This window comes from Chelatococcus sp. KU-N122 (assembly GCF_055391085.1).
The window spans coordinates 8420300-8535642 of record NZ_AP043981.1 but is presented as its reverse complement, the minus strand read 5'-3'; the positions used below and the strand labels follow the sequence as shown (position 1 = coordinate 8535642).

The window sequence follows — 115343 nt, the reverse complement described above, 5'->3', positions numbered from 1 at the left end:
CGTGACGGCGATCGCCACCGGCTTCGCCGACGTCGGCGGTCTGACCGGCGCGCTCGCGGCCAAGGCGCGCCACGTGGGCAATCCGGTGCGGCCGCCGGTGATCACCGCGGCCGCCCAGCCGTTCCCGCCGCTCGGCAACGGCGCGCCCCTGCGGCTCGTCGTCTTCGGCGGCAGCCAGGGCGCCCGCATCATGAGCGAGATCGTGCCGCCGGCCGTAGCGCTGCTGTCGGCCGAGCAGCGCGGCCGCCTGGCGGTGACGCAGCAGGCCCGTCCGGAGGATCTGGAGCAGGTGCGCGCCACCTACCATGATCTCGGGGTTGCGGCCGAGGTGGAGGCCTTCTTCACCGACCTGCCGGCCCGCATCGCCGCCGGCCATCTGGTGGTGGCGCGCTCCGGCGCCTCGACCGTGGCGGAGCTCGGCGTCATCGGCCGGCCGTCGATCCTCGTGCCGCTTCCCGGCTCGCTCGATCAGGATCAGGCCGCCAACGCCGCGACGCTCGCCGCCATCGGCGCGGCGACCGTCATCCGGCAGTCCGAGTTCACGCCTGAGCGCCTGGCCGCCGATCTCGCCGCACGGCTGGCCGACCCCTCAGGCTTGACCCGCGCAGCCGAAGCAGCCAAGAGCGCGGGGATCCCAGATGCCGCCGAACGTCTCGCCGCCCTTGTCGTCGATATCGCCCGGTAGAGCATGACCCCCGAGACGTGGGCGTCCGCGATCGACCATCGACCGATGGCGGCGCGCCTGAGCCGGAGAGCCACTTCATGAAATTGCCGCGCGAGCTCGGTCCCATCCATTTCATCGGCATCGGCGGTATCGGCATGTCCGGCATCGCCGAGGTGCTGCACAATCAGGGCTACAAGGTCCAGGGGTCCGACGCGACCGACAACGCCAACGTCAGGCGGCTGGCGGAGAAGGGCATGCGCACCTTCGTCGGCCATCGGGTGGAGAACCTGGGCGAGGCCGAGGTGATCGTCGTCTCCACTGCGATCCGGAAGGACAATCCCGAGCTCATCGCCGCACGCGAGAAGCGCATCCCGGTCGTCCGGCGCGCCGAGATGCTGGCCGAGCTCATGCGGCTCAAGACGTGCGTGGCGATCGCCGGCACGCACGGCAAGACCACGACCACGTCGCTGGTGGCCACGCTGCTCGACGCCGGCGGCTTCGATCCCACCGTCATCAACGGCGGCATCATCAACGCGTACGGCACCAACGCCCGCCTTGGCGCCGGCGACTGGATGGTGGTCGAGGCCGACGAATCCGACGGCACCTTCCTCAAGCTGCCGGCCGATGTCGCCATCATCACCAACATCGATCCCGAGCACCTCGATCATTTCAAGACCTATGACGCGGTCAAGGACGCGTTCCGCTCGTTCGTCGAGAACCTGCCGTTCTACGGCTTCGCCGTGATGTGCATCGATCATCCGGCGGTGCAGGATCTGGTCGGTCATACGCTCGACCGGCGCGTCATCACCTATGGCGAGAACCCGCAAGCGGACGTGCGGCTGACCGATGTCGATCTCGTCGGCGGCCGCAGCCGCTTCACCCTGCTGCTGCGCGACCGCAAGCACGGCACCGAGACGGCGATCGAGGACGTCGTCATGCCGATGCCCGGCCTGCACAACGCCCTCAACGCCACGGCGGCGACCGCCGTGGCCCATCAGCTCGGCGTCACGCCCGACGCAATTCGCCGGGCGCTCGCCGGCTTCAGCGGCGTGAAGCGCCGGTTCACCCGCACCGGCGAATGGAACGGCGTCGCCGTGTTCGACGATTACGGGCACCACCCGGTGGAGATCGCGGCCGTGCTCAAGGCCGCCCGCGCCTCGACCGACGGGCAGGTGATCGCCGTGGTGCAGCCACACCGCTACACGCGGCTATCGGCGCTGTTCAACGATTTCTGCACCTGCTTCAACGATGCCGACGTGGTCATCGTCGCGCCGGTCTACGCGGCCGGCGAACAGCCGATCGAGGGCGCCGATCGCGATTCCCTCGTCGCCGGCCTCAAGGCCCGCGGCCACCGGCACGTGATCCCGCTCGATGGGCCCGAGCAACTGGCCACCATCGTCGGCGGCCTCGCCGGGCCCGGCGACTACGTCGTCTGCCTGGGGGCCGGGACCATCACGCAATGGGCTCAGGCGTTGCCAGAGGAACTGGCGGCGCTGCCGGGCCGGCGCGCGGCGGCCGAGAGGTAGACCGGATGCGGTCGGGCAGGAGCGAACCATGACGCCGGCGGCCATCGCGGCCGAGGCCTCGGCCGTTGCCGGCCTGCGCGGCACCCTGGAGCCGTCGGCGCCGTTGGCGCCGTTGTCCTGGTTCCGCACCGGCGGTCCGGCCGACCTCCTGTTCGCGCCGGCCGATGCCGACGACCTGGCGTTGTTCCTGGCCCACCTGCCGGCCTCCGTGCCGGTGCTGGTGATCGGGCTCGGCTCCAATCTCCTGGTGCGCGACGGCGGCGTCGAGGGGGTGGTGATCAGGCTCGGACGCGCGTTCGCCGAGGTGGAGGTGCTGGCCGACAGCCGCATCCGCGCCGGTGCGGCCGCGCCCGATGTCAAGGTGGCGTCCGCCGCCGCCAAGGCCGGCATCGCCGGCCTCGCCTTCATGCGGGGCATTCCCGGCGCCATCGGCGGTGCGCTGCGCATGAACGGCGGGGCTTACGGCGGCGAGACCAAGGACGTGCTGGTGCGGGCCGAGGGTGTCACCCGGGCCGGCGCCAAGGTCAGCTTCGGCAACGCCGAGATGGGCTTCACCTACCGCCATAGCGCCGTCGATCCCGGCACGATCTTTACGTCCGCCTTGTTCGAGGGCCGGCCCGGCGATTCGGCCGAGATCGCCGCCGAGATGGGGCGAATCACCGAGGCACGCGCCACGACGCAGCCGGTCAACACCCGCACCGGCGGCTCGACCTTCAAGAACCCGCCCGGCGCCAAAGCCTGGGAGCTGATCGACCGCGCCGGCTGCCGCGGCCTCAGCCGCGGCGCCGCCCAGGTCTCGGAACTGCACTGCAATTTCCTGATCAACCACGGCGGCGCCACCGCCGCCGACATCGAGGGCCTGGGCGAGGAGGTGCGCCGACGCGTCCGCGACACCAGCGGCATCGAGCTCGAATGGGAGATCAAGCGGGTGGGCCGCGCGGGCTGACGGTCGCCGCGGTCGCGTGCTTGAGCGCTTCGCGATTGGGCGGACTCACCCAATCGCAGAGAAGCGCTCCAGATTCAAAAAGTTAGGAGCATTTCACCATTGGATGATCTGATCCAATGGTGAAATGCTCTGGCCTTGCCGGCGCTGCGTGGCCTGCGGCGAATCAGCGGGCGTAGCGCGAATCAGATGTCCGGCGGCGGCAGCTCAGGCGCGAGCGCCGGCGGCGGGGCATGCGGAAGGGCAAGGACATGACGAAGCACGTGGCGGTCTTGATGGGCGGGTGGTCGGCCGAGCGGGAGGTGTCGCTGCGGACCGGCGCCGCCTGCGGCCGGGCGCTGGAGGGGGAGGGCTACCGCGTCACCCTGATCGACGTCGACCGCGATATCGGCGCGACGCTGGCCGCACTTCGGCCCGACGTCGCCTTCAACGCCCTGCACGGCCGGGTCGGTGAGGACGGCACCGTGCAGGGGATCCTGGAGATTCTGCGGATTCCGTACACCCATTCGGGCGTGCTGGCCTCGGCGCTGGCCATGCAAAAGGACAGGGCCAAGATCGTCATGGAGGCGGCCGGCGTGCCGGTGGCGCGGGGGCTCACCACCACCCGCCAGCAGGCGGCGGCAGCCCATGTGATGGCGCCGCCCTACGTTGTGAAGCCCGTCAACGAAGGCTCGTCGGTCGGGGTCATCATCGTCAAGGAAGGGCGCTCGCACCCGCCCCAGGAGCTGTCGCGTCCGGACTGGCCGCACGGCGACACGGTGATGGTGGAGGCCTACATCCCCGGCCGCGAGCTCACCTGCGCTGTCATGGGCGACCGCGCCCTCGACATCATCGACATCCAGCCCGCCACCGGCGCCTTCTACGACTACGACGCGAAGTATGCCAAAGGCGGCTCGATCCACGTCCTCCCGGCAGAAATTAAACCAAATATTTACCGTCGCGTTCAACAGTTGGCGCTCACGGCGCACCAAGCTCTCGGCTGCCGTGGCGTAAGTCGCGCCGACTTCCGATGGGACGACCGCCCGGATGGCACCGGCGCGCTCGTCTGCCTGGAAGTCAACACGCAGCCCGGCATGACCGAGACCTCCTTGGTGCCCGAGATAGCGGCTTACGCTGGGTTCTCGTTCGGTGAGTTGGTGCGATGGATGGTGGAGGACGCCTCCTGCGATCGGTAAGCGTTGCGTTGGCCGGCCCCCAGCTGGCGGACGCCGTGCAGGGGCATGGCCGCGCCAACGTCACCGTGTCGCTGGCGGCCCGTCACCGCGCGCGCCGGGGCGTCCTCGGCTGGCGCAGCTCGGTCAGCACGCCCATCGAGCAGCGGGTTCCCCGTGGCCTGGGGCACGGGCTGGCGCTGGGCTTCTTCATCGCCGTGGCGGCAACAGGGTTCGCCATGGGCGGCCATGCCGACGCCTTCCGGGCTGAGTACGGCGAGCCGCAGCACGCCTTCGCCCGCCTCATCGGGCTCGGCATCTCGCGCGTCGACATCAAGGGGATCGCCGAGCTCAACCAGGCGGAGATCCTCGAGGGCGCCGGCATCACCTACAAGACCTCGCTCGCCTTCCTCGACGCCGCCGACGTGCGCCAGAAGCTCGAGGCCATGCCGCTGGTCAAAGAGGCCTCGGTGCGCAAGCTCTATCCCAGCGAGCTGGCGATCACCGTGAAGGAGCGCCAGCCGGCGGCGCTGTGGCAGAAGAACGGCGAGCTGTTCGTCGTCGCCGCGGACGGCACCGTCATCGACCACGTCGTCGACATGCGCTTTGCCCGGCTGCCGTTCGTGGTGGGCGACGGCGCCAATGCGCGCTCCGCCGAATACATCGCCCTGCTCGAGCGGGCGGGCGCCCTGCGCGGCCGCATCCGGGCCGGCACCCTCGAGGCCGGCCGGCGCTGGACGCTGAAGCTCGACAACGGCCTCGACGTCAAGCTGCCCGAGCGCGGCGCCGGCGAGGCGCTGGCCCGCTTCGCCGCCCTGGAGCGCGACAGCCGGCTGTCCGACCGGGACATCCTGTCGGTCGACATGCGCCAGCCCGACCGAATCGTCGTGCGCCAGACGGTCGAGGCGGCGGCGGCCCGCGCCGAGGCATTGAAGAAGAAGGCCAAGCCGGCGAAAGGGGCGGACGTCATATGAGCCTTCTCCACCACAGTCTCACGCCGCGCCTGAAGCCGCTGTCGGCCCGGCGCAGCGCGACGCTCTCCGTGCTCGATGTCGGCACCTCGAAGGTCGTCTGCATCATCGCCCAGCTGAAGCCCGCGGCGGAGACCGAAACGCTGCCGGGCCGCACCCATCTCGCCCGCGTGATCGGCATCGGCCACACGCGCTCGACCGGCTTGAAGGGTGGCGCGATCGTCGATCTCGAGGCGGCCGAGCAGGCCATCCGGCAAGCGGTCGATGCTGCCGAACGCATGGCCAAGGTCGAGGTGCAGTCGGTCATCGTCAACCTCACCGGCGGCCGGCTCGGCTCGCAGAGCTACGCGGCGAGCGTCGCCGTCCGCAGCGGCTCCGTGGGCAACGGCGACGTCGAGCGCGTGCTGGCGGTGGCGAGCGAGCACAGCCTGCGCCCCGGCCGAGCCGTGCTGCATGCGTTGCCCACGGGCTTCTCCCTCGACGGTCAGAAGGGCGTGGTCGATCCGGAAGGCCTCATGGGCGACACGCTCGGCGTCGACATGCACGTGGTGACGGCGGAAGCGGCAGCGGCCAAGAACCTGATGCTCGCCGTCGAGCGCTGCCACCTGGACGTCGAGGCGATCGTCGCCACGCCTTATGCGGCGGGCCTGTCCGCCCTGGTGGATGACGAGGCCGACATGGGCGTCGTCCTCATCGACCTCGGCGGCTCGACCACGTCCGTCGGGGTCTTCCTCGGCGGCCACATCGTGCACGTGGACGCGCTGGCGGTGGGCGGCCACCACGTGACCATGGACATCGCCCGCGGGCTGTCGACGCGCATCGCCGCGGCGGAGCGGCTGAAGACCCTCTATGGCTCGACGATCATGACGGCTTCCGACGAGCGCGAGCTGATCTCGGTGCCGCTCGTCGACGAAGAGGAGCGCGACATCCCCAATCACGTGCCCAAGTCGCACCTGGTCCGAATCATCCAGCCGCGCGTCGAGGAAATTCTCGAGCTCGTGCGCGACCGGCTGCGCAACGCCGGCTTCGGCGCCGAGGCCGGCCGGCGCGTGGTGCTCACCGGCGGCGCCAGCCAGCTCACCGGCCTGCCCGAGGTGGCCCGGCGCATCCTCTCGGACCACAAGGGCGGCGCGCTGGTCCGCAGCGGCCGGCCGCTGGGCATCAAGGGCTTGCCGGAAGCCGCCAAGGGGCCGGCCTTCTCGGCTGCCGTGGGCATGCTGGTCTACCCGCAGGTGGCGCACATCGAGCATTTCGAGCCGCGCGCCGGCGGCAGCTATCTCGGCACCGGCACCGACGGCTACCTCGCCCGCGTCGGGCGCTGGATCAAAGAGAGTTTCTAGCGGGGCAGGTGTCGCCGGCGCCCGCCGGCGACACGCTCCGCGAGAAAGATACGCGCCCGTAACGGCTTGTGAACCGCAACAGTGGTTATCATGCTGCGTCGGACGCTGATTCGGATCGGATTCTTCGGTGCGGCGGCCGAAGGACCTCAACGACTCAAGGGGGCGCGCAGCCGGCGCCGTTCTGGAGAGAGGCACAGACAATGGCGATCAAGCTGCAAGCACCGGACATTCGGGAACTCAGGCCGCACATCACCGTCTTCGGTGTGGGCGGCGCCGGCGGCAACGCCGTCAACAACATGATTGAAGCGGGCCTGCAGGGGGTTGAGTTCGTCTGCGCCAACACCGACGCACAGGCGTTGGCGTCGGCCAAGTCCCAGCGCATCATCCAGATGGGGATCGCGGTCACCGAGGGCCTGGGTGCCGGCTCCCAGCCCGACGTGGGCCGGGCGGCGGCAGAGGAGGTCATCGACGAGATCCGCGATCAGCTCTCGGGCGCCCACATGGTGTTCATCACCGCCGGCATGGGCGGCGGCACCGGCACCGGCGCCGCTCCCGTCATCGCACGGGCGGCGCGCGATCTCGGCATCTTGACCGTCGGCGTGGTGACCAAGCCGTTCCAGTTCGAAGGCGCCCGTCGCACCCGCGTGGCGGAGGCCGGCATCATCGAGCTGCAGCAGGCCGTCGATACGCTGATCGTCATCCCCAACCAGAACCTGTTCCGCGTCGCCAACGAGAAGACCACCTTCGCCGACGCCTTCGCCATGGCCGACCAGGTGCTGTATTCGGGCGTCGCCTGCATCACCGACCTGATGGTGAAGGAAGGCCTCATCAACCTCGACTTCGCCGACGTGCGCTCGATCATGCGCGGCATGGGCAAGGCGATGATGGGCACGGGCGAGGCCTCCGGCGACAAGCGCGCCAGCAACGCGGCCGAAGCCGCCATCGCCAATCCGCTGCTCGACGACGTGTCGATGAAGGGCGCCCGCGGCCTGCTGATCTCGATCACCGGCGGCAACGACCTCACCCTCTACGAGGTCGACGAGGCGGCCACCCGCATTCGCGAGGAGGTCGATCCGGACGCCAACATCATCCTGGGCGCCACGTTCGACCAGGCGCTCGACGGCATCATCCGCGTCTCGGTGGTGGCAACCGGCATCGAGCCGGCCGCGATCATGCCCGATTCGGAGATCGCGGCGACCGAGAAGCGCATCGCGGAAGTGGCCGAGCGCCTGCGCAACGAGGCGCGCATGCGGGCGACGCAGACGGTGCCGACCTTCCGCCCGGCGAGCGATACCATGAGCGCGCAGCCGCATCCGGCGCCGGCCTACACCCCGGCCCCGGTCGTCCCCCAGCCGGCCCCGCGGGCCGAGCCGGTGGCTGCGGTGGTGCACCACGACGTGACCATCGAGCCGGTTGCGCCGAAGCTGCCGCTGACCGTCGAGCACGCGCCGGAGCCGCCGACCGCGCCCGAGGTGCCGGCGCACTTCATCCCGCCGCAGCCGGAGCGCGTCGTGCGCCCGGCGCGCATGCCGCGTGTGGAAGATCTGCCGATGCCGGCCCAGAATCAGATCCGGGCCAGCCGTGTCGAGCCCGAGGCCGATACGGACGGGCGGCGCATGTCGCTGCTCCAGCGCATCGCCTCGGTCGGCCTCGGCCGGCGCGAGGACGGCCCGGCGCCGGCGCCGACGCCGGCCGCCGCGGCCCCCAGCCGGCAGGCACAGCGGGCGGGGACGCCGTCCCCCGTGCATGCGGAATACGGCAAGCGCACGGTGCAGCCGCCCCATCGCGCACCGTCCGGCGACGGTCAGCTGCGTGCCCCGGCACAGGCCCGCAACCTCGAGGACGACCAGCTGGAGATCCCCGCTTTCCTGCGCCGCCAGGCGAACTGATTCGGGCCGAATCCGGCCTTTTTTAGTGGGCGTTCCGGGGCTTGACTCCGGGACGCCCTCTCTCGTGAAAAGTGTCGCGAATCAAGCACTTCCCGCGCTGCGGCAGACGGAGACTCTTCGTTACAGAACGTAAGAAACCGTGATTTGGCCGCTGATGGGGCAAAGACTATGGTCCGACCCACAAGCCGAGACGGAGCGCCGGTCAACGGAGCCCGATCTCAAAGGGACAGTCAGCAAACGGACAGGCCTCGACTTCGGCGGCGACACAAGTCGTTCGCGGTCATTCCTGCCGGGACAGCGACATGAAAGCCAATCGGCAAACAACCTTACGTTCTTCCGTCGTTCTGTCCGGCAACGGAGTTCACTCCGGCAAGCCGGTCAAGATGACCCTTCATCCGGCGGATGCGTCGACTGGCATCAGTTTTCTCCGCACCAATCTCAGCAACGGCCATGATCGCCTGATCGAGGCACGGCATCTGTCCGTATCGGCGACGGCACTATGCACCGTCATCGGCGAGGCCGATTCGGGCTGTGTCGCCACCATCGAGCACCTGATGTCCGCTCTGGCAGGGCTCGGTATCGACAACGTCTGTGTCGAGATCGATGGGCCGGAAGTGCCGATCCTGGACGGCAGCGCGGCCGAGTTCGTCGACGCCGTGGAGCAGGCCGGCATCGTGCAGCTGGCGGCTCCCCGCAAGCTCATCAAGATCCTTCGGAATGTCCGCGTCGACATGGGTAAGTCCTTCGCGGAATTGAAGCCTTTCGACCGCGGCTTCCGGCTGGACGTGGAGATCGACTTCGACACCCCCCTCATCGGCCGCCAGCGCAAGGTGTTCGATCTGAGCCCTGCCGCCTACAAGCGCGAGATCGCCCGGGCGCGCACCTTCGGCTTCATGCGCGACGTCGAGGCGCTGTGGAAGGCGGGCTTCGCCCTGGGCTCCTCGCTGGAGAACACGGTGGCGATCGCCGAGGATCGCATCATCAATCCAGAGGGCACGCGCTGGCCGGACGAGTTCGTTCGCCACAAGGTTCTGGACGCGGTGGGCGATCTTGCGCTCGCCGGTGCACCACTGCTGGGCGAGTACCGCTCCTATTGCGGCGGCCACCGCCTCAACTTCATGATGCTCGAAGCCCTTTTTGCCGATCGGGCGAACTACGCCATCGTGGAAACGGTGCCGCGGCGCGAAGCGGGTCATGCAGAGCTCGGCGCCGGCATCGCCGTGCCGGCCTTCTCGCCGACGGTGCGCTGAGCCAGCGCTCACGGCGCGGCCAGCAGCAGCTCCCCTGCTTTTCGACCGGCTGATGTGTTGCCGAATGGCAACGGGCGCCGAAGAAATTCATGCTGCGTTGCGGCGGGCGTGATCTCAGCCGGCTCTAAGCTGAAGCGCTGCCATCTAAACGTCCATTTGTGCCGTGATGGGTTTGGACGACGTTCGGCGGCGGGCCGCCGACCGGGTGCCGATGCCTGTTGGACATGGTCGCCGGCATGGACAGCGGCCCTGGCGGCCGGCGCGGGGCTGCGTTAAAGAACGCCTCACTTTCGTGAGGCATCATCTGCCGGTCCGTTCCGGAGCGGGACGGCGGCGTCGAGATACGTGTGCGGATCACCATCCGCACCGACAAGCCTGTGTCTGCATCCGCAGCGCCGGCCGTCTGAAGGGAACGTCGCGGCATGCGTTTTGTGTTTTCTTCCGGGACCATTTCGAACGCGACCGTCCGCGCCGCGCTGGTCGCCGCGTCGGCCCTGTCCCTCGGCGCCTGCAGCGAGACCCTGGAGAAGCTCAACCCGTTCGCGGATGAGAAGTACAAGCCCGAGGTCGTGCAGGAGGTTCCGGCGGAGAACCTCTACAACGACGGCCTGGCCCGCATGTCGGACAGCAATTTCGGCGGCGCTTCCAAGAAGTTCGCGGACCTGGAGAAGCAGCATCCCTATTCGCCCTATGCGAAGAAGGCGCTGCTGATGACCGCGTACACCAATTACGAGTCCGGCTCGTACGATGATGCGATCCAGGCGTCCAAGCGCTACCTGACGCTGCATCCTGGCGACAAGGATGCCGCCTACGCCCAGTACCTGATGGCCATGTCGTACTACAGCATGGCTCCCGACGTCTCGCGCGACCAGGAGCAGGCCGAGAAGGCCGGCTCGGCGTTGCAGGAGCTGGTGCAGCGCTATCCCAACTCGGAGTATGTCAAGGACGCCAAGTGGAAGCTGCAGGTCATCCAGGACCAGCTGGCCGGCAAGGAGATGGAGGTCGGCCGCTACTACCTCAATCGCCGCAACTACGCGGCTGCCATCAACCGCTTCCGCGTCGTGGTCAGCCGCTACCAGACCACCCGCCACGTCGAGGAGGCGCTGGAGCGTCTGACGGAAGCCTACATGGCGCTCGGCATCGTCAACGAGGCGCAGACGGCGGCCGCGGTGCTCGGCCATAACTTCCCCGACAGCCCCTGGTACAAGGACGCGCACGCGCTGCTCGCCAAGGGCGGCGCCAGCCCGCGCGAGGACCGGGGCTCGTGGATCAGCCGCTCCTTCAGAAGCGTCGTCGGCCTCGTCTCGGCGTCCGAATGAGCGACCGCGGCCTGGAGCGGTTCCAGCGCTGACAGCATCGCGGGCGGGCTCTATAATCAATGCATGCGCGTGCGGCGAAAGCAGCCTCCATTCCATCCCGACAGGCTCTCGAGCATGGTTCGCCAAGATGGCCAGCGGCGGTGCGGCGAGACCCCGAGCCGCGGGTTGGGGCCGGAGCGCGGTTGCGCCGTTGAGCCCGGCCTAGAGCGCTTCGCGACTGGGAGGACTCACCCGATCGCAAGAGAAGCGCTCCAGATTCTAAAGGTTATGAGCATTTCTCGGCCACCGGATGGCCCCATCCAACGGCCGAGACATGCTCTAGCCGGCGGGGCTGCGCCGTAAATGCTGGCGCAGCTGTCGATCCGCGACATTGTCCTGATCGATCGGCTCGACCTCGTCTTCGACCGAGGCCTGAGCGTGCTGACGGGCGAGACCGGAGCCGGCAAATCGATCCTGCTCGATGCCTTCTCGCTCGCCTTGGGTGGGCGCGGCGACGGCTCCCTGGTCCGCCATGGCGAGACCCAGGGCCAGGTCACCGCGGTCTTCGATCTGGCTGCCGATCACCCTGCATTCGCCGTTGCGGCGGCCAACGACCTTGCCGGCGACGGCGAGCTGATTCTGCGCCGCGTGCAGTTCGCCGACGGCCGCACCCGTGCCTTCGTCAACGATCAGCCGGTGAGCGTGCAGGTGCTGCGCGCGGTGGGGGCCGCGCTGGTCGAGATCCACGGCCAGCACGACGACCGGGCCCTCGTCGACCCGGCGTCGCATCGCGCCATACTCGACGCCTACGGCGGCCTCGGCGCCGCCGCCCAGACCGTGGCCGCGGCGGCGCGCCGGCTCAAGCAGGCGGAGGCGGCGCAGGCCGCTCATCTGGCGCGAATCGAAGCGGCGCGGCAGGAGGCCGACTATCTGCGCCATGCCGAGCACGAGATCGCCACGCTGGCGCCGGCGGTGGGCGAGGAGGCCGAACTCGCGCTCTCCCGACAGATGATGATCCAGGCCGAAAAGGTCGTGGCCGAGCTCAACGAGGCCCATGAGGTGATCGCAGGCTCGGCGGCGCCGACACCGGCGGTCTCCTCGGCGCTGCGCCGGCTGGAGCGGCGCAGCGAGCAGGCGCCCGCGCTCGTCGCCCCGAGCATCAGGGCGCTCGATGCGGTGCTCGTCGCCCTCGACGAGGCGCGCTCGACGCTCGATCAGGCGCTGGCCGCGGCGGAGTTCGATCCCAAGGAGCTCGAGCACACGGAAGAGCGGCTGTTTGCGCTGCGCGCCGCGGCGCGCAAGTACAACGTATCGGCCGACGACCTCGAGGCGTTGCGCGCGCGCTTTGCCGGCGAGCTGGCGAGCCTCGACGCAGGCGAAAAGCACCTCGGCGCGCTCGCCGCGGAGGTCACGGCGGCCGAGGCCGCCTACCTTGCCGCGGCGCGAAAGCTGACGAGCGGGCGCCGCAAGGCGGCGGCCGCGCTCGATGCGGCGGTGGCGGCCGAGCTGCCGCCCCTGAAGCTCGAGCGGGCGCGCTTCATCACCCAGGTCGACAGCGACGAGGCGGTCCGCGGCGCCGACGGCTTCGACCGTGTGTCGTTCGTCGTGCAGACCAATCCCGGCACCAAGCCCGGCCCGCTGATGAAGGTCGCCTCGGGCGGCGAGCTGTCGCGCTTCATGCTGGCGCTCAAGGTGGTGCTGGCCGACCGCGGCTCGGCGCCGACCCTGGTGTTCGACGAGATCGATACGGGCGTCGGCGGTGCCGTCGCCGACGCCATCGGCCAGCGGCTGGCGCGGCTCGCCGGACGGGTGCAGGTGGTGTCCGTCACCCACGCCCCGCAGGTCGCGGCGCGGGCCGCGAGCCACTTCCTCATCGCCAAGGAGCCGGTGGCCGCGTCCGATCGCATCGCCACCCGCGTCGTCGCATTGGCCAGCGACACCCGGCGGGAGGAGATCGCGCGCATGCTTGCCGGCGCCACCATCACCGAGGAGGCCCGCGCCGCCGCCGCGCGGCTGCTGGAAGCGGGCGCGTGATGCGCCGAGCAGCGTACGCCTAACCGTTTTGCCGATCCGCGCGCTATAGAGTGCGGGCTGAACCCTTCACGACACGCTGCGATGCCCAAAGCCGCCCAGACCAGCACCGGCCCCGTCGACGATCTCACCTTGGTCGAAGCCGAGGAGGAGCATCATGCGTTGGGCGCCCAGATCGCCCACCACGACGCGCTCTATTACCAGAACGACGCGCCCGAGATCTCCGACGCCGCGTACGATGCCCTGCGGCGGCGCTACGAAGCGATCGAGGCCCGCTTTCCCGAGCTGCGCACGGCCGACAGCCTGTCGGAGAAGGTGGGCGCCACGCCGTCGGAGAAATTCGCCAAGGTACGGCACCGTGTGCCGATGCTGTCGCTCGGCAACGCCTTCTCCGACGCGGAGGTCGAGGAGTTCGTCGCCCGCATCCGCCGCTTCCTGGGGCTTGCCGCCGATGCGCCCGTCGCCATGACGGCCGAGCCGAAGATCGACGGGCTGTCGGTCAGCCTGCGCTACGAGAAGGGCGCGCTGGTCACCGCCGCCACCCGCGGCGACGGCGAGGAGGGGGAGGACGTCACCGCCAACGCCCGCACCGTCGCCGACATCCCCAAGCGCCTCGCCGGCGACGATGTGCCCGAGGTCATCGAAGTGCGCGGCGAGGTCTACATGCGCCACGCCGACTTCGCCGCCATGAACGCGCGCCAGGCCGAGGCGGGCAAGCCGGTGTTCGCCAATCCGCGCAACGCGGCCGCCGGGTCCCTGCGCCAGCTCGACCCGTCGATCACGGCGAGCCGGCCGCTGGCGTTCTTCGCCTATACCTGGGGCGAGCGCTCGGCCCTGCCTGCCAATACGCAATCCGGCGTCATCGCCGCCTTCGGCCGCTGGGGCCTGCCGACCAACCCGCTGACGGTGCGCTGCGAGAGCGCTGCCGAGCTGATCGCCCACTATCATGCCATCGAGGCCGAGCGGGCGACGCTCGGCTACGATATCGACGGCGTCGTCTACAAGGTCGACGACCTCGATTTGCAGCAGCGCCTGGGCTTCGTGGCGCGCTCGCCGCGCTGGGCGCTGGCTCACAAGTTCCCGGCCGAGCGCGCCACCACCATCGTGCGCGACATCGAGATCCAGGTCGGCCGCACCGGGGCGCTGACGCCGGTGGCCAAGCTGGAGCCGGTGACCGTGGGCGGTGTCGTCGTCTCCAACGCTACCCTGCACAACGAGGACGAGATCGTCCGCAAGGACGTGCGCGTCGGCGATACGGTGGAAGTCCAGCGCGCCGGCGACGTCATCCCGCAGGTGGTCAGGGTGCTCACCGACAAGCGCCCGGCCGATGCGGCGCCGTTCGTGTTCCCGACCGTCTGCCCCGCGTGCGGCAGCCATGCGGTGCGCGAGCTCAACCCGCGCAGCGGCCGCGAGGACGCGGTGCGGCGCTGTACCGGCGGCCTGATCTGTCCCGCCCAGGCCAAGGAGCGGCTGAAGCATTTCGTCTCCCGCAACGCGCTCGACATCGACGGCCTCGGCGACAAGCAGATCGAGGCGTTCTACACGGACGGGCTGGTGGTCCGGCCGCAGGATATCTTCACGCTCCAGGAGCGTGACCGGCGCTCGCTGAAGAAGCTCAAGGACCGCGAGGGCTACGGCGACACGAGCGCCGGCAATCTCTTCGCGGCGATCGAGGCGCGGCGGAGCGTGCCGCTCAACCGCTTCATCTTCGCCCTCGGCATCCGCCACGTGGGCGAGGGGAACGCCAAGCTCCTGGCCCGCCATTTCGGCAGCTTCGACGCCCTGCGCGCCGCGGCCGAAGCGGCCGTCGCCGATGCCGACGCCCGTGCCGAGATCGATGCCATCGACGGCATCGGACCGGCGGTGGCGGACGCGGTGGTGCAATTTTTCGCCGAGCCGCACAACCGCGAGCTGCTCGATGCGCTCGCCGCCCAGGTGACGCCGCAGCCGATGGAGGCAACGGCGTCGGAGAGCCCCGTCGCCGGCAAGACGGTGGTGTTTACCGGCACGCTGGAGCGCATGAGCCGGGACGAGGCCAAGGCCATGGCCGAGCGCCTGGGCGCCAAGGTCGCCGGCTCGGTTTCCAAGAAGACCGACCTTGTCGTCGCCGGCCCCGGCGCGGGATCGAAGCTCGCCAAGGCCCGCGAGGCCGGCGTCGAGGTGATCGACGAGGATGCCTGGCTGGCGCTGGTCGCGCAGGGGTAGCTGGCGCCGTCGGAGGGCCGCCCCCGGCGCTCCGACACGTCCGTCAATCGTCGGCGTGGGTGGCGATCACCGCAGCGGCTGCATCCAGCGCTCCGCGCCCGTGCGGGATCGCCAGGGCCTGCAGGCCGGCTTCCATCGCCGCCAGCACGCCGAGCGTCATGTGCGGATTGACGTGCCCCATATGGGCGATGCGCAGGAAATCATCGTAGGTGGGCTCGGACGGGTCGGCCATGCCGAGCCCGATTCCCAGCGTCACGCCAGCGTTGTGCTCCAGCCAGGAGCGCAGGCGCGTCGCTCCGCCGCCGCCGATCCGCGCCGCCGTCACGGCATGGGAGCGGCTCTCCGTCTCCGCGATGTTCAGGGCAATGTCGCCATCCCGGCTCCAGGCGTCGAACGCCGCCCAGACCGACCGAGCCAACGTGCGATGGCGCGCCCACACATGGCTCAGGCCTTCGTCCAGGAGCATGGTCAAGGCCTCGCGCAGGCCATACAAGTGATGGGTGGGGGCGGTCCCCGCGAACTTTCGGTAGAACTCGGGGCTGGAGCAGCGCAGGTTCCAATCCCAATAGGGCGTGACGAGATCGGAGCGCTGCGACGCAAGCCTTGCCTTGTCGCTGAACCAGACGATGCTCAGGCCCGGCGGCGTCATCAGGCCCTTCTGGCTCGCGGACACCAGGACGTCGATGCCCCAGTCGTCGAACAGAAGCGGGTCGCAGCCGAGGGAGGCGATCGCGTCGACCGCCAGAAGCGCCGGATGCCCGACGGAATCGATCGCCGCGCGCACGGCCGCAATGTCGCTGCGGGCCGACGAGGCGGTGTCCACGTGCGTCATCAGGACGGCGCGGATGTGGTGCGAGCGGTCCGCGCCGAGCGCTGCCGCGATCCGCGCAGGGTCGAGGCCGCCTCGCTTGCCGAAGTCGAGCAGATCGACCTCGACGCTCATCTGACCGGCGGCCTCGGCCCAAGCCGACCCGAACCGGCCGGTCGAGGCGACCAGCGCCTTGTCGCCGCGTGCGAACAGGTTGGCGATCACGGCCTCCCAGCCGCCGTGACCATTGGCAATGTAGATCGCCACGTTGGCCGTGCTGTGCGCAACCCGGCGCAGGTCGTCGTACAGCGCCGGCATCATCTCGACCAGCTCGCCATGATAGATGTTCGGCGACGCGCGGTGCATGGCGGACAAGACACGGTCGGGGACGACCGAGGGCCCCGGGATGGCAAGGTAGCGACGTCCGTTCGCGAGACTCACGCGGCATCTCCTTCGGCGGAGGGATGAGGTAAGACGACGATCATGCTGTCGCCGGGCAGACGGCCCGCCGCATCGATCGCGTCGAAGGCGAAGATCATGGCGCGATGCGCCGGCCGTCCTGTCGTGCGCACCGCCGCCGCCGCTCCCGTCTAGAGCGGGATGATTTTTCTTTGAATCATCGTCCCGCTCTAAGTCTTTGTCTTGAGCATGATCTTGTCCAAAAACCAGTGTCCACTTTTTGGGATCATGCTCTAATCGCCCGCTAGGTGCAGCACGACCTCGCGCGTGTGCGGCGCGGTGCGGTGCTCGACGACGTAGATGCCCTGCCAGGTGCCGAGCAGCGGCCGGCCGGCCTCGACGGGGACCGACAGGCTGGTCTGCGTCAACGCCGTGCGGATATGGGCGGGCATGTCGTCCGGCCCTTCGGCATCGTGCACGTAGAGGCCGCGGCCCTCCGGCGCGACGTGCCGGAAGAACGTCATGAGGTCCGTCCGCACGTCGGGATCCGCATTCTCCTGGATCAGCAGGGAGGCGGACGTGTGCCGGCAAAATACCGTGAGCAGGCCCGCTTCCACCGGCCGCCCGGCCACCCAGTGCGTCACCTCCCGGGTGATGTCGTAGAAGCCCTGGCCGCGGGTCGTGACCTGGAGCCTATGCAGATGATGCGGCACGGCCGCCGCTCACGCCACGGCCCTGATCGTCTTCCCCAGCCGCTCGGCGAGCTCGCCGACCTGGCTCTCGGAGGCGATCAGGGGCGGCGACAGCGCCAGCGTGTCGCCGGCGATGCGCAGCATCAGGTCGTGATCGTGGAAGGCCGCGACCATCGCGTCGTAGCCCCGGCGGCCGGGGCCTTCGGCCTTGGGCGCCAGGTCGACGCCGGCGGCGAGGCCGACGGTGCGGATGTCGAGCACGTTGGGCAGCCCCTTGAGCCCGTGCACCGCGTCGGCGAAGGCGCTCTCCAGCGCGGCGGCCCGCTCGAACAGGCCTTCGTCCCGATAGACGTCGAGGGTGGCGAGGCCGGCGGCGCAGGCGAGCGGATGCGCCGAATAGGTGTAGCCGTGGAACAGCTCGATCATGTGCTCCGGCCCCTGCATGAAGGCGTCGTGGATCGGGGCCCGGGCGATGACGCCGCCCATGGGGGCGGTGCCCGAGGTGACGCCCTTGGCGAAGGTCATGAGGTCCGGCACGACCCCGTAGCGCTCGGCGGCGAACGCCGTGCCGAGGCGGCCGAAGCCGGTGATGACCTCGTCGAAGATGAGCAGGATGTCGTGCTTGTCGCAGAGCGCGCGCAGGCGTTGCAGGTAGCCCTTGGGCGGCGGTAGCACGCCGGTCGAGCCGGCGACCGGCTCGACGATGACGGCGGCGATGGTCGAGGCGTCGTGCAGGGCGACGAGCCGCTCCAGTTCGTCGGCCAGATGCGCGCCCCAGTCAGGCTCGCCGCGGCTGAAGGCCTGCTTGTCGCGGTCGTAGGTGTGCGGCAGGTGGTCGACGCCGGTCAGCAGCGTGCCGAAGCTCCGGCGATTGGTGACGATGCCGCCCACCGAGATGCCGCCGAAGCCGACGCCGTGGTAGCCGCGCTCGCGACCGATGAGGCGGGTCTTGCTGCCCCGGCCCTTGGTCTGCCAATAGGCCAGCGCGATCTTCAGCGCGGTGTCGACGGCCTCCGAGCCGGAGTTGGCGAAGAAGACGTGATCGAGATCGCTCGGCGCCAGGGCCGCCAGCCGTCCGGCCAAGGTGAAGGCTTCCGGATGGGAGAACTGGAACGAGGGCGCGTAATCGAGCCGCGCCGCCTGGGCCTGGATCGCCTTGACGATCGGCTCGCGGCAATGGCCGGCGTTGCAGCACCACAGACCCGCCGCGCCGTCGATGACGCGTCGGCCGTCGCTGGTGAGGTAGTGCATGCCTTCCGCTCCCACCACCAGCCGCGGCCGCTGCTTGAAGGAGCGGTTGGCCGAGAACGGCATCCAGAACGCAGCGAGGTCGTTTGGCGCGAGGCTTGCGTCGATGGGATGGGTCGTCGGCTGGAAGGTCATGGCGGCTCCGCGCGGATGAGGACGAACGACGCGAGATCGAGGAACGAGGACGGCCGAATCATAGCCGATCCCCACCGGTATCGCCCGGGATAAAGGCGGCGGAGCGTGTGGCCGAGCGCCGGTGCGCTGGCCGGACCGTCCGCACGACTTGCATGCTGGACGCGAAATGAGCACTGGTCGTTGTCGAATCTGAGGCCGGTTACACGACGGATCGGCTGCCGCAGAGGTTGGAGAAGGGGCTTGCCCATATGAGCGCTGATTCTGCTGCACCGGGGCACGCCGACGACGGCGCCCCGCCCTCCGGCCGGCCGGTGGCGCTGGTGCACGGCCTGTCGCAGCTGGCGGCCGACCGGGATCTGCTGATCTGCGACATCTGGGGCGTCATCCACAACGGCATCGAATCGTTCGCCGATTCGTGCGCGGCGCTCGCCCGCTTCCGGGCCGGCGGCGGCACCGTCGTGCTCGTTTCCAACGCGCCGCGCCCGTTCACCGAGGTGCTGCTGATGCTGGAGCGCCTCCAGGTGCGCCGCGACAGCTTCGATGCCATCGTCACCTCGGGCGACATCACCCGCGGCGCCATCGCGGCCCGGGCTGGCGAGCCCGTGTTCATGATCGGGCCGCCGCGCGACCGGCCGATCTTCGACGGGCTGGCGGTGCGCTTCGTGCCGGTGGAGGAGGCCTCCTACGTCGTCTGCACCGGCCTCTTCGACGACGAGACCGAGACGGAGGAGACGTACCGGCCGATGCTCACCGCGCTCGCGGCGCGGCAGGTGCTGTTCATCTGCGCCAATCCCGACCTGGTCGTCGAGCGGGGCGACCGGCTCATCCCCTGCGCCGGCGCGCTGGCGGCGCTCTACGAGAAGCTGGGCGGCGCGACGCTCTATGCCGGCAAGCCGCGTGCGCCGATCTACGAGACGGCCGTTGCCATGGCCGCCGAGCTGCGCGGCAAGCCCGCGCCGGCGGAGCGCATTCTCGCCATCGGTGATTCCATCCACACCGACGTGGCCGGCGCGGTCGCCATGGGGTTCGACTGCCTGTTCGTCGCGCGCGGCATCCACGCCCATGAGGTGGGGGTGCCGGGCCGCCTCACGACCGCGGCCGTCACGGCCTGGGCCGCGCGACAGCCGGTGGCGCCGATGGCGGTGATCCCGCACTTGCGCTGGTAGCGGGGCGCCCCGCATTGGTTGCAACTGGAACCAAAGTTCAATAGCCGCACCTCCGCGGAGCCGCTAAATGCTGCGACGCAGCGACAGCTGCTGCGCCGCGCCAACCCGCGTTGGCCTGCATTCCGGCGGTCGGAGGATCCATGAAGCCCGTGCTGAGAACCTACACCTTCGAGGACCTGCGCCTCGGCATGCGCGAAATCCTGATGCGCACTGTCATGGAGACCGACATCACCGATTTCGCTGCGGTTACCGGCGATCACAATCCGATCCATCTCGACGAGATCTATGCGGCGCAGACGCGGTTCGGCCAGCGCATCGCCCACGGCATGTTCACGGCCGGCCTCATCTCGGCGCTGATCGGCACACGCCTGCCCGGGCCGGGTGCCATCTATCTGTCGCAGACGCTGCAGTTCCTGGCGCCGGTGCGGATCGGCGACGTGGTCACGGCCTCCGCCGAGGTGGTCGAGCTGGTCGAGAGCCGCCGGCGGGCGCGGCTGTTCTGCGAATGTGTCGCGGACGGGCGGGCGGTGCTGGAAGGCGAGGCCTGGGTGGCGCTGCCGTCACGCGGCTGAGGCGAGCCGCTTCGCTGGACCGGAGGTCCACTGGCTTGACCGGATGTCCCTTGGCTTGACCGAAGGCGCCTGTTGTTGTCAGGGTCCGCGCGCCGCGCCTGCGGCGGCGGCTTGCGACCGAGTGATGCCCGAGACCGAATTTCCAGACATCCAGCGGACGCGGCCGAGGCGCCCGTTCTTCATCGTGCGTGGCCGGGAGCCTGCGGGCGATGACCTGAAGCACCCGGTCGTGGCCATCGGCAATTTCGATGGGCTGCACGCCGGCCATCGCGCCGTCATCGCCGGGGCCCGCAAGCTTGCGGACGAGCTGGGCCGCCCGGCCGCCGTGCTGACCTTCGATCCGCATCCGCGCACGTTCTTCCGGCCCGAGGAGCCCGTGTTCCGCCTGACGCCGGAATCGGTGGAGGCGACGCTGCTGGCGCGCCTGGGGCTCGACGGCATGATCGTGCTGCCCTTCGACGCGCAACTGGCCGCCATGAGCGCCGACGCCTTCTTCGACGACGTGCTGGTGGCCAGCTTCGGCGTGTCGGGCCTGATCATCGGCCATGATTTCCATTTTGGCCGCGGGCGAGAGGGATCGCCGTCCTTCCTGCTGCGCCGGGGGGCCGGCAGCGGCATGCCGGTCGTCGTCGTCGAACCGGTGAACGACGGCGGCGAGCCGGTGTCGTCGAGCATGGTCCGCCAGGCGCTCGGCGCCGGCGACGTGCACCGGGCCAACACGCTGCTGGGCTATCGCTGGTTCGTGCGCGGCGACGTGAGCCATGGCCAGAAGCTCGGGCGCACCCTGAACTACCCGACGGCCAACCTGCGGCTCGACGACGGCTGCCGGCTCCGGCACGGCATCTACGCCGTGCGCGCCGCGGTGGACAGCCGCGTGGTCGACGGTGTCGCCAGTTTCGGCCGGCGTCCGACCTTCGACAACGGCGCGCCGCTACTGGAGGTGCACCTGTTCGATTTCGCCGGCGATATCTACGGCCAGCAACTCGACGTGGAGTTCGTGGCCTATCTGCGTGCCGAGGAGCGCTTCGACAACGTCGAGGCGCTGGTGGCGCAGATGGACCGCGACAGCGCCGAGGCGCGTCGCATCCTCGCCGAGAACCCGTCGCCGCGCTCGCTGTTGGGCTGACGGCGCACCACCTTTGCCGCGTCATGGCCGGGCTTGACCCGGCCATCCATCAATGCATCGACGTCAGCCCGGCAGGGCTGGCCGAACCTCCGCGTTCTTCAGTGGATGGATGGCCGGGTCAAGCCCGGCCATGACGCGGTGGGGCAGCCACTCGCCTGATCAGGAGGCTGACATGCACTCCATCGATGTTGCCGTCGCCAAGGCGCATCTGAGCGAGCTCGTCCACTGCGTTGAAGCAGGCGCCACAATCGAGATCACGCGCCACGGAAAGCCTGTGGCGCTACTCACGGGGTTCATCAGAGCGCGCAAGCCGATCGACATCTCTGCCCTTAAGGCGCTGACGGCGAGCATGGCTCCACATGGCCAGGACGCCGGCGCATTTGTGCGATCGATGCGGGACGGTGACCGTAGTTAATGCCTCAAGCGAAGCGCCGGTTGACTTGATTGCGCCGCCGTCCCGTGCGACGGCAGGCCTTTCCGGCCGGTGTCCGCCCCAGTGATGCCGCGCCGCCCGCTCTTTCGGGCCTTCATGAGCCGCAGCGATGACCGATACGACCGTGGCGCCCAAGGCGCACGACTATTCCAAGACCCTGTTCCTGCCGCAGACCGCGTTTCCCATGCGCGCCGGCCTGCCCGAGCGCGAGCCCGAGATCCTCGCCCGCTGGTACGAGATCGGCCTCTACGAGCGCCTGCGCCAGACCGCCCGGCACGACCCGCGCTTCATCCTGCATGACGGGCCGCCCTACGCCAACGGCCACATCCACATCGGCCATGCGCTCAACAAGATCCTCAAGGATCTCGTCACCCGCTCGCAGCAGATGCTCGGCTACGACAGCAACTACGTGCCGGGATGGGACTGCCACGGCCTGCCGATCGAGTGGAAGATCGAGGAGGAGTACCGCACCAGGGGGCTCGACAAGGACCAGGTGCCGATCCTCGAGTTCCGTCAGGAGTGCCGCGCTTTTGCCGAGCGCTGGGTCGATATCCAGCGCGAGGAGTTCAAGCGGCTCGGCGTCGTCGGCGATTGGGCGCACCCCTACCTCACCATGTCGTTCGCCGCGGAGGCGCAGATCGCCCGCGAGCTGATGAAGTTCGCCGCCAGCGGCCAGCTCTACCGTGGCTCCAAGCCGGTGATGTGGTCGATCGTCGAGCGCACCGCGCTCGCCGAGGCGGAGGTGGAGTACCAGGAGCACGTCTCGACCACCATTTTCGTCAAGTTCCCGCTCGTGGGGGCCGAAGCGCTCGACGAGCGGCTGGCTCACGCGAGCGTCGTGATCTGGACCACGACGCCCTGGACCATCCCGGCCAACCGCGCCATCGCCTATTCCAACGAGATCCCCTACGGCCTTTACGAGGTGACCGCCGCGCCCGACGGCAACTGGGCCAAGGTGGGCGAGCGCTACGTGCTGGCCGATGCGCTGGCCGAGGGCGTCCTCCGTGCGGCCAAGGTCGAGAGCTTCACGCGCGTCACCGATGTGAGCCCCGCCATGCTGGCCGGGCTCACGGCTCGCCATCCGCTGCACGGCCAGGGCTACGATTTCGGCGTGCCGCTGCTGGCCGCCGACTATGTCACCGCCGATACCGGCACGGGTTTCGTCCACACTGCTCCCGGCCACGGCGCCGACGACTACGTGACGTTCGTCAAGAACAAGGCGGCCTTCGCCACTGCTGGCACGCCGGACGTGCCGCACACCGTGCGGCCGGACGGGTTCTACTTCGACCACGTGCCGCTGTTCGCCGGCGCCCGCGTCTTCGACGACAAGGGCAAGGAGGGCGATGCCAATGCTCGCGTCGTCGCGGCGCTGGCCGAGGCCGGCATGCTGGTGGCCCGCGGCAAGCTCCGGCACAGCTATCCGCACTCCTGGCGCTCCAAGGCGCCGCTCATCTTCCGCAACACGCCGCAGTGGTTCATCCCCATGGACAAGGACCTGGCGGCGCCGGGCGACACGCTGCGCGCGCGGGCGATGCGAGCGATCCACGAGACGCGCTGGGTGCCGGCCGCGGCCGAGCACCGCATCGGCGGCATGGTCGAGAACCGGCCCGACTGGGTGATCTCGCGCCAGCGGGCCTGGGGCGTGCCGATCACCGTGTTCGTGGACAAGGAGACCGGTGAGACCCTGGTCGACGAACGGGTCAACGCGCGCATCGCCGAGGCCTTCGAGGCCGAGGGCGCCGACGCCTGGTTCGCCGACGCCAGCGGCGAGCGCTTCCTCGCGCCGGACCATGATCCGGCGCGCTTTGAAAAGGTCGACGACGTGCTCGACGTGTGGTTCGATTCCGGCTCGTCCCACGCCTTCACACTGGAGAAGCGCGACGACCTCAAGGTCAAGCGGCGCGGGCCGGGAAGCCCCATCGCCCCGCTCGTCGCCGGCAAGCAGCACGATCAGGTCATCTATCTGGAAGGCACCGACCAGCACCGCGGCTTCTTCCACTCGTCGCTGCTGGAAAGCTGCGGCACCCGCGGCCGCGCGCCCTACGACATCGTCGTCACCCACGGCTTCACGCTCGACGAGCAGGGCCGCAAGATGTCGAAGTCGCTCGGCAACACGGTGGCGCCGCAGGACGTGATCCGGCAGTCGGGCGCCGACATCCTGCGGCTGTGGACCGCCTCGGTCGACTATTGGGACGACCAGCGCATCGGCCCCGAGGTGCTGAAGAGCACCACCGACCAGTACCGCAAGATCCGCAACAGCCTGCGCTGGATGCTGGGCTCGCTGCACCACTTCTCCGGCCACGACATCGTGCCGGTGGAGCACATGGCGGAGCTCGAGCAGCTGATGCTGCATCGGCTGGCCGAGCTCGACCAGGTGGTGCGCGAGGCCTACGCCGGCTTCGACTACAAGAAAGTGGTGACGACGCTGGTGCCGTTCCTGACCGGCGACCTCTCGGCCTTCTACTTCGATATCCGCAAGGACACGCTCTACTGCGACCCGATCTCTAGCACGGCCCGGCGCGGCGCGCTGACGGTGATCGATCAGCTCTTCCGCTGCGTCACCACCTGGCTGGCGCCGATCCTGTCGTTCACGGCGGAGGAGGCGTGGCTGTCGCGCTTCCCGGCGGCGGAGTCGGTGCATCTGGAGCGCTTCCCGATCGTGCCGGCCACGTGGCGCGACGAGGCGCTGGCCGAGAAATGGGCCTTGGTCCGCCGCGTCCGCCGCGTCGTCACCGGCGCCCTGGAGATCGAGCGGGCCAACAAGACCGTCGGCTCGAGCCTGGAGGCGGCCCCCATCGTGCACGTCAGCGATCCGGCCTTGCAGCAGGCGCTCGCCGGCCTCGACTTCGCCGAGATCTGCATCACCTCGGCGATCACGCTGGTGCCGGGGGAGGGGCCGGCCGACGCCTTCCGCCTCGACGACGTCGCCGGTGTCGCCGTGGTGTTTGCCAAGGCCGAAGGGCGCAAATGCGCGCGCTCCTGGAAGATCTCGCCCGAGGTCGGCAGTGATGCCGAATATCCCGATCTCACGCCGCGCGATGCCAGGGCGATGCGCGAGTGGCAGAAGGCGCGCGCATGACGCCGGCCAGGGTCGGCGCGCTCTGCGCGCTCCTGACGCTCGTGCTCGATCAGGCGAGCAAGCTCTGGCTGCTGTTCGTGGCCGATTTGCCGAACCGGGGGCCGCTGGTGCTGGCGCCGTTCGTCGAGCTGGTCGCCGTGTGGAACCGCGGCATCTCGTACGGGCTGTTCCAGATCGCGGGCGACACGTGGCGGATGGTGTTGATCGCCGGTTCGCTCGCCGCGGCGGCCCTGCTCGGCGTGTGGATCTGGCGGGCGCATTCGCGCTTCCTGGCCGCCGCGCTGGGGCTGATCGCCGGCGGCGCCGTGGGCAACGCCGTCGATCGCGCCGCCTACGGCGCGGTTTTCGACTTTGTTCATATCCATGTGGGATCGTTCAGCTGGTACGTGTTCAACATCGCCGACGCCGCCATCGTTGCCGGAGTGGCGACACTTCTGTATGACTCGCTCCTTGGGGAAAGGGGCTCCGAGGCGCGCCGGCGGAAGAGAAGCTGAAGCCGCCTCATGAATGTCGTCGCGTCGGCCCCTCTGCGACCGGGCGTTAGCCTGGGTCGTGTGAGGGTCGGTCTTGCCCATCGGCGTTGCGGGACGGTTGCCCGGCAACGCAGGCCAGCCGAGGCCGGCGCCCAGAGACAGGAGACGGAATGGCACGCGCATTGACCATGTGGGCTCCGCTCACGGCCATAGCCCTGGCTTGCGGCATGACGAGCCCGGTGCGGGCCGAGGAGGGCATGTTCATGAAGAATATGCTCAGCAACCTCGGCATCATCGACGACGACAAGGGTGCTGCCTCGATCAACTATCGGGAGCGGGCGCCGCTGGCGGTGCCGCCCAAGCTCGACCTGCCGCAGCCGTCCGCCGGCCCCGGCTCTCGCGAGGCGGCGTGGCCCAACGACACCGACGTCGTCAAGCGCAAGCGCGCCATCGCCGAGCGGCAGCAGCCGGTGCCGTTCCCCAACGACAACCGGCCGTCTCAGGGCGCCCGCCTGACGCGCGAAGAGCTGGACCGGCCGGTGAAGCGTACCTCCAAGCAGGACGCGCCGGGGCCGCGCGAGGTCTATGGCGACGGCCGCCTGTCCACCTGGCTCAATCCCGACGAGCTGAAAAAGGGCACCGACAAGACCGACCCGAGCAAGCTCGACTACGACCACGAGCCGCAACGGGACACCCTGCTGCAGCCACCGACCGGGTATCGCCTGCCGGCGGGCAATGCGCCGCTCAAGTCGACCAAGAGCGAGCCGGTCGGCGTCGTCAATCGGGACGCCCGGCCCGAACGGGACTGGAACGCCAGCAACAGCGACGACTGACGCCGGCTTCCCCCCTCGGCGGCTTGGTGCGGCCTGACACCAGAGCATTCCGCCCTTGGATGGGATCATCCAAGGGCGGAGAAATGCTTATAATCTTTTGAATCTGGAGCGCTTCTCCTGCGATTGGGTGAGCCCACCCCATCGCGAAGCGCTCCAGGCCGCGACTCGCTCGGACGCACGCGGCGTGCGCGCTCTTCATTCCAACGCGGCTACGGAGCGGCCGCGCGCCATCGCGAAAGGTGATGCCCGATGATCCAAGCCCCGACCAGCGGCCTGCGCACGGACGATCGCGCGGCGCCGTCGCGTGACGCCGGGGGGCCGGAGGTCTATGCGTCCACCCTCGACAACGGGCTCGACGTGGTGGTCATTCCGGACCGCCGTGCGCCCGTGGCGACCCACATGGTGTGGTACCGCAACGGCTCCGCCGACGACCCGCTGGGCAAGTCCGGCATCGCCCATTTCCTCGAGCACCTGATGTTCAAGGGCACCGAGGCCCACCCGGAGGGGCAGTTCTCCGACGTGGTGGCGTCGGTCGGCGGCCAGGAGAACGCCTTCACCTCCTTCGACTACACCGCCTATTTCCAGCGGGTGGCGAAGGAGCATCTGGCCACCATGATGAGCTTCGAGGCCGACCGCATGAACGGCCTCGCCTTTGACGAGGCGGTCGTCGCGCCCGAGCGCGACGTGGTGATCGAGGAGCGGCGCATGCGCACCGATTCCGATCCCGACGAGCTGCTCGGCGAGGCCATGGCCTCGGCTCTGTTCACCCACCATCCGTACGGCAATCCGATCATCGGCTGGATGCACGAGATCGAGGGCCTGACCCGCGCCGACGCGCTCGCCTATTACCGGCGCTTCTACGCGCCCGAGAACGCCATCCTGGTGGTGGCGGGCGACGTCACCGAGGCCGAGGTGCTGGAGAAGGCGGCCGAGACCTACGGGCGCATTCCGGCGCGCGGCGAACGGCCGCTGCGCTTCCGCCCCACCGAGCCGCCACCGCACGCCTCCCGCCGCGTGACGGTGCGCGACGGCAAGGTCGAGCAGCCGTTGCTGCGCCGGCTCTATCTCGCTCCGTCGGTGATCACGGCGCGCTCGGGCGAGGCCTTCGCCCTCGACGTGCTGGCCGAGATCCTCGGCGGCGGCCCGACCTCCGTGCTCTATCGCGACCTCGTCATGGACAAGAAGGCGGCGGTCTCCGCCGGCGCCTGGTACATGGGCAATGCGGTCGATGCGACGCGCTTCGGCGTCACCGCGGCGCCGCGGCCCGGGGTGACGCTCGGCGACCTCGAGACCATGATCGACGATGCCGTGGCCGATTTCGTCGCCAAGGGCGTCGGCGAGGCCGATTTCCAGCGCGCCAAGACCCGGCTCGTCGCCGAGATGGTCTACGCCCAGGACAGCCAGGCGATGCTGGCCCGGGTCTATGGCTCGGCGCTGGCCATCGGCGAGACCCTCGAGGACGTGAGCGGCTGGCCAAGCCGCATCGAGGCCGTGACCCCGGAAGCGGTCGTCGCCGCAGCCGGCTCGGTGCTCGACGCCCGTCGAGCGGTGACCGGCTATCTCGAGCCGGAGCGTACCTGAGCGCCGGCCCCAGGGGCCGTTTCTCGCCTGCCGAAGCCCTTCCGACAGCCCGATCACCGAGTACGCCATGGCCCCCGCCAGCACGACCGAGACCGCGACCCGCGCCGCATCGCCGACAGTCACACGTGTGACCTCGGCCGGCGGCCTCGAAGCCTGGCTGGTGGAGGAGCATGCCGTCCCGCTGGTGGCGATCGAGTTCGCCTTCCTGGGCGGCGCGTCGCAGGACCCGACGGGTAAGCCGGGGGTCGCCAACCTGCTCTCCGGCCTGCTCGACGAGGGCGCCGGGCCCCATGATTCGGACGCCTTCCAGAACCTGCTGGCCGACCGGGCCGTCGAGCTGCGCTTCCATGCCGACCGGGACACGCTGCGCGGCTCCCTGAAGACCCTTACCGCGCATCTGCCCGCCGCCATCGATCTGCTGCGCCTGGCGGTCAACGAGGCGCGGCTCGATGCGGACGCGGTGGCGCGGGTGCAGGGGCAGGTCGAGGCCGGGCTGCGCCACGAGCTCAACAACCCGGACAGCCTCGTTGGCCGGGCGTTCTTCGCCGGCGCCTTCCCCGACCACCCTTACGGCCGTCCGACGCGCGGCACCATCGAGAGCGTCGGGGCGATCGGCCGGGACGATCTCGTCGCCTACGGCGCCGCCACGCTGGCGCGCGACAATCTGCGCGTCGCCGCCGTCGGCGCGATCTCTGCCGACACCCTGGCGCAGGTGCTCGACGACGTGTTCGGGGCGCTGCCGGCCGCGGCGCGGCTGGCGCCGGTCGCCGACGTGGTGCCGGTCGGCCTGGGCGGGCGCCAGGTGATCGACGTCGACGTGCCCCAGTCGGTGGTGCGCTTCGGCGGCCGCGGCCTCAAGCGGCTCGACCCGGACTATCTGCCCGGCTACGTCATGAACCATATCCTCGGCGGCGGCGTGTTCTCGGCGCGGCTGTTCCGCGAGGTGCGCGAGAAGCGCGGCCTCGCCTACGGCGTGTCGAGCTCGCTGGTGCCGATGCGCCACGCGGCGCTGTTCGTGGGCGGCACCGCCACCAAGAACGAGCGCGTGGCCGAATCGCTCGAGGTCATCGCCGCCGAGATCGGCAAGCTCGCCAGCGACGGGCCGGATGCCGACGAGTTGCGCCTCGCCAAGCAGTACCTCGTCGGCTCCTATGCGCTGCACTTCGACACCTCGACCAAGATCGCCGGCCAGCTGCTGCAAATCGCCGTCGAAGGGCTCGGCATCGACTACATCGACCGCCGCAACGCGCTCGTCGATGCGGTCACCGCCGAGGACGTGCGTCGGGCCGGCGCCCGCTTCCTGGCGCCGGACGAGCTGATCGTCGTCATCGCCGGCCGCCCCGTGGGGGTGTGAGCGGCCGGCCCGGCCATCCATCGTCACTGGAGAATCGATGCGCAGCTCGATGAGCGCGCGCGAACACTGCTAATATGGCCGGACGACTCGGCGGGCCGCGCCGAAGCCGTGATCTTCGGAGCAGCCATTCTTGAAGCAGGTATTGGCCGTCCGTCGCCTCGATCCCGTGCTGGTCGACCGCATCGCCGCCGGCGAGGTGGTCGAGCGGCCGGCTGCGGCGGTCAAGGAGCTGGTCGAGAACGCGCTCGACGCCGGTGCCGGCGCCATCGAGGTGGTGATTGACGCGGGCGGCCGCCGGCTGATCCGCGTCAGCGACGACGGCGTCGGCATGGACGCCGACGATCTGGCGCTGGCGGTGGAGCGGCACGCCACCTCCAAGCTGCCCGACGGCGACCTGTCCGCCATCGCCACGCTCGGCTTCCGCGGTGAGGCGCTGCCGTCGATCGCGGCCGTCGCCCGGCTGACGCTGACGAGCCGCACGGCGGAGGCGCCGAACGGCTGGCAGATCGTCGTCGACGCCGGCAGCAGGGGGCCGGTCAAGCCGGCCGCCGCCGTGCGCGGCACGCAGGTCGAGGTGGCCGGCCTGTTCCAGGCCACGCCGGCGCGGCTCAAGTTCCTCAAGACCGACCGGGCCGAGGCGCAGGCGGTGGCCGACGTGGTGAAGCGCCTCGCCATGGCCCATCCGGCCGTCGGCTTCACCTTGGCCGGCGATCATCTGACGCCCCTGGCGCTGCCGCCCGAGCGGGGCGACGACGCGCTGCTGGCGCGCCTGGCGCGCCTGCTCGGTCCGGATTTCGCGCCCAACGCGATCGCCATCGACGCGGTGCGCGAGGGCATCGGGCTCGTCGGCCATGCCGGCCTGCCCACCTACCACCGCGGCAGCGCCGCGCACGTGCACCTGATCGTCAACGGCCGGCCGGTGCGCGACAAGCTGCTGCTCGGCGCCGTCAGGGCGGCCTATGCCGACGTGCTGCCGGCGGCCCGCCATCCGGCGCTGGTCCTCGCCATCGCCTGCGATCCCCGGGTCGTCGACGTCAACGTGCATCCGGCCAAGACCGAGGTGCGCTTCCGCGATCCCGGCCTGGTGCGCGGCCTCGTCGTCGGCGCGCTCAAGGAGGCCATCACGCGCGCCGGCCACCGGGCCTCGACGGTCGGCGGGCTGCGCACGCTCGACGCCATCCGCAGCCTCGGCGGCCGGGTGAGCCCGAGCGTGGCGCGGCCGGCCAATTTTTCCTACCGTCCCACCTCCGCCGCAGCTCCGCCGGCGGACTGGCAGGCGCCGAGCGGCTTCGGCGAGCCGGCGCCGACGGCCTACCAGGCACAGAACGGGCTCCCGGGCCTGGCCGAGCCGTCGGCCGACGCCCGCGCCGCCTGGTCCGAGCCGGCCGGCGGCGATGGGCCCATGGAGCAGCAACCCCTCGGCGCCGCCCGCGCCCAGGTGCACGAGACCTACATCCTGGCGCAGACCGCTGATGGTATCGTCATCGTCGACCAGCACGCGGCGCACGAGCGGCTGGTCTACGAGCGGCTGAAGGCGGAGCGGGCCGGGCGCGGCATTGCCCGCCAGCTCCTGCTGGTGCCGGAGGTGATCGACCTCGACCCGGTCGAGGCCGACCGCGTGGTGGCCGCGGCCGCCGACCTGGAGCCGCTCGGCCTCGTCGTCGAGAGCTTCGGCCCGGGCGCCGTGTGCGTGCGCGAGGTGCCGGCGCTCATCGCCCGCGGGGATGTGCGCCGCCTGGTGCGCGACGTGGCCGACACACTGGCCGAATGGGGCCATTCCAGCGCGCTCGAAGAACGCCTCGACCATGTGCTGGCCACCATGGCCTGCCACGGCTCGGTGCGCGCCGGCCGCCGGCTGAAGCCGGAGGAGATGAACGCGCTGCTGCGCGAGATGGAGGCAACGCCGCTCTCCGGCCAGTGCAACCACGGCCGCCCCACCTACGTGGAGCTCAAGCTCACCGACATCGAGAGACTGTTCGGCCGGCGGTAGAGGACGTCAGCCCGTCCTGCTCGACAATGCGGATGATGCACGCTGGAGGCCGCGATGGTTTGGCGGCAGCAAGGCCGTCCAGGTGCCGTGGGACGACGTCGAGATCGATTCGACCGACGAAGAGCTCTTGGTTCGGTCGAAGAGAGATAAAAAAGCCCACGTGGCGCTGTCGTACGAGAGGCACGACAACGTCACCATCCTGGAGAACATGATCCGGAAGTTCTTCGACAGCGGCAAGTCGAAGCCGAGCGAACTGCTCGATTGACACGCCTATAGTGGTGGACGGGCGCGCTATGACGTGTCGCAGAGCCGCCCGACCGAAGAAAGCGGATGCAAACGACTTGGACTTTTCAGCCCTCGTCGGTCGTCATGCGCCCGAACGCCACTGTCGTCTCACCGTAGTCGCGACGCTCCAGCTCGGCAAAGCCGTCGGGCCAGGTGAAGCCTGAGCCCTCGGCCTCCTCAACGACGATGATGGCATCGGGGCGGAGCCAGCCGCCGGCGAGCGCGCTGGCGAGCGCCTGCTCGGCCAGCCCCTTGCCGTAGGGCGGGTCGCAGAACACCAGCGAGAAGGGTGGCACCGGGGCGGCGGGGCCGAGGCGGGTCGCATCACGCCGGAACAGCCGCGTGACGCCGCCGAGCCCGAGCGCGTCCACATTGGCGCGAATCAGGCTGCGGGCCTCGGCCGCCTGGTCGACGAAGAGCGCGAAGGCGGCCCCCCGCGAGAGCGCCTCGATGCCCATGGCGCCGGTGCCGGCGAACAGGTCGAGCACGCGCACGCCGACGGCCGCATCGTCATAGGCATGGGCCAGCACGTTGAAGATGGTCTCGCGCAGCCGGTCGGAGGTCGGCCGGATGGCGAGCGACTTCGGCGCCGCGAGCGAGCGGCCCTTGAAGGCGCCGGCAACGATTCTCACGGGCGGCGCGGGCCCGAGCGCGGTCCGGGCTTGGGCCCGCGGCCAGGGGCGCTGCGGGGGCCGCGCGGGCCATCGCCGTGCCGCCCTGGCGGGCCGTCGCGGCGGGGCCCCGAGCCTCGCCCGCCGGCACCGCGCGGCGGTCCGGACCGCGACGCGCCCGGCCGGGCCCCGCCCTCTCGGGGCGGTCCGGCGGGCCGAGATCCCGGCCGCGTCGGACCGTGGCCCGGCGGGCCCGAGCGCTGCGGCCGCTCGGCGTCCGACCAGCGCCTCGGCCGATCACCACGCTCGTCGAGGCCGGCCGCGGGGCGCTTGTCCCGCCCGGCCTGCTCGTCCCGGCGCTCATGCCGCTTGCCGCCCGCCTGCCGATCGTCGGCGCCCGACGCGCCGTTACGGTAACGGCCGCGCGGTGCATCGAATCGCTTGCCGCCGTCACGTCCACCGGGGCGCCCGCTTGAGCCACCTCTTGGCGCATCGCCGCCCCGCTCCGGTGCGGGGCGCCGCATCGGATGCTCTGGCTGCGGGCTGAACTTGCGGGGGCGGCGTTGCGGCTTCTCCTGCGTCTGCGCCGGAGGGGCGGCGACGACCCGCTCGACCAGCACGCTGCGGCCGTCCGGCCGTGCCACGCGGCCGGCGCGCACATGCCCGCGCGCTGCACTCTCCGTGCGCGCCGCCTTCGGGTCCTCGCCGCGCCGCGGCTTTCGCGTGCCGCTGCCGCGGGCGAGCTCGGCCTCGTCGTCGCGCCAGATGCTGCGCTTGGGCTCGAGCGGATGGCGTCGCGACGGGGCGGCCGGTGCGTGCTGCGGCGGCGCTCCGCGCCCGGGGGCGGCCTCGTCGGCACGGCGGGGCCGGCTCGACGCGAAGCCGCCGCGCTCGCGTTGCGCCTCGCGCTCGCCGCGCGGACGGCCGCGATCATCACGGCTGCGATCATCTCCACGGCGATCATCTCCACGGCGATCATCTTGGCGACGATCATCTTGGCGGCGGCCGTCGGTCTGGGCGACGGGGCGCGGGACCGCGCGTTGAGCCGTGCGGTGCGGTGCGGCCGCAGCCGGCTCGCGCTCCTGCAGGGGCGAGACGAAGTCGACGCCGGCGCGCTTCGCCAACTCGTCGCCGAGCTGCTCGCGCAGCACGCGGGTGCTCACCTCCTCGACCGTGCCCTCCGCCATATCGCCCAGCTGGAAGGGGCCGAAGGAGAGGCGAATCAGCCGGTTCACCTGGAGCCCCAGATGCTCCAGCACCCGCTTCACTTCACGGTTCTTGCCCTCGCGCAGGCCGATCATCAGCCAGACGTTGTCGCCCTGCTGGCGCTGGATGCTGGCCTGGATCGGTCCATAGTGCATATCGTCGACGGTGACGCCGCCGGCGAGCCGCTCCAGCGCATCCGGGCTCACCGCACCGAAGGCGCGCACCCGGTAGCGCCGGAGCCAGCCGGTGTCCGGGTGGGCGAGGACCCGGGCCAGGCCGCCATCGTTGGTCAGCAGCAGCAGGCCCTCGGTATTGATGTCGAGCCGGCCGATGGAGATGACGCGCGGCATATCCGGCGGCAGCCGGCTGAAGACCGTCGGCCTGCCCTCCGGGTCATGCTTGGTCGTCACCAGGCCCGCCGGCTTGTGGTAGAGCCAAAGGCGCGTGCGCTCACGCGCCGGCAGCGGCTGCCCGTCGACCGTGATGTGGTCGCCGGGCCCGACGTTGACCGCCGGGGATTGCACCGTGCCGCCGTTGAGCGTCACGCGGGCGGCGGCGATCATGTCCTCCGCGTCGCGGCGCGAGGCGACGCCGGCGCGGGCGATGACCTTGGCGATGCGCTCGCGGCCGTCGTCCCGCTGGGGCGGATCGGCCGCCGGCCGCCGGGCCGGCCGCGGTGGCTTCTTGCCCGCCGATGGCCGCCCGCCGCCGTCGGCGGCGCCTTGCGGCCGCCGTGGCGGACCGCGGCGGTCGTCGCGGTTTTTCGGGGGAGGGCCCTTGCGAGCCGGACGATCTTTGTCCGTTCTGTCGCTCATGCCCGCCTGATAGCAGAGGTCGGAGAGCTAAGCGAGGAATGCATCCGATGCGGACCATGGACGATGCGTGACGACGGCCAGCCGACCGAGGAGCGGCCGATGCAGGCGGCGCTCGCCGAAGCACAGGCGGCGGCGGCGCGCGGCGAGGTGCCGGTGGGCGCCGTCGTGGTCAGGGATGGCGAGATCATCGCCCGCGCCGGCAATCGTCCGCGCGAGCTCATGGATCCGACCGCCCATGCGGAGGTTCTGGCCATCCGCGCGGCGGCGCAGCGGCTCGGCAGCGAGCGTCTGATCGGCTGCGACCTCTACGTGACGCTGGAGCCCTGCACCATGTGCGCGGCGGCGATCTCCTTCGCCCGTATCCGCCGCCTCTACTTCGGGGCCGAGGATCCCAAGGGCGGGGCCGTGGCGCATGGCGTGCGCTTCTTCTCCTCGCCCAACTGCCACCACGCGCCCGAAGTCTATGGCGGCTTTGCCGAGCGGGATGCGGCGGAGCTGCTGCAGCAGTTTTTTCGCGAGCGGCGGTAGATGGGGTGACTGCGGCGGCCGGCGGCGCACGTCAGCGGAGGCGCTATCCATAGCTCCGAACGAAGGCCGCAGCGATCATCTCCACCTCTGCCCAGGACCGAGCCAGGTGGACCGCGCCGGCTTCATGCAGTTTCAAGTCGTGGCCGTCGCGAATGTGAGAGGCAGCACAAAGGCCTATCGCCGTCATGCCGGCTGCTACGGCCGCCCTGATCCCGCTCGCGCTGTCCTCGATGACGAGACATGCGCTTGGATCGACGCCGAGCCGGCTCGCCGCCAGCAGGAAAATGTCCGGATGCGGCTTGCCGCGCGCGACCATGTCGGCGCTGAAGACGTTGCCGGCGAATTCGTCCTCCAGGCCGAGGATCGACAGACAAAGTTCTAGCCGGTCAGCCGAGCTCGACGAGGCGATGCAATGAGGGACACCGCTGAATTTGCGGATGAAAGCGCCAGCGCCTCCGACCTCCTGCAAGTCGGAGCGAAATCGATCCAGGGTCGCCTGCTGGAGGCGTTCGGCGAAGCCTGCCGGGAGCGGCGCTCCCGTGTCCACTTCGATGGCCGCCATGGCCTCGGCCCAGCGACGGCCGCTGTAGCGGGCGAGCGCGTCGTCCAAGGTCGTCGGGGCGCCGAGCGCGCTGACGAACTCGGCGAGCACGGTATTGGCCAGGGCCTCGCTATCGGCCACGACGCCGTCGAAATCGAAGATCAGCGCAGTCGATACCTGTCCCTGAAACGCCCGTGCTCGCATCACGTCGTCAGGAACGGCAGCACCGCGTCGAGCGTGCCTTGCGGGTTCTCTTCGGCCAGGAAGTGACCGGCCTTGACCGGGGCGCCGGAGGCGTTGGGCGCGAAGGTCGCGCGCCAGGCGTCGAGCGGGCCGGTGCCGGCGGCGGCGATGCCGGCCTCGCCCCAGACCACGTGCGTTGGGCAGCCGATGGTCTTGCCGGCGTCGCGGTCGGCCCGGTCGCAGGCGAGGTCGGTGGTGGCCCCCGCGCGGTAGTCCTCGCAGCAGGCGTGGATGCGGGCCGGATCGTCGAAGAACGCGGCGTAGTGAGCCAGCGCCGGCGCTCCGAAGGCGTCGAGCGTGCCGCCGGCGGTCCAGCTGGCGAGGGTGTGGTCGAGGTAGAAGCTGGCGTTGGGGCCGATCAGGCGCTCGGGCAGCGGCTCCGGCTGGGCCAGGAACATCCAGTGATAGGTGCGCATGGCCCGCTTGGCATCCATGCTGTCCCACATCACCTGGGTCGGCACGATGTCGAGCAGGACGAGCTTGGCCAGCCGGCCGGGATGGTCGAGCGCCAGCCGGTAGCCGACACGCGCCCCGCGGTCGTGCCCCATGTAGGCGAACTGCGCATGGCCGAGCGCGCTCATCACGGCGATCACGTCCTTGGCCATCTCACGCTTGCTGTAGACGGTGTGATCCTTGTCGCTGCGCGGCACGTCGGACCAGCCGTAGCCGCGCAGGTCGAGGGCGACCACGTGGAAGCGCTCGGCGAGCTTCGGCGCGATGCGGTGCCACATGACATGTGACTGCGGATAGCCGTGCACGAGGACCAGCGGCGGTCCATTGCCGCCGGAGCGGGCGAAGATGCGGCCGGCGGCCGCGTCGATCCAGTGGGATTGGAAGCCCGGAAACAGATCCGCGAGATCAGCCATGGTCGATCCTCCCTCCCAGGAGCCGCTCTGGCTCCTTGTCTTAGCACCGGACCCAAAACCGGCGTCCACTTTTGGGGATCATGCTCTAGAGGCGGGTTGCCAGCACCTTGTCGACCCGCCGGCCGTCCATGTCGACCACCTCGAAGCGCCAACCGAGCGCATCGATGCATTCGCCTGTCGCCGGCAGACGCTGCATGGCGGCGATGACCAGGCCGGCGACAGTGTCGTAGTCCCGCTCCTCGGGCAAGCCGACGCCGACGATGTCGGCCATTTCGTCGGCGGGCAGGGAGCCGGCGAGCAGCCACGAGCCGTCCTCGCGCTGGACCGCGCTGTCGTCCTCGGGCTCGTCCGAGCGGAAGGCGCCGACGATCGCCTCCAGCGCATCGGCCGGCGTCACGATGCCCTCGAAGTGGCCGTACTCGTCGTGGACCAACGCCATGGGCACCTCGGCATGTTGCAGCGCTTCCAGCACGCTCAGTGCATCCAGCGTGTCCGGCACCACGGGGGCGGCCCGCAGATGGCCGCGGACATCGAGGGGATGGCCGGCGAGCACCCCCGCCAGGAGGTCACGCACGGTGACGACCCCGACGACGTCGTCCGGATCCTTGTCGATCACCGGCAGGCGCGAATGCGGGCTCGCCTCCACGCTCGCGCGCATCGTCGCCTCGTCGTCGCTGAGATCGAGCCAGTCCACATCGGTGCGTGGCGTCATCAGACCGCGGACGGAGCGGTCGCCCAGCCGCAGGACGCCGCCGATCATGCGGTGCTCCGCAGGCTCGATGACGCCGGCCGTCCGCGCCTCCGCCACGATGGTGCGGATCTCCTCTTCGGTGACCGCCGCGGCAGAGGTGGCCTTGGAGCCGAGGACGCGCATGATGGCCTGCGTGGCGGAATCCAGGACCCAGACGAGGGGGCCGGCGGCCACGGCGAGCGCGCGCATGGCCGGCGCCATGGTGCAGGCGATGCCTTCGGGATTGCGCAGCGCCAAGTGCTTGGGCACGAGCTCGCCGATGATCACCGACAGCAGGGTGATGGCGCCGATCACCACGCCGTAGCCGACGGGTTCGGCGAGGTGCTGGGATATCCCTTGCGCGGCAACGGACTGACCGAGCCGCTGGCCGAGCGCCGCGCCCGAAAACGTGCCCGCGAGGATGCCGACCAGCGTGATGCCGATCTGCACCGTCGAGAGGAAGCGTCCAGGCTCCTCGGCCAACGCCAGGGCTGCCGCAGCGCCCGGCCTGCCCCGCTGGACCAGGGCCTTGAGCCGCCCCTTGCGGGCCGAGACGACGGCCAGTTCGGAGACAGCGAAGAGCCCGTTCAGGACGATCAGGAGCGCCGCAATGACGAATTCGAGCACGGATCATGTCAGGCCGGCCCATCGACTGGGCGGCCGCTCCCTTCGCAGGCGCGAACCATGGGCGCTCGGCGGCCTCAAATCAACCGTGGGCTTCAATTGGGCGAGGCCACCCGACGGCGAAGTGCCTCCCAGACTTGACAGTCCGCTGTCGTGGATGTTCATCTTTCGTTCATGCGGGCCGCCGCAGTTTGTCGTCAGATGGTGGGCCGCGGCGTTGGCCGTTGCCGCCTTCTGTGGGCGATGTAAGTTTCGCCAGCCGGCGCCATCGAGCGGCCTTGTTTCCGGGGCGTGCCGGCCGCTCCAGAGCGTGGGGATGTGAGATGAAGATGCGTATTGCCGGAGTTGGCTCGACCATGCTGGCGGGCGCCATGCTGGCCGGGGCCATGTTTGCCGCGGCGTCGCCCGCGAGCGCGCTCACCATGCAGGAATGCAGCGCCAAGTATAACGCCGCCAAGACCGCCGGGACCCTCGGCAGCCAGAAGTGGAACGACTTCCGCAAGGCCCAGTGCGGCGAAGGTGCGGCGGCTGCGCCTGCGGCAGCTCCTGCCGCGGCCCCCGCGGCGGCCGCGCCTGCGACGACGGCTCCCGCAGCGGCTCCGGCTGCCGCAGCCGCACCAGCGGCCGCGCCGGCCGCGGCCGGCAGCGCCGTCTTCCCGTCGGCGATCTCGACCAAGTATTCGAGCGAGACGCCGGCCAAGCAGCGCATGCACACTTGTCTCGACCAGTACAACACCAACAAGGCCAGCAACGGCAATGGCGGCCTCCGGTGGATCCAGAAGGGCGGCGGTTATTACAGCGAGTGCAACAAGCGGCTGAAGGGCTGATACGGCTTACGATCGACCTGTCGACACAGCCATCGTGACGAGAATGGGGGCGCCCTGCGGCGCCCCCACGCATTTTGGCCGGATCGGGCCGCCGCGCTCATCCCGTTGTGGGTGCGGCGCATGGCGGCGGGGGCACGCGGCGCCGCGGACATGCCGGCCATGAGCCGCGACGGCTTGAGCGCGCCCGACTTTCGTCTATAGACCGGCCAAAAGCTTGCATGGCTGGTGCGGCTTGGACGATCGGGAGGCGGCTCGCTCATGACGCAGAATGAAACGGGCGCGGTACGGACGGTGCCGCCGGGCTGGACGCGGGTCCATGCCTTCGACGCGATCTCCAATTTCCGCGACTTCGGCGGCTACCGGGCAACCGACGGCCGCGAGGTGGTGATCGGGCGCCTGTTCCGGGCGGCGAACCAGGCGCTGGCGACGGATGCCGACCTGACGCGGCTCGCGGCGCTCGGCCTCGATGTGGTCGTCGACCTGCGCCGGCCCACCGAGCGCGCCGGCCAGCCGTCGCGGCGCCCGGCCGGCTGGCTGGCCGAGGTGATCCAGAACGATTTCGGCGATGAGCCCGAGCCGCCGCACATCACGTTCCTGCGCCAGGGCGACCTTTCTCCCGAGACCATCGAGAGCTATCTGCAGGGCTACTACCGCGCGGCCTTGTTCGAAGAGCGGCATGTGGATCTGTTCAGCCGCTGCTTCGCGGCGCTGAAGACCCTCGACGGCGCCATCCTCATTCATTGCGCCGCCGGAAAGGACCGCACCGGGCTCCTGGTCGCCCTGATCCAACAGGCGCTGGGCGTCCATCGCGACGATGTGATCGCCGATTATCTGCTCACCAACGCAACCAGCCTCGTCGCCGACCGGATGGACACCGTGCGCAAGACCCTGGCGGACGGGCTTGGCCGGGATGTCCCGGAGGCGGCGGTCCGGGCCTTCCTGGGCGTCGAGGCGCGCCATCTGGACACGGCGTTGCGGACAGCGACGGAACGGTTCGGCTCGATCGACAACTATCTCCGCGAGCTCAAAGTATCCGCGGCCGATCAGCAGGCGCTCGTCGAGCGCTTCACCATCTGATCTGCTATGCTGCGATGCAGGTGTGGGGCGGGCGTGCGTTGAGGCGATGATCGAGCAGGTCTTCAGCAGGAGCAACCGGGACAAGCTTGGGCTGACGTGGAAGGCCTGGGCGATCATCGCCCTGATTGCGGCGGTCGCCGCCGCCGGCGTATTTGCGCTGGACAACGCGGTCGACGACACGCCGGTCTCGACGACGCCGACCCGCGAATTGACCGCCGGCGAGCAGGCGGCCCTCATCAAGGCGCTGTCGCCGGGGCTCAACGAGCCCTCGACCGTCCAGTGGCGGTGGCTGCCGCTCAGCACCAAGACCTTCGCAAAGGGCCAGGGGCGCTATTGCGGCTATCTGAACGCCAAGGATTCCTTCGGCAAGGAGCTCGGCTTCCAGCCGTTCCTGTCCGCGGTGACCACCGCTCACGGCCACATCAATTCCGGCGAGCTGGCGCTGCTGGCGACGGACGACGAGGCGCTGCAGACGGTGAAGCGCATGTGCGCCCAATCCGGCTACGAGATTCCCTGACGGCGGGCTCTCGAGTCGGGCTTTGGCCGAGGCTCGCGTATCTATGCCGAGAGATTTTAGCTCTTTGAGCTGATGGACGGCCGGACGCGACCCGGCCATCCATCGACTTAAGCAATGCACCGTGTGGGGCTGACTCAACCCGCCAAGATCTCTAGTTGCTGCCGCCGACCTCCTTGGCGAGCGACAGGAGATGCTTGGCTACGGCGCGGCTGACGTTGCGCTTGTACTTGCGATGGACGAGCTGGCCGTTGTGGTAGATGTCGTGCTCGACGTAGAGGCGCTCGCCGTCCCAGCGCAGGATGTTGTCGGTCTCGGTCGTTTCGACCACACCCAGGCCTTCGATGAATCGGCCTTCGATCGGCTTGTCGAGCATGGCGTCCCTCTCCCTGGAGTGCCTTGTTTGTCGCGCTGCGGCCGCGCCGCTCCGGAGCATGAGCCGACCGCTGTGCGCTGTCCATCCGATCGCCGGCAGGATCAGAACACGCAGTCCTCGAAGGCGGGCAGAACCGATCCGCCCCAGGCGCCATGGTAGGCGGCAAGCCAATGCTCGGCCGCCGAGCGCTTGTCGGCGATGATCGCCTCGAGCGGTTCCACGTACACGCTCTCGTCGCGACCGACGTGGTCGAGCCGGTTCCGCGCGGCAAGGCCGCGTCGCGCAAGCGCCACCGCGTCGCGCGCGATGTCGTGGACGCTACGCCCGCCGACGGCGGCGTCGAAGCCCAGGCGCGGCACGTCGTCCCGCAGTTGCTGGCGCTCCGCCGCGGTCCACGCCTTGGCCAGGTCCCAGGCCGCATCGAGGGCGTCGTCGTCGTAGAGCAGGCCGGTCCAGAACGCCGAGAGCGCCACGATCATCGGCGTGGGCCCTACGTCGGCGCCGCGCATCTCCAGGAAGCGCTTCAGCCGCACCTCCGGAAAGATCGTCGACAGGTGGTTGGCCCAGTCGGCGAGCGAGGCCTTCTGGCCCGGCAGGGCCGCGAGCTTGCCGTCCAGCAGGTCGCGGAACGAGGCGCCGGCCACGTCCACGTAGGTGTCGCCGCGCTTGACGAAGTACATGGGGACGTCGACGGCATAGTCGACGTAGCGCTCGAAGCCCATGCCGTCCTCGAAAGCGAAGGGCAGCATGCCGGTGCGCGCCCGGTCGGTATCGCGCCAGATTTCCGAGCGCATCGACAGGAAGCCGTTGGGCTTGCCCTCGGTGAACGGAGAATTGGCGAACAACGCAGTGGCGATCGGCTGCAACGCCAGCGATACGCGCAGCTTCTTGACCATGTCCGCTTCCGACGCGAAGTCCAGGTTGACCTGGACGGTCGCGGTGCGGAACATCATGTCGAGGCCCAGCGTGCCTACCTTCGGCATGTAGCGGCGCATGATGTCGTAGCGCTGCTTGGGCATGATCGGCGTCTCCGCCCGGCTCCACAGCGGACTCATGCCGAGCGCCAGGAAACGGATGCCCAGCGGCTCGGCGATCTCCTTGAGCTGCGCCAGGTGAGCGTTGGTCTCGCAGGCGGTCTGGTGCAGCGTCTCCACCGCGGCGCCCGACAGCTCGAACTGTCCGCCCGGCTCCAAGGAAATCGCGCCGCCACCGGTGACGTCATAGAGGCCGATGGGGTGATCTCCCTCCACGATCGGCTGCCAGCCGAGCAGATGGCGCATGCCGTCGAGCAGCGCGCGGATGCCGCGCGGCCCTTCGTAGGGCACCGGGCGCGCGCCTTCCACGTAGAACGGAATCTTCTCGTGCTCGGTGCCCAGGCGCCACTCGGCCTTGGGCCGGCAGCCGCCTTCCATCCAGGCGACCAGCTCCTGGCGCGAGCCGATCGGCGTCGAGTCGGAAACGTCGCGCGCCATGTTCGCCTTTCCGAAGCGCCTGCGGCCACAGGCGGTGGGCCCGGCCCGCAAAACCGGACCAGGGGAGGAGTACATACGGGCCTTGCCGCCGGGCCGCAATCGGGCAGGCGGAGGTGCCGGCGGGCCTATCAGCCAATTGCGCGCAAGTACAAGAAGGCGGGGCGCAACGCAGCCCCGCGTGCTCCGCTTCAGCTTTGCGTGTCCGCGGTCGGGCCGCGCACCGCCTCGACCAGCGCAGCGCGACGATCGAGGCCGCGCGGGCGCCTTGCTTGGCGGTCCTTTCCGGCGACGCTCCGCCGCGGTCAGGCCGCCATGGTCCGGTGTCGGTGGCGGCAGGCCAATCGGGCGGCGTCAGGCGATCGGCTTGGCGCTCCAGTCCCCGAGCTTGGCCTGGATCAGCGCGAGCGCGGCGACGGCAGCCGTGTCGGCGCGCAGAATGCGCGGGCCGAGGGACAAGCTGATGACGTTGGCCCGTTCGGTCAGCAGCCGGCGTTCGTCCGGCGTGAAACCGCCCTCCGGGCCGATCAGCACGGCCAGCGGACCGGCGGGCGCCGCATCGAGGGCAGCCAGCGGATCGCTCTGCGGCGCTTCCTCATCACAGAAGATGAGGGTGCGCGCGGCTTCCAGATGGGTCAGCGCCTGCGGCAGCTTCTGCTCGCCGGCGATTTCCGGCACGGCGAGCAGGCCGCACTGCTCCGCCGCTTCGATGGCGTTGGCGCGCATGCGGTCGAGGTTGACCCGGCTCGCCTGGGTGCGCTGGGTGAACACCGGGAGCAGGCGGCTGGCGCCCATCTCGGTCGCCTTCTGGACCACGTAGTCGAGCCTGGCATGCTTGAGCGGAGCGAACAGGTAGTGCAGGTCAGGCCCGAACTGCTGGGGCCGCACCTGCGCCTCCAAGTCCAGGGTGACGCCGCTGCGCCCGGCGTCGGCGACCGTCGCCTTCCATTCGCCGTCACGGCCGTTGAAGACGAGAACCGCGGCGCCTGCGTCCAGACGCAGCACAGTCGCGAGGTAGTGGGATTGCTCCTTGTTCAAGCAGAGCGGGCGATCGGCATCGAAACCCTGCTCGACGAACAGCCGCGGCGCCCGCGCGGGGATGTCGGAGGGGGCGCTGGCGCCCCGAGTCTGGTCCTTCGGCACGGCTCGCTCCTCGGGCTCTGGCGGTATGGGCCGATATCTGCTGAAATAGCGCCGCTTGCGGACGCGCTTGATGCGGGCGGCCCGGCGGCTGAAGTGCGCCCCCGTCCGTGACACTCTGGCGACATCCAGACTGTGCGGGAGTTCGCCACATTTATGCTATAGCCGCGGTGACGACCATCACCGCCTGTGTTCGGGGTGTGTACGCCTGCCGGCCCAGGGCGCAAGGGCGCCCGGGTGGGGAGGCCGGCGAGAGACAGACGAGGACCGCATATGACTTCCTCCGCATGGCGCCGGTGGGCCGCCAGGGCAATTGCCGCGAGCGTGCTGGCCATGGCGGCCGCTGCGCCGGTGACCGCTTATGCTCAGGCCGCCGCGCCGGGGTGCGAAAAGATCCGCGGCTACCTGGAAGAGCGCAAGAATCTTGTCAGCCGTATCCAGGGCATGAGCAAGGGCGGCAAGAAGCTCGACGCCAAGAAGGCCTGCGGCATCTTCGGCCAACTCGCCAACAACGGTGTCTCGACCATCAAATGGCTCGAGTCGAACAAGGCCTGGTGCCAGATACCGGATCAGTTCATCGCCGGCATCAAGCAGGATAACGTCAAGGCCGTCACCATCCGTGGGCAGGCCTGCAAGGTCGCCGCCCAGATGGACGAGATGATGAAGAAGGCGCGCCAGCAGGCAGCCCAGGGTGGCGGCGGCGGCGGTCAGAGCGGGCCGCTCGGCGGGCCCGGGCTGACCGGCGAGATCAAGATCCCGCAGGGCGCTCTGTGAGCGCCGACAGGCCCGGCACCGGTTCCGATCTCCACACGTCCGCCGCCGCGACGGCGGCGCTGCCCGACGCGGCAGCCGGCCATTGGGTGGACACGGTCGCGCCGGCGCCGCTGCGCCCCTATCTCAGGCTGGCGCGCATCGATCGGCCGATCGGCTGGTGGCTGCTGCTGTTGCCGTGCTGGTGGTCCACGGCCGCCGCCGCCGTCGCCGGCGGCCGGTCGACGCCGGACCTCTGGCATCTGGCGCTATTCTTCGTCGGCGCGGTGGCCATGCGCGGCGCCGGCTCGACCTACAACGACATCGTCGACCGCAAGCTCGATGCCCAGGTGGCGCGCACGCGCCAGCGGCCGCTGCCCTCGGGCCAGGTGAGCGTGCGCCAGGCGATCGTGTTCCTGGCTCTGCTCGCGCTGATCGGCCTCGCCGTCCTGCTGCAATTCAACCGGTTCTCCATCCTCCTCGGCTTCGCCTCGCTCGTCATCGTGGCGGTCTATCCGTACATGAAGCGCATCACCTCGATGCCGCAGCTGGTGCTCGGCCTGGCGTTCTCCTGGGGCGGGCTGATGGGATGGGCCGCCGCCTTCGGTCGCCTGGATTGGCCTGCCGTGCTGATCTACGGAGCCGCGATCGCATGGACAGTCGCCTACGACACCATCTACGCCATCCAGGATCTGGAGGATGACGAGATCGTCGGCATCAAGTCGTCCGCCCGCTGGTTCGGCGCGAACACGCGGCTCGCGGTCGGCGTGCTCTTTGCCGTGACCGTGGCGCTGCTGCTGGTGGCGCTGCTGCCGATCCGGGCGGGGATTGCCTCCTATCTCGGGCTGGCGGGCTTCGCCGCCCACCTCGCCTGGCAGGTGCGCAGCATCGACACGGGCGATCCGCGGCGTGCCCTCATGCTGTTTCGGTCCAATCGCGACGCCGGGCTGATCCTGTTTGCGGGGCTGTGCCTCGACGCGCTGGTCAGCGCCGGTTGAGCCGCCGTCGGCGGCCCTCCATGATGAGGACACAGAGCCGGCTCATGGCGCGCCGTCGGCTCCCATAACGAACGTCCGCAGCCATGCGGCCATCCCTCGAGGTCTTCGATTTCCGCCTTCGCCTCCGACACCACCCTCGACCTGCACCGCGTCGTCCGGGATCTGCTGCACACGACGGCGCGCGAAGCTGCCGGCATCGCGCTTGCGGACTTTCGTCCGGGCGCCAAGACCAGCGCCCGCGTGCGCACCAAGGATGGCGGCTCGCCGGTGAGCGATGCGGACCTCGCGGTGGACCGCTACCTCCGGCAGGCGCTCGGCGCGGGATTGCCGCAGGCCGGCTGGCTCTCGGAGGAGACGGACGACGACCGGGCGCGGCTCAACGAGCGCCTGTGCTGGGTCGTCGATCCGATCGACGGCACCCGTGCCTTCATCGCCGGCGAGCGCAGCTGGACCATTTCCATTGCGCTCGTCGCCGACGGCCGGCCGGTCGTGGGTGTCGTGCATGCGCCGGCCCTCGACCTGTTCTACGAGGCGGCGGCGGGGAAGGGGGCGCTGCTCAACGGCCAGGCGATCGCCGCGTCCGGGCGGGCGCAGCTTGCCGGTGCGCGTGTCGCCGGCCCCAAGGGGCTGCTCGACATGCTCGAGCGCGAGGCCGGTACCCTGCTGCGGCTGCCGCGAGTACCGTCGCTCGCGCTGCGCCTTGCCCGCGTCGGCGAGGGCGAGATCGACGCGGGCCTGGTCTCCGCCAGCGCCTCGGACTGGGACATCGCCGCCGCCGATTTGATCATCCACGAGGCCGGCGGCCGGCTGAGCACGCTCGAGGGCCAGCCGCCCATCTACAATCTGCATGCGCCCGAGCACGATGTGCTGGTCGCCAGCGGCGCAGCCCTCCATCCGCAGACCCTGGCGACGCTCAACGAGGCGATGGGCCTTCGGCGCTGACAGCCGCAAAAAAATCGGCGAGCAGGGGCCGTCGACATGCGGCCGTCGAAAAGAGTCGGCATCGCTCTTGCTCCCCAGCCGGCCGGCGTGGCCGCTGGCGCGACGACGGTTCGAGATCGAGGGTGACATGACGACGAAGCCGACCCAACTGCTACATCTCGTTTTCGGCGGGGAGCTGACGCACCTCGACGGCACCGAGTTCCGTGATCTGAGCAAGCTCGACATCGTCGGCATGTACCCCAACTACGCCTCCGCCTTCGCGGCCTGGAAGGCCAAGGCGCAGGGCACCGTCGACAACGCGCATATGCGCTATTTCATCGTGCACCTGCACCGGCTGATCGATCCGGAGGCGACCGACGCCTGAGGCGGCGGATCGGCCGCGCTGCTCAACGCGATGTGATTGCGGTCGGTCGTTTTCAGGGCTGGACCGGCAGGCCCGCGCTGTAACGATTCACCGCGCGGCTGCGAATGTGAGCTGTGGGGATCGGCGGCGGCGCTCCAGGGCGCCGCCGAGCACGTCCCTCCGATTCGACCACGGCATGTTCCAGGAGGCCTGCAATGCACATGACCGGCAGAGATCCGCGACGGGAAGACCGTGTGGCCTCGTGCGAGATCACGCCCGCGGCAGCCGTCGTCGACCGCCGCAGCCTGATCGCCGGTGCCGCCGCCGCCGTGGCGCTGCCGGCCTCGGCCTGGGCCGACGCGCTCCGCGGCGCGCCGAGCCCGTTCTCGACCGACGACAAGCAGACCTCGCGGCAGGACGCGACGAGCTACAACAATTTCTACGAGTTCGGGACCGACAAGGGTGACCCCGCCGCCTATGCCGGGGCGCTGGTCACCAAGCCCTGGACGGTCAAGGTCGACGGCCTGGTGGACAAGCCAGCCGACTACGCGCTCGAAGACTTCGTCAAGCCGTTCGCGCTGGAGGAGCGGATCTACCGCCACCGCTGCGTCGAGGGCTGGTCGATGGTCATCCCCTGGCTGGGGTTCCCGCTGGCCGAGGTGGTCAAGCGGGCCGAGCCGTCGAGCGCGGCCAAGTTCGTGGCTTTCGAGACGCTCATGCGGCCGGAGCAGATGCGCGGCCAGCGCGGCTTCCTGCCGGTGCTCGACTGGCCTTATGTGGAGGGCCTGCGCCTCGACGAGGCCATGCACCCGCTCACCATCCTGGCGGTCGGCATGTATGGCGAGACGCTCCCCAACCAGAACGGCGCACCGCTTCGCCTCGTGGTGCCGTGGAAGTATGGCTTCAAGGGCATCAAGTCGATCGTGCGCATCAGCCTCGTCGACAAGCAGCCGCCGACGTCCTGGAACCGCCAGGCGCCCAGCGAGTACGGCTTCTACTCCAACGTCAATCCGACGGTCGATCATCCGCGCTGGAGCCAGGCGAGCGAGCGGCGCATCGGCGACGGCGGCCTGTTCGCCAAGCGGCGACCGACGTTGCCGTTCAACGGCTACGGCGAGCAGGTGGCGGGCCTCTACGCCGGCATGGACCTGAAGACGTACTTCTGATGGCCGTACCGGCTTCCGCCGCCCGGCGACCTGCTGGCGGCTCCACCCGCTCCTGGGCACCGATGGTCCCGCGCTGGATCGTCTATGTTGCCGGCTTCGTGCCGGCCGCGTGGGCCCTGTGGCTCGGGATCAACGACGACCTCGGTGCCGAGCCGATCAAGTCGCTCGAGCACGTGCTCGGCCTCTGGGCCTTGCGCTTCCTCCTGGCCGCCCTGGCGATCACGCCGCTGCGGCAACTGACCGGGGTCAATCTGCTGCGCTACCGCCGGGCCCTCGGCTTGCTCGCCTTCTATTACGCCGTGCTGCATTTTGCCGTCTATCTGGTCCTCGACCAGGGGCTCGACGCCGGGGCGATCGCGGCCGACGTGCTGAAGCGGCCCTATATCACCATCGGCCTTGCAAGCTTCCTCGTGCTGGCGCCGCTGGCGGCGACGTCGACCAACGGCATGATCCGCCGTCTCGGCGGCAAGGCCTGGGCCCGGCTGCATCGGTTCATCTACCTTGCGGCCGCGCTGGCGGCGCTGCATTTCGTGATGGTGGTCAAATCCTGGCCCACCGAGCCGCTGGTCTATGCCGCCGTCTGCGCGGTGCTGCTCGCCTGCCGGGCCTATCCCGCGGTGTCGCGGCGCGCCCGGCCGGGCGCCTGAGCACACCGCCCGACGCCCCCCGGCGTGCACGGAGACCACAAGTCCCATTGCGCACGCTTGCTTTTTCGGGCTGGGTCGGCGATTGCTGTGTCATCATTCGGCGACGCGCGGTCGCTGCGTCGGCTCTTGTAGGCCGACCGCACTTCAGCTTGACTGCAGGCTCGCGTCACCCATCCGGGCCTGCCCGCCGCCAGCCGCACTCTTGCTATGGATCACGGTCGCGACTTTGGATCTGCTGCATCCAACGTCGCCGTGGCCCAGGGAGCCGTTCCATGCCGCATGCATTTCGGGCCGCACAGGCCGTTTCCATTACAGGCCGAGGCCCGGTCTCGAGGTCCGCGACGTTGCCACAATCCGGACATGTTCGACTCGCTTCGTCCCGCTGATCGGGCGAATTGTCCATGAGCATCGTCAAGCGCATCGGTCGTTCACGCCCGGTCCAGGAAGCCCTGGGCTTTCTCCTGGCCCGCTATCTCGGCGTCGTCCATGCCACCAACCGGTTCGTGCTCGATCCCCCTGACATCTACGATCGCGTGGGTCCTCGCATGCCGGTCATTGCCGCCATGTGGCACGGGCAGCATTTCATGATCAGCTTCGGCAAACGGCCCCAGGACCCGGCGGCGGCCCTCGTGTCGCGCTCGGGCGACGGGGAGTTCAACGCCATCGCGCTCGGGCACCTTGGGGTGCGCGCCATCCGCGGCTCGGGCTCGCGGCGCGGCCAGGTGCGCGAGAAGGGCGGCGCCCGGGCGCTGCTGCACATGAAGAAGGCGCTGGATGGCGGCGAGATGGTGGTGATGACCGCCGACGTGCCCAAGGTGTCCCGGCGCTGCGGTATGGGCATCGTGACGTTGGCACGCCTGTCCGGCCGGCCGATCGCGCCGGTCGCGGTGGTGACCAGCCGCCGCATCGATTTCAAGAGCTGGGATCGCGCGTCCATCGGCCTGCCGTTCGGGCGCGGTGCCATCGTCATCGCCGAGCCGATCGACGTGCCGGCGGATGCGGACGGGGCGACGATGGAGCGCCTGCGGCAGGCGGTGGAGGACGGGCTCGACGCCGTTCACGCCCGCGCCTACGCGCTGGTCGGCGCCAACGATCCGGGGGCCAAGCCGCAGGTACGGACGATGGGCGAAACCGTCGTGGAGCGCTCGGCATGATCGAGCCGCCCTTCGCGCTGCGTCTCTACCGCTCCGGCATGGCCGCGCTCGAGCCGGTGGCCATGGGCATCCTCATGTACCGCAAGCGACGCGGCAAGGAGGATCCGGTGCGCATCCCGGAGCGGCGCGGCCATGCCGGCGTGCTGCGGCCACAGGGCCGGATCGCCTGGCTGCACGGGGCCAGCGTCGGCGAGTCGATCTCGATTCTGCCGATCATCGAGCGTTTGACGCGGCGTGGCTTCACCGTGCTGGTGACCTCCGGCACGCGCACCTCGGCCAAGGTGCTCGCGACGCGCCTGCCGCCCGGCGCCTTTCATCAGTTCGTGCCGCTCGACGTGCCGCGCTACGTGCGGCGCTTTCTCGATTATTGGACGCCGAATCTGGCGCTGATCGCCGAATCCGAGATCTGGCCGAACATGATCATGGAGCTGGAGGAGCGATCCATTCCGCTGATCGTGGTCAACGGCCGCCTGTCGGAGCGCTCGTTCCGGCGCTGGCAGAAGATGCCGCTGACGGCGCGGGCGATCCTGGAGCGGATCGACATCTGCCTCACTCAGACCAAGGCCGATGCGGAGCGCATGGCCCGGCTCGGGGCACCGCGGGTCACCGTGGCCGGGAACCTGAAGTTCGACGCGCCGGCGCCCCCGGCCGACGCGGCGACCCTGGCGATGCTCTCGGGCCTGATCAGCGGCCGCCCGGTGTGGATGGCGGCGAGCACCCACGGCGCCGAGGACGAGATGGTGTGCGCCGTGCACCGTAGCTTGGCCGCGCGCTTCCCCAAGCTGCTGACCTTCCTGGCGCCACGCCACCCGGAACGAGGCGAGCACGTGGCCGCCATCGCCGCCGCCGAGGGGCTGAACGTGGTGCGGCGCTCCTCCGGCCGGCCGCCGTCGCCGGACACCGACGTCTACGTCGTCGACAGCATCGGCGAGCTCGGCCTCTATTATCGTCTGGCGCCGATCGTGCTGATGGGCGGATCGCTGGTGCCGCACGGTGGCCAGAACCCGATCGAGCCGGCCAAGCTCGGTACGGCCATTCTGCACGGGCCCCACATTCACAATTTTGCCGACGTCTATGCAGCGCTCGATCGGGCCGACGGTGCGCTGCCCGTGTCCGACGCCGAAACGCTGGCGCTGGCCGTCGCCGCGCTGCTGAAGGACCATGCCCGCGTCCGCGCCATGGCGCGTTCGGCCACCGCCATCGTCGAACAGCACGGCGGCGCCCTGGAGCGCACGCTGCTCGCCATCGAGCCCTATATCCTGCAGATGGATCTGGAGCGGCTTTAGAGCGAGATGGTTTTTCCTCGAAGCATCATCTCGCTCCAAGGTGGTGTGGGCATGATCTTACCCAGGAACCGGCGGCCGCTTTTGCGGATCACGCTCTAGTGCGGGCGCCCTCGTTCTGGTGGAACGAGCGGCCGGGGCTTCGCGCCGGGCTGCTGGCGCCGGCCGGCGCCATCTACGGCTTCATCACCGCCCGTCGCATGGGCCGCCGTGGCGCAACGGCGACGGTCCCCGTGATCTGCGTCGGCAATTTCGTCGCGGGCGGCGCGGGCAAGACGCCGACAGCCATCGCCCTCGCCAACCGGCTCCGTGCCGCGGGCGAGACGCCCATGTTCGTCACCCGCGGCTACGGCGGCGAGGTGGCCGGGCCGCTGCTGGTCGATCCACAGGCGCACACCTCGGGGCAGGTGGGGGACGAGCCGCTGCTGCTGGCGCGCTCGGCGCCCACGGTGGTCGCCCGCGACCGTGCCGTCGGTGCCCGGCTGGCGGAAGGCTTGGGGGCCAGCGTCGTCATCCTCGACGATGGATTGCAGAACCCGGGCCTGGTGAAGAACCTCGTGCTCGCCGTGGTCGATGGCGCGACCGGCGTCGGCAACGGCCTGCCGCTACCGGCCGGCCCGCTGCGCGCCACGCTCGCCGCGCAACTGCCCCACGTGCACGCCATCGTGCTCATCGGCGAGGGGGCGGCCGGCGAGCGTGTTGCCAAGCGGGCCGCTGCGGCCGGCAAGCCGGTCTGCCGGGCGCGACTGACACCGGACACGGCTGCGGTCGCGGCGCTCAAAGGCGCGCGCGTGCTCGCCTTTGCCGGCATCGGCCGACCCCAGAAGTTTTTCGGGACGCTCGACGATATCGGCGCGGTCGTGGAAGAGCGCGTGTCGTTTCCCGACCACCACGTCTACAGCTTCGGCGAGATCGCCGACCTGGTCGCCCGCGCCGACGCGCGCGGCCTCAGCGCCGTCACCACTGAGAAGGATGCGGTGCGCCTCGCCGGTGATCCTGATCTCGCGGCGATCCGCGCGCGCGTGCGGGCGCTCCCGGTGACGTTGCACATCGACGATGCAGCCGTGCTCGATCGGCTGCTGGCACGGGCGTTGACCAGGTTCGTCGAGTCGTGACGCCGATGGCGACCGCTCTCGCGGGCCTGGCCCGCAAGAGCGCGGCAGACGCGGACGTGCCCGATTTGCTGGCGAAGACCCTCGCGCCGGACGCTCAGGCGTTGTCGGTGCCGGCGCCGAGCTTCAGGCCGCGGCGTTTCAGCACGGCGTCGGGCGAGGCGTAAGCCTCTTGCAGGTCAACGCTCCAGTAGCGCAGGCCGTCGAGCGGAATGGCGACGCCGGTCACGGCGCAACGCACGAATGACCCCGGCCGTACCACGCGGTACTCCACGGGCCCATACTCCAGGACGGCTTCGCCTTGTCCGAAGCCGTGATTGTCGTGGCGGTTCATGCTGCCGTTCTAGAGCATGTTGGGCGAAACTGGCTACCGGTTTTGCGAAGGAACATGCTCCAGCGCCCGCCAGGGGCCGGTGCGCTGCCGGCGCCTCCCGATCAAAGCAGGAGCGGGCGCACGCTTGCGGATACGCTTTGCAGCAGAGGCAGGTAACGGTCGATCATGTCGCCGGTGGAAATGCGGTCGACATGGGCGCCGATATTGATGGCGGCCACGATCGCGTCGTCGTAGCGACGAACCGGCACGGAGATCGAGCGGAAGCCATCTTCCGCTTCCTGATCGACCAGAGAATAGCCTTTGCTCCGATCGGTGATGACCGTCGCCAGCAGGAGTTGCTTGTCGACGATGGTGAGCGGCGTCAGCTTGACCGGTTCGAGCGCGTCGATCGTGTGCGCCAGCTCTTCATCGGAGAGGCGGCTCAGCAGCACCCGGCCGACCGACGTGCAATAGGCCGGCAAGCGATAGCCGATCTCCAGACCTGAGGAGAAGACGCGGGCCGGGCTGGCCCGGGCGACGAACACGGCTTCACCGTCGTCGAGGATCGCCAGCGAGCACACCTCCCTCGCCTGGCTCGCCAAACGATCCATAGCCGGCTGCATCACCGCGACGATCTGGTTGGAAGACAGGTAGGCCGAAGCGAGCGTGAGAACACGCGGCCGGAGCTGGAAGAACTTGCCGTCGCCACCCACGAAGCCGCCCCGCTCCAAGGTGAACAGGATGCGCCGCGCCGTGGCCCTGGGCAGGTTGACCGCCTTGGCGACGTCACTCAGCGTCATGGGGCGATGCGCGGCGCCAAAGACCTGCAGGACCCGCAAGCCGCGATCCAGGCTTTCGATGAAGTTTGGATCCTCCCGCCGGATTTCCTCTTCTTCCGCGGTGCGTTTCAGCTTCGGCATGCGTACTCGGCCGTTCCTTGGGGCGATGGGTCCGCGACCTGGCCGCCGCCCACCACGGCGCGGTTCGATGTCCTCGGCGCTCTTGCGAGCGCCCTCCGTCGCGAGGTCATAAACTGTGCGTTGTACGAACGTACGTGCGGAGAATTTCCGGCGCAAGTCGATGCAGCGCACAAAAGATCGCCCGCTCGCGGTGGCGCGAAAGTCCAACACTGGTTGGAGCTTGAGCACATGAGGCTCGAAAATTGCGCTTGCCCTGGAACTGATCCAATTTAAAATCGCACATATGTTCGTTCATCGAACAAAATCGCTGAGCCGCATGGATGCGTCGGGCATGTAGGACGTGCTTGGCGCTGCGATCGTCGGAACCGGGGCGCCGGAGGGCCGTATCAAGGAGACCGCGGCCGCCAAGACGACATTGGGGGCAAGGCTGCATGTCCGCGTTGAGCGGCCATTTTGCGTGTCGCAAGACTCGTTCAAGTGCAGAGGAGGAACGCCGCCATGATGAGTCAGCAGCAGAACGATCTGATCACGCGGATCGGGCCTGCCGATCCGGCGGGAAAGCTGATGCGGGCATACTGGCAGCCGGCTGCGCTCATCGACGAGCTGGACAGCCCCCGTCCGGTCAAGGCGGTGAGGTTGCTTGGCGAGAACTTCGTGCTGTTCCGCGACGAAGCGGGCCGCTACGGCCTGATGGACCGCGGCTGCCCGCATCGGGGCGCCGACCTCGCCTTCGGCCGGCTCGAGAACGGCGGCCTACGCTGCGCTTTCCACGGCTGGCTGTTCGACGCCGAGGGCAACTGCCTGGAGACTCCGGCTGAGCCGCCCGGCTCGAACCTGTGCAGGAACCTCAAGCAGCGCGCCTTCCCGGTGGTGGAGCGCAGCGGCATCCTGTGGGCCTACCTCGGCGCCGGCGAGCCGCCGGCATTTCCCGAGCTGGACTGCTTCATCGCGCCCGACGCCTATACCTTCGCCTTCAAGGGCCTGATCGAGTGCAACTGGCTGCAGGCGCTGGAGGTCGGCATCGACCCCGCCCACGCGTCGTTCCTGCATCGGTTCTTCGAGGACGAGGATACGGCTCAGTCGTATGGCAAGCAGTTCCGCGGCGCCTCCGCCGACAGCGACCTGCCCATGACGCGTATCCTGCGCGAGTACGACCGGCCGATCATCAACGTGGAGCGCACCGAATACGGGCTGCGCCTGATCGCGCTGCGCCAGATCGACGAGGAGCGCACGCACGTGCGCGTCACCAACCAGCTGTTCCCGCACGGCTTCGTCATCCCGATGAGCACGGAGATGACGATCACCCAGTGGCATGTGCCGGTCGATGACACCCACTGCTATTGGTACGCGATCTTCACCAGCTACGCCCGGCCGGTGGACAAGCAGACCATGCGCGAGCAGCGGCTGAAGCTCTACGAGCTGCCGCACTACACGTCGCGTCGCAACAAGGCTAACGACTACGGCTTCGACCCGCACGAGCAGGCGACCGAGACTTACACGGGCATGGGTCTCGACATCAACGTGCACGACCAATGGGCGGTGGAGTCCATGGGCCCGATCCAGGACCGCACCCGCGAACACCTGGGGCAGTCGGACAAGGCCATCATCCAATACCGTCGCCTGCTGCGTCAGGAGATCGAAAAGGCCGCTGCCGGCGACAAGCCGCTGCTGGTCCTGGACCAGGCGCACGCGCGCAGCATCCAGGGGCCGGCGACCATGGACGGCATCGGCCCGACGCGTGGTTGGGAGACTTACTGGATGGAGGTGGACGTCAAGCGTCGCCGCGGCGCACCCTGGGCTGCGCCGGTGCCGGCGGAGATTGCGGCAAAAGTGCCTCACCTCTCCGCCGCCGAATAGCGGGCAAGCCGATGGACGCAACATCGCGTTTCGTGGTGCGACACGGGCTATGGTCCGCCGAGCAGCACGAGGCGGCGGTCCGGCTGCGACGGACCGCCGAGGCGCAGGCGCTCGACACCATCCGGCTGTCGTTTCCCGATCAGCACGGCATCCTGCGCGGCAAGACGCTGGTGGCGGGCGAGGCGCTGAACGCGCTGGACAGCGGCTGCGCCATCACCACGACCATGCTGGCCAAGGACACCTCGCACCGCACCGTGTTCCCCGTCTTCACGGCGGGCGGCGGTTTCGGCATGCGCGAGATGCAGGGGGCCGCCGATGTCGTGATGGTGCCCGATCCGACCACGTTCCGGGTGCTGCCATGGGCGCCGCGGACGGGTTGGGTGCTGTGCGACGTCTATTTCGCCGACGGCCGCCCGGTGCCCTTCGCCACGCGGAACCTCTACCGGTCCGTGCTCGGCAGCCTCGCCGATCGCGGCTACGACTTCGTGGCGGGCCTGGAGGTCGAATTCCACGTCTTCAAGATCGAGAACATGCGCATGGCCCCCACCGATGCGGGCCAGCCCGGCGAGCCGCCCGACGTCAGCCTGCTGTCGCACGGCTACCAATACCTCACCGAGCAGCGCTACGATCAGATGGAGCCGGTGCTGGAGCTCATCCGGCGCGATATCGTCGCGCTCGACCTGCCGCTACGGTCGATCGAAGTCGAGTTCGGTCCGAGCCAGTGTGAGTTCACCTTCCGGCCGACCGTCGGGCTCGTTCCCGCCGATACGATGGTGCTGTTCCGTAGCGCCGTGAAGCAGATCTGCCGCCGCCACGGCTATCACGCGACGTTCATGTGCCGGCCGCGCATCCAGCACGTGATGTCCTCCGGCTGGCATCTCCATCAGTCCCTCGTCGCACGCGACGGCGGCGCGAACGTCTTCATGGCGAGCGAGGGGGGCGAGACCCTGTCGCCGCTCGGGCGCGGCTATCTGGCTGGGCTCCTGGAGCACGCGCGGGCATCGACGGTGTTCACGACGCCGACGATCAACGGTTACAAGCGCTACCGCTCCTACTCCCTGGCGCCTGACCGCGCCATCTGGGGCCGCGACAATCGCGGCGTGATGATCCGCGTGCTCGGCGGCCCGGGCGATCCGGCGACGCGCCTCGAGAACCGCATCGGCGAGCCGGCGGCCAACCCATATCTCTACATGGCCACCCAGATCCTCTCCGGCCTCGATGGTGTCGACCGCGGCCTCGATCCTGGCCCTTCGGCCGACACGCCCTACGAGACGACGGCCACGCCGCTGCCGAAGACGCTGCGGGAGGCGGTGTTCGCGCTGAGCGACGATCCGTTCTTCAGGAAGACCATGGGCGCCGAGTTCGTCGATTATTATGTGCACATCAAGAACGCGGAGATCGAGCGCTTCCAGGCCGAGGTGACGGAATGGGAGCAGCGCGAATACTTCGAAATGTTCTGATGCCGATCGCTCCTGCGTCGCGCCGGATCGGCCCGGCCATCTCATCGGACAGCGCTCGAGGCGCTGAAGCGAGCGGGAAGGGATGGATGTCCGGCTCGAGGCCGGGCATGACAGCGGGGTCCGTGGGGTGCGGAGCCGCCCCGGCGCAAGCGTCGGGGCGACCAAAGACGATGGGGAACCGAGATGATCAAATCGTCCAAACTGCTTTGTCTATTGGCTGCCATCGGCCTGCTGAGCGGCCCGGCTGCGGCCGACACCATCAAGGTCGGCGTGATCGGCACCATGTCGGGCCCCTACGCGCTGTTCGGCAAGAACTTCAAGATGGGCATCGATGCCTGGGTGGCCCAGCATGGCGCCAAGGTGGGCAGCCATCAGGTCGAGTTCATCTATCGTGACGAGGAGGCGCCCAACCCGGCCAAGTCCAAGGCGATCGCCCAGGAGCTGCTGGTCAAGGACAAGGTCCAGTATCTCGCCGGCGTCTACTTCACGCCCAATGCCATGGCCATTGCGCCGCTGCTGGAGCAGGCCAAGGTGCCGCTCATCGTCATGAACGCGGCCACGTCGTCGATCGTGGAGAAAAGCCCCTTCATCGCCCGCACCTCGTTCACGATGTGGCAGAACACGGTGCCGGCCGCCAAGGTCGCCAAGGAGAGGGGCGCCAGCAAGGTCGCCATCGCCGTCAGCGACTACGGCCCGGGCCTCGATGCGGAGGCGGCTTTCAAGAAGACCTTCGAAGCCGGCGGCGGCACGGTCGTCGAGGCGATACGCATGCCGTTGAACACGACCGACTTCAGTCCGATCATGCAGCGGATCAAGGATTCCGGCGCCGACACGATCTTTACCTTCCTGCCGGCCGGACCGCCGACCTTGAGCTTCGTCAAGGCCTACATCGACAATGGCCTCAAGGCGGGCGGGATCAAGCTCATGTCGACCGGCGACGTCGTCACCGAGCCCGATCTGCCGAACATCGGTGATGCGGGCGTAGGCATTTTGTCGACTTATCACTACGCCGTCTCGCACGACTCGCCCGAGAACAAGGCGTTCCTCGACCAGCTCGTGAAGGACGGCGGCAAGCTCGACGAGGTGACCATGACGGCGGTCGCCGCCTACGACGGCGCGCGGCTGATCTACAAGATGATCGAGGCGACCGACGGCAAGCAGGATCCGGACAAGGCCATCGCCGCCGTGAAGAACCTCGCGTGGGTGAGCCCGCGCGGCCCCGTGTCGATCGACCCCGACACGCGCCACATCCGCCAGAACGTCTATCTGCGTGAGGTGGCCAAGCGGGACGGCAAGCTGGAGAACAAGGAGGTCCAGACGTTCGAGGCGCAGCCGGACTGGGCGCTCAGCAAGCAATAGGGACACCCTCCCGCTCCCGCCCCGGCGCTCGGGACGGCGTGAACCCGCGTGGGCATGCCGGCCGCACGAGGATGACGCATTGCGCACCATACTGAGCATTGCCGTTGATGCGCTTGCCTATGGGATGGTGCTCTTCATCATCTCGATCGGCCTGTCGATCATGATGGGCCTGATGCGGGTGGTGAACCTGGCCCACGGCGCCTTCGCCATGATCGGCGGCTATCTCGCGTCTTATGCGATCCGCAGCTGGGGCCTGAGCTACGGGTTCGCCATCGTGCTGGCCGTCATCGGCACGATCGTCATCGCGCTTCCGTTCGAGCGGCTGCTGTTCCGCCGCATCTACCGGAAATCCGATGCGTTGACCCAGCTGCTGTTGACCATCGGCATCACCTTCCTCGTCATCGGCGTCGTGAACTTCATCTTCGGGCCGACACTGAAGCCGATCCCCCTGCCGCAGGTCTTGAGCGGGCCGTTCGACATCGGCTTCCGCATGCTGCCGACGCATCGGCTGTTCGTGATCGCCTGCGGCGTCGTCACGGCGGCCATTCTGTGGTACCTGCTGGAGCGAACCGAGTTCGGCGTGCGCCTGCGCGCCGCCGTCGACAACGGCGACATGGCCGAAGCGCTCGGTATCCGCACCGAGCTCATCTACCTCGCCACCTTCGCGCTCGCCGTGGGCCTGGGCGCCTTCGGCGGCGTCGTCGGCGCCGAGCTTCTGCCCATCGAGCCGTTCTATGCGTTGCGCTACATGGTCGTCTTTCTCGTTGTCGTCTCGGTCGGCGGCGCGGGATCGATCGCCGGCGCGCTCGCCGCGTCCCTGCTGCTCGGACTGGCCGACACCACCGGCAAGTATCTTGCGCCCGAGTTCGGCGAGTTCTTCTTCTACCTTGCGGTGATCGTCATCGTGTTCCTGTTCCCGCATGGGTTGCTCGGCCGCGGAGCGCTGCGATGACGATCGCCTCGGCGCGGCCTGCTCCAGCCTCGATCGTCAAGGCTCGTCTTGCGCCGGAAGCACGAGGCATCCTCGTCATCGCGGTCCTCGGGCTGATCGGCTATGTCGCGTTTCCCGACGACCTCGCCTTCCTGACGCGGCTGATCACCATCGCCCTGCTGGTCATCTCGCTCGATCTGGTGACGGGCTACTGCGGCGTGGCAACGCTTGGCCAGGCCGCCATGTTCGGCGTGGGCGCCTATGCGGTCGGCAACGCCTGCCTGGCCGGGCTGACCGATCCGGTCATGCTGCTGCTGGTCGGCATGGCGGTCGGCGCGGCGACCGGGCTGGCTTCGGGCGCGCTGATCACGCGCTTCCATGGCCTCCCGCAGCTCGTCCTGTCCATCGCGCTGGGCCAGCTGGTCGGTGCGCTCGCCAACAAGCTCTCCAGCTGGACCGGCGGCAGCGACGGCCTGTCCGGCATCACCCCGTCTCCCGTCCTCGGGCTGTTCGCCTTCGATCTCTATAGCCGCACGGCCTATGTCTTCTCGCTCGTCGTGCTGGCGCTCGTCTTCGCACTGTTGCTGCGCCTGGTGCGCTCGCCGTTCGGGCTCCTCTGCCGCGGCATCCGCGACGATGCGCTGCGGGCGCAGATGATCGGCGCCGCCGTCTATCCGCGCTTGATCATCATGTACGGCGTCTCCGGCGCGGTCGCCGGCATCGGCGGAGCACTGGCTGCGGTCACCACCGGGGTGGTCGGCCTGGACAGCGTCGGCTTCGAGCGCTCGGCGGAGGCTTTGGTGATGCTGGTGCTCGGCGGGGCCGGCACCCTGTGGGGGGCGCTCACCGGGGCGCTCGTCTTTCAGGTCTTCGAGCACTTCGTCGCCGCGACCAATCCCTTCCACTGGATGAGCATGGTCGGGTTGCTGCTGATCGTCATCGTCGTGTTCGCGCCGCGCGGCCTGGCCCATGGCGCAGCGGTGCTCTGGGCGCGGCTTCGGGCCCGGGGAGCCCCGCCATGACCGATCGGCTGGAGCTCCAAGGCGTCTCGAAGTCCTTCGGCGGTTTGCACGTGAACTCGGACGTGTCCTTTGCGCTGAAGGCAGGCGACCGCGTCGCGCTGATCGGCCCCAATGGTGCCGGCAAGACCACCCTCGTCAACATCATATCGGGCGGCTTGCGGCCGACGGCCGGCCGCGTGGTGTTCGAGGGGGCGGACGTCACCCATCTCCCCATCGCTGAACGGAGCCGCCGCGGGCTGGCGCGGACGTTCCAGATCTCGCGGCTGTTCACCAGCCTGACCGCCGGCGAGAATGTATCCCTCGCTGTCATGCAGCGGCGTGGCCTGACGCGTCGGGTCCTGTCCGCCGCCGCCGCCATGACCGACGTGCACGCCGAGTGCATGGAGCTGCTCGAGACCCTCGGCATCGCGGACCTGGCGGCGTTGCCGGTCGGCCGGCTCGCCTACGGCCAGCAGCGGCTTCTGGAGCTGGCGATCGGCGTTGCCCTCAAGCCCAAGGTGCTGCTGCTCGACGAGCCTGCCGCAGGGGTTCCGCACGACGAAGCACCGAAAATCCTCGGCGTCATCGACCGCCTGCCTCCGGACATCGCCGTGCTCATGATCGAGCACGACATGGACCTCGTGTTTCGCTTCGCCAAACGGGTCCTCGTTCTGGCGGGCGGCCGGCTGATCTTCGAGGGCACCCCCGCCGAGGTGAGCTCGGACGACGAGGTGCGCCGCGCCTATCTGGGGAGCTACGCCGATGCCCGCCGCACGGCTTGAGGTGACGGATCTGTGCGCCGGCTACGGGCCGACGCGGATCATTTCGGACATGACGTTCGCAGCGGCCGCCGGCGAGCGGCTCGCCATTCTGGGCCGCAACGGCATGGGCAAGACCACGCTGCTTGCGACCCTCATGGGGATCGCCACCCATCAGGCCGGCCGTATCACCTTCGGCGACAGTGACGTGACCGGCCTGGCCACCTGCATGCGGGCGCGCATCGGCGCCGGCTATGTACCGCAGAACCGCGATATCTTTCGTTCGTTGACGGTCGAGGAGAACCTGTCGGCAGGGCTGAAGGGACGGCCGCGCGCGGCGCTGGAGGAGGCCTATGCCCTGTTTCCCCGCCTGGCCGAGCGGCGCCGCAACTTCGGCCTGCAGCTGTCCGGCGGCGAGCAGCAGATGCTGGCTATGGCTCGGACCCTGTTGGGGCGCCCGTCGATCCTGCTGCTCGACGAGCCGCTCGAAGGCCTGGCGCCGGTGATCTGCGACGAGCTCATGCGGGCGATCACGCAGCTCGGAGCCGGAGGCCACGTCACGGTCCTGCTCGTCGAGCAGCAGATCGAGCGGGCGCTCGATTTCGCCGACCGTGTTCTGGTGATCGAGCGCGGCCGGGCGGCTTGGCAGGGCCCCGCCGCCGGCCTGAGATCGGACCGGGCGGTTGTCGAGCGCCTGCTCGGCGTGGGCGTCCACTGAATGGCGTGGCGGCTTCGGCGCCCGGTTGACGGCCCGCTCCAAGTCTTTGTTTTGAGCACGATCTTGTCCAAAAGCCGGCGGCCGCTTTTGGGGATCATGTTCTATTTGCTGCCGGACCGCTCGTAGAACCAGAGGTCGAGCAGCGGCGCCTCGGCGGATCCCCGCGGCTCCGCCGGGGGCTTGCGCCGAGCCGGGCCGTTGGCCGTGGCAGCGACGGTGCCGTCGGCAAACTGCAGCTCGAGCGCCATCGCCGGGCTGACGGCGGCGGCGGCCCGCAGTGGCCGGCCCTTGCCATCGCGGACGAGGGCGAAGCCGCGTGCCAGCACGCCGCGATAGCTCAGCGACCGCATCATCTGATCTAGGCCGGCCAGGCCGTGCGCCCGGCGCTCCTGCCCGGCCCGCCAGCACACGGCGAGCTGCCGGCTGGCCCGCGCCAAGGTCAGCTGTCGCGCCGCGAGGCGCTCGCGCTCGGCCGCCACATGGTTGAGGCGGGTCCGGGCCAGGCGGTCGCTCAGCGCACGCAGCGCCTGGCCCCGCTCCAGCGCCACGCGCCGCAGCAGCGCCGGATCGAGGCGCTCGATCCGGGCGTCGAAGCGGGCCCGGCGCGCGCGCAGCTCGGCCCTGGGCGAATGGCCGGCGAGCACGGTCGCGGCCCGGGCGATGCGTCGGTGGGCGCCGTCGAGCGTCCGCGCCAGCAGCCCGGCGAGCCGCTCTCCGGTCAGATCCAGGCGTTGGCGCGGCGGCGCCAGCACGGTGTCGCGCCGCGGCAGCGCCCGCGCCAGGGCGCGCAGGTGCTCGCGCCGCCGCTCGCCGTGGCGCTGCAGGCCGCCGGCATGCCGCCGCGCCAGGTCGGCGACGGTCGCGACGAGGTCGAGACGAACCGGCACGACCTTCTCGGCTGCCCCGGTTGGCGTCGGACAGCGCAGGTCGGCCACATGGTCGATGAGCGTCCAGTCGGTCTCGTGACCGACGGCGGACACCAGCGGGATGGCGCTTCGCGCTGCCGCCCGCACTACGATTTCCTCGTTGAAGCCCCAGAGGTCCTCGAGCGAGCCGCCGCCCCGGGCGACGACGATGACGTCCGGCCGCCGGATCGGCCCGTCGGCAGCGAGCGCGCCGAAGCCGTCGATGGCGGCGGCCACCTCGGCCGCGCAGGTCTCGCCCTGCACCCGCACGGGCCACACCAGCACATGGCGCGGGAAGCGGTCCGCCAGGCGGTGGAGGATGTCGCGGATGACGGCGCCGGTGGGCGAGGTGATCACGCCGATGGTGGCGGGCAGGAAGGGCAGGGGACGCTTGCGGGCCTCGGCGAACAGACCCTCGGCGGCCAGCTTGCGGCGCCGCTCCTCCAGGATGGCCATCAGCGCGCCGAGCCCGGCCGGCTCGATGGTCTCGACGATGATCTGGTATTTCGACTGGCCGGGGAACGTGGTGATACGGCCCGTGGCGATCACCTCCAGCCCGTCCTGCGGCTTGACCTTGAGCTTGGCGTACGCCGTCTTCCAGATGACGGCGTCGATCTTGGCCGCATCGTCCTTGAGGGAGAAATAGCAGTGGCCGGAGCCGTGCTGGCCGCGGTAGCCGCTGATCTCGCCCTTGAGGCGGACATAGCCGAACTGGTCTTCGAGCGCGCGCTTCAGGGCGCCTGACAGGCCCGACACCGTCCATTCCTGGAGGTTCGATGCGGCCGTCGGTTCGGACAGGAGTGATGGCATGCGCCTCAACGTAGCCATTGTTTGGGCGCGGAAAAAGGCGCGCCGGCGGGCGCTGCACAAGATCCGGTCCCGATGGCCGCATGACGGATATCCGCACTGCGGCCGTGGGACGGCTTCACACCTCGCGGACGGCTGACTAGATCATCGTCGCCGCCGAGCGTCTCGGTCGACCAACTCACGAGCTACCCATGTCCCAGTCCCTCTCCCTCGCCAAGGACAAGATCCGCGTGCTGCTGCTGGAGGGCATCAACGACAGCGCGGTCGCGCTGATGCAGGCCGCCGGCTACACCAACCTGGAGCGCCTGACCAAGGCGCTCGACGGCGATGCGCTGAAGCAGGCGCTGCACGGGGTCCATCTGCTCGGCATCCGCTCGCGCACCCAGATGACGGAGGCGATGTTCCAGGCCGCCGACAGGCTGATCGCCGTGGGCTGCTTCAGCGTCGGGACGAATCAGGTCGAGCTGGATGCGGCGCAGCGCCGTGGCATCCCGGTGTTCAACGCGCCCTTCTCCAACACCCGCAGCGTCGCCGAGCTGGTCATCGGCGAAATCATCATGCTGATGCGGCGCATCGCGCCGCGCTCGCGCGCCGCCCATGCCGGTGGCTGGGACAAGTCGGCGACGGCGAGCTTCGAGGTGCGCGGCAAGACGCTCGGCATCGTGGGCTACGGCAACATCGGCAGCCAGCTGTCGAACCTGGCCGAAGCCATGGGCATGCGGGTCGTCTTCTTCGACATCACGGACAAGCTGCGGCACGGCAACACCGAGCCCGTGGACAGCCTGGACGCATTGCTCGCCATCAGCGACGTGGTCAGCCTGCACGTGCCCGACACGCCCGCAACCCGCGGCATGATCGGCGAGGCGCAGATTCGCGGCATGAAGCGGGGCGCCTATCTGATCAACAACGCCCGCGGCCACGTCGTCGATCTCGACGCGCTGGCTGCTGCCATGCGCGACGGCCAACTGGCCGGTGTCGCGATCGACGTGTTCCCGCGCGAGCCGGGCTCCAACGCCGAGCGGTTCAGCACGCCGCTGCAGGGGCTCGACAACGTCATCCTCACGCCGCACGTCGGCGGCTCCACGGTCGAGGCGCAGGAGCGTATCGGTACCGAGGTCGCCCGCAAGCTGGTGGACTATTCCGACGTGGGCTCGACCATGGGCGCCGTCAACTTCCCGCAAGTGCAACTGCCGACACGGCCGACGGGCACGCGCTTCATCCATGTGCACCGCAACGTTCCCGGGATGCTGCTCAAGCTGAACGAGGTGTTCTCGGCGCGCGGACTCAACATCGCGGCGCAATACCTCCAGACCGACGGCGAGATCGGCTACGTCGTGATCGAGGCGGAAGGGCTCCGCGAATCGACCCAGGAGGTGCTGGACGATATCCGCGCCATCGATGGTACCTTGCGCGCCCGCCTGCTTTACTGACACCTGCCGCCACGTCAGCGGCACGTCTTGCCTTGCGGCGGCAGTTGATCGAGGCTGGCGCCCCGCGGCGATTCGGCTGAACGAGGCGGGACGGGGGCTGGGTTTGGTTGTGGGGTGGGATAGCCGGTTGGCGACACTGTTTTGTGATCGGCGACGCGCCCCGGCGCAAGCGCCGTCGGCAGACTGCGGTTTTGCCGGACATGGACGCGTCCCCTAGGCCATGCGCATAGTAGGAGCTGGGCCGTTCTCGTGGTCCGCGGGCGGGCCTGGACAGCTTGGACAGGATCGCCTGGCGGTTGACGGAGGGAGAGGGCGGATGCGCCGCCACGGTTCGAGCCGAAGTCCCGCAATGCGCCGGTTACGACATGGCTGAGCCGAGCGACCTCTCGGGTGCCCTGCTGAGCGCGGGCCAGCATACCGATATGCTGACGTTGAACGCCGCCTCCGCCCTGAACCGCGGCGACGCGGCCGCGGCGTTCCAGTTCGCCGATCGCCGTTGCCGCGTGTCCAGGCGCGCGACCGCCCGGGACTATCTGCTCCGCGCCGAAGCGCTCGGCCGGCTGGGAGATGCCGAAGCTGCGCAGGCGGATCTGGCGACGGCAATCCAGATGGACCCGGCCGACCCTCTGGTTGCCGTGCGCTTGCTCCGCTCGCCGGATCCGGCGGCCCGGCGACGGGCGGCCTGGGCGCTGCTCAGATCCTTGACGGCGACCGCGGCCGATCGCCAGCGCGCCGTCGAGACGCTGTTCGCCCTGGGGGAGGCGGTGGTCGCCCAGCTTTGCCGGGCCGGTGCGAAACTTCGCGGATGGGCATGCTGGTCGGGGCCGGAGGCCATCACGATCCAGTGCCGCGGCGTCGGCTTCCAGGCCTCCCGGCCGTTGCGGCGCGATCCGGCCCATCCGCTGTCCCAGGGCCAGCACGCCTGCCTGCTCGACGTCGACCTCGATTTCCTGGGGGAATGCAAGGTCAGCTTCCGCATCCTGGACCAGGACGTGCCCTATCCGGTGGAGCGGGAGCTCGGCCTTGCCCCCGAGGCCGGCTTCGGTGCCGACGAGACCGGGAAGAAGGCGGTCAGCGCGCTGATGGTCGTCGTGCCGGTCTACGAGGACTACGAGGCGACGCGCGATTGCCTGGAGTCGGTGCTGCGGCAGGACTTCGGATCCATGCGCCACCGCATCACCGTCGTCGACGACGCCAGCCCCAACCCGGCGATTCGGGAGCTAGTCAGGTCGCTGGCCGCCCGGGGCGACATCGAGCTGATGTCGAATGACGGCAATCGCGGCTTCGCCGCTTCGGTCAATCGCGCGCTCAGGCAGCGGGCAGAGGGCGAGGATGTCGTCCTCGTCAACGCCGACACGTTGCTGCCGCCGACCGCGCTCGTCCGCCTGGGAGAGGCGGCCTACGGCTCCGCCGCGATCGGCACCGTCACGCCCTGGTCCAACAACGGGGATCTGTTCAGCCTGCCGGAGAAGAACGTGGTCAATCCGATCAGCGGGCTCTCCGAGGTCGAGGCGTGGGACGCCGCGGCTGCTGCGGCGAACGGAACGGCCGTCGTCGATGCGCCCAATGGGGTGGGCTTCTGCCTGTTCATCACCTCCGCCTGCCTGGACAAGCTGGGAGGCCTCGCCGAGGGCTACGGCAAGGGCTACTACGAGGATGTCGACTTCTGCCTCAGGGCCAAGGCCCTGGGCTTCCGCAACGTCTGCGCGACGGGCGTCTACGTCGGTCACCTGGGGTCGCGCTCGTTCAGCGATGCCAAACGTGACCTCGTCGTGCACAACCTGACGGTGCTGGCGGAACGCTTTCCCGACTACAGGCTCGAATGTGCGGCCTACCTCGAGCTGGACCCGCTGCGGCCGGCGCGGGAAGCGATCGCGCGGCTGGTGGTGCCGGCCGGCGTGGACGTCCTGCACGTCACCGGGCAGGGGCCGGGCCGCGTGCTCCTGGATGAGCGGATCGCGCGCATGCGGGCGGAGGGCCGCCGGGTGGTCTGCGCGAGCGAGGAGCAGGGGACACGGCTGGCCCTCACCGGCGCTGCCGGCGAGGCGCCGCAGTCGCTGTCCTTCGCCCTGGGCGTGCCCGACGAGCTGGATGATCTCGCTTCCTATCTGGAGCGGCTGGATCCGGCGCGGATCGAGCTGTCCGACCCGCTGAGCCTGCCGCCGCCCGTCTGGGACATGCTGTCGTCGATGGGCCGGCCGATCGACTGGGTCATCGCCGACGGTCGAATTCTGGCGCCGTCGTTCAGGGCCTGGGCCGAGCCGTGCCGGATATCGGCCGATCGGCGAACCGTGTGCGAGGACTGCCTCGATGCCTACCAGGCGGCCATCGACGAGGGGCCGATCGCCGGCTTCGGTCGCCGCCTCGACCAGATTCTGTCGCTCGCGGATCACATCATCCCGCTCGATCGGGTGACGGCGGCATTCGTCGGCCGCTTTCTCGGCGCCGCCGCGGCCGCCAAGCTGCACGACACCCTTCCGGATGCCGAGCGGGCGCCGCGACCCGATGGGCCGGCGTTGGGCATCGTGGTGCCGGCGGCGAGCAGCGAGGCGACGCGGCTGATCGCGTCCCTGTCCACGGCTTTTCGCGCGCACGGGTGCGACGGCCCGATCGTCGTCTTCGGCAAGACCTTGTCCGACCTGTCGGTCATGGGCCTGGGCAACGTGTTCGTCGCCGGGCGTTACGCCGCCGACGACCTGCTCCGTGCCGGCCGGCATTTCGGCGTGAAGGCGATCGTGCTGCCCTATCGCGATGGCCTGGCGTTTCCCGATGCCCTTGCCGCGACGAGCTGCCCGCCCAAGGCTTTCTTTGATTTCTCGTTCGGCGCGGCGAAGGTCGACGGTGCCGACCTCGCCCTCGACCCCCGCCTTTGCGAGGAGCGGGCAGCCGGAGAAATCGCGCGTTGGTTCCTCGAGCTATGAACGAGATGCGGAGCGCCGTCACGCACGAGCTCACCGGCACCGGCCGAGCACCGGGGTTGCGCTGGCGGGTGAGCCTGGTCGACGGCGAATGTGTGTCCGGCTACGTCTTCGACCCCGGCGACCCTGGACGGCGCTGGGTGCTGGAGCTGACCGTCGACGGCATCATCGTCGATGTGATCCTGGCGAACCAGTACGTCGACGAGCTGTGGCGCGCCCGCGAAGGCGACGGCTGTTATGGTTTCTGGTCCCGGCTGCCGTCCAGCGAGCTGCAGGCCGAGGTCGAGGTCCGGGTCGCCAATACGCACGAATCGCTCCGCAAGTTCCGGCTTCCCGGGCGCGAGAAGGACGTCTTCACCCCGGTCGGCCAGGTCCAATGGCAAGGCGGTCTACGCCTGGCGGGGTGGCTTGGCCCGAGCCGCACGACGCCCTGGCTCCGTTTCGCCGTCGACGGGGAACCCGTTCTGGAATGCGCCCCCAACCGCTGGTCGCATGTGACCCGGGTCAGCGATCACGAGGCCGTGCCCGGCTTCGATGTGCACCTGCCGCGAGAGGTCGCCGACGGCCGCCCGAAAGTGGTGCGCGTCTTTTCGGGCCAGGGCGAGGAGCTCGGCGGCAGCCCGCTGAGCCTGATCGCCTTTCCCGACGCCCTCGCCGACGCGCTCGGCTATCCGGGCGACGAGACGGGCGAGAACGTGCGCGCCAAGCTCATCGACCGGGTCGTGCCGCAATCGCTGCCGTTCGCCGAATATGCGAGCTGGGCCAAGCGCTTCCTGCGCCATGACGGCAAGCCGGCGGATGGCGGGATCGCCATCGTCGTCATCGGCAACGCGGCCGCCGAGCTCGAGCGGACGTCGCGGAGCCTGGAGCGCCAGACGCTGAAGAACTGGGTCGCCGGCGCCATCGCGAGCCGCGACGGCATTCATTTCGAGCCGAGCGATCTGGCCGAGTTTCTGGAGACGGAGGGTCGCGACGGCGCCACCGTCGTGCTCATGCGCATGGGCACCGAGCTGGAGCCGAACGGGCTGGCCCGTCTGACCGCTGCGTTCGCAGACTATCCGGACGGCGTTCTGGCTTACGGCGATGTGACCATCGCGGGGCGGGAGGGGCGGCGCCAGCCCATCGCCTTTCCGGCCTTCGACTATGAGCGGCTGCTCGAGCAGGGCTATTTCGCCTCGCTGTTCGCCATGCGCGCGCACGCCGTGACGTCCGCCCTGCGGCAGGGCGCATCGTCGTTGTTCGCCCTGGCGCTGGCGCCTTTCGCCGCCGTCGGCCGGCCGCCGGAGGAGTTGGCCATCCACGTGCCCGGACCCGTCGCCCACATCGAGCCGCTGGTTGCCGCGGACGCGCTTCGTGACGCCGTCGCGTCCCACCTCGAAAGTCGCCGTGTGCCGTGCGTGCTCGAGGCGAGCCAGGGCCGGATCTTTCCGAGCGTGCGCGTGCGGCGGCAGGCGCCCGCTGAGCCGGTGACGTTGATCATCCCGACGCGCAACCGGTTGGACCTGCTCAGCGCCTGCATCGATTCGGTGGCGCCGCTGGTCGGGACGGGGCGGGCGCAACTGCTCGTCGTGGACAACGACAGCGACGACGAGGATACGATCGCCTATCTGCGCGCGCTCGCCGCCGATGGCGCGACGGTGGAGCGGGTGACCGGCGAGTTCAACTTCTCCCGGCTCAACAACCGGGCCGTCGAGCGAGCGACGACCGAGCTGATCTGCCTGCTCAACAACGACGTCGAGGCGCTCGACGAGGATTGGCTCGACGAGATGGCAGGCCGGCTGGCCGAGCCGCGCGTGGGCGCTGTCGGCGCCCTGCTGGTCTGGCCCAGCCGCGTGGTTCAGCACGGCGGCGTGGTTCTGGGGCAGAGCTTCGCGGCCGGGCACGCCCACACCGGATTGATTCTGGGCGATCCGGGGTATGCCGACCTGCTTCTCGCCGCGCACCAATGCAGCGCCGTGACGGGCGCGTGCCTGATGACCCGCAGGTCGCTTTATCGTGAACTCGGCGGCCTCGACGAAACGCAGTTCTCCGTCAACTTCAATGATGTCGATTACTGCCTCAGGCTGGGCCAGGCGGGCCTGCGGACCGTTTTCACGCCTTACGCGCGGCTGATTCACAAGGAATCCAGCAGCCGCGGGCCCGAGGTGACGAGGCCGAAGTCGGAACGGCTCCGGCGTGAATTGGCGGCCTTGCGACTTAACTGGTATGACCACCTCGCCACTGACATGCTCTACAACCCCATGCTCGGGCTCGATCCCGACCCATACACAGCGTTGGCTTGGCCGCCACGCGGGCTGGCGCCCCGCACGTGGGAGGCCCCGTCCGTGGACGAGCCGCTGCGAAGGACCAAGGAATGACTGCTTTCCCAGACGTGACCGCCGCGATGGCCTATTCCCCGGACAATCGGGTGCAGCCCGCGAGGATCCGGCGCGTCTTGAACGTCGGTTCCGGTCCTGCGTTTGCCGGCCGTTTGCACGCGGCGTTCCACGGCGGGGGCTGGGAGGAGGTCCGTCTGGACATCGATCCGCGGGTGCTGCCGGACCTGGTCGGGTCGATGACCGACATGCGCGGGCTGATCGCCGACGGCAGCTTCGATGCCCTCTGGTCGTCCCACAACGTCGAGCATCTCTATGCCCACGAGGTCGTTCCGGCGCTGCAGGAGTTCCGCCGGGTCCTGGCCGACACCGGCTTTGCCCTGATCACGTGCCCGGATCTTGAGCGCGTCTGCCAGATGGTGGTCGCCGACGACCTCGACACTGTGGCCTACATGTCCCCGGCCGGCCCGATCACGCCCCTCGACATGCTCTTCGGGCACTCGAAGTCCATCGAGAACGGCAACGAGTTCATGGCGCACAACACGGGCTTCACGGCGAAGCGTCTCGGCCGGCTGATCCTGCAGGCCGGGTTCGCCGAGGTTCGCGTGGCGGCCGGGCCATCCTATGATCTATGGGCCTTGGGCCTCATGCCTTACGCTGACCGCGCGGCGGTGCACGCGACGCTGATGGGAACGGCGCAGGCGCGCTTGGCGGAAGCGATCGAAGACGGCTCGGACACGGCGCCGTAGCGCTGCGCCCGGGCCGATCGAGAGTGGACGGACGGCACGAGGCAGACCGTCCGACCGTCTCGAACCATCTCTGTGAGCAGAGCGCTCGGCCAGCCCGTGCCCGCGACGATGGGCGCAGGGAGCTGCACATTCACCCACGCGAGCCGGCTTAGGTCCTGATGAATGTTCTGTTCGTACACAATAATTTCCCGGCTCAGTTCCGACACGTCGCGCCAGCCCTCGTCAAGACCGCCGGCGTGCAGGTGGCGGCTATCGGCACCTGGACGGCGAGAGACGTCGAGGGTGTAAGGCTCGAGCGTTATCGGGCCGACGGCCCCTCGTCCCAGGCCCACACGTTCGCGCGACGCTTCGATTCGGAGTGCCGCCGCGCCGAGGAGGTCATCTACGCCGCAACCAAGCTGCGCAGCAGCGGCTTCGAGCCGGACGTCATCGTCGGCCATAGCGGTTGGGGCGAGACCCTGCCGCTCCGGGAAATGTTCCCGAAAGCCAAGATCGTCGTCTACAGCGAATTCTACTACCGCAGTCGCGGGCTCGACGTCGGCTTCGATCCCGAGTTCCCGTCCTATGGCGTCGACGGCATGGTCGGCCTGAACGCGCGCAACGCCTCGCAGCTGCTGGCTCTCGCCGACGCCGACATCGGCATCTCGCCGACGGAATGGCAGCGCTCCACCTACCCGCCTGAGTTGCAGACCAAGATCCACGTCGTGCACGAGGGCATCGATACCGCGGTCGTGGCCCCCAATCCCGGCGCGGCGTTCCAGCTGGCCTCCGGCCGTCGGCTCACGCGCGCCGACGAGGTGGTGACCTTCGTGTCACGGGCGCTCGAGCCGTTGCGCGGCTTCCACGTCTTCATGCGCGCGATTCCCGAGATTCAGCGGGCGCAGCCGAAAGCCGAAATCGTCATCGTCGGCGACACCGTCGCGCCCTACGGCCTTCGTCCGCGCGGCAACCAGACCTGGAAGGACCTGTTTCTCGGCGAGGTGGAAGCGCGGCTCGACATGAGCCGCGTCCACTTTGTCGGTCATCTGGCATACGAGCATTATCTCTCGCTTCTCCAGATCTCCAGCGCCCACGTCTATCTCACCTATCCGTTCGTCGTGTCGTGGTCGTTGCTGGAGGCCATGAGCGCGTGCTGCGCCGTCATCGGGTCCGACACGCCGCCGGTGCGGGAGATTCTGCGACGGGGCGAAGGCATGCTGGTGCCCTTTTTCGATTCCAACGCGCTTGCCGCCCAGGTTGTATCCGTTCTCGAGAAAGGCCAGGCGTTCGATGGCATGAGGCAACGGGCGCGCCAGCGCATTTTAGACGGCTATGACAAGGCCGCGGTTTGCGTGCCCCGCTTCATGTCGCTGCTCACGCGTTTGTGACGATCGGCGTTGGCTGCTTTTTGAGCAAAGCGATCTGACCGGCGCGCGCGAGCCATTTTTGCCCGGATTTTAATCTTTCGAAAAATGCTATTGGATTCAGTTAGTTGTGATGGGCGCTCAGGCCGAGCAGGGTGCGTTGCTGCAAAGGCCCGGGAATGAAACTACTTCGCCGCACATGTGTCCCCTTCAGGGATGTTGCGTTGCAAAAAACAATCCGCGCGCGCTTCGAGGGCGATCTAGAAGAATTGGTTTGAAAATGCGCTGCAATTCGCACGGAAAGCATGAGAATTGAATACTTGCCGTCGATTTTTTTTGCGCCACAATTGAATAAACGCTACGAGTTAACAGCCGAAGCATCCGATTTCTGGCCGAAAAACATGAAATGATCGTCTCTTGAGCTGATTTTGACTAGAATATGACGCTTGCGTCTCTAAGTCGGGCGGAAAAATGGATTGACTCGGCCCTGTCGTTACGGCTAGTGTCCCGGCATATTCGGACTATGTCGCGATGCGGCAGCGAAAAGACGGGGGCACTGAGTGTTCGACGTGGGGGCACAGCGGCGGACGGTCGTATCGGTCGAGCGCGGGCTCTACGCGCTCCGTTATGCCTCGTGCCCCGACGCATCGACGGCTCCTCGCGTGACCTTCGCGCCGTCGCAGCAATCGGCGGGCGTCATTCAGATCGTTCCCGCGCCGGGCTACAGGGCGGGTGAATTGACGGGGCCGGGCGAGGTGGCGGTGATCATCGCGGCCGGGTCCGGTACCTTGGATGTCTTCGTTCATCCGCGGTATGCCGGCGGTCCGACGGATTCAAATCTTGCCCTCGAGCGGCTTGGGCCCAAGGTCGGTGCCCCGGGTGTCGCTGCGGCTCCTGCTCCTTCGTATCAGTCGGCGGTGGCTCCTGCTCCGTCCTACCAGCCTGTCGCAGCTTCGCCTGTCGTGTCGGCGCCGCGGGCGGTGGCGGATCGGAATGGGGCGGCCCAGCCTGTGATGCCTGGGCCGGTCCTGGCGCGGCTTCTGTTCCATGTGTCCCGCCGCGGCGATGTTCTTGGTCAGCTGGGCGAATGGGTCGCCGGCCCGGCCGCGCCTGCGCCCATCGAGGGGCTGCAGATCGACCTGGCGCCTAATTCTCCGTTTCGGCTGGAGTACCAGGTGCTGCTCGCCGGCTTCTCTGAGGGGTGGTCCGCCTGGATGCCGGCCGGCACGTTCGCTGGCACGCGGGGGCGGGCTCGGCCGTTGAACGGCGTTCGCTTCCGGCTGGCGAGTTCCGGCCCGGATCGTTACGAGATCGACGCCGAGGCGCTTTATCTGGGGGCGTCGATCGACCGCAAGTCGGGGGCGGAGCTCGAGTTCGTGGCGCCGTCGCCGCGGGATGCACTGGTTGGGCTTCGGTTCGCGCTGACAAGGGCGCAGCCGGAGGTCGCGGCCGCTCCCCCGGTGTCGGCTGCGGCTCTGGCGGGTTTCGGCGGCTCGGCTTCGTCGGTCGCGCCGAGTGTCTCTGGCCCGGCGGGCGCATCTTCTCCCTCTTCAGTTTTTGCTGCGGCTCAGAACTTGCCTGCGGCTTCGAATTCGGATGGTGGCCGTATCAAGGTATTCCGCGCGGCCGGTGTTCGTTGAGACTCCTGTGCATTTCAAAATCGGAGTTAAGTAATGGCAACATATGATCTGACTACGGCTCAGCTTGAAGACCTGGTACATGCGTCGGGCCCGACGGACGTGGCGGCGGCGACGCTGGCGGCGCTCCAGGCCAACGGGGTGTACACTCCGGGTACCGATCATGTGGTTGTGGCCGAGGGTGGCGCCGGCGTCGGGCAGGAGTTTACCACCCTGTCGTCGAACGCGATCTTCCTGGGCGGCGGCGACGGCGGCACGGCTGACAACTACCGCATCGACGTCGTGCTCACGGACCCGGCCGGTTCCTACCTCAATGGCGGCGACGTAGACTATTACGGCGTGCTGGCTTGGGGTGAGGGTCCGGACACCGTCCAGGGCGGCTCGGGCGACTTCCAGACGCTGGTCGGCTGGCAGGGTGACACCCTGATCACCGGCACCGGCCACAACCAGATCGCCGAAGCCCACGGCGGCGCGACCGCTTACGTCACCGACGGCAACATGGGTGCCTCGGCGGTCGGCTCGAACACCATCTTCGGCGGCCTGAACGAGGGCGACTCCTCGGTGCTGCTGTCGTACGCCGGCAGCAGCGGCAGCGTGCTGCAAGTGTTCCAAGGCAACAACACGCTGTTCGGCCAGAGCGGCGCGGACACGCTGATCGGTGGCGCGGGACAGGACGTCCTCCTCGCCGGCATCGCGGATGGCGCTCACGACCTGCTGGTCCTGGGCTCGGGCGGCGGCCAGGCTCAGGTGGTGCAGGGCAACAACGTCCTGGTGAGCACCGGCGGAGCCGACTCGCTGTTCGGCGGCGCGGGCCAGGATACGCTGTTCGGCGGTGGCCAGAGCTACCTCTTCGCCGGCACGGGCGGCAGCGATCTGTTCGGTAAGGGCGGCGATACGCTGTTCAGCGGCTCGGGCAACGACTACCTGCAGGTCACCGGCTCCGAAGCCGGCACGTTCTACCTCTCCAGCTCCGATACCGGCGGCGGCAACGACACCGTCATCGGCGGCGAGGGTGACGATCAGTTCTTTGTCGGCAGCAACGGCAACGACACGATCATGGGCGGCGCCGGCAACGACACCGTCACCTTCTACAACTACACCGCCGATCAGGCGACGATCACCCACAACGAGGACGGCAGCACCATGTACCAGTTCGGTACGGGTGATACGGCGCAGAGCGTGCTCGTCTACGACGTCCAGAACATCGTCTTCAAGTCGTCGGGCTCCTGAGCCTCGCTCAGCACGTGATCGTAAGAAATGGAGCGGGAGGCCGAGCGGCCTCCCGCTTTCTTTGTCTCGGGCGGCCGGCAACACATAATCATGAGAGTGCTGGCTTGGCTCGTCTGCTCCGCGTATGCTCGTCCACATGCGGCTGCGTGTAGACATGGTTCTGCCGCCGATGGATCGTGCCTCTCGGGAGCCATATTGTTCGGCGACTTTTCTATGCCGTGGCTGAGGAACCGATGATGTCTGATGTGCTGGACAGTGATCAGTCGAACGCAAGTCCCGCCGATGACCGTGGCAGCTCGCTCTTGCAGAGCTTCATCCTCGCCGTGCGGCAGATCGGCGTTCACCTCGACGCCGGCGACATCATCCGGGATCATGCGCTCCAGTCCGACGACCTGACGGCCGCGGACCTGGTGTCCCTGGCCGGCAAGTACGGGTTTCGCGCCAAATCGGTGAAGCTCGACTGGGCGCGCGTGCTGAAGCTGCGCGAGGCCTTGCCGGCGATTGCAGTGCTCAAGAACGGCTATTCGCTGGTTCTCATCTCGGCGCGCGAGACCGCCGGCGCCTCCGAGGTCGTCCTGAAGGATCCGGCGGTGCCGGACGCGCCGATCCTCATCGACCGCTTTCAGTTCGAGGAGGCCTGGACCGGCGAGATCATCCTCCTCCAGCAGCGCTATAAGGCGGAGGAAGTCGAGAGGCCGTTTTCGTTCGGCTACGTCGCCTCGCTCGTGTTCCGCGAGAAGGCGATCGTCCGCGAAGTCGCCATTGCCGCCATCTTTCTCAGCTTCCTGGCGCTGGCGCCGATGCTGTTCATCCGGCTGCTGCTCGACCGCGTGCTGCACCATCACTCCTTGTCGACGTTCACGGCCCTGTGCATCGGCATGGTGGTTCTCACCCTGTTCGAGATGGTGCTGCTGGCCGTCCGCAAGACCCTGATCCTTCATCTATCGGCGAAGGTCGACGCGCAGCTGTCGCTGCGTATCTTCCATAAGGTCCTGCGCTTGCCGATGGACGTATTCGAACGGACGCCGGTCGGAATCATCATTCGGGACATCTCGGAGGTCTGGAAGATCAGGACGTTCCTGACCGGAACGCTCCTGGGCACGGTGCTCGATTCCTTCACGCTGTTCGTGTTCCTGCCGGTCATGTTCGTGATCGACTTCTGGCTGACGCTCGTCGTCGTCGGCGTCGCCATGTTGATCATGCTGTGGATCGCGATGATGCTGCCGGTGTTCCGGCGCCGGTCCATTGCCGCGATGAAGGCCGAAGGCGATCGCGGCGCTTTCCTCGTCGAGACCTTGCAGGGCATGCGGACGGTCAAGACGCTGTCGCTCGACGCACGTCAGCGCCGCCGCTGGGATCATCTGGTCGCGTATGCAGCCCGCACCCGCCTGTCGGAGGGTCTGATCGGGAACCTCATCGAGACGGTGGTCATCCCGCTCGAGCGTTTCATGCAGTACGGCACCATCGCCATCGCCATCTATCTCGCCGTGGCCGGCGGCGACGCGGTTCAGGCCGGGTCCGTCATGGCCTTCTATATTCTGGTCAGCCGTGTCTGCGCTCCGCTGCGTGGGCTCGGGTCGCTGCTCCAGCAATACGACCAGACGCAGAGTGCCGTGGGCATCGTCAGCGCCCTTATGAACAAGCCGGACGAGGAAGGGCGAACGGGACACGGCGTTCGCGCTCCGCTCAAGGGCGAGATCGAGTTCTCCAACGTTCGTTTCCGTTATCCGGGGGCGGTCAGCAACGCGCTCGACGATGTCTCGTTCTCGATCAAGCCAGGGCAGACGCTCGGCATCATGGGGCGAAGCGGATCGGGGAAGACGACGCTCACCCGCGTGCTCCAGCGGCTGCACTCCGACTTCGAGGGCCTGATCAAGATCGACGCCATCGACATCCGCGAGTACGAGGTCGACCATCTGCGCAGGTCGCTCGGCGTCGTGCTGCAGGACAATTTCCTGTTCAGCGGCACCATTCGCGAGAACATCTCGATCACCAAGCCCGACGCCACCTATGAGGAGATCGTCACGGCCGCGCGGCTCGCGGGCGCCGAGGAGTTCATCGATCGCCTGCCGCGCAGCTACGAAACCATGATCTACGAGGGCTCGTCGAACCTGTCCGGCGGTCAACGGCAGCGACTGGCGATCGCACGCGCGCTGATCACCAATCCGCGCGTCCTCATTCTGGACGAAGCCACCAGCGCCCTGGATCCGGAGAGCGAAGCGATCATCAACGCCAACCTGGCCAAGATCTGCCAGGGCCGGACGGTGATCGTCATATCGCACCGGCTGGCTTCGCTGACGCGCTCCGACCGCATCCTGGTCATGGAGAAGGGGGGCGTGAACGATATCGGCACGCATGAGGAGCTGCTGGCTCGCTCAGAGATCTACAGTGATCTGTGGTATCAGCAGAATGGCCACATCACGCAGAGCGAACCGAACCTCCGCCTGCTGAGGGGCCGCGATGCAGCGTGAGGCCGCGACCGATCAGGTTATCCGCCGCTTCCAGTCGGAGACCGACAGGGTCATCTATGGCGCCGGTCCGGCGGGGTCCGGATACGTTGTCTGGGCCATCGTTCTCCTGCTGGGGGGCAGCCTGGCGCTCTCGACGGTGCTGACCTTCGATCGCGTGATCGAAAGCACCAAGGGCAAGATCGTGACGACGGAGAGCCTGAGGACGATCCAGTCGCTCGATCCGGCCATCATCAAGACCATCAATGTCAAGGACGGCGAGCAGGTGGCCAAGGGCCAGCTGCTGGCGACACTCGATCCCACGTTCGCAGCGGCGGATGTCGGCCAGCTCGAGCAGCAGGTCGCATCGCTGGATGCCCAGATCATTCGCGCCGAGGCGGAACGAAAGGGCGAAGCGCCCAAATTCCCGGCGCAGGTGTCCGCCGCGATGGCCCCCTATGTCTCCCTGCAGACGAGCCTCCACAAGCAACGCGTGTCCCAGTACAACGCGCAGGTCGACAGCTACACACAGAAGATCAACCAGGCTCAGTCCACCGTGCAGCGGCTGCAGGGCGACGAGGCGCGCTACAAGGAACGCGACAAGATCCTGAAGCAGGTCGAAGGAATGCGGGCGACGCTGGTCGAGAAACAGGCCGGCAGCTTGCTCAATCTGCTCTCGGCGACGGATCAGCGGCTCGAACTGCTGCGCACTCTGGAAGCCGGCCACCAGCAACTGTCCGAAGCGCGCCACTCCCTGGCCGGCCTGGCCGCCGACCGGGATGCCTTCATTCAGCAGTGGCAAGGCCAGTTGAGCCAGGAGATCGTCACGGCGCGCAACTCGCGAGACACGGCGCTCTCGCAGCTGTCGAAGGCGAACCGCAAGAAGGACCTCGTCGAGATCCGGGCGGCCGAGGATTCGGTGGTCCTCAGCAAATCTGACCTCTCGGTCGGCTCGGTGCTCAAGATCGGCGATGTGCTGATGACGCTGGCGCCGCTCAATGCACCTGTCGAAGCGGAGATGGAGATCGCGTCCACCGACGTCGGCTACGTGCGCGCCGGCGACCGGTGCACGATCAAGGTCGATGCCTTCAGCTACGTTTCGCACGGCGATGCCGAAGGCAAGCTGCTCTGGATCAGCGAGGGCGCCTTCACGACCGACGATACCGGCAAGGCCGTGCCGGCCTTCTACAAGGCGCGAGCCAAGATTACGAAGATGAACTTCGTGCAGGTGCCGGATTCGTTCCGGCTGATACCTGGCATGACGTTGACGGCGGATGTCCACGTTGGCACCCGGACCCTGTTCCGCTACCTCACCGACGGGATGAGCCGCAGCATCTCCGGAGCCATGCGGGAGCCCTGATGCTTGAATCCATGCGGGCCAAGTGGGCTTTGCGCGGCCTTGCCAAGGGCGATCGCCTGAAGGCGGCGAAGAAGCCTTATGCCGCCTACACGGCCTATATGCAGGCTGCCCGGGCCGGCTCGATGGAGGCCAAGCTGCGCCTCGCGGACATGCACGAGAAGGGCGAGGGAACGCAAATGAGCCTGCCGCACGCCCTGGCCTGGTACCAGGCGGCGGCGGAGCAGGGCTCGGTTGCCGCGCATCACAACGCCGGCAAGTGCCTGATGAAGATGGAAGGGCTGCCCCGCGGCATCCGGGCCTGGTACGTCGCAGCGAGCGAGAAGTCGCCTGAGCGGGCGAGCGAGCTCGGACGCATATTCGGGATGCGCGATAAGGGCGAGGACGTGTTCGCTCTGGCCCGCGAGCATCTTCAGGTCGCAGCCGAAGCGGGCCATGCGGACGCGGCCTTTCTGCTGGCGGAGCTGCTCTCCCGGGGCAAAGGCGGCGCTCAGTCGGACGAAGAGGCGATCCGGTGGTTCACGGTCGCGGCCGAGCGGCGGAACGCGGGTGCTGCCTACGGCTTGGGAGAGATTTATCGCCTCGGAAAAGGGGTCGAGAAGGACGAAAAGCGGGCCCTGAGGTGGCTTCGCCGGGCCGGCGACCTCGGCCATGCGCCGGCGCAGGCCACCGTCGGGCAAATGCTGATGCAACGACAGAAGCCCGAGCACGAGGCCGAGATCCTCATGCGGCTGACTGCGGCCACCAAGCAGGGCTTTGCGCCGGCCCATTTCCTGCTGGCGGCGCTGCACGCGGCCGAGAAAGGCGCGCACTACGATCTCATCAAGGCGCAAAATCACCTCTATCAAGCGGCAAAGGCCGACCATCTTCCCGCGATCATGCGCTTGGCCGAGGGGCTGAGCGGCGACCGATGGGGGCAACCGGATCCGATCGAAGCCGCCAAGTGGTTTCGCAAGGCGGCGGACGCCGGCGACAAGAATGCCCAGTTCATCGTCGGCCGCATGTATGCCACGGGCGAGGGTGTTCCCAAGGTGATCGCCACCGCCGGGCGCTGGTTCCGGCGCGCCGCCGACAACGGCCATGCCGTCGCTCAGTTCAACCTGGGCATTCTGCTCGAGCGCGGCGACGGGGTCGACAAGGACCCGGTGGAGGCCCTGAGCCGCTTTCTGGAGGCGGCTAAGCAGGGCCTGGATGTTGCGCAGTTCAAGGTGGGCCTGGCCTACCTGCAAGGCAGCGTGATCGAGCGCGATCAGGCCCTGGCGGCCAAATGGCTCGAGTGCGCCGCCGACCAGGGGCATGCGGAAGCCGCGACACTGCTGGCCCAGATCTATGCCCGTCGCGAGACGCCCCCGCCGGACATCAAGAAGGCAACGGTGCTTCTGGAGAAGGCCATCGCCGCCGGTCACGCGCCCGCCATGACTCATCTCGGGACGATCCTGCTCAGGACTCGGGAGGGAGCCGCCAAGGCGATCGAATGGTACCGGGCCGCAGCCGAGGCCGGCCAGATCGATGCCGAATATGCGCTGGCGATGCTCTACCTCTCAGGCAATGTGGTGCCGGTCGATATCGAGAAGGCGCTTCATTGGCTGGGCCGGGCGGCGAACCACGGCCACGTCAATGCCATGTTCCAGCTCGGCGTGTTGTACTGTGCCGGCGACAAGGTCCCCCGCGATATCCAGAAGGGAAGCGACTACTACCTCGCGGCCGGGCGGGCCGGTCACGTCGTGGCGAAATACAACTACGCCATCCTCGTCTCGAGGAAATATCGCATCAAGGGTAACGACGAGATCGCCCGGCAGTTCATGCAGGAGGCCGCCGACGCAGGCCTGCCCGAGGCCAAGGCTGCGCTGGAGGCCGGTGCCACCGTCGTGGCCCAGGCGACCTAGAGCATTTCCCGATCAGAGAGAAGCGCTCCAGGCTGCCGATGAACTGAGGGCCGGACCGTTCAGGCGCAGGTGCGATCGAGCGCCTTCCCAGCTGATGGATGCATCGACTTGACCCGGCCATCCATCAACTCAAGATACGGCTGCGTCCAGCCTGGCGGAGGTCGCGCCGTCACACGGGTGTGGCGTTCCACTGCCGAACAGCCGAGCATCTGCCGGGCATGTCGGAGGCGGGGAAGAGGGTGTGATGCGGGGACCGGCCGAGCAGGCTGAAGATGTGCTGAGTTCAGGGCTCTTCGATCGAGACTTCTACCTGGGACAGAATCCCGAGCTGCGCGAGCGCGGCACGGATCCCCGCCTGCACTACGCTTCGATCGGGATGAGGGAAGGGCGTCGGCCGAATTTCTTTTTCGATCCGGCATGGTATGCACGCAAGTACCTGTCCAACGAAGGCGCTGGGCAAGCCGTCGTCCACTACCTGGCGGGGGGAGAGCGGCAGGGCTGCAATCCGTCGCCCTATTTCGACGCCAAATGGTATGCGGAGCGCTATGGCGTCGATCTCGACGCGCAGTGCGGGCTCGCCCACTATCTATCGGTCCAGCTCGATCATCGACACGCGCCAAATCGTTATTTCGATACGGTGGCTTACGTGTCCTCCAGCCAGGACATACTCAAGTATAGAGTCAATGCTTTCATTCATTATCTGAAGGTTGGAGTATTCGAAGGGCGGATATGCCGATCCTTCAACGCCGAGTACATGTGGCGCGCCTATCTGGCCAACGACAGGTCGAAGAATCCGATCCAGGCGTTCTACGAGATCGGCGTCGACGCCGGCTGGCGGACGTCGCCCGATCCGGATCGGCCCAGCATCGCCCGCGAGATCAGAAAATTCAGCAATCCCGGCCCGCTGTTCGAGGATGTGGCCGCGCCGCCGGCTCCTGGCGCGCCGCCGCGCGGCAAGGTCGTCGCGTTCTACCTGCCGCAGTATCATGCCATCCCGGAGAACGACGCCTGGTGGGGAGCCGGGTTCACGGAGTGGCGCAACATCCCCCGCGGCGTGCCCCGCTTTGCTGGCCACTACCAGCCGCGCATTCCCCGCGATCTCGGCTTCTATGATCTGAGCGACCCCGACGTCCTGCGCCGGCAGGTGGCGCTGGCGAAGCGCATGGGGCTCTACGGCTTCTGCTTCTATTACTACAATTTCGACGGCAAGCGGTTGCTCGAGCGCCCGGTCGACGCATTCCTGGGCGATCCCACGCTGGAATTTCCATTCTGCCTGATCTGGGCCAACGAGAACTGGACGCGGCGCTGGGACGGCATGGAGCACGAGATCCTGCTCCGGCAGGGGTATGATCCGGCGCAGGCGCGGGCATTCGTCGCCGATGTGGCACGCCACATGGTCGATCCACGCTATATGCGCTGCGGTGGCAGACCGTTGTTTTTTCTGTACCGCTCGGACATCGTCCCCAATCTCGTCGAGACGATAAAGCTCTGGCGAAAGCTGTTTCGCGAAGATCATGGTCTCGATCCCATCATCGCCATGGCGCAAACCTTCAACAACAACGATCCGCGGCCACATGGTTTCGATGGTGCTATCGAATTTCCGCCGCATAAGCTGTCTTGGGACATCGAGCTCGTCAACGCCGAGGTGGATGTCCTGGATGACGACTTCGAGGGCCAGATTCGCCTCTACGACGACTTCGTGTCGGCGTCCGCCCGGCATGGCGACGACCAGGAGTATCCGCTGATCAAGACGGCGCTGCCAGGCTGGGACAATGACGCGCGCCGTCAAGGCAAGGGGGGCGGCATCATCCACGACAGCTCGCCGCAGAAATTCGGCGCCTGGATGGAGACGCTGTTGAAGCGCGCGCAGGCGCGCCCCTTCTTCGGCGAGCCGCTGGTCTTCGTCAACGCCTGGAACGAATGGTGCGAGGGGGCCTATCTGGAGCCGGACGTGCACTACGGCTACGCCTACCTCAACGCGCTCGCCCGGGCCGTGACCGGCGAGCGTCCGCGCCGGGCGCCGAAAATCCTGCTCGTCGGCCACGACGCGTTTCCGGCCGGATCGCAGTACATCCTGCTCAATCTGGGTCAGCTTCTGGTCCATCGTTTCGGCTACGAGGTCGCCTGCATCCTCATCGGCGGCGGCGATCTCACCGGCGACTTCAAGGCGCTCGGCCGCACGCTCGTCGGGGCGGAGTCGAGCGATTTCGCCAGCGACCTGTCGGGCTTTGCGGCCGAGCTGAGAGCGGCGGGATACGGGTTTGCCATCACCAATACCGTGTTCAGCGGCGCTGTTGCCAAATATCTGAAAGACCAAAGTTTTTCAGTGTGTTCTCTGATCCATGAGCTACCCACGGTGATCGAGAGCAACCATGGGCGAGGGCTCTATGGGCTGATCTGCGCGGCGAGCGACGTGGTCGTCTATCCCAATTCCTACGTCCGCGACGAGCTGGACCGGCTCTATCCGGCCGCCGCGCACCGGGCCGTGATCCGCCACCAGGGCCTCTACAACGTGCCTGTCGTGGCGCCCGACGGCCGAGAGCAGATGCGCCGGCGCCTCGGCATCCCCGCGCATGCGCCGGTGGTGATCAACGTCGGCTACGGCGATGTGCGCAAGGGCATCGACTTCTTCGTCGAGCTAGCGGCGCGCATGGCCAGGCAGGGCTTGCACTTCATCTGGGTCGGTGACGTGCACCCCCAGGTCTCGCCTTGGCTGCTACGGGATATCGAGCGCCGCCGGCTCGGCCATGTCCATCTCGTGGGATTCACCAAGGACATCGGCAGCTATCTGGCCGCCGCCAATCTGTTCTTCCTGAGCTCGCGGGAGGATCCGTTTCCGTCGGTCGTGCTCGAAGCCTTGGCCAGCGGCTTGCCCGTCGTCGCGTTCGACTGGGGCGGCGGCATCAAGGACCTGCTCCGCTCCGATCCCCTGTTCGGGCTCACCACCCCCTACCTTGATCAGGACCAGGCCGAGCAGACGGTTCTGCGGGCCCTGAGCGATCCGCAACTGCTCTCCGAGCAGGCGCGGGCCCATCGCATGCATGTGATCGAGAGAGGGCACCGATTCGACAAGTACGCGTTCGATATCGCCGCGGTCATGCAGCGCGTCTGGAAGATTTCGGTGGTCGTCCCGAACTACAACTACAAGCGATACCTCGAAGGTCGCCTGCAATCGGTCTTCGAGCAGAGTTATCCGGTGTTCGAAGTCATCGTGCTGGACGATTACTCGACCGACGGCAGCCCCGAAGAGGTCGAGCGCCTGGCGGAGACGCTGAGGCGCGATTTCGTCTATGTGGAAAACGCGCAGAACTCGGGCAACGTCTTCAGGCAATGGCAGCGCGCCTGCGAGATGGCGCAGGGCGACCTGATCTGGATCGCCGAAGCCGACGATCTCTCCGCGCCGGATTTTCTACGCGCGCTGGTGCCCATGTTCGACAATGACGATGTGCTGTTCGCCTTCTGCGATTCGCAGGCGATCGACGAGAACGGGGTCCTGCTGCGCCCAAGCTATAAGGACTATTACGAAACCCTGTTTGCCGGCGCGCTGCAGTCCGATCTCGAGATCAAGGGTGCGGATTTCCTGCGGGACTATCTTTCGGTCAGGAACCCGATCCTCAACGTGAGCTCGGTGCTGTGGCGCAGGGACGTCCTGGCTTCGGTCCTGGAACGCTGCGGGCCTGGCCTCACGGACTACCATCTGGCGGGCGATTGGCGGCTCTATATCGAGGCGTGCACGCTCCCGGGTCTCGTCGCCTACAAGGCGGAAGCCCTGAATGTCCATCGTCGCCACGGCAGCAGCGTGACGCATGCCATGGACGAGGCAGCCCATCTCGCCGAGATCGAGCAGATCCACCAGGTCCTGAGGGGCTTCGCCTTCGGCCCGCAGCTGGAGCGGGCGCAACGGGCGTATATCGAGACGCTCCGCCGTCAGTTCGGCCTGGTGCAGGCATCCTGAACCGAACGCGCCGGGCGCTGCTGCGCGTCCGCCGCGCGCGAGCATTTCGCCATAGGATGGGACCATCCAATGGCAGAGACATGCTCATAACCTTTTGAACCTGAAGCGCTTCTTTTGCGATTGGGTGAGTCCACCCAATCGCAAAGCGCTCTAGGCGAATATTCCGGGGCCCGCGACGAATGGGTCGGGATACTGCTCGCGCAGCCGGTGGTCGACCCGGTACCTGTCCCGGTGCAGGGCTGCGATCGGCGAGCCGTCGCCGTAGTGCGCGAAGGCCCAATAGTTCGCCGGCAGGCCGACTGCCCGGCATTCGGCGAGGCGCGCCCGGTACCACGTGAGAAGCTCAAAGACGTCGATGTGGTCGCGGGCATACCGCTCGAGCATCAGCTCGCCGGCCCAGGTGACCTTGGTGAAGTGGAAGAAGCGCAGCTGGGATCCTCCCGCCCGGATAACGCCGTCGGTGCCGATGGTGACCGGGCGTTGGCTGAGGTTCCAGCTGGCGACGTTGTAACCCGGGTCGCGCAGAATGTGCACGCCGTCGAAAAAGGCCGGCACGTGATCGCACCAGCGCTGGTCGGTGAAAAGGCCGTTGGGAATGTCGTCGAAGCAATGGTGGAGCAGCCGGTCGCTCCACCAGGCGGCGAAGCGCCGGCCCGCCGGCCGGTTGGCTACGGCGATGAAGCCCAGATTGTAGATGCCATGCTTCAGCGACCCGATCTCGTTGTCGAGGATGGCGCCGCGCTCTGTCTCGGGTTGCAGTAGATGGGGGGTGAGGACGACATCGTGCTCGTCCAGAAGGTCGGCGATCGGCGTGAGCTCGCTGAACACGGCGATATCCGGATCGAGGTAGATGACCTTCTCCGCCTCTCCGCCGAGGAGCCGTTCGAGCATCGTTCCCTTCACGGCGGTGCAGAGCTCGACGACGTCGTGGTCGAACAGGAAGCGCGTCGGGTCGGGCAGCGCCAGCTCGCTGATGCGCACCAGGCGATCGAACGGCTCCTGAGCCAGGTCGAAGGTCCAGCCGCGGGGCTCCTGATCGCAGAGGCACAGCGTGACGTGCCAGTCGGGATGAAACGTCTTCAGCGTGTGCGCCAGGACCCGGGCGCGATCGAGGTATGAGAACGAAGCGCTGGTATAGCAGTGCACTTTAGCCATGGGCTGTCTCGGCTTCCAAAGCAGGGGCCTTGGCCGGGCCTGCCATCGCCGCCCGCAGGCGCCGGGGGATCAGATCATGTGCGCTGTTCTCGCCGCCGAGCAGGATGCCGCGCCGCCGCGGTGCGGCGGCCCGCGCCAACAGGGTGCCGGAGGCGAACAGCTCGAGGAGATCGGGCCAGTCGGTGCAAGCGAAACCCTGGTCGGGCGCATTGCGCTGCACTGCCGGCCAGATATTGCCGGCATCAAGCTTGGCGACCACGAAGGCGCCTGCGGCAAGCGCCTCGTGGACGGTGAAGCAGAACGTTTCCGGAGCCTGGGACCAGCTGACGACCACATCGATGCCCAACTCGGCAATGGTGGTCACCATCTGGTCGGGGTCCGCCATGCCGGCGCTCACCGGCACGTGCCGGATCGCGGGGTGCCGCTCGGCCCCGTCGAAATAACCAAGCTGATAGAACTCGTAGCGCTCATCGTCGATCAGCCGGGCCGCGAGCTCTTCGAACTGATTCCACCCCTTGCTCGCGATGCGTGCGCCCAGGTGCGCGACCTTGAGCGGCATCGCGGCGGGCGGCGTGAACGGCTCCGGGGCTTGAACAAGCTTAGCCAGCTCGATGATTCTCGTCCCCGCGTGCGGCAGGGGGCGCTTGGCGAGCCATCGCGCCAGAGCGCTCTCCGAAGGGGCCAGGAGGCGTGGCTTGTTGGCTTCGAAGAATGCATCGACCCGCTCGAGATGGTCGGTCCTGCCGGGGCCGTAGACACAGATGCGGCATGCCATCGAGTCGGGCGGCGGCGCGCCGCAATAACTCACGTCGTTCCGGGTCAGGTTGAAATTGGGACAGATGCCGAACGAGTCGTGCAGCCAGAACGTCGGTATCGTGTCCGGCACCGCGGTGAAGAGCTGGGTCAGGACCTCCGGTGCGTGACCCATGAGATGGTGCACGACGAAGTCGACCGGGTGACCGTCGGCGGCGATCTGCGCCAGAGCCCCGGTGACCGCTTGGGCATCGACCGCGCCGAGCGCGCGGCCCGACAGGCGAGCCCGGAACGCGAAGGCGTCGGCGGACGCAGGCTGCGCCAGCGTGGGCAAATGACGGGCCGGGCATAGATGGAGATAGCTCCAGCCATGGCTCGCAAAGGCGGCTTGCTCCTCGCCGATCAGCTTCTGCACGCCGCCGATACTCTCGGCATAGTCGTCGTGGCTGATGGCGACGACGAGCGCAGTTGTGCTCTCGGCGCGCAGGTGGCGGACGAGCGCGGCCTCGTCGAGGTCAGGCCGCTCATGGCTCTCGCATGGCGTCGGGCGCGTCCCCGCACTCGGCGAGGCGGCGCTGTCGAGCATGCGGCGATACGAGTGCCAATGGCGTCGCAGCGGCCGGCGCTCCTGCCGGCCAGCGACTGCGTAGTGCAGCAGCGGATTGACGTTTGCGGCCGCGACGTCGGGCGACAGGCGCAGATAGAGCTGCGTATCGAAAGAAGGGCCGGGGTTGCGTCCCTCGCGCCATCCGTAGCGGAGATAGTGCAGGGCCGGATCCATGCCGGCGGCGCCCACGTCCAGATTGTTCGCCAGATAATATTCGGCGTCGAAATAGGGCTCGATCAGCGCCAGCTCGGTGAGCTCATGATCGCTCGGTTTATTGGGCACCGTCTTCAGCTTTCCTCAGGAGCGGCGTAGCAGCGAACGGGCGCTTCCAAGGAGCCGCCTCAGCCGATGGCGCGCCGGAAAAGGCGTCCGCAGGGGCGCCGTCAGCCGCCAGCTTACGCTTCGGCGAAACAGCTCGACCTGCGCTTCTGCGGCCTGGAGCGCGGTCGATACGTGCTCATGACGTTCCGCGGCGATCCGCAGCTCGGCCGACAGGCGCTCCTGCACCGCCGTCAATTCCGCCAAGAGGCTTGCCTCGCGCTCCTCGGCCGCCGCCAGCGTTGCCGAGAAGCCCGCCTCGCGTTCTGTTGCCATGGCCGACAAGGTCGCTTCCCGTTTATCGGCGGCCTCGAGCGACGCCGACAGCCTCTGCTCGCGGCGCTTGGCTGCCTGGAGCTCACGCTCGGCATGCCGCCGCAGCGAGCGCTCCTTGCCGACCTCCGCCAACGACTCCAGGAACCTGTTTTGCGCTCGGGCCGAGGCCGCCTCGGCCTGAACGGTGCGGCGCTGGCTTTCGTCGGCGCGAAAGGCGTGGTCCGCAGCCCTGCCGCGCTCCGCTTCCAGCGCCGCAGAAATGACGGCGAACCGCATCTGCGCCGCCGACAGGGCGGCGTCCTCGCGGTCCAGCGTCAGGTCCGCGGCAGCGGTCTGCCCGTCCAGGAAGTCATGTCGGTGCTGGCCGAGCCAGGAGCGGCCGGCCAGAGCCACAAACGCAGGCGCCGCTTCGGCGCCGATCCACTCGCGCATGCCCCAGCGCGGCGTGCGCCAGAGGGCCTCCTCCAGGTCGCCGAGGGCGGCGATGCGCGTGAGAATGCACTCGTGCTCGACCAGCGAGGCCTCGAGGCGCGGCGTCGCTTTGGGGGCAGCCAGCAGCCCGGCCTCGTAGGCGAAGGGATAGATGGGGTCCGGATCGTTGCGCAGGTTGTTGGGATTGTAGGAGGGGAATGCGAAGTAATAGAGGTCGAGTCCCCAATCCAGGATCGTCGCTGCAACAGCAAGGGACGCGCGGTTCTCGTTGCATTCGAGCCAGAGCGTGGTCCGCCCGCTGGACAGCTCGCTGGCATCGGAGGCCAGAACCTCGCTCTCCATGCCCTCGAGATCCAGCTTGATCAGGTCGAACGGGCCATGGGCGGCTCGGAGCTCGGCCAAGGTGAGCACCCGCTCGGGCGGGGCAGACATGACATCCCCTGATGCCGACGCGGCGAAGGAGGTCGAACCGAAATTGCCGGTCATGCCGCGTCCGGCCCGTGCCGTGGTCGTCCCATCGGCGGCGACCAGCGCCGAGATCGAGACGGCTGGCGCGCGAGCGAGCGCCTCGGCGTTGGCGCTGAGGTGGGCAAAGGCCTGCGGGTTGGCTTCCACGAAGGTCAGACCGCCGAGCGTCCGCAGCGCGTCGAGCCCTAGTCCGAACGTGCCGACGAACGCGCCGAGATCGAGGACGCGAGCGCCCTCCGGCAGAACGGACGCGACGAAGACGGCTTCATCCCAAGCCCATTCGCCGTAGCGTGACAGGAAGCGCCCAACGACGTCCTCTTCGATGTCCGGCACACTCAAGAGGCCGTAACGTGTCTCGACTGATGGCAACCAACGGGCCTCGGCACTCGGGGTTTAGGGATGCGCCAGATATCAGGTTTCCTGGGCGCGCGTCGAGAGCTACGCCGCCCCTACAAGTTGTTGTGATCCAGTTTTGCTAGTTCGCCTGAAGCACGCCGTATTGGAACGCTCGACCGACATGGCTTTCGATTGTCGCATGACCGGGCAATTGCGTCCCGCCTGATCCGCGAGCACCGCCACCTGCGTCGTTGCTGCGGTGCGACGAAGGTCGGTTGCGGTGCGGCATGCATTATTGTACCCGAGAGCCCGCGCCGGGGCGCCGCTCACGAGGCGGTGGTGCCGGGGTGGCTGGGGCGGCTTAGATCGATTGCATGGGATAGGCAGCACCAATGTCGACCGTTGTGCCTCATGACGGGCCGGTGCCCGATCCGGCGGGCTCGGATACCGGTCGCGCGCACGACGTGGCGTCCATCGGATCCTGGCCGATCGAGCTGACCGAGCCGGCGCTCCTGCCGGTGTCTGCGTGGACGGGGCATCTGCCGTTCGCGTTCTGGCTCGTCCAGGCTCTCGCTCCGCGGCTGGTGGTCGAGCTCGGCGTCCACGCCGGCGCGTCCTATTGCGGATTTTGCCAGGCCGTGAGCCTGCTCGAGCTGCCCGCCGCCTGCTTCGGCATCGATACCTGGGACGGCGAGGCGCACGCGGGCTGGCATGGAGCCGAGGTGCTGCGGACGCTGAGGGCGCACCATGACCCCCGCTACGGCCGCTTTTCCCGCTTGATCCCGTCGACCTTCGATGCAGCCAGAGCGCATTTCGCCGAGGGCAGCATCGACCTGCTGCACATCGACGGGTTCCGTACCTACGAGGCGGTCAAACGTGACTTCGAGACGTGGCGCTCGAAGCTCAGCAACCGCGCCGTCGTGCTCTTCCACGACACTGGCGTGCGCGAACGGAACTGCGGCGTTTGGCAATTTTGGGACGAGTTGCGGGTGGACTATCCGCATTTCGCCTTTCGACACGCCGGCGGCCTCGGGGTCCTGGGTGTCGGCCGGGGCCTGCCGGGCCCCCTCCGCGAGCTGCTGGCGCTGGACGAGGCGGCCGGCGAAAGGGTGCGGACACGCTATAGCGCGCTCGGCCAGCGTTTGGTCCAGACGGCGGAGCTGCGCGGCAGGCTGGACGAGATGACAGCAGCGCTCGCCGAGCGAGACCGGCGGCTCGAGGACGCGAAAGAGGAGCTGGAACGCTACCGCCGCACTGTCATCGCGGCTCATGAGGCCGCCGCAGATGCCGAGGCACTCGAACGCGAACTCGTGGAGCAGCGGGCGCGGACTGCCGAACTGGAGCTGGCCCTCGCGGAGAAGCGCGAGGAACTCGGACGCTGCCGCGTCGCCCTCGCGGCGGCGTACCAGCGGCCGCGGCAGGCGGAGACCGAGGCCTGATCCTCTCGCGCATGGCGCGCGGGGCACCGCACCGGAGCGCGCGCTCGAGGACAGCCAGACGACGCTCGAGCGCCAATTTGAGATTCAGCTGGCGCGAGATAAAAGCGGTCGTTTGGTTGGCGGGGGACCCTTATGGCAGACTTGTTCGCTCCGAGCATGCTCGTCGGGCGTGCGGCCGAGTTCGTGCAGCTTGCGAATGCCCGTCTCGTCGGCCTGGTGTCCGCGCGCAAGCTTAAGGACGAGGACAAGGTCTTTGCCTTCCCTCTTGTCGACGTGCTTCGTGCATTTGCCGCTATTTCTGTCGTAGTCTATCACGTCATCGAATTTTTTGAATGGAAGAGCTATCCCGTTTCTGGGTTCCTGCTCTGGTTCCGCATCGGATGGATGGGCGTCGATCTCTTCTTCGTCATCTCCGGCTTCGTCATCGGCCTGTCGGCGTTCAGGAGGCTCGATCGCCGTGGCTGGCCAGAGGCACGGGGCGAGTTCGTCCGCCATCGGCTCGCACGCATCGTGCCGCTGCACTACCTGACATGTCTGTTGTTCGTTGCGTTTATCACGCCTGCGATTATGTTCTCCAACGGCTTCTGGGCGCAGATCGTCAGCCACGCGCTGTTCGTGCACAACCTTTTTCCGGAGCATCACCGCGCCATTAACAATGTCAATTGGACGCTCGGCGTGGAAATGCAGTTTTATCTCTTGATCTTTATTTCAGCTGTTTGGCTGCGCCGCGCCAATGTATGGGTCATTCTTGCGCTCGGGCTCGGCATAACATGGGTCTGGCGCAGCGTAGCGTTCGCCCATATTCCCGCCAACAACCCGGCCGGGGTGGACTCGCTCTTCATGGCCGTCACCCAGCTGCCGGGCATGCTCGACGAATTCACGCTCGGCGTGCTCTTGGCCCGTCTCGTCGTGGCCGAGCAGGGACAGCGGCTTCTGGCCGCCGTCGCGCCCTATGCCTGGGCCGTGGTGGCTCTGGCCGCGTTTATCGTGTGGGCCGTGCTGACCGTGTTCTGGATGGCGCCGACCTATTGGGAGTCCTGGAAGATGGTCGTGCTATCCCGCACACTGATCGGAGCGGGGGCGGCGGCATGCGTGTTGGCCACCATTACCATCCGAAGCCGGCTTCTGCTGACGATCACCGCGCCGCTGCGCTATCTCGGCACCATTTCGTATGGGATCTATCTCTGGCATCTGCTGGTCATTCTGTCGCTGCATCGCGTCCCGGGAATGACACCGCAGCAGGCGCTGCCGGTCGTGCTCGTGCTCACGATCGTGCTGGCGATGGTGTCCTGGCACTTCTTCGAGCGCCCCATTCTCCGGCGCTATGCCCACGCCGTGCCGAAGTGAGCCCAAACTCACGGCGCTCCAGCTTCAGGGACCTGGAGCATGTCGACCCCTTCAGATGAGTCCATCTGATCGGGACATGCGCGAAGTGCGTCGGACCCTCTATCCTCGCCGTGACCGCGCCAGCTTGGCCGCCGTCCTCAGGTTGACCGTTGCCCAGCGCAGCGGCGCCGTCACTTGCCAGGACGTGGACGAGCGGACGGCGGTGAGCTCGGCGCGCAAGGCGTCGGTACCGCCGTGCGCGAGCGAGTCGTAAACCTGCTCAGCCTGCCGGAGCCGCTGTTCGAGCTCGGCGCAGCGGCTGCTCAGCCGCTCGATCTCGGCGCGCGCGCTCGCAACCTCCTGCTGCAAAGACGCGATTTGTGCTTCGCGGCCGGCCTCACCGGTCGAGAGTGGCGTGGCCGAGCCCACCTCCGGCGTCCGTGCGCCATCCGTCGAGTGAGCCGGCAACCGCTCTCTCATCGTTGCCCGGCCTGCTCAGCGCGCTCCGCAGCCGGGGCCCCACGATCTGTGAGACCCGTCACGTCTTGTCGGGGCGTTGGGTGGTGGTGTGCGGCCGCCCGATGCCGCGATAGATCAAGCCGGCCTCGGCGACCTCGTCGACGGGGTAGATGTTGCGCAGGTCGACGACGACGGGCTGGGTCATCACCCGCTTGAGCTCGGCCAGGTCGAGGGCACGGAAGGGATCCCATTCGGTGACGATGACCAGCGCGTCGGCGCCGGTGGCGCAGCTGTACGGGTCCTCCGCGTAGATCACGTCCTCCAGCAGGTGTTGCGCCTGCTCCATGCCCTCCGGATCGTAGGCCACCACGGTGGCGCCGGCATCCTGCAAGGCCGCGATGATCGCCAGCGACGGCGCCTCGCGCATGTCGTCCGTGTTGGGCTTGAAGGTCAGACCCAGCACCGCGATGCGCTTGCGGTCGACGCTGCCGCCGCAGGCCAGGATCACCTTGCGCGCCATCGCCCGCTTGCGCTGGTCGTTGATCGCCACCGTCGTCTCGATCAGCCGCACCGGGCTGGCATAGTCCTGCGCGATCTTGATCAGCGCCAGCGTGTCCTTGGGGAAGCACGAGCCGCCGTAGCCGGGGCCCGCGTGCAGGAACTTGGGGCCGATGCGCTTGTCGAGCCCGATGCCGCGCGCCACCTCCTGCACGTCGGCACCCACCTGCTCGCACAGGTCGGCGATCTCGTTGATGAAGGTGATCTTCATCGCCAGGAAGGCGTTGGCCGCGTACTTGGTGAGCTCCGCCGTGCGCCGCTCGGTCATCAGCAGCGGCGCCTGGTTCAGGAACAGCGGCCGGTAGAGATCCCGCATCACCTCCCGTGCCCGCTCGTCGTCGCTGCCGATGACGATGCGGTCGGGCCGCTTGAAGTCCTCGATCGCCGCGCCCTCGCGCAGGAACTCCGGGTTGGAGACCACGGCGAAGTCCGCCGCCGGGTTGGCCTCGCGGATGATGCGCTCGACCTGGTCACCGGTGCCCACCGGCACCGTCGACTTGTTGACCACCACCGTGTAGCCGTCGATCGCTGCGGCGATCTCGCGCGCCGCCTGGTAGACGAACGACAGGTCGGCATGGCCGTCGCCGCGCCGCGACGGCGTGCCCACGGCGATGAACACGCACTCCGCCTCGGCCACCGCCGCCGCCAGGTCGGTGGTGAAGGCAAGCCGCTTCTGGCGCACGTTGGCGGCGACGAGCTCGGCCAGCCCCGGCTCGTAAATCGGCACCCGCCCGTTCTGCAGCTCGGCGATCTTCACCGCGTCCTTGTCGACGCACGTCACCTGATGGCCGAAGTCGGCAAAGCAAGTTCCCGAAACGAGGCCCACATAGCCGGACCCGATCATCGCTACACGCATCGTTGCCCAAATGTCCCTGAAAGTGCACGGCGCCGGGCTGACGGGGCTCGTGGCGCACATCGGCATGGCTGCGGCCTCTTGGGCATTGATCCGGCTTCGGCGTCAAGCTCAAAGGAAGGTCGCGCATCGAATTCGCGCTGCACGGGCGCCCTGGGGACGTGAATTCCCCAGGGCGCCCGCCCTGCTCGGTGGTCCTCTTGGAATCGTGATCTCGCGCAACGGCCCATGGCAGGCTCCGTTGCCGAGCCGAGGCCTCAGCTCGCTCTTGCAGGCGGCCGATTCAGCGCGCGGCGGTGGGCGTGGGGAAATCCGAAGGCCGGAAGGCTTCCCCAATCCCGGCTCTCGTGCGATGAGCAGGGCTCCTTCTCCGACCTGGAACGATCGCCGGAGACGACATTTGGCTACTGACACTCCCGAACCCCGGCCGGTCCCGACCGTATCCGGTGCCGAACACGCGCCCGTCGTGTCATTCGACGGCGTCTCCGCCATCGGTGCATCGCATGGATCCTTCACCTTCGGCCTGGTCGTGGGGCGGCCCATCCCCTTGAGCAACGGCACGATTCCCATGGTGATGGGCACGGTCGCCTATCTCAAGTGCAGCGAGCATGGCCTGCGCGAGCTGCGCGACTCGATCGAGAACGCGCTGCTGCTGGCGGCCAAGACCTCAGGCTCGGCCAATTAGAAGCTGTCGAGGATGTCGTGGCGCAGGTCGGACCGATCCGGCGGGCGAGCCGGGCGGCGCCCCGCGACGGCTGCCCCGTGCGTCGTCCGCTTCATGTCCAGCGTGAGCCGGGGAGGCGGGGGAGTGCAACGATTTGCCGCGCCGGGCGGCTCCGGATGAACGGTCACGGCGACGGCCCTGGGCGCGGCGGGCGTCGACAGGCGTCGAATCGTGGCCGTGGCGGGCGCTCTTGCCGCCTGCCGCAGCGTCGGAGCGGTAAAGACCCAGCTCGCGCTCCGGCGGTTGGAGGGAGGGCGCCGCCGCCGGCCGGCCGCTTGCAAGCAGAATGCGCGTTGTCCCAATGTGCTTGGACGCATTCCGCAAACGCCGGCGCAGCGCGTAGCAGCGACGGCGCGAATAGGTTTTCTGCCGCCAGGGGATCCCGCAGCCGCGCTGCGTCCCCCCGGCCGGGCAATCGCGAGGAGGCGACATGAAGCGTGAAGGCGAACGTTTTCAGCAGGTGCGAGTCGATATCGACGGTGTTCAGTTCGTGAACTGCACGTTCGACTCCTGCGCGCTGATCTACCGGGGCGGCCCGTTGCCGATGTTCAACAACTGCACGTTCAGCAACCCCCAATTTGCGTTCGACGACGCGGCCAAGCGCACCGTGACGTTTCTCCAGTCGATGGCGACACCGGCGAGCGGCCTCCAGCAGATCGTGCGAAGCACTTTTCCGGAGCTGTTCGTGGCCCGATAACGGGAGGCGCTCCAGATTCAAAGAGTTTGGAGCATGTCTATCCGATCAGACGAGCTCGTCTGACCGGGACAGGCCCGAGCCGCCGCCCCTCCATCCGCCGCCGCGGGATCAGAATTTCGGCGGCTTGACCTCGAAAGCCGGCGGCGCATCCAGGCCGCCGCCTTGCAGGTTCTGGAACTGCTGCTCGACGGCCTTCTCGTCGACCTTGACCTGCGGGCTGAGCCAGTAGGTGACGGACTGGGGCCAGAAGATCACGATGGCCACCAGGATCAGCTGCATGGCGACCCAGGGCAGCGCCCCCCAATAGATATCCGAGCTCTTGACGCTCTTCGGCGCGATGCCGCGCAGGTAGAACAGCGCGAAGCCGAAGGGCGGGTGCATGAAGCTCGTCTGCATGTTGACGCAGAGCAGGACGCCGAACCAGATCAGATCGATGCCGAGCTTCGCCGCGACCGGGGCCAGCAGCGGGATGACGATGAAGGCGATCTCGAAGAAGTCGAGGAAGAACGCCAGGAAGAACACGAAGATGTTGACGAACACCAGGAAGCCGATCTGGCCGCCCGGCAGCCCGGTCAGCAGGTGCTCGATCCAGCGGCTGCCGTCCATGCCCTGGAAGACCAGGCTGAAGCAGGTCGAGCCGATCAGGATGAACACCACCATGGCGGTGATGCGCATGGTCGATTCCATGCCCTCGTAGCAGAGCTTCCATGTCAGCCGCCGGTGCATCGCCGCCAGGATCATGGCGCCGACGGCGCCCATGGCGCCCGCCTCGGTCGGCGTGGCCAGGCCGAGGAAAATGGTCCCGAGGACGAGGAAGATCAGCACGATCGACGGGATCATGCCCCACAGCACGCGCGCGATCAGCCGCCAGCCCATCTCGCCGCGGGCCTCGGGCGGCAGCGGCGGCATGCTCGCCGGGCGCATGATCGACAGCGCGACGATATAGAGGATGAAGATCGCGACCTGGAGGATCGAGGGACCGATCGCCCCGAGGTACATGTCGCCCACGGACTTGCCGAGCTGGTCGGCCAGGACGACGAGCACCAGCGAGGGCGGGATGAGCTGGGTGATCGTGCCGGAGGCCGCGATGACGCCGGTCGCCAGGCGCATGTCGTAGCCGTAGCGCATCATTACGGGCAGCGAGATCACGCCCATGGCGATCACCGACGCGGCCACCGTGCCGGTGATGGCGCCGAGCACGGCGCCGACGATGATCACCGCGTAGGCCAGCCCGCCGGGGAGGGCCCCGAACAGCTGGCCGGTGCCTTCCAACAAGTCCTCAGCCAGCCCGCAGCGCTCAAGGATGGCGCCCATGAAGGTGAAGAAGGGGATCGCCAGCAGCAGGTCGTTCGAGATGATGCCGAAGAACCGCAGCGGCAGCGCGTGCAGGAAATCGGGGCTGAAATGCCCCGTCCAGATGCCGACCAGGCCGAAGAACAGGCCGACGGCCGATAGCGAGAACGCCACCGGAAAGCCGATCAGCATGAAGAGGATCATGCCGCCGAACATCAGCGGCGGCATCACGCCATGGGAGAACATCAGCCGGTCGTCCTGCCGCGCGAAGACATCACTGCAACGGCTTTTCGTAGTGCGTGTCGATGACGGCGGTGCCGGCGAGCGCGGCGACCCGCTTGATCAGCTCCGACAGCCCTTGCAGCGTCAACAGCCCAAAGCCCAGCGGCAGCATCAGCTTGACCGGCCACTGGATGAGGCCGCCGGCGTTGAGGCCGTATTCGCCGGACCTGAAGGAGGCGAGAAAGAACGGCCACGTGAGCCAGGTGAGGAAAATCGTGGCCGGCAGCAGGAACAGGAGGAGGCCCACCGTATCGATCCACAGCCGGCCCTCGTCCGAGACCGACGAATAGACGAGGTCGACGCGGACGTGCTCGTTCCGCTGAAGCGTGTAGGAGGCTCCCAGCAGCACCAGGGCGCCGAACAGGTACCATTGGATCTCGAGCCAGCTGTTGGAGCTGGCATTGAACAGATAGCGGATCGTTGCGTTGCCGGCGCTGATCAGCACTGTGATCAACACCATCCAGTTGGCGAGCACCCCGACCTGCCTGCTGACGAAATCGATACCGCGGCTGAGCCGCAGGAGGCCCTGCATCCGTTTCCCCCAAGGTGTAAGTTCAGCAGTAGATCATTCGGCGTCTGCTGCCATTACGACTTTCGCTCAAGCCATGGGCGTCGCGAAGCCGATGTCCATGGCATAGCGCATCGCCTCCGCGCAACGGTTTCGGCCACAGGCAACGTCGGTGGCCGGAGCGCTCCACTGTCCTCGTGCCCCTATTGCGCTGAAGTGTTTCCGTCCGATCAGATGAAGGGCTCCATGCGCGACAGGCTCTAGGCAGCGGGCGTAGGACGGGGCAATCCTAGGCGCGTGTCATGCCGCTGGCCTGACCCATGACCGGTCCGGAGGAGTTGCCCGTGACATTTACTGAGCTGCCATTCGATGCCGACGAGATGATCGACGGCCTGCGCACCTGGGTCGAGTGCGAAAGCCCGACCTGGGATGCCGCAGCGGTGGACCGCATGGTCGATCTAGCGGCGACCGATCTTGCCGCGTCGGGGGCGACGATCGAGCGGATTCCGGGCCGGATGGGCTTCGGCGGCTGCGTGCGCGCCCGGTTCCCGCATCCGCGCGCCGGCGAGCCGGGCATCCTCATCGCCGGCCACGTGGACACGGTGCACCCGGTCGGCACGCTGGCCAGGCTGCCGTTCCGCCGGCAAGGGGGCAAGTGCTACGGGCCCGGTATCGTCGACATGAAGGGCGGCAACTACATGTCGCTCGAAGCGATCCGGCAGCTCGCTCGGGCCGGGATCGCGACGCCGCTGCCGATCACCGTGCTGTTCACGCCCGACGAGGAGGTCGGGACGCCGAGCACGCGAAGCCTGATCGAGATGGAGGCGTCGCGGAACAAATACGTGCTGGTGCCGGAACCGTCGCTGGTCGACTACGGCGTCGTCACCGGCCGCTACGCCATCGCCCGCTTCAACCTGGAGGCGACCGGGCGGCCCAGCCACGCCGGCGCGAGGCTGGCCGACGGCCGCTCCGCCATCCGCGAGATGGCCCGGCAGATCCTGGCGATCGAGAGCATGACCACCGAGGACTGCACCTTCAGCGTCGGCATCGTGCATGGCGGCGAATGGGTGAACTGCGTGTCGTCGAGCTGTAAGGGCGAGGCGCTCAGCATGGCCAAGCGCCAGGAGGACCTCGACAAGGGCGTCGAAGCCATGCTGGCGCTCAACGGCTCCGCCAACGAGGTCTCCTTCACGGTGACGCGCGGCGTCACCCGCCCGGTCTGGCCGCCCGGCACGCCCGGCACCATGGCGCTTTACGAGAAGGCCAAAACGCTCGCCAAAGCGCTTGGCTTCGACCTGCCGCACGCCAGCCAGGGCGGCGGCTCCGACGGCAACTTCACCGGGGCCATGGGCATCCCGACGCTCGACGGCCTCGGCCTGCTCGGTAGCGGCGCCCATACGCTCGACGAGCACATCATGGTCCAGAGCCTGGTCGATCGGGGCCGGCTGATGGCGGGATTGCTTGCGACCCTGGATTGAGGTGGAGCGTTGCGGATTGCCTAGAATATAGGCGCCGACTTGGCGAAACTGCCGCGCCTCGCGGCTGTCGGTTCGCGCCCGCGCTCCCCGCTCGAGCGCCGGTGCATGATCCTGCCGCGCGGGCGATGAGGTCGGATCGGGCCAGCCCTGCTGCGCGCGAGTGGGGTGGGCCGGCAGGTGGTACAGGAGTTGCATTCCAGCGTCGACGGGGCATCAAAAGGTATAGCTTGCGTGAGACCGTGCCGGGACTTGTAAGATTGCGCGGCGAGACAGTGCAACAGCGGAGGCCGACGTGACGACCAATGTATTGATGCGCCATCTACGCGCTGCGGGACGAAGCGTTTATCTGGGAATTGCTGTTGCCGCCGCAGTCTGGACGGCTTCACCTGCTCAGGCCAAGACGCTGACGGCGGTGATGCACTCCGATCTCAGGGTCATCGATCCGCTGATCACGACGGCATACATCACCCGCGACCACGGCTACATGGTCTACGACACGCTGCTGGCCATCGATTCCGACTTCAAGGTACAGCCGCAGATGGCGAGCTGGACCGTTTCGGACGACAAGCTCACCTACACCTTTACGCTGCGCGACGGGTTGAAGTGGCACGACGGCGCGCCGGTCACCGCGGAGGATTGCGTCGCCTCCCTCAAGCGATGGGCCAAGCGCGACGGGATGGGCCAGAAGCTCATGGACTTCACCGCGAGCCTGGAGGCCACCGACGCCAGGACGATCACGCTCAAGCTCAAGGAGCCTTACGGCCTGGTGCTCGAGTCGATCGGCAAACCGTCGTCGCTGGTGCCGTTCATGATGCCCAAGCGCATCGCCGAGACGCCGGCGGACAAGGCGATCCCCGAGCAGGTCGGCTCGGGCCCGTTCAAGTTCGTGCAGTCCGAGTTCCGCCCCGGCGTGAAGGCCGTCTACGAGAAATTCACCGACTATGTGCCGCGCAGCGAGCCAGCGAGCTGGCTGGCCGGCGGCAAGGTGGCGAAGGTCGACAAGGTCGAATGGCTGACCATGCCGGACGCGCAGACCGCTGTTAACGCGCTGCAGTCCGGCGAGATCGACTTCTTCGAGGCGCCGCCGATCGACCTGCTGCCGGCGCTGGAGTCGAACGACGAGATCGTCCTCAAGACCCTCAACGCGCTCGGCCTGCAGACGCTCGGCCGCATGAACTTCCTTTACCCGCCCTTCGACAACATCAAGGTGCGGCGCGCGGCGCTGCTCGCCATGAACCAGAAGGACGTGCTCGACGCGCTGATCGGCAACCCGAAATACCAGCAGATCTGCGGCGCCATCTTCGGCTGCGGCACGCCGCTGGCGACGGATGTGGGCTCGGAGAGCCTGGTCAAGGGCAACGGCATGGCGGAGGCCAAAAAACTGCTGGCCGAGTCGGGCTATGACGGCAAGCCCATCGTCATCATGGCGCCGACCGACGTCGGAGCGCTCAAGGCCCAGCCGGTGGTGGCCGCCCAGCTGCTGCGCCAGGCGGGCTTCACGGTCGACCTGCAGTCGACCGACTGGCAGACGGTGGTGACCCGCCGGGCCAGCCAGAAGCCGCCGGCCGAGGGCGGCTGGAACATGTTCTTCACCAATTGGGTCGGCGCCGACATCGCCAATCCCGTGGTGCACGTGACGCTGAGCGGCCGTGGCAAGGCCGGCGGCTGGTTCGGTTGGCCGGACGATCCGGAGATGGAGAAGCTGCGCGATGCCTACGCGCGCACCACCGACCCGGCGGAGCAGAAGAAGATCGCCACCGAGATCCAGGCCCGGGTCTACGAACAGGTCACCTATCTGCCGCTGGGCCAGTACAACGGGCCGAGCGCCTGGCGCAAGGATCTGAAGGGTGTGCTCGACGGGCCGGCGACACCGGTGTTCTGGAACATCGAGAAGACGGATTGATGGTGGCGGTCTGAGCGATCTGGCACAGGCGCCGCAATGCTCGGCTACATCATCCGGCGAATTCTGGCGGCGATTCCCGTCATGGGCTTCGTCGCCGTGTTCGTCTTCCTGCTGCTGCGGCTCACGCCCGGGGACCCGGCGGCGATCATCGCCGGCGACACAGCGACCCCCGAGCAACTCGACCGCATCCGCGCCACGCTCGGGCTGAACGAGCCCATCTACGTGCAGTTCGTCACCTGGGTCGGGCGGCTGCTGCACGGCGATCTCGGCGTCTCGCTGATCTCGCAGATTCCCGTGGCGCAGATGATCGGCCAGCGGCTTGAGCCGAGCCTGACGCTGGCCGTCACCACCATCCTGCTGTCGGTCCTCGTCGCCGTGCCGCTGGGCGTGCTCGCCGCCTGGAAGCAGGGCACCTGGGTCGACAAGGTGGTCATGGCGGTCTGCGTGCTCGGCTTCTCCGTGCCGGTCTTCGTCGTCGGCTACGTCCTGATCCAGATCTTCGCCATCGACCTGAAATGGGTGCCGGTGCAAGGCTTCCGCAGTATCGCGCGCGGCTTCGGCCCCTTCTTCGAGCGTGCCATCCTGCCCACCGTGGCGCTGTCGTTCATCTATATCGCGCTCATCGCCCGCATGACCCGGGCGAGCCTGCTCGAGGTGCTCGGCGAGGATTACGTGCGCACCGCCCGCGCCAAGGGGCTCGGCGAGGCCAAGGTGCTGCTGGGCCATGCCCTGCGCAACGCCGCCGTTCCCGTCGTCACCATCATCGGCACCGGCTTCACCCTGCTCATCTCCGGCGTCGTCGTCACCGAGAGCGTCTTCAACATCCCCGGCATCGGCCGGCTGACCGTCGATGCCGTGCTGGCGCGAGACTATCCCGTGATCCAGGGCATGATCCTGTTGACCAGCGGCCTCTACGTGGCGGTGAACCTTCTCATCGACCTGAGCTACACCGTGCTCGACCCGAGGATCCGGTACTGATGACGGATCAGGCTCTTCCTGCCCCCGCGCGGCCGCGTCCGGCCTGGTTCGCCCTGGTCGCCAGTCCGGTGACGGTGATCGCGGCCGCCTGCCTCGCGCTCATCATCGTCGTCTCGCTGCTGGCGCCCTGGTTGGCGCCCTATGATCCGGTGCAGCTGGTGCCGGCCAATCGCCTGAAGCCGGCGAGCGCCGCATATCTGCTCGGCACCGACGGCTACGGCCGCGACGTCCTGTCCCGCATTCTCTACGGCGGCCGCATCTCTCTGCTGATCGGCGTGGGCTCCGCGGTGATCAGCCTCGGCTTCGGGCTGGCCATCGGCCTCGTCGCCGGCTTCTTCCGCTGGCTCGACGCGATCGTCATGCGCTTCATGGACGCGTTGATGGCGATCCCCGGCATCCTGCTCGCCATCGCCGTGGTCGCGCTCTCGGGCGCCAGCCTCACCAGCGTGCTCATCGCCATCACGCTGCCGGAGATCCCGCGCGTCGTCCGCCTGGTCCGTTCGGTCGTGCTGTCGGCGCGCGAGGAGCCTTACGTGGAGGCGGCGATCTCGGTCGGGACGAGCCTGCCGAAGATCCTTTGGCGGCACATCATGCCCAACACCTTCGCGCCGCTGATCGTGCAGGGCACCTACGTCTGCGCGGCGGCGATCCTGACGGAGGCGATCCTGTCGTTCCTCGGCGCCGGCATCAGCCCGGAGACGCCGAGCTGGGGCAACATCATGGCCGAGGGGCGCGCCTACTTTCAGGTCAAGCCGTCGCTGATCTTCTGGCCGGGCCTGGTGCTGTCGATCGCGATCCTGTCCATCAACCTGCTGGGCGATGCGGCGCGCGACGTGCTCGATCCGCGCATGAAGCGGCGGGAGGGTGCGCGATGAGCAAGGCTCCGGGCCGTCCCGCCGTCCTCGATGTGCGGAATCTCGCCGTCTCGCTCGGCCGCGGCGCCGCGGCCGCCAGGGTCATCGACGGCGTGTCGTTCCAGGTGGGCGAGGGCGAAACCCTTTGCCTGGTGGGCGAAAGCGGCTCGGGCAAGTCCGTCACCTCGCTCACCACCATGGGCCTGCTGCCCAAAGGCATCCTGGTGCCGACCGGAGGCCGCATCGAGCTGGTCGGCGAGAGCCTGCTGGACGCCGGCGAGCGCCGGCTGCGGCAACTGCGCGCCACGACGATGGCGATGATCTTCCAGGAGCCGATGACGGCGCTCAACCCGGTCGTGCCGGTCGGCCGGCAGATCGACGAGGTGCTCAAGGCCCACATGCGCCTGGATGCCGGCGAACGGCGCCGGCGGATCCTCGACATGATGCAGCAGGTCTACCTGCCCGACGTCGAGCGCATCTACAATTCCTACCCGCACCGCCTGTCGGGCGGCCAGCGCCAGCGCATCATGATCGCCATGGCGCTGATCATGGGCCCCAAGCTGCTGATCGCCGACGAGCCGACGACGGCCCTCGACGTCACGACCCAGAAGCAGATCCTCGCCCTGGTGCGCGAGCTGCAGGAGAAGCACGGCACGGCCGTGCTGTTCATCACCCATGACATGGGCGTGGTGGCCGAGATCGCCGACCGCGTCGCCGTCATGCGCCACGGCCGGCTGGTGGAGGAGGGCCCGCTCGACGGGATCCTGCGCCAGCCGCAGCAGGACTATACGCGCAGCCTGCTATCGGCCGTGCCCAGCCTGGTGCCGCGCGCGCGCCGGGCCGAGCGCGCCGGCTCCGTCGTGCTCGAGACCTATGATCTCAACAAGACCTACCAGGAGCGCTCGCTGTTCGGCGGCAAGCGCGAGGTGACGGCGGCGAAGGACGTCACGCTGTCGCTGCGCCAGGGGCGCACGCTCGGCATCGTCGGCGAAAGCGGCTCGGGCAAGTCCACCGTGGCGCGCTGCATCATGCGCCTCATCGATCCGACGTCCGGGAGTATCCGTGTCGCCGGCCGCGAGATCTCCGAGCTGTCGCGGCGCCTGCTGCAGCCGCACCGGCAGCGCATCCAGATCATCTTCCAGGATCCCTACCGCTCGCTCAATCCGCGACTGTCCGTGGGCGAGAGCATCGCCGAAGGGCCGGTGAACTTCGGGGCTTCGAAGGCCGAGGCGCTGGAGCAGGCACGCGAGCTGTTGCGCCTGGTGGACCTGCCTGCCGATGCCGTGGCGCGCTACCCGCACCAGTTCTCCGGTGGTCAGCGCCAACGCATCGCCATCGCCCGGGCGTTGGCGATGAAGCCCGACGTGCTGGTGGCCGACGAGGCGGTGTCGGCGCTCGACGTCTCGGTGCAGGCACAGGTGCTGAAGCTTCTCGACGACATCCAGGAGCGGCTCGGCGTGGCGCTCCTGTTCATCACCCACGACCTGCGCGTGGCGGCGCAGATCTGCGACGACATCATCGTCATGCAGCGAGGGACGGTGGTGGAGGAGGGGCCTGCGAGCATCGTCCTCACCGAGCCGAAGGAGCCCTATACAAGGCAGCTGTTCGAGGCGGCGCCCGGCCGGCACTGGGATTTCGCCAACTTCCGGCCGGTCGAGGCTGCGGCGCCGGCGACGGCCGCGCCTTGACCCCAGTGGCGCCCGGCTAAGGCACGGTTTTGAGGTTCACGATGCGCATCGCCGTCGCAGGCTTCCTGCACGAAACCAACACCTTCGCCCCGTCCAAGGCGGCGCTCGACGATTTCATCGCCGGCGGCGGCTGGCCGGCCATGCTCAAGGGCCGCGCCGTCATCGACGAGACCCGCGGCATCAATATCGGCATGAGCGGCTTCGCCGCGGCAGCCGACGAGGCCGGGTGGGAGCTGCTGCCGGTCATCTGGTGCGCCGCGAGCCCATCCGCGCACGTGCGCGAGGACGCCTACGAGACGGTGGCGCAGACCATCGTCGCCGGCATCGCGGCGGCCGGCCCGCTCGACGGGGTCTACCTCGACCTGCATGGCGCCATGGTGGCGGAGCACCTGGACGACGGCGAAGGCGAGCTGATCGCCCGCGTGCGCCGCGTCGTCGGCCCGGCCGTGCCCATCGTCGTCAGCCTCGACCTGCACGGCAACGTCACGCCGCAGATGGTCGAGGAAGCCGACGCGCTCGTCGCCTACCGCACCTATCCACACATCGACATGGCCGATACCGGCCGCGCCGCGGCGCGCCATCTCGCCCGCCTGCTCGCCGGGACCGGACCCTTCGCCAAGGCCTTCCGGCAACTGCCCTTCCTCATCCCGATCAGCTGGCAGTGCACCGACATGGAGCCGTGCAGGTCGATTTATGCGGCGCTCGCCGCGCGGGAGAGCGAGGCGGTGCCGACGCTGTCGTTCCTGCCGGGCTTTCCTGCCGCCGATTTTCCGGATTGCGGCGCCACCGTCGTCGCCTACGGCCGCAGCCAGGCGGATGCCGATGCGGCGGCGGACGCCGTCGCCGATCTCGTCGCCGCCCACGAGACCGATTTCGACGGCCGCGTCTACGGGCCCGACGAAGGCGTTCGCGCCGCCATGGCGATCGCCGAGCAGGCGACGAAGCCGGTGGTCATCGCCGACACCCAGGACAATCCCGGCGCCGGCGGCGATTCCGACACCACCGGCATGCTGCGCGCCCTGGTCGCGGCGAACGCCACGCGCGCCGCGATCGGCGTCATGGTCGATCCTGAGGCGGCTCGCGCGGCCCACGCGGCAGGCGAGGGCGCGACCGTCTCCTTGGCGCTCGGCGGCAAGTCGCGCATCCCCGGCGATGCGCCATTCGAGGCGGAGTTCGTCGTCGAGGCCTTGTCCGACGGGCGCTTCGTGGCTCCCGGCCCCTATTTTGGCGGTGGCCGCATGGACCTCGGCCGATCGGCCTGCCTGCGCATCGGCGGCGTGCGGGTGGTGGTGGCCTCGCGCAAGGCCCAACTCGCCGACCAGGCGATGTTCCGTTTCGTCGGCATCGAGCCGACCGAGCAGGCGATCCTGGTGAACAAGAGCTCGGTGCACTTCCGTGCCGATTTCGAGCCGATCGCGGATACGATCCTGGTCTGTGCGGCGCCTGGGCCGATGCCGGCCGACCCGGCCGATCTGCCGTGGACGCGGCTGCGCCCCGGCCTGCGCATCAAACCGAATGGACCCGCATTCAGCGCCGCCGGATAGGTGTCCTACGAACCGATCAGCCGCGCGACGTCGTCGGCGATCGACAGGCTGGAGGTGAGACCGGGGCTTTCGATGCCGAACAGGTTGATCAGGCCGGGCAGGCCATGGTCGTCCGGGCCCTCGATGACGAAGTCGGCGGCCGGCTCGCCCCGGCCGGTCAGCTTGGGCCGGATCCCTGCATAGTCGGGAACGAGCGTTCCGTCGGGCAGGCCCGGCCAGTAGCGGCGGATGGCGGCGTAGAACAGCTCGGCCCGGGCCGGATCGACGCGGTAGTCGAGCTCGTCGATCCACTCCACGTCGGGTCCGAAGCGGACGCGTCCGGCCAGGTCGAGCGTGAGGTGGACGCCGAGGCCGCCGTCGACCGGCGCAGGATAGATCAGCCGCGCGAACGGCGGCTTGCCGGCGTAGCCGAAGTAGTTGCCCTTGGCCAACGTCAACCGTGGCACGCGCGCCGGCGGATAGCCCTCCGTCGCCGCGGCCAGCGCCGGCGCACCGAGGCCCGCGGCGTTGACGACGGCATCGAAGGCCATCTCGCCGCCGCCGTCGCCTCCAAAGCCGACCAGCCAGCCGCTTGTGTCCGGCCGCAGCCACTCGATCGGCGTGGCCAGCGCCAGCGCCCCGCCGTGCTCCTCCAGATCCCCTTGCAGCGCCAGCATCAGCGCGTGGCTGTCGACGATGCCGGTCTCGTGCGAGACGAGCGCGCCGACGCAGGTAAGCTCCGGCTCCAGCGTCCGCACCTGCGCGGCATCGAGCCACTCCAGGCCTTCGACGCCGTTAGTGAGGCCCTGGGTGTGAATGGCGGAGATCTTGGCCAGCTCATCCTCGGCGGTCGCCACGATCAGCTTGCCGCATTTGGCGTGCGGAACCCCGTGGCTGGCGCAGAAGGCGTACATCAGGCGGCGGCCGGTCACGCAGTGGTGCGCCCGCAGCGAGCCCGTCGGATAATACATGCCGCCATGGATCACCTCGGAGTTGCGCGAGGAGATGCCGCTGCCGATGCCATCGGCCGCGTCGGCCACGATCACCTCGTGGCCGGCCAGCGCCAGCGCCCGCCCGATGGCGAGCCCGACGACACCGGCACCTACGACAAGAACCATCATCTGCGGCTTCCTTTGCGATCCGCCCTCGGCGAAGCGCTCTAGATTCAAAAGACTGGAGCATTTCGCAATTGGACGATCTCATCCAACTGCGAAACGCTCCCGGATCGAAGGTCGGTGCTACTCTGCTTCAAGCTCGTCCGCATCGTCAGCGGCGATCGGAATGGGGATGCCCAGCCGGGCCCCCTCGTCGACCATGAGCCGCAGAATGCGCTCCCGGTCGCCGGCGATTGCAGTCGACAGCCCGCCGACGCCGACGCCCATGGGCCGCTCGCCGGCCCGCCGCGGTAGCGGCACGCAGATGATGCCGGCGCCGAGCGTCACCCGCCCGAGCGACACCTCGAAGCCGTGCCGGCGGATATCGGCGAGGTCGGCCAGCAGCTCCGCCAGTGCCGGCACCACGGGGTCGGCGTTCCAGATGTTGACCAGCTCGGACGCACCGACGCCAGCGGCGCCTTCGGCGTCGACCCGCTCGCGCGTTCGGGCGACGAGCACGGCCACGTCGTCGTCGCTCATCTGCGACAGCAGCAGCCGGCCCATGCCGGATTCGACCAGCGGCAGCTTCGATCCGATCGGGATCTCCAGCCGCATGGCGTGGCGTCCCGGCACGACGTCGATGTAGCGCACGCACAGATCGTGGGGCACGCCGAGCAGGATCGTCTGGCCGGTCTCGGCGCCCAGCGCCTGCATGAAGGCCTTGACCTCGGCGCGCGGCACCGCCGGCTCGATCCAGCGGCCGAGCGACGAGACGCGGCTGCTCGGCGCGATGCCGCGGCCATCGGGGTCGAGCACGAGATAGCCCGCGTTGATCATGCTCTGCACAAGTGTCGACGTGCTCGATTGCGGATAGCCAAGCTTATCCGCCAATTCGGTTATCGTTACGCTGCGCATAACACTGTCGCAATACTCCAGAATCTCCAGCGTCCGCAGCGACGATTTGACGGTGACGGCCCCGGCCTTGGCTGTTCGTGTGCGCATGAATCCCTCAATATCATCTAATTGATATTTCATATCCTATTGACGATCAATAGGGGGAGGCCTACGCCATTGCGACGATTTGGAGAACAACGGAATGAGCGAGGAAGCGCGCGACCTTTGGCGTCCCTACGTCAACGAGGCGCTGGTCCGGCAGGTCAGGAGTTTCGTCGAGAAGCGGGTCACTCCCGCGGCGCACGACATCGATGCCCGCGACGTCTATCCGACCGATCTGGTGCGCGAGCTGGCCCAGCTGGGCTGCAACGCCATCTGCCTGCCCAAGGAGTATGGCGGGCGGGCCGAGCCCTATGCGTCTGCCGTCGCCGTCTGCGAGGAGGTGGGCTACGGCAGCGCCGCCGTCGCCATCTCGCTGATCACCATCTTCCAGGCGCAGACCATCATCAGGCTGTTCGGCTCCGACAGCCTGAAGGAGCGCTACCTGCCGCGCTTCGCCAAGGGGCTGATCGCCTCCTATGCGCTGACCGAGGCCTCCCACGGCAGCGACATCCGCAAGCTCGACACCAAGGCCCGCCGCGAGGGCGGCCAGTGGGTGCTCGACGGCGAGAAGTCGTTCATCACCTCGGGCTCGGAGGCGGAGTTCTTCGTCATCCTGGCCCAGACCGAGGCTGGCGTGTCGGCCTTCGCCGTCCCGCGCGAGAGCCAGGGCCTGTCGTCCTACGTTGGGCACAACTCCGCGACCATGGGCCTGCGCAACGGGCCGCACGTCAATATCCGGCTCCAGGGCGTGCGCCTGCCGTTGGACCATCTCATCGGCGAGGACGGCAAGGGCGTGCGCCAGGCGGTGACGACGCTCGACTATTCCCGCACGCTGGCGGCCGGCATCAGCGTCGGCATCGCCCGCGCCGCCTACGACGCGGCGCTGGCGTTCACCGCCAACCGTGTGGCCTTCGACCAGAAGGTCATCCAGTTCCAGGGCATCCAATGGTACTTCGCCGACGCGCTGGCCCGGATCGATGCGGCGCGGCTCCTGGTCTACCGCGCCGCCGAGGCGCTCGACAGCCATGACGACGTCATGCGCTACGCCAGCGGCGCCAAGCTGATCGCCGCCGAGGTGGCGACCGATGTCGCCTCCAAGGCCATCCAGGTCTGCGGCGCCTACGGCACGATGGTGAACGCGCCGTTCAGCCGCTATTTCCGCGATGCCAAGACCTATGAGATCGGCGGCGGCTCGTCGGAAGTCCTCAAGAACACGCTCGCCAAATACTTCCTGAGCCACGCGGGCGTGCGATGATCCTCGATCTCCTGTCCGTGCAGGCGGCGTCCGCGCCGGATCGGCCGCTGGCCGTCACGGCCGCTGCGACTTACTCCTACGCCGAGATCTGGTCGCTCGCCCGCCGCTTCGCGGCGCGGCTTCGCGCCCACGGCATCGCGCCGGGCGATCACGTCGCGCTGATCGCGGGGAACAGTGCCGCCTACTTGGTCGCTTGGTTCGGCATCAACGCGGTGGGCGCCGTCGCGGTCTGCCTCAACAACCAGCTGATGGGCGAGGCGATCACCTATCTGGTGTCCCAGTGCGATGCCAAGCTCGTCGTCGCCGACAGCGACTGGATCGACGCGCGCGCTGGCGGTCTTCGCGACGGGGCGGCCGCGCTCCCGCGCATCGTCATCGACTCGGACACGGTGTTCTTTGCGGAACTCGCTGGCATCGATGAAGCGGAGTCGGCGGCGCCTGCGCCGCACGACCTCTGCACGATCCTCTACACGTCGGGCACGACGGGGCTGCCGAAGGGCGTCATGTGCGCCCACGGCGGCTACGCGGCCACCGGCCGCGAGACTGTCCGTATCCTCGAGCTCGGAGCCGACGACCGCATCTTCGTCTTCCTGCCGCTCTTCCACACCAATCCGCAGATGTATGCGGTGATGGCGGCGCTCACCGCCGGTGCGTCGCTGGCGCTCGCGCCGCGCTTCTCGGCGACGAGCTTCTTCGACGAGGCGCGGGCGCTCGGGGCGACGGGCTGCACCTTCGTCGGCACCGTTCTCGCCATCCTCGCCGCCCGCTACGCGGAGCCGGTCCGCGACCATGCCATGCGCTTCGCTATCGGTGGAGGCACCACGCACGAGCTCGCCTCGACCGTCGAGACCCGCTTCGGCATCACGGTGCACGAGCTCTACGGCATGACCGAGGTGGGCGGCTGGGTCTCCGGCAGCACCGCCGCCGACCGCAGGCTCGGTGCCAACGGCCGGGTCCGCGCCGACATGGAGGTGCGCATCGTCGACACCGACGATAACCCGCAATCCACGGGCGTGCGTGGTGAGATCGTGGTGCGCCCGTCCCAGCCCAATGTCATCCTCATGGGCTACTACAGGAAGCCCGAGGAGCTGGCCAAGGCGAGCCGGAACTTCTGGTTCCATACCGGCGACATCGGCAGCTTCGACGACGACGGCTATCTCCACTTCCATGGCCGCTCCAAGGAGGTCATCCGCCGCGGCGGCGAGATGATCGCCCCCGACGAGCTGGAGCAGCACCTGCGCAAGCTGCCCGGCGTCAGCGATTGCGCCGTGGTTGCGGTGCCCGATCCGATCATGGGCGACGAGATCAAGGCCGTCGTCGTGGCCGAGGCCGGCTTCGACCTGGCGCACATCCGCGGCCACCTCGCCAACCATGTGCCGGGCTACATGCTGCCTCGCTATGCCGAACGGATCGACCGCATTCCGCGGACGCAGACAGAGAAGATCATGCGCCGCGAGCTCGAATACGTCAACGCGCGGGTTGTCGACTTCAAGAAATAAGGTCAAGACAGGGGAATACGGTCATGAGGGTGTTGACGGCGGTCTTGGGCATCGCCGCTCTCGCGCTGGCGGGAACGGCGCAGGCGGGCGACAGGACGGGAACGGTGAAGATCGGCGTCCTCACCGACATGAGCGGGGTCTTCTCGGACCTCACCGGCAACGGCGCGGTCCAGGCCGCCAAGATGGCGGTCGAAAAGTTCGGCGGCAAAGTGGGAGACCGCCCGGTCGAGGTGATCTTCGCCGACCATCAGAACAAGGCCGACATCGGCGCCGCCATCATCCGGCGGTGGTACGACCAGGAGGACGTCGACATGGTCGTCGACTTCGCCAACTCGGCGGTGGCGCTGGCCTCGGTCGGCATCACCCGCGAGCGCAACAAGGTCATGATCCCGTCGGGCGTCGGCACCACGGAGCTGACGGGCAAGCAATGCTCGCCCAACACCATCCACTGGTCATGGGATTCCTACGGCAATGCCAATGCGCTGGTGAAGGCGGTGATGCAGCGCGGCGGCAAGAAGTGGTTCTTCATCACCGTCGACTACGCCTTCGGCCACAGTCTGGAGGACAACGTCTCCCGCCTGGTGAAGGCGCAGGGCGGCGAGGTCGTCGGCTCGGTCAAGCATCCGCTGAACACCGTCGACTTCAGCTCCTACATCCTGACGGCGCAGGCGTCGGGCGCCGACGTCATCGTGCTCGCCAACGGCGGCGCGGACCTGTCCAACGCGGTCAAGCAGGCGCGTGAGTTCGGCGTCACGTCGGACCGCTACAAGATCGTGGCGCCGCAGTTCAACCTGGCCGTGGTCCACGCCGCCGGGCTGAAGGACACGCAAGGGCTGCTCGCGGCGGGCAGCATGAACTGGACGGAGAACGCGGATACGCGCGCCTTCGCCACTGCGCTCGCCAAACGCAACAACGGCATCCACCCGGACGCGCTGCAGGCGGGCGTCTACTCCGCCGTGCTGGCCTATCTCGGCGCGGTCGAAAAGGTCGGTACCGCCGACGGCAAGAAGATCGTCGACCTGCTGAAGTCCGGCCCGGTCAAGGACCCGCTGCTGGGTGACGGCATCATCCGCGCCGACGGCCGCATGCTGCATCCGGTGCAGATCTTCCAGATCAAGTCGCCCGAGGACTCCAAGGAGCCGTGGGACTACTTCAAGACCATTGACGTCATTCCCGGCGACCAGGCGTTCCGGCCGCTCGCCGAGAGCGATTGTCCGCTGGTCACCAACGCCAAATGAGCGCCGCGCCCGCATCGGTCGCCCTCATCGGCCTCGGCGAGGTCGGCGCCATCTTCGCCAGGGCGCTGCGCGACAAGGGCGTTGCGCTGCGCCTCGCCTCGCGGCCATCGCCGCGGGCGGAGCGGACCGCGGCGGACCTCGGCCTTGCGCTGGCGCCCGATGCCGCCGCCGCCGCGGCCGGCGCCGACCTGGTGCTCATCACCACGACGGCCGAGAGCCTGGTCGCCGTCGCGCGACAGATCGCGCCGGCGCTGCGGGGCGGGGCGATCGTCGCCGACCTCACCTCGGCGTCTCCGCGTGAGGTGAGCATGGCAGCGGCGGCGCTGCCGGCCGGGCCCGACGGCTATGTCGACGTCGCCATCATGGGCGCCGTCAGCCTCCATGGCGTCCGCACGCCGCTGCTGGCCTCGGGGGCGGCGGCGGCGGAGTTCGCGGCGATGGTGGCACCACTCGGCTTCAACGTGGACGCGCGGGCGGGCTCCGCCATCGGCGATGCCTCGAAGCTGAAGCTGCTGCGCAGCGTCTTCGCCAAGGGTCTCGATGCGGTGGTGGCCGAGGCGATGCTGGCGGCCGAAGCGCTGGGGCTGCGCGCCGAGCTCGTAGAGCAGCTCAGCGACTTCGACCGTTCGCCCTTGCGCGAGCACATCGGCATGTACCTGCGCACCCATCCGCTGCACGCCGCCCGGCGGCTGCTCGAGATGGAGCAGGCAGAAACCGAGATCCTCGCGCTCGGTCTGCCGAGCCTGACGACGCGCGCGGCGATCGAGCGCTACCGCCGCACCGCGGAGCTCGGCCGCACCTACCCGCTTCCGGCGGAGCCGCTCGATGCCGATGGAGCCATTCGCTGGCTGCTGTCGGCCGAGCAGGCCGGCGCCGGCGGCCACGTCAAACCCTGATCGCTCGCGTCCCTCGAAGCAGCAGCATGGCCCATCCCTCGACTGAACGTCTCGTCCACGTCACGTCCGCCCTGCTGAAGCAGCAGGTGCTGCTGGTCCTGGAGGCCTGGGGCATGCCCGAGGCGGATCGGGCCGTCATCGCCGACTGCCTGGTCGAGACGGACCTGCGCGGCATCGAATCCCACGGCGCGTCCATGCTGCCGCTCTACGACCAGATGCGGCGGGCGGGCGGCCTGAACATGACGGCCAGCCCGCGCATCGTCCGCGAGAACGCGGCCACCGCCGTGATCGACGCGGACGCGGGCCTTGGCCACGGCGTCGCCATCACGGCGATGAACCTCGCCGTCGACAAGTGCAAGGCCGGCGGCATCGGCTCGGTCTCGGTCTTCAACTCGCACCACTTCGGCGCCGCCGGGCTCTACGCCGAGTTGGCGGCCCGGCGCGGCGCGCTGGCGCTGGTCACCTCGTCAGCCCGCACCGTCGCCGTCATTCCCACCGGGGGCACGCTGCCGATGCTGGGGACGAACCCGATCGCGTTCGCGGCACCGGCTGCCCAGCGCGACCCGTTCCTGCTCGACATGTCGACCTCGGCGGTCGCCGCCAACAAGGTCAAGGTCTACGGCTACCACGGCACCCCGTTGCCGGTCGGCTGGGTGGTCGACGGCGCGGGCAGGGCGGTTACCGACCCGGACGAGGGCTTCAGGCTGTGCATGGACGGCGGCGTCGGCGGCCTGATGCCGCTCGGCGGCTCGCGCGAGACCGGCGCGCACAAGGGCTACGGCCTTGCCGTGATGGCCCAGTTGCTCGGCAGCACGCTCGCCGGCGGCTCGTTCTCGCCGTTCCGGGTGCGCGATGCGGCGTCGGGCGCTCCCGACAACATCGGCCACTTCTTTCTCGCGCTCGACCCTGGGGTGTTCCGCCTCGGCGGCTCGTTCGAGGAGGAGGCCGCGGCCATCGTCGACGCCCTCAGGGCGACACCGGCGGTCGATCCGGCGAGCCCGGTGATCGTGGCGGGCGAGCCGGAGTTCGCGCGCCGCGCCGAGCGGCTGGCGACCGGCATCCCGCTGAACGGTGCGTTCCTCGATGCGGTGCGCAAGGTCGCGCTCGATGCCGGCGTCGACTTCATCCTCGACCGCACGACGACCTGAGGCGATCATGTTCCACTACGACGGCACCATCCGCGACTGCCTGCCGCCGCGTCCGGCGACGCCGCCGCGGCGCCTGAGGGTGCCGGCCGGCGCCTGGGAGACCCACGCGCATGTGATCGGCGCGCCGCCGGGCTACCCGCTGGTGCCGGATCGCCACTTCACCGCACCTGCGGCATCGCCTGCGGACTTCATCGCCGTGCTGGACACGGTCGGGCTCGCCTATGGCGTCCTTGTCCAGGTCAGCGCCCACGGCACCGACAACCGTCTGCTGCTCGAAGCCCTTCGGCGCTATCCGGACCGGCTGCGCGGCGTCGCCGTCATCGATACCTCGACCCCCGATGCGGAGCTCGCCGAGCTCAAGGATGCCGGCGTGACCGGTATCCGCATCCTCGACATCGTCGGCGGCGGCGTCGGCATGCAGAGCCTGGAGGCGCTGGCCGACCGGTGCGCCGAGATCGGCTGGCATATCCAGGTGGCGGTCAAAGGCCCGTCATACCCTGAGCTGGCGCCTCGTCTCGCCCGGCTCCGCGTGCCCTTCGCCATCGACCACATGGGCTGGTGCCCGGCCCAGGCCGGCGTCGATCATCCTGATTTTCAGGCCGTCCTGCGCCTGGTCCGCGACACCGGCTGCTACGTCAAGCTGTCCGGCGGCTTCCGCCTGTCGGGGGAGGCGAAGCCGTTTCGCGACACCTTCGCGTTTGCGCGAGCGCTGATCGACGCCGCGCCGGACCATATGGTCTGGGGCAGCGACTGGCCCCATGTCGGGCTCTACGACCCCGGCGAGCGCCCCGACGTCGGCGAGATTCTCGACGGGCTCGCGGATTACACCGCCGATCCGGATGTGCAGCGGCGCATCCTCGTCGACAATCCTGCGCGCTTCTACGGCTTGCCCCGCGGCTGAGCGCATACGAGCGTTGATGGCCGCGCGCGGCCCCGCGTGTGGAGCTGAAGCTTCGCCCGGAGCATGATCGGCAGATGGGCATCGGTCTTGCCTGCCTGCCGTCCGCGTTCCGGAGTGATCAAGTCCATGTCCCGCCCAACAGCCCTCCATGACCTGACGGCCGTCGAACTCGTGGCCGGCTACCGCACCCGCGAGCTCTCCCCCGTGGAGGTGATCGACGACGTCATTGCCCGCATCGGCGTGTGGAACCCGCATATCAATGCGCTCTACGCCTTCGAGCCGGACACGGCGCGGCGGGGGGCCCGCGAATCGGAGGCGCGCTGGCGGCGCGGCGAGCCGCTGGGTCCGCTCGACGGCGTGCCGGCCACCCTGAAGGAGAACGTTGCCACCAAGGGCGTGCCGATGCCTCTCGGCAGCGCCGCCATCGAGCTGGTGCCGCAGACGGCAGATGCCCCAGCGGCGGCCCGCTTGCAGGAGGCCGGCGCCATCATCTTCTCCAAGACGACGATGCCCGAGTACGGCATGCTGTCGTCGGGCGTGTCGACCTTCCATGGCGTGACGCGCAATCCGTGGGATCTTGGCAAGAACACCGGCGGCTCCAGCGCCGGTGCGGGCGCGGCCTGCGCCGCGGGCTTCGGGCCGTTGCACCTCGGCACCGACATCGGCGGCTCGGTGCGCCTGCCGGCGAACTGGTGCGGCATCTTCACGCTGAAGCCGAGCAATGGCCGGGTGCCGATCGATCCACCCTACTTCGGGCGCTGCGCCGGGCCGATGACGCGCACCGTGGCGGACGCCGCGCTGATGCTGAGCGTGCTGTCGCAGCCGGACTGGCGCGATCACATGAGCCTGCCGGCCGATCCCGTCGACTGGTCCGCCCTCGACGGCGCGATCAAAGGCAAGCGCGTCGGCCTGATGCTCGACGCCGGCTCGGGCCTGCCGCTCGACCCGGAGATCCGCCCCCTGATCATCGCCGCGGCGTGCGCCTTCGCGGCCGCCGGCGCCATCGTCAGCGAGGTCGCTCCGGTGATGGACCAGCAGCAGCTCGACGGCCTCGACCGGTTCTGGCGTGTGCGCTCGTGGGACGACGTCCGCAAGCTGCCGCCGGAGCGGCGGGCCAAGCTGCTGCCCTACATCCTGGCCTGGGCCGAGAGCGGCTCGACGTACTCGGCCCTCGACGTCATGCACGGCTACAACGGCACCATGGCCGTCCGGGCCCAGGCGGCGCGCGCCTTCGCCGACTTGGACTACATCCTGTCGCCGGTGGCGCCGGTGGTGAGCTTCCCGGCCGAATTCGCCTCGCCCACCAACGATCCGATGCTGCCGCTGCAGCACATCGGCTTCACCGTGCCCTGGAACATGGCGGAGAACCCGGCCGCCTCGATCAACGCCGGCTACAGCGCCACGGGCTTTCCCATCGGGCTCCAGATCGTGGGCCGCCGCTTCGACGACATCGGCGTGTTGCGGATGGCCAAGGCGTTCGAGGCGATGCGCGGGCCGCAGCGCCCCTGGCCGCACCCGCCAGGCTGAGCGGAGCGCCGCCAGGATAACGCCTGCGCAGCCATCATCCCGCCCTATCTCCCTGGTCGAGCTGATCGCGTGAGCTGACGCATCCCACGATTCGTCGGAGCGCGGGAGCAAGCTGCAAGGTGGCTATCATGATCGATCGACGGCGGGTCCTGGCTGGGCTGGCGGCCAGCGCGGGGATTGC

At 68.5% G+C, this 115343-nt stretch carries 93 protein-coding genes (2 of these 93 running past the window's edge); 70 read left to right on the top strand and 23 right to left on the bottom strand.

What is annotated here, in order from left to right; translation table 11 throughout:
* The 11 genes from murG to ligA form a co-directional block, all read left to right on the top strand.
* Positions 1-685, top strand: the 3' portion of a protein-coding gene (gene murG, locus ACZ5PO_RS38400; protein ID WP_464188475.1) for an undecaprenyldiphospho-muramoylpentapeptide beta-N-acetylglucosaminyltransferase. The gene continues 413 nt to the left of window position 1, outside the view; the window shows 685 of its 1098 coding nt (coding positions 414-1098); the start codon falls outside the window, past its left edge; it ends in the stop codon at positions 683-685.
* A 77-nt stretch (positions 686-762) separates the two neighbouring features.
* Positions 763-2190: a UDP-N-acetylmuramate--L-alanine ligase gene (gene murC, locus ACZ5PO_RS38395; RefSeq protein WP_464188473.1), complete on the top strand. Its 1428-nt coding sequence runs from the start codon at positions 763-765 to the stop codon at positions 2188-2190.
* 28 nt (positions 2191-2218) lie between these two features.
* Positions 2219-3136, top strand: coding sequence for a UDP-N-acetylmuramate dehydrogenase (gene murB, locus ACZ5PO_RS38390; RefSeq protein WP_464188471.1), 918 nt, complete (start codon positions 2219-2221; stop codon positions 3134-3136).
* Between the two features lie 248 nt (positions 3137-3384).
* On the top strand, positions 3385-4308 hold the full coding sequence (locus ACZ5PO_RS38385; protein ID WP_464197218.1) for a D-alanine--D-alanine ligase: 924 nt from the start codon (positions 3385-3387) through the stop codon (positions 4306-4308).
* Positions 4309-4316: 8 nt separating this feature from the next.
* Complete coding sequence (locus ACZ5PO_RS38380) at positions 4317-5258, top strand: cell division protein FtsQ/DivIB (protein WP_464188469.1); 942 nt, start codon at positions 4317-4319, stop codon at positions 5256-5258.
* The gene (ftsA, locus tag ACZ5PO_RS38375; RefSeq protein WP_464188467.1) at positions 5255-6595 is read left to right on the top strand and encodes a cell division protein FtsA; all 1341 of its coding nucleotides are present in this window, start codon (positions 5255-5257) and stop codon (positions 6593-6595) included. The genes ACZ5PO_RS38380 and ftsA overlap by 4 nt, the downstream gene beginning before the upstream one ends.
* Positions 6596-6795: 200 nt before the next feature.
* On the top strand, positions 6796-8484 hold the full coding sequence (gene ftsZ, locus ACZ5PO_RS38370) for a cell division protein FtsZ (protein ID WP_464188465.1): 1689 nt from the start codon (positions 6796-6798) through the stop codon (positions 8482-8484).
* Between the two features lie 302 nt (positions 8485-8786).
* Positions 8787-9734 (top strand): UDP-3-O-acyl-N-acetylglucosamine deacetylase, encoded by a 948-nt coding sequence (gene lpxC, locus ACZ5PO_RS38365; protein ID WP_464188463.1) that lies wholly within the window; start codon positions 8787-8789, stop codon positions 9732-9734.
* A 422-nt stretch (positions 9735-10156) separates the two neighbouring features.
* Complete coding sequence (locus tag ACZ5PO_RS38360) at positions 10157-11053, top strand: outer membrane protein assembly factor BamD (RefSeq protein ID WP_464188461.1); 897 nt, start codon at positions 10157-10159, stop codon at positions 11051-11053.
* A gap of 342 nt (positions 11054-11395) precedes the next feature.
* The gene (gene recN / locus ACZ5PO_RS38355) at positions 11396-13066 is read left to right on the top strand and encodes a DNA repair protein RecN (protein WP_464188459.1); all 1671 of its coding nucleotides are present in this window, start codon (positions 11396-11398) and stop codon (positions 13064-13066) included.
* An 81-nt stretch (positions 13067-13147) separates the two neighbouring features.
* Positions 13148-15268, top strand: coding sequence for an NAD-dependent DNA ligase LigA (ligA, locus tag ACZ5PO_RS38350; protein ID WP_464188457.1), 2121 nt, complete (start codon positions 13148-13150; stop codon positions 15266-15268).
* A 43-nt stretch (positions 15269-15311) separates the two neighbouring features.
* Here ligA and ACZ5PO_RS38345 read toward each other — a convergent pair whose 3' ends face one another.
* The 3 genes from ACZ5PO_RS38345 to aptA all read right to left on the bottom strand — a co-directional run bounded on the left by ACZ5PO_RS38345 (position 15312) and on the right by aptA (position 18550).
* The gene (locus ACZ5PO_RS38345; RefSeq protein ID WP_464188455.1) at positions 15312-16517 is read right to left on the bottom strand and encodes a pyridoxal-phosphate-dependent aminotransferase family protein; all 1206 of its coding nucleotides are present in this window, start codon (positions 16515-16517) and stop codon (positions 15312-15314) included.
* 251 nt (positions 16518-16768) lie between these two features.
* The gene (locus ACZ5PO_RS38340) at positions 16769-17188 is read right to left on the bottom strand and encodes a secondary thiamine-phosphate synthase enzyme YjbQ (protein ID WP_464188453.1); all 420 of its coding nucleotides are present in this window, start codon (positions 17186-17188) and stop codon (positions 16769-16771) included.
* A gap of 9 nt (positions 17189-17197) precedes the next feature.
* Positions 17198-18550, bottom strand: a complete 1353-nt coding sequence (gene aptA / locus ACZ5PO_RS38335) for an omega-aminotransferase AptA (RefSeq protein WP_464188451.1) — start codon at positions 18548-18550, stop codon at positions 17198-17200.
* A gap of 248 nt (positions 18551-18798) precedes the next feature.
* Here aptA and ACZ5PO_RS38330 point away from each other — a divergent pair, with 248 nt between their 5' ends.
* From ACZ5PO_RS38330 to mutL, 10 genes are all read left to right on the top strand, one after another.
* Positions 18799-19716, top strand: coding sequence for a TIGR01459 family HAD-type hydrolase (locus ACZ5PO_RS38330; protein WP_464188449.1), 918 nt, complete (start codon positions 18799-18801; stop codon positions 19714-19716).
* Positions 19717-19856: 140 nt separating this feature from the next.
* Positions 19857-20288 (top strand): MaoC family dehydratase, encoded by a 432-nt coding sequence (locus ACZ5PO_RS38325; protein ID WP_464188447.1) that lies wholly within the window; start codon positions 19857-19859, stop codon positions 20286-20288.
* A gap of 124 nt (positions 20289-20412) precedes the next feature.
* The gene (locus ACZ5PO_RS38320) at positions 20413-21414 is read left to right on the top strand and encodes a bifunctional riboflavin kinase/FAD synthetase (protein WP_464188445.1); all 1002 of its coding nucleotides are present in this window, start codon (positions 20413-20415) and stop codon (positions 21412-21414) included.
* Between the two features lie 172 nt (positions 21415-21586).
* Positions 21587-21829, top strand: coding sequence for a type II toxin-antitoxin system Phd/YefM family antitoxin (locus tag ACZ5PO_RS38315; protein ID WP_464188443.1), 243 nt, complete (start codon positions 21587-21589; stop codon positions 21827-21829).
* 127 nt (positions 21830-21956) lie between these two features.
* Positions 21957-24926: an isoleucine--tRNA ligase gene (gene ileS / locus ACZ5PO_RS38310; RefSeq protein WP_464188441.1), complete on the top strand. Its 2970-nt coding sequence runs from the start codon at positions 21957-21959 to the stop codon at positions 24924-24926.
* On the top strand, positions 24923-25420 hold the full coding sequence (gene lspA / locus ACZ5PO_RS38305; RefSeq protein ID WP_464188439.1) for a signal peptidase II: 498 nt from the start codon (positions 24923-24925) through the stop codon (positions 25418-25420). The genes ileS and lspA overlap by 4 nt, the downstream gene beginning before the upstream one ends.
* Positions 25421-25569: 149 nt before the next feature.
* A complete protein-coding gene (locus ACZ5PO_RS38300; protein WP_464188436.1) occupies positions 25570-26232 on the top strand; it encodes a hypothetical protein in 663 nt (220 codons plus the stop codon).
* A gap of 249 nt (positions 26233-26481) precedes the next feature.
* Positions 26482-27813: a M16 family metallopeptidase gene (locus tag ACZ5PO_RS38295; protein WP_464188434.1), complete on the top strand. Its 1332-nt coding sequence runs from the start codon at positions 26482-26484 to the stop codon at positions 27811-27813.
* A 67-nt stretch (positions 27814-27880) separates the two neighbouring features.
* On the top strand, positions 27881-29167 hold the full coding sequence (locus tag ACZ5PO_RS38290) for a M16 family metallopeptidase (RefSeq protein WP_464188432.1): 1287 nt from the start codon (positions 27881-27883) through the stop codon (positions 29165-29167).
* Positions 29168-29297: 130 nt separating this feature from the next.
* Positions 29298-31157 (top strand): DNA mismatch repair endonuclease MutL, encoded by a 1860-nt coding sequence (gene mutL, locus ACZ5PO_RS38285; protein ID WP_464188430.1) that lies wholly within the window; start codon positions 29298-29300, stop codon positions 31155-31157.
* Positions 31158-31507: 350 nt separating this feature from the next.
* Here mutL and rsmD read toward each other — a convergent pair whose 3' ends face one another.
* Together rsmD and ACZ5PO_RS38275 are read right to left on the bottom strand one after the other, a co-directional pair.
* Positions 31508-32074 (bottom strand): 16S rRNA (guanine(966)-N(2))-methyltransferase RsmD, encoded by a 567-nt coding sequence (rsmD, locus tag ACZ5PO_RS38280; RefSeq protein ID WP_464188428.1) that lies wholly within the window; start codon positions 32072-32074, stop codon positions 31508-31510.
* A complete protein-coding gene (locus ACZ5PO_RS38275; RefSeq protein WP_464188426.1) occupies positions 32071-34074 on the bottom strand; it encodes a pseudouridine synthase in 2004 nt (667 codons plus the stop codon). The genes rsmD and ACZ5PO_RS38275 overlap by 4 nt, the downstream gene beginning before the upstream one ends.
* 63 nt (positions 34075-34137) lie before the next feature.
* Between ACZ5PO_RS38275 and ACZ5PO_RS38270 the strand changes: the two genes are divergently transcribed.
* Positions 34138-34602 carry a nucleoside deaminase gene (locus ACZ5PO_RS38270; protein WP_464188424.1) on the top strand — a complete coding sequence of 155 codons (465 nt, stop codon included), beginning with the start codon at positions 34138-34140 and terminating at the stop codon, positions 34600-34602.
* A gap of 43 nt (positions 34603-34645) precedes the next feature.
* Here the strand turns inward: ACZ5PO_RS38270 and ACZ5PO_RS38265 are convergent, their stop codons facing one another.
* The 3 genes from ACZ5PO_RS38265 to ACZ5PO_RS38255 all read right to left on the bottom strand — a co-directional run bounded on the left by ACZ5PO_RS38265 (position 34646) and on the right by ACZ5PO_RS38255 (position 37609).
* Positions 34646-35347, bottom strand: a complete 702-nt coding sequence (locus tag ACZ5PO_RS38265) for an HAD family hydrolase (protein WP_464188422.1) — start codon at positions 35345-35347, stop codon at positions 34646-34648.
* A complete protein-coding gene (locus tag ACZ5PO_RS38260) occupies positions 35347-36252 on the bottom strand; it encodes an alpha/beta fold hydrolase (protein ID WP_464188419.1) in 906 nt (301 codons plus the stop codon). The genes ACZ5PO_RS38265 and ACZ5PO_RS38260 overlap by 1 nt, the downstream gene beginning before the upstream one ends.
* An 85-nt stretch (positions 36253-36337) precedes the next feature.
* Entirely contained in the window at positions 36338-37609 is a 1272-nt protein-coding gene (locus ACZ5PO_RS38255) for a hemolysin family protein (protein ID WP_464188417.1), read from the bottom strand.
* A gap of 320 nt (positions 37610-37929) precedes the next feature.
* Here ACZ5PO_RS38255 and ACZ5PO_RS38250 point away from each other — a divergent pair, with 320 nt between their 5' ends.
* From ACZ5PO_RS38250 to ACZ5PO_RS38240, 3 genes are all read left to right on the top strand, one after another.
* Entirely contained in the window at positions 37930-38433 is a 504-nt protein-coding gene (locus ACZ5PO_RS38250; RefSeq protein ID WP_464188415.1) for a hypothetical protein, read from the top strand.
* A gap of 258 nt (positions 38434-38691) precedes the next feature.
* Positions 38692-39510, top strand: a complete 819-nt coding sequence (locus ACZ5PO_RS38245; protein WP_464188413.1) for a tyrosine-protein phosphatase — start codon at positions 38692-38694, stop codon at positions 39508-39510.
* Between the two features lie 46 nt (positions 39511-39556).
* Positions 39557-40027, top strand: coding sequence for a hypothetical protein (locus ACZ5PO_RS38240; RefSeq protein WP_464188411.1), 471 nt, complete (start codon positions 39557-39559; stop codon positions 40025-40027).
* Positions 40028-40178: 151 nt separating this feature from the next.
* On the opposite strand, the gene ACZ5PO_RS38235 is transcribed toward ACZ5PO_RS38240, so the two are convergent.
* From ACZ5PO_RS38235 to ACZ5PO_RS38225, 3 genes are all read right to left on the bottom strand, one after another.
* Positions 40179-40400, bottom strand: coding sequence for a hypothetical protein (locus ACZ5PO_RS38235; protein WP_464188409.1), 222 nt, complete (start codon positions 40398-40400; stop codon positions 40179-40181).
* A gap of 101 nt (positions 40401-40501) precedes the next feature.
* Positions 40502-41872, bottom strand: a complete 1371-nt coding sequence (locus tag ACZ5PO_RS38230; RefSeq protein WP_464188408.1) for a glutamate--cysteine ligase — start codon at positions 41870-41872, stop codon at positions 40502-40504.
* 351 nt (positions 41873-42223) lie between these two features.
* Positions 42224-43012: a 16S rRNA (uracil(1498)-N(3))-methyltransferase gene (locus ACZ5PO_RS38225; RefSeq protein WP_464188406.1), complete on the bottom strand. Its 789-nt coding sequence runs from the start codon at positions 43010-43012 to the stop codon at positions 42224-42226.
* 270 nt (positions 43013-43282) lie between these two features.
* Between ACZ5PO_RS38225 and ACZ5PO_RS38220 the strand changes: the two genes are divergently transcribed.
* The 9 genes from ACZ5PO_RS38220 (at position 43283) to lpxK (ending at position 51407) form a co-directional block, all read left to right on the top strand.
* Complete coding sequence (locus ACZ5PO_RS38220; protein ID WP_464188403.1) at positions 43283-43783, top strand: hypothetical protein; 501 nt, start codon at positions 43283-43285, stop codon at positions 43781-43783.
* Positions 43780-44757, top strand: coding sequence for a 4-hydroxybenzoate octaprenyltransferase (gene ubiA, locus ACZ5PO_RS38215; protein WP_464188401.1), 978 nt, complete (start codon positions 43780-43782; stop codon positions 44755-44757). Before ACZ5PO_RS38220 ends, ubiA begins: the two co-directional genes overlap by 4 nt.
* 141 nt (positions 44758-44898) lie before the next feature.
* Positions 44899-45699, top strand: a complete 801-nt coding sequence (locus tag ACZ5PO_RS38210) for an inositol monophosphatase family protein (RefSeq protein ID WP_464197216.1) — start codon at positions 44899-44901, stop codon at positions 45697-45699.
* 127 nt (positions 45700-45826) lie between these two features.
* The gene (locus tag ACZ5PO_RS38205; RefSeq protein ID WP_464188399.1) at positions 45827-46063 is read left to right on the top strand and encodes a DUF4170 domain-containing protein; all 237 of its coding nucleotides are present in this window, start codon (positions 45827-45829) and stop codon (positions 46061-46063) included.
* Positions 46064-46263: 200 nt separating this feature from the next.
* A complete protein-coding gene (gene msrP / locus ACZ5PO_RS38200; protein ID WP_464188397.1) occupies positions 46264-47208 on the top strand; it encodes a protein-methionine-sulfoxide reductase catalytic subunit MsrP in 945 nt (314 codons plus the stop codon).
* Positions 47209-47270: 62 nt separating this feature from the next.
* Positions 47271-47855: a protein-methionine-sulfoxide reductase heme-binding subunit MsrQ gene (gene msrQ, locus ACZ5PO_RS38195; RefSeq protein WP_464197214.1), complete on the top strand. Its 585-nt coding sequence runs from the start codon at positions 47271-47273 to the stop codon at positions 47853-47855.
* A 401-nt stretch (positions 47856-48256) separates the two neighbouring features.
* Positions 48257-49009: a lysophospholipid acyltransferase family protein gene (locus ACZ5PO_RS38190; protein WP_464188395.1), complete on the top strand. Its 753-nt coding sequence runs from the start codon at positions 48257-48259 to the stop codon at positions 49007-49009.
* Positions 49006-50295: a 3-deoxy-D-manno-octulosonic acid transferase gene (locus ACZ5PO_RS38185; protein WP_464188393.1), complete on the top strand. Its 1290-nt coding sequence runs from the start codon at positions 49006-49008 to the stop codon at positions 50293-50295. Before ACZ5PO_RS38190 ends, ACZ5PO_RS38185 begins: the two co-directional genes overlap by 4 nt.
* 98 nt (positions 50296-50393) lie before the next feature.
* Entirely contained in the window at positions 50394-51407 is a 1014-nt protein-coding gene (gene lpxK / locus ACZ5PO_RS38180) for a tetraacyldisaccharide 4'-kinase (protein ID WP_464188391.1), read from the top strand.
* Positions 51408-51501: 94 nt separating this feature from the next.
* Here lpxK and ACZ5PO_RS38175 read toward each other — a convergent pair whose 3' ends face one another.
* Both ACZ5PO_RS38175 and ACZ5PO_RS38170 read right to left on the bottom strand, forming a co-directional pair.
* A complete protein-coding gene (locus tag ACZ5PO_RS38175; protein WP_464188389.1) occupies positions 51502-51738 on the bottom strand; it encodes a DUF2093 domain-containing protein in 237 nt (78 codons plus the stop codon).
* Between the two features lie 101 nt (positions 51739-51839).
* Positions 51840-52637, bottom strand: a complete 798-nt coding sequence (locus ACZ5PO_RS38170) for an IclR family transcriptional regulator domain-containing protein (RefSeq protein WP_464188387.1) — start codon at positions 52635-52637, stop codon at positions 51840-51842.
* Positions 52638-53135: 498 nt separating this feature from the next.
* On the opposite strand from ACZ5PO_RS38170, the gene ACZ5PO_RS38165 reads away from it, so the two are divergent.
* From ACZ5PO_RS38165 to ACZ5PO_RS38135, 7 genes are all read left to right on the top strand, one after another.
* Positions 53136-54494 (top strand): aromatic ring-hydroxylating dioxygenase subunit alpha, encoded by a 1359-nt coding sequence (locus tag ACZ5PO_RS38165; protein WP_464188385.1) that lies wholly within the window; start codon positions 53136-53138, stop codon positions 54492-54494.
* Between the two features lie 11 nt (positions 54495-54505).
* The gene (locus tag ACZ5PO_RS38160) at positions 54506-55954 is read left to right on the top strand and encodes a glutamine synthetase family protein (protein WP_464188383.1); all 1449 of its coding nucleotides are present in this window, start codon (positions 54506-54508) and stop codon (positions 55952-55954) included.
* 183 nt (positions 55955-56137) lie between these two features.
* Positions 56138-57313, top strand: coding sequence for an ABC transporter substrate-binding protein (locus tag ACZ5PO_RS38155; protein WP_464188380.1), 1176 nt, complete (start codon positions 56138-56140; stop codon positions 57311-57313).
* A 79-nt stretch (positions 57314-57392) separates the two neighbouring features.
* Positions 57393-58265, top strand: a complete 873-nt coding sequence (locus tag ACZ5PO_RS38150) for a branched-chain amino acid ABC transporter permease (RefSeq protein WP_464188378.1) — start codon at positions 57393-57395, stop codon at positions 58263-58265.
* Positions 58262-59266, top strand: a complete 1005-nt coding sequence (locus tag ACZ5PO_RS38145) for a branched-chain amino acid ABC transporter permease (RefSeq protein WP_464188376.1) — start codon at positions 58262-58264, stop codon at positions 59264-59266. The genes ACZ5PO_RS38150 and ACZ5PO_RS38145 overlap by 4 nt, the downstream gene beginning before the upstream one ends.
* The gene (locus ACZ5PO_RS38140; RefSeq protein ID WP_464188374.1) at positions 59263-60027 is read left to right on the top strand and encodes an ABC transporter ATP-binding protein; all 765 of its coding nucleotides are present in this window, start codon (positions 59263-59265) and stop codon (positions 60025-60027) included. The genes ACZ5PO_RS38145 and ACZ5PO_RS38140 overlap by 4 nt, the downstream gene beginning before the upstream one ends.
* Positions 60008-60721 (top strand): ABC transporter ATP-binding protein, encoded by a 714-nt coding sequence (locus ACZ5PO_RS38135; protein ID WP_464188372.1) that lies wholly within the window; start codon positions 60008-60010, stop codon positions 60719-60721. The genes ACZ5PO_RS38140 and ACZ5PO_RS38135 overlap by 20 nt, the downstream gene beginning before the upstream one ends.
* Positions 60722-60822: 101 nt before the next feature.
* On the opposite strand, the gene xseA is transcribed toward ACZ5PO_RS38135, so the two are convergent.
* The gene (gene xseA, locus ACZ5PO_RS38130) at positions 60823-62436 is read right to left on the bottom strand and encodes an exodeoxyribonuclease VII large subunit (protein ID WP_464188370.1); all 1614 of its coding nucleotides are present in this window, start codon (positions 62434-62436) and stop codon (positions 60823-60825) included.
* Positions 62437-62624: 188 nt separating this feature from the next.
* Between xseA and serA the strand changes: the two genes are divergently transcribed.
* From serA to ACZ5PO_RS38075, 11 genes are all read left to right on the top strand, one after another.
* On the top strand, positions 62625-63863 hold the full coding sequence (gene serA, locus ACZ5PO_RS38125; protein ID WP_464188368.1) for a phosphoglycerate dehydrogenase: 1239 nt from the start codon (positions 62625-62627) through the stop codon (positions 63861-63863).
* A gap of 365 nt (positions 63864-64228) precedes the next feature.
* Positions 64229-66784: a glycosyltransferase gene (locus ACZ5PO_RS38120; RefSeq protein WP_464188365.1), complete on the top strand. Its 2556-nt coding sequence runs from the start codon at positions 64229-64231 to the stop codon at positions 66782-66784.
* Positions 66781-69138, top strand: coding sequence for a glycosyltransferase (locus ACZ5PO_RS38115; protein ID WP_464188363.1), 2358 nt, complete (start codon positions 66781-66783; stop codon positions 69136-69138). The genes ACZ5PO_RS38120 and ACZ5PO_RS38115 overlap by 4 nt, the downstream gene beginning before the upstream one ends.
* Positions 69135-69845 (top strand): class I SAM-dependent methyltransferase, encoded by a 711-nt coding sequence (locus ACZ5PO_RS38110; RefSeq protein WP_464188361.1) that lies wholly within the window; start codon positions 69135-69137, stop codon positions 69843-69845. Before ACZ5PO_RS38115 ends, ACZ5PO_RS38110 begins: the two co-directional genes overlap by 4 nt.
* A gap of 158 nt (positions 69846-70003) precedes the next feature.
* Positions 70004-71212 carry a glycosyltransferase gene (locus tag ACZ5PO_RS38105; protein WP_464188359.1) on the top strand — a complete coding sequence of 403 codons (1209 nt, stop codon included), beginning with the start codon at positions 70004-70006 and terminating at the stop codon, positions 71210-71212.
* A 536-nt stretch (positions 71213-71748) separates the two neighbouring features.
* A complete protein-coding gene (locus ACZ5PO_RS38100; protein ID WP_464188357.1) occupies positions 71749-72828 on the top strand; it encodes a hypothetical protein in 1080 nt (359 codons plus the stop codon).
* 33 nt (positions 72829-72861) lie between these two features.
* Complete coding sequence (locus ACZ5PO_RS38095; RefSeq protein WP_464188355.1) at positions 72862-74055, top strand: calcium-binding protein; 1194 nt, start codon at positions 72862-72864, stop codon at positions 74053-74055.
* Positions 74056-74291: 236 nt separating this feature from the next.
* Complete coding sequence (locus ACZ5PO_RS38090) at positions 74292-76526, top strand: peptidase domain-containing ABC transporter (protein WP_464188352.1); 2235 nt, start codon at positions 74292-74294, stop codon at positions 76524-76526.
* Positions 76516-77862, top strand: coding sequence for an HlyD family type I secretion periplasmic adaptor subunit (locus ACZ5PO_RS38085; protein WP_464188350.1), 1347 nt, complete (start codon positions 76516-76518; stop codon positions 77860-77862). The genes ACZ5PO_RS38090 and ACZ5PO_RS38085 overlap by 11 nt, the downstream gene beginning before the upstream one ends.
* Positions 77862-79745 (top strand): tetratricopeptide repeat protein, encoded by a 1884-nt coding sequence (locus tag ACZ5PO_RS38080; protein WP_464188348.1) that lies wholly within the window; start codon positions 77862-77864, stop codon positions 79743-79745. Before ACZ5PO_RS38085 ends, ACZ5PO_RS38080 begins: the two co-directional genes overlap by 1 nt.
* Before the next feature lie 244 nt (positions 79746-79989).
* Positions 79990-83700 carry a glycoside hydrolase family 99-like domain-containing protein gene (locus ACZ5PO_RS38075; protein ID WP_464188345.1) on the top strand — a complete coding sequence of 1237 codons (3711 nt, stop codon included), beginning with the start codon at positions 79990-79992 and terminating at the stop codon, positions 83698-83700.
* 150 nt (positions 83701-83850) lie between these two features.
* Here the strand turns inward: ACZ5PO_RS38075 and ACZ5PO_RS38070 are convergent, their stop codons facing one another.
* Genes ACZ5PO_RS38070 through ACZ5PO_RS38060 form a run of 3 tightly spaced genes read right to left on the bottom strand, consistent with a single transcriptional unit; the run spans position 83851 to position 88042 of the window.
* The gene (locus ACZ5PO_RS38070; protein WP_464188343.1) at positions 83851-84855 is read right to left on the bottom strand and encodes a hypothetical protein; all 1005 of its coding nucleotides are present in this window, start codon (positions 84853-84855) and stop codon (positions 83851-83853) included.
* Positions 84848-86497: a glycosyltransferase family protein gene (locus ACZ5PO_RS38065; RefSeq protein WP_464188341.1), complete on the bottom strand. Its 1650-nt coding sequence runs from the start codon at positions 86495-86497 to the stop codon at positions 84848-84850. Before ACZ5PO_RS38065 ends, ACZ5PO_RS38070 begins: the two co-directional genes overlap by 8 nt.
* 15 nt (positions 86498-86512) lie before the next feature.
* Positions 86513-88042, bottom strand: coding sequence for an FkbM family methyltransferase (locus ACZ5PO_RS38060; RefSeq protein WP_464197212.1), 1530 nt, complete (start codon positions 88040-88042; stop codon positions 86513-86515).
* Between the two features lie 425 nt (positions 88043-88467).
* Here ACZ5PO_RS38060 and ACZ5PO_RS38055 point away from each other — a divergent pair, with 425 nt between their 5' ends.
* Together ACZ5PO_RS38055 and ACZ5PO_RS38050 are read left to right on the top strand one after the other, a co-directional pair.
* A complete protein-coding gene (locus tag ACZ5PO_RS38055; protein ID WP_464188338.1) occupies positions 88468-89484 on the top strand; it encodes a class I SAM-dependent methyltransferase in 1017 nt (338 codons plus the stop codon).
* Positions 89485-89616: 132 nt separating this feature from the next.
* Complete coding sequence (locus ACZ5PO_RS38050) at positions 89617-90831, top strand: acyltransferase family protein (protein ID WP_464188336.1); 1215 nt, start codon at positions 89617-89619, stop codon at positions 90829-90831.
* Positions 90832-90930: 99 nt separating this feature from the next.
* On the opposite strand, the gene ACZ5PO_RS38045 is transcribed toward ACZ5PO_RS38050, so the two are convergent.
* Together ACZ5PO_RS38045 and ACZ5PO_RS38040 are read right to left on the bottom strand one after the other, a co-directional pair.
* Positions 90931-91239: a coiled-coil domain-containing protein gene (locus ACZ5PO_RS38045; protein ID WP_464188334.1), complete on the bottom strand. Its 309-nt coding sequence runs from the start codon at positions 91237-91239 to the stop codon at positions 90931-90933.
* Between the two features lie 109 nt (positions 91240-91348).
* Positions 91349-92683 carry a UDP-glucose dehydrogenase family protein gene (locus tag ACZ5PO_RS38040; RefSeq protein ID WP_464188332.1) on the bottom strand — a complete coding sequence of 445 codons (1335 nt, stop codon included), beginning with the start codon at positions 92681-92683 and terminating at the stop codon, positions 91349-91351.
* A 463-nt stretch (positions 92684-93146) separates the two neighbouring features.
* Between ACZ5PO_RS38040 and ACZ5PO_RS38035 the strand changes: the two genes are divergently transcribed.
* Positions 93147-93365, top strand: a complete 219-nt coding sequence (locus ACZ5PO_RS38035; protein WP_464188330.1) for a hypothetical protein — start codon at positions 93147-93149, stop codon at positions 93363-93365.
* Positions 93366-93834: 469 nt separating this feature from the next.
* Entirely contained in the window at positions 93835-94101 is a 267-nt protein-coding gene (locus tag ACZ5PO_RS38030) for a hypothetical protein (RefSeq protein WP_464188328.1), read from the top strand.
* Positions 94102-94209: 108 nt separating this feature from the next.
* Here the strand turns inward: ACZ5PO_RS38030 and ACZ5PO_RS38025 are convergent, their stop codons facing one another.
* Together ACZ5PO_RS38025 and ACZ5PO_RS38020 are read right to left on the bottom strand one after the other, a co-directional pair.
* Positions 94210-95640: a TRAP transporter large permease gene (locus ACZ5PO_RS38025; protein ID WP_464188326.1), complete on the bottom strand. Its 1431-nt coding sequence runs from the start codon at positions 95638-95640 to the stop codon at positions 94210-94212.
* Between the two features lie 28 nt (positions 95641-95668).
* Positions 95669-96208: a TRAP transporter small permease subunit gene (locus ACZ5PO_RS38020; RefSeq protein WP_464188324.1), complete on the bottom strand. Its 540-nt coding sequence runs from the start codon at positions 96206-96208 to the stop codon at positions 95669-95671.
* A gap of 320 nt (positions 96209-96528) precedes the next feature.
* On the opposite strand from ACZ5PO_RS38020, the gene ACZ5PO_RS38015 reads away from it, so the two are divergent.
* The 6 genes from ACZ5PO_RS38015 to ACZ5PO_RS37990 all read left to right on the top strand — a co-directional run bounded on the left by ACZ5PO_RS38015 (position 96529) and on the right by ACZ5PO_RS37990 (position 104629).
* Complete coding sequence (locus ACZ5PO_RS38015) at positions 96529-97662, top strand: M20/M25/M40 family metallo-hydrolase (RefSeq protein ID WP_464188322.1); 1134 nt, start codon at positions 96529-96531, stop codon at positions 97660-97662.
* A gap of 310 nt (positions 97663-97972) precedes the next feature.
* Positions 97973-99565: an ABC transporter substrate-binding protein gene (locus ACZ5PO_RS38010; RefSeq protein ID WP_464197210.1), complete on the top strand. Its 1593-nt coding sequence runs from the start codon at positions 97973-97975 to the stop codon at positions 99563-99565.
* A 36-nt stretch (positions 99566-99601) separates the two neighbouring features.
* Complete coding sequence (locus tag ACZ5PO_RS38005) at positions 99602-100543, top strand: ABC transporter permease (RefSeq protein WP_464188320.1); 942 nt, start codon at positions 99602-99604, stop codon at positions 100541-100543.
* Entirely contained in the window at positions 100543-101418 is an 876-nt protein-coding gene (locus ACZ5PO_RS38000) for an ABC transporter permease (protein ID WP_464188318.1), read from the top strand. Before ACZ5PO_RS38005 ends, ACZ5PO_RS38000 begins: the two co-directional genes overlap by 1 nt.
* On the top strand, positions 101415-103085 hold the full coding sequence (locus ACZ5PO_RS37995; protein ID WP_464188316.1) for an ABC transporter ATP-binding protein: 1671 nt from the start codon (positions 101415-101417) through the stop codon (positions 103083-103085). The genes ACZ5PO_RS38000 and ACZ5PO_RS37995 overlap by 4 nt, the downstream gene beginning before the upstream one ends.
* A 41-nt stretch (positions 103086-103126) precedes the next feature.
* Positions 103127-104629, top strand: a complete 1503-nt coding sequence (locus ACZ5PO_RS37990; RefSeq protein ID WP_464188314.1) for a M81 family metallopeptidase — start codon at positions 103127-103129, stop codon at positions 104627-104629.
* A 5-nt stretch (positions 104630-104634) separates the two neighbouring features.
* Here ACZ5PO_RS37990 and ACZ5PO_RS37985 read toward each other — a convergent pair whose 3' ends face one another.
* Both ACZ5PO_RS37985 and ACZ5PO_RS37980 read right to left on the bottom strand, forming a co-directional pair.
* Positions 104635-105729, bottom strand: coding sequence for an NAD(P)/FAD-dependent oxidoreductase (locus tag ACZ5PO_RS37985; protein ID WP_464188312.1), 1095 nt, complete (start codon positions 105727-105729; stop codon positions 104635-104637).
* A 117-nt stretch (positions 105730-105846) separates the two neighbouring features.
* Positions 105847-106704, bottom strand: coding sequence for an IclR family transcriptional regulator (locus ACZ5PO_RS37980; protein ID WP_464188310.1), 858 nt, complete (start codon positions 106702-106704; stop codon positions 105847-105849).
* Positions 106705-106798: 94 nt separating this feature from the next.
* Here ACZ5PO_RS37980 and ACZ5PO_RS37975 point away from each other — a divergent pair, with 94 nt between their 5' ends.
* The 8 genes from ACZ5PO_RS37975 to ACZ5PO_RS37940 all read left to right on the top strand — a co-directional run.
* Positions 106799-107953 (top strand): acyl-CoA dehydrogenase family protein, encoded by a 1155-nt coding sequence (locus ACZ5PO_RS37975; protein WP_464188308.1) that lies wholly within the window; start codon positions 106799-106801, stop codon positions 107951-107953.
* Positions 107950-109452 carry an AMP-binding protein gene (locus tag ACZ5PO_RS37970; RefSeq protein ID WP_464188306.1) on the top strand — a complete coding sequence of 501 codons (1503 nt, stop codon included), beginning with the start codon at positions 107950-107952 and terminating at the stop codon, positions 109450-109452. Before ACZ5PO_RS37975 ends, ACZ5PO_RS37970 begins: the two co-directional genes overlap by 4 nt.
* A 23-nt stretch (positions 109453-109475) precedes the next feature.
* Positions 109476-110690: an ABC transporter substrate-binding protein gene (locus tag ACZ5PO_RS37965; RefSeq protein ID WP_464188305.1), complete on the top strand. Its 1215-nt coding sequence runs from the start codon at positions 109476-109478 to the stop codon at positions 110688-110690.
* Complete coding sequence (locus ACZ5PO_RS37960; RefSeq protein WP_464188303.1) at positions 110687-111586, top strand: DUF1932 domain-containing protein; 900 nt, start codon at positions 110687-110689, stop codon at positions 111584-111586. Before ACZ5PO_RS37965 ends, ACZ5PO_RS37960 begins: the two co-directional genes overlap by 4 nt.
* Before the next feature lie 26 nt (positions 111587-111612).
* Positions 111613-112734: an Ldh family oxidoreductase gene (locus ACZ5PO_RS37955; protein ID WP_464188301.1), complete on the top strand. Its 1122-nt coding sequence runs from the start codon at positions 111613-111615 to the stop codon at positions 112732-112734.
* A gap of 7 nt (positions 112735-112741) precedes the next feature.
* On the top strand, positions 112742-113635 hold the full coding sequence (locus tag ACZ5PO_RS37950; protein ID WP_464188299.1) for an amidohydrolase family protein: 894 nt from the start codon (positions 112742-112744) through the stop codon (positions 113633-113635).
* A 126-nt stretch (positions 113636-113761) separates the two neighbouring features.
* Positions 113762-115162, top strand: a complete 1401-nt coding sequence (locus ACZ5PO_RS37945; RefSeq protein ID WP_464188297.1) for an amidase — start codon at positions 113762-113764, stop codon at positions 115160-115162.
* Positions 115163-115290: 128 nt separating this feature from the next.
* On the top strand, positions 115291-115343 hold the 5' end (the start) of the coding sequence (locus ACZ5PO_RS37940; RefSeq protein ID WP_464188295.1) for a DsbA family protein. Its footprint extends 649 nt past the window's final position; the window shows 53 of its 702 coding nt (coding positions 1-53); its start codon is at positions 115291-115293; its stop codon lies beyond the right edge, outside the window.

Coding starts and splice junctions, on each gene's coding strand:
- murC (WP_464188473.1), top strand. CDS start 763: ATGAAATTGCCGCGCGAGCTCGGTCCCATCCATTTCATCGGCATCGGC.
- murB (WP_464188471.1), top strand. CDS start 2,219: ATGACGCCGGCGGCCATCGCGGCCGAGGCCTCGGCCGTTGCCGGCCTG.
- ACZ5PO_RS38385 (WP_464197218.1), top strand. CDS start 3,385: ATGACGAAGCACGTGGCGGTCTTGATGGGCGGGTGGTCGGCCGAGCGG.
- ftsA (WP_464188467.1), top strand. CDS start 5,255: ATGAGCCTTCTCCACCACAGTCTCACGCCGCGCCTGAAGCCGCTGTCG.
- ftsZ (WP_464188465.1), top strand. CDS start 6,796: ATGGCGATCAAGCTGCAAGCACCGGACATTCGGGAACTCAGGCCGCAC.
- lpxC (WP_464188463.1), top strand. CDS start 8,787: ATGAAAGCCAATCGGCAAACAACCTTACGTTCTTCCGTCGTTCTGTCC.
- ACZ5PO_RS38360 (WP_464188461.1), top strand. CDS start 10,157: ATGCGTTTTGTGTTTTCTTCCGGGACCATTTCGAACGCGACCGTCCGC.
- recN (WP_464188459.1), top strand. CDS start 11,396: ATGCTGGCGCAGCTGTCGATCCGCGACATTGTCCTGATCGATCGGCTC.
- ligA (WP_464188457.1), top strand. CDS start 13,148: ATGCCCAAAGCCGCCCAGACCAGCACCGGCCCCGTCGACGATCTCACC.
- aptA (WP_464188451.1), bottom strand. CDS start 18,550: ATGACCTTCCAGCCGACGACCCATCCCATCGACGCAAGCCTCGCGCCA.
- ACZ5PO_RS38330 (WP_464188449.1), top strand. CDS start 18,799: ATGAGCGCTGATTCTGCTGCACCGGGGCACGCCGACGACGGCGCCCCG.
- ACZ5PO_RS38325 (WP_464188447.1), top strand. CDS start 19,857: ATGAAGCCCGTGCTGAGAACCTACACCTTCGAGGACCTGCGCCTCGGC.
- ACZ5PO_RS38320 (WP_464188445.1), top strand. CDS start 20,413: ATGCCCGAGACCGAATTTCCAGACATCCAGCGGACGCGGCCGAGGCGC.
- ACZ5PO_RS38315 (WP_464188443.1), top strand. CDS start 21,587: ATGCACTCCATCGATGTTGCCGTCGCCAAGGCGCATCTGAGCGAGCTC.
- ileS (WP_464188441.1), top strand. CDS start 21,957: ATGACCGATACGACCGTGGCGCCCAAGGCGCACGACTATTCCAAGACC.
- lspA (WP_464188439.1), top strand. CDS start 24,923: ATGACGCCGGCCAGGGTCGGCGCGCTCTGCGCGCTCCTGACGCTCGTG.
- ACZ5PO_RS38300 (WP_464188436.1), top strand. CDS start 25,570: ATGGCACGCGCATTGACCATGTGGGCTCCGCTCACGGCCATAGCCCTG.
- ACZ5PO_RS38295 (WP_464188434.1), top strand. CDS start 26,482: ATGATCCAAGCCCCGACCAGCGGCCTGCGCACGGACGATCGCGCGGCG.
- ACZ5PO_RS38290 (WP_464188432.1), top strand. CDS start 27,881: ATGGCCCCCGCCAGCACGACCGAGACCGCGACCCGCGCCGCATCGCCG.
- ACZ5PO_RS38275 (WP_464188426.1), bottom strand. CDS start 34,074: ATGAGCGACAGAACGGACAAAGATCGTCCGGCTCGCAAGGGCCCTCCC.
- ACZ5PO_RS38270 (WP_464188424.1), top strand. CDS start 34,138: ATGCGTGACGACGGCCAGCCGACCGAGGAGCGGCCGATGCAGGCGGCG.
- ACZ5PO_RS38265 (WP_464188422.1), bottom strand. CDS start 35,347: ATGCGAGCACGGGCGTTTCAGGGACAGGTATCGACTGCGCTGATCTTC.
- ACZ5PO_RS38260 (WP_464188419.1), bottom strand. CDS start 36,252: ATGGCTGATCTCGCGGATCTGTTTCCGGGCTTCCAATCCCACTGGATC.
- ACZ5PO_RS38250 (WP_464188415.1), top strand. CDS start 37,930: ATGAAGATGCGTATTGCCGGAGTTGGCTCGACCATGCTGGCGGGCGCC.
- ACZ5PO_RS38245 (WP_464188413.1), top strand. CDS start 38,692: ATGACGCAGAATGAAACGGGCGCGGTACGGACGGTGCCGCCGGGCTGG.
- ACZ5PO_RS38240 (WP_464188411.1), top strand. CDS start 39,557: ATGATCGAGCAGGTCTTCAGCAGGAGCAACCGGGACAAGCTTGGGCTG.
- ACZ5PO_RS38235 (WP_464188409.1), bottom strand. CDS start 40,400: ATGCTCGACAAGCCGATCGAAGGCCGATTCATCGAAGGCCTGGGTGTG.
- ACZ5PO_RS38230 (WP_464188408.1), bottom strand. CDS start 41,872: ATGGCGCGCGACGTTTCCGACTCGACGCCGATCGGCTCGCGCCAGGAG.
- ACZ5PO_RS38220 (WP_464188403.1), top strand. CDS start 43,283: ATGACTTCCTCCGCATGGCGCCGGTGGGCCGCCAGGGCAATTGCCGCG.
- ACZ5PO_RS38205 (WP_464188399.1), top strand. CDS start 45,827: ATGACGACGAAGCCGACCCAACTGCTACATCTCGTTTTCGGCGGGGAG.
- msrP (WP_464188397.1), top strand. CDS start 46,264: ATGACCGGCAGAGATCCGCGACGGGAAGACCGTGTGGCCTCGTGCGAG.
- msrQ (WP_464197214.1), top strand. CDS start 47,271: ATGGTCCCGCGCTGGATCGTCTATGTTGCCGGCTTCGTGCCGGCCGCG.
- ACZ5PO_RS38190 (WP_464188395.1), top strand. CDS start 48,257: ATGAGCATCGTCAAGCGCATCGGTCGTTCACGCCCGGTCCAGGAAGCC.
- ACZ5PO_RS38185 (WP_464188393.1), top strand. CDS start 49,006: ATGATCGAGCCGCCCTTCGCGCTGCGTCTCTACCGCTCCGGCATGGCC.
- ACZ5PO_RS38175 (WP_464188389.1), bottom strand. CDS start 51,738: ATGAACCGCCACGACAATCACGGCTTCGGACAAGGCGAAGCCGTCCTG.
- ACZ5PO_RS38170 (WP_464188387.1), bottom strand. CDS start 52,637: ATGCCGAAGCTGAAACGCACCGCGGAAGAAGAGGAAATCCGGCGGGAG.
- ACZ5PO_RS38165 (WP_464188385.1), top strand. CDS start 53,136: ATGATGAGTCAGCAGCAGAACGATCTGATCACGCGGATCGGGCCTGCC.
- ACZ5PO_RS38160 (WP_464188383.1), top strand. CDS start 54,506: ATGGACGCAACATCGCGTTTCGTGGTGCGACACGGGCTATGGTCCGCC.
- ACZ5PO_RS38155 (WP_464188380.1), top strand. CDS start 56,138: ATGATCAAATCGTCCAAACTGCTTTGTCTATTGGCTGCCATCGGCCTG.
- ACZ5PO_RS38145 (WP_464188376.1), top strand. CDS start 58,262: ATGACGATCGCCTCGGCGCGGCCTGCTCCAGCCTCGATCGTCAAGGCT.
- ACZ5PO_RS38140 (WP_464188374.1), top strand. CDS start 59,263: ATGACCGATCGGCTGGAGCTCCAAGGCGTCTCGAAGTCCTTCGGCGGT.
- ACZ5PO_RS38135 (WP_464188372.1), top strand. CDS start 60,008: ATGCCCGCCGCACGGCTTGAGGTGACGGATCTGTGCGCCGGCTACGGG.
- xseA (WP_464188370.1), bottom strand. CDS start 62,436: ATGCCATCACTCCTGTCCGAACCGACGGCCGCATCGAACCTCCAGGAA.
- serA (WP_464188368.1), top strand. CDS start 62,625: ATGTCCCAGTCCCTCTCCCTCGCCAAGGACAAGATCCGCGTGCTGCTG.
- ACZ5PO_RS38120 (WP_464188365.1), top strand. CDS start 64,229: ATGGCTGAGCCGAGCGACCTCTCGGGTGCCCTGCTGAGCGCGGGCCAG.
- ACZ5PO_RS38115 (WP_464188363.1), top strand. CDS start 66,781: ATGAACGAGATGCGGAGCGCCGTCACGCACGAGCTCACCGGCACCGGC.
- ACZ5PO_RS38110 (WP_464188361.1), top strand. CDS start 69,135: ATGACTGCTTTCCCAGACGTGACCGCCGCGATGGCCTATTCCCCGGAC.
- ACZ5PO_RS38105 (WP_464188359.1), top strand. CDS start 70,004: ATGAATGTTCTGTTCGTACACAATAATTTCCCGGCTCAGTTCCGACAC.
- ACZ5PO_RS38095 (WP_464188355.1), top strand. CDS start 72,862: ATGGCAACATATGATCTGACTACGGCTCAGCTTGAAGACCTGGTACAT.
- ACZ5PO_RS38090 (WP_464188352.1), top strand. CDS start 74,292: ATGTCTGATGTGCTGGACAGTGATCAGTCGAACGCAAGTCCCGCCGAT.
- ACZ5PO_RS38085 (WP_464188350.1), top strand. CDS start 76,516: ATGCAGCGTGAGGCCGCGACCGATCAGGTTATCCGCCGCTTCCAGTCG.
- ACZ5PO_RS38080 (WP_464188348.1), top strand. CDS start 77,862: ATGCTTGAATCCATGCGGGCCAAGTGGGCTTTGCGCGGCCTTGCCAAG.
- ACZ5PO_RS38075 (WP_464188345.1), top strand. CDS start 79,990: ATGCGGGGACCGGCCGAGCAGGCTGAAGATGTGCTGAGTTCAGGGCTC.
- ACZ5PO_RS38070 (WP_464188343.1), bottom strand. CDS start 84,855: ATGGCTAAAGTGCACTGCTATACCAGCGCTTCGTTCTCATACCTCGAT.
- ACZ5PO_RS38050 (WP_464188336.1), top strand. CDS start 89,617: ATGGCAGACTTGTTCGCTCCGAGCATGCTCGTCGGGCGTGCGGCCGAG.
- ACZ5PO_RS38040 (WP_464188332.1), bottom strand. CDS start 92,683: ATGCGTGTAGCGATGATCGGGTCCGGCTATGTGGGCCTCGTTTCGGGA.
- ACZ5PO_RS38030 (WP_464188328.1), top strand. CDS start 93,835: ATGAAGCGTGAAGGCGAACGTTTTCAGCAGGTGCGAGTCGATATCGAC.
- ACZ5PO_RS38025 (WP_464188326.1), bottom strand. CDS start 95,640: ATGTTCTCCCATGGCGTGATGCCGCCGCTGATGTTCGGCGGCATGATC.
- ACZ5PO_RS38020 (WP_464188324.1), bottom strand. CDS start 96,208: ATGCAGGGCCTCCTGCGGCTCAGCCGCGGTATCGATTTCGTCAGCAGG.
- ACZ5PO_RS38010 (WP_464197210.1), top strand. CDS start 97,973: ATGCGCCATCTACGCGCTGCGGGACGAAGCGTTTATCTGGGAATTGCT.
- ACZ5PO_RS38005 (WP_464188320.1), top strand. CDS start 99,602: ATGCTCGGCTACATCATCCGGCGAATTCTGGCGGCGATTCCCGTCATG.
- ACZ5PO_RS38000 (WP_464188318.1), top strand. CDS start 100,543: ATGACGGATCAGGCTCTTCCTGCCCCCGCGCGGCCGCGTCCGGCCTGG.
- ACZ5PO_RS37995 (WP_464188316.1), top strand. CDS start 101,415: ATGAGCAAGGCTCCGGGCCGTCCCGCCGTCCTCGATGTGCGGAATCTC.
- ACZ5PO_RS37990 (WP_464188314.1), top strand. CDS start 103,127: ATGCGCATCGCCGTCGCAGGCTTCCTGCACGAAACCAACACCTTCGCC.
- ACZ5PO_RS37985 (WP_464188312.1), bottom strand. CDS start 105,729: ATGATGGTTCTTGTCGTAGGTGCCGGTGTCGTCGGGCTCGCCATCGGG.
- ACZ5PO_RS37980 (WP_464188310.1), bottom strand. CDS start 106,704: ATGCGCACACGAACAGCCAAGGCCGGGGCCGTCACCGTCAAATCGTCG.
- ACZ5PO_RS37975 (WP_464188308.1), top strand. CDS start 106,799: ATGAGCGAGGAAGCGCGCGACCTTTGGCGTCCCTACGTCAACGAGGCG.
- ACZ5PO_RS37970 (WP_464188306.1), top strand. CDS start 107,950: ATGATCCTCGATCTCCTGTCCGTGCAGGCGGCGTCCGCGCCGGATCGG.
- ACZ5PO_RS37965 (WP_464188305.1), top strand. CDS start 109,476: ATGAGGGTGTTGACGGCGGTCTTGGGCATCGCCGCTCTCGCGCTGGCG.
- ACZ5PO_RS37960 (WP_464188303.1), top strand. CDS start 110,687: ATGAGCGCCGCGCCCGCATCGGTCGCCCTCATCGGCCTCGGCGAGGTC.
- ACZ5PO_RS37955 (WP_464188301.1), top strand. CDS start 111,613: ATGGCCCATCCCTCGACTGAACGTCTCGTCCACGTCACGTCCGCCCTG.
- ACZ5PO_RS37950 (WP_464188299.1), top strand. CDS start 112,742: ATGTTCCACTACGACGGCACCATCCGCGACTGCCTGCCGCCGCGTCCG.
- ACZ5PO_RS37945 (WP_464188297.1), top strand. CDS start 113,762: ATGTCCCGCCCAACAGCCCTCCATGACCTGACGGCCGTCGAACTCGTG.